The following is a 110,798-nucleotide window of genomic DNA, read 5'->3' on the forward strand; positions in this document are numbered from 1 at the left end:
CTGATGGAGGGCGACCGCCACTACGACTACGACGCCTTCGGCAACCTGATCCGCGAACGGCGCGGCAAGGCCCAGTGCCTCGTCAGCGAATACCGCTACGACAGCCAACACCGACTGATCGGCGTCACCACGGCGCACGGGCGCGAAACGTCCTACCGCTACGACGCCTTCGGCCGACGCATCAGCAAGACCGTGGACGGCCTGACCACGGAATTTTTCTGGCAGGGCGACCAGGTCGTCGCCGAAAGCAGCCCGCGCCACCACCGCAGCTACGTCTACGAACCGGGCACCTTCCGCCCCCTGGCCCTGCTCGACGGCAAAGGCCCGAACGCCTGCCCGTTCTACTACCACCTCGACCACCTGGGCACGCCCCAGGAGCTGACCAACTACGGCGGCACCATCGTCTGGTCGGCACGCTACAGCGGCTACGGCAAAACCACCGAACTGGTCCACGGCGGCGGCGAACAGCTGGAACAACCGTTGCGTTTCCAGGGCCAATACTTCGACCCCGAAAGCGGCCTGCACTACAACCGGCACCGCTACTACAATCCGGAAACCGGCCGCTACCTGACGCCTGACCCGAGCAAACTGGCGGGTGGCCTCAACGGGTATCGCTACACCCTGAACCCGACGGGGTGGGTGGATCCGTTGGGGTTGGTGGATTGTCCGGGGAAGGGTGGGTGCCGGTCGGCGGTTGGTAGTCAGGATCCGGCGGCTAAGGTTGGGGTGGATGAGGGTGAGCCGGCGCTGCCGATGACGGCGGAGCAGCGGCGGGCGCGGATTGATGAGTTGGCGGAGGCGAATGCCTATCGGCGTTTGGATAAGATGGAGCGATCAATTGAGGGCGCGCATTTCTTACAGAAGCATGGCGCTCAAACTACGGCGGATTCTCAGTTGGAGCGTGTCAGGACAGGCCGGAACCCGGGCACTGGGGAAGTCGATGTTTATGAAAGAGGAAGAAATGCAGGCCAGCCTGCGATTCCGTCTGCTGCAACTCGTTTCTTGAGCCATCGCGACCAATTAAATGCTATTCATCGAGCCCAATTGATTTTCAGGCGAGCAGGCATTGTGGCGTCTAAAAAGCCAATTGAGATGAGGCGTGTAATTGGTGAAGGTTATAAACGAGAAGGTTTAGAGTACGGCCAACAAACGAAAGCGATAGTCATTCTTGATAGAAATGGCCTACCTAAAACAGCCTATACAGGATCGGGCACATGAAAAATATATATGATTTACATGATGTTTGGGGGTTGCTATTTGTTTTTAGTATTGAAAATGTTCATGACGTGGCGCGTGAGGAAATAATAACTTCGAAAAATGTAAATGATGATGAAGAGCTAGGTCAATTATTTGATTTGTTGGTTCGTCCGGAATTTCTATTTCACAGTCCAAAGGAGCAAGTTTTATTAATTAATACTCTCAACTATTTCCTAGAAAGCGGTGATAGCTTTGATAGAGTTTTCTTAAATTTGGATACATACTTTGATGACGATGTTAATGATCGGCGCCGATTTATGCGAGTTTTGCTAACTTCTTTGATTAGATATCAAACTGAGAGTCAAAAGTCGGACAGATAAGGACTTACTGCACCACCAAACCGCTTTTGTGGCGAGGGGAGCTTGCTCCCGCTGGGCTGCGAAGCGGCCCTAAAACAGCCTACTCGATCAACCAGGCACACCGAGGTGTGTGCAGAAGGGGGCTGCTGCGCAGCCCAGCGGGAGCAAGCTCCCTCGCCACAGGGGTTATCGCCAGGCGTTCAGGCCAATGCGGGGCTCACTCACACCGACAACCCCAACCCCACCACATCCTCCCGCTCAGCCAAACCATCAACCAAGTACACGCTCCCCCCCAAAATCTCCTTGGCATGATGCTTGGCCTGCGAAGCCAGTTCCGCCAACTGGCTGGCATCCAGTTCCCCACAGGCTTCAGCCCGCAAATGCACCACCCCAATCGACAGCGACAGCAAGGCAAATTCCTGTCGAACGCCCTGCCGATTCAGCGCGGTGAAGCAGCCGGCTTCCAGATGCTCGGGGCGGTAGAAGCGGCGGCAGTGGGTCTGGAAGTCGCTCAGTAGCTGATTCAGGCGTTTGCGCCAGTCTTCCGGACCGAGGACCAGCAGGAAGTCGTCGCCGCCGATGTGACCGACGAAGTCGCGGCTGGGATCGATGCGTTCGTTCAGGCATTGGGCCAGGCACAGCAGGACTTCGTCGCCGCGACCGTAGCCGTAGATGTCGTTGAAGGGTTTGAAGCTGTCGATGTCTACGTAGCAGATCACTGATTCCTGTCGTTGTTGCAGCAGGCGTGTCAGGCATTGTTGGATCGGCACGTTACCCGGCAGCAGGGTCAGCGGGTTGGCGTAGCGGGCCTGTTGGATTTTCAGTTCGGTGATGAGCTTGAGCACGTCGATCACCCGGCCCAGGCCCAGGTAACTGCCGTTGAGGGTGATGATGAAGTCTTCTTCGATGCGTTGTCGGGCGCGGCTGGTGATGAGGCGGCTGACTTGTTGCAGCGACTGGTTCAGTTCCACCGCCAGGAAGTCATCGCTCATCAGGCGGCTGATGGGTTTGCGGGCGAACAGATCGGTGGCGAAGGGTTTGAGCAAGGCATCCGAAAGGGAGTGACGATGGACGATGCCGCAGGGTTGTTCCTGATCGTCCAGTACCGCCAGGGAGTTGAGGTTGGCCTGGCGCCGAAACGCCTCAAGCACGGTGGCCGTCGGCGTATCGTGGGCCACCGCCGGTTGTTCGTTGAGCAGCGCCCCGAGGTCGTTGACTTCGTCGGTCAATGCCACCGCGCCGGCGTCCTGCCGGGGCATCAGCGCCCTGGCGTCACGGGAGGGCTGCTCCTGTGGGCGAGCGAGCAGATAACCCTGAACCAGGTCGACGCCCATCTCTATCAATACCGCCAGTTCTTCCGGCAGTTCGATTCCCTCGGCAATCACCTGGGCGCGGGAAGCGCGGGCGATTTTCAGGATCGAGCCGACAAATTCGCGCTTGAGGGCATCCTGGTGAATACCATCGATGAAGTGCCGGTCGATCTTCACATAATCGGGGCGCAATTCGGACCACAGCCGCAGGCTCGAATACCCGGCGCCCAGATCGTCCAGAGCGATGGAGAAACCCATGGCCCGATAATGATGCAGGGCGGTTTGCAGGAGTTGGAAGTCGTCGATCGGTGTTTGTTCGGTCAGTTCGATCACCACCTGGCTGGGCGGGATGCCGAAATCTTGCAACAGTTGCAAGGTGCGTCCGGTCTGGTGGGCGGCTTCGAGCAGGGATTCGGGCGAGACGTTGAGGAACAGCTTGCCCGGCAGTTTCTGCTCATTGAAACGTTGGCAGGCGCTGCGTCGGCAGGCCAGTTCCAGCTCACTGAGGCGTCCGGCCTGGCGGGCCACCGAAAGCAGGGCGATGGGCGAGTGCAGCGGGCTGTTGGACGGGCCCCGGGTCAGGGCTTCATAACCGACGATGCGTCGTTCGGAAAGGCAAATGATGGGTTGGAACAGGCTGTGTAAACCGCTTTGAGCCAGGATCGAACTCAAGGCACTCAGCTGTTCTGTCGTGGTCATGGCAATCTCTGGCGATAAAAAAAGGACTGGGCGCCACCCGTTCAAGGGGGCGCCCGGTCCTGTATTTCACGACAGAATGATGTCAGTTTGATGACGCTCCGGGGAGCGTCAGCATTAAATGGCCATCATGTCAGTGCTTGGCAATCGCCGTGTTGAGTTTCAGGTAATCGATGAGGATACGACCGGTCTCGCTCAGGTAGGCATCGTCTTCCGGTTTGGTTTTTTCCGGCTCGGCGATCAGGTCTTCATCCTCTTTCTTCAGTTCCTTGAGCGGCTCTTCACCCTTGGCCTTGCGCCGCAGGTTTTCCATGGTCAGTTGCTTGGCTTCGATGTCGGCATGCTGTGCGCGACGCTCGGCTTCGTTGAGGGTGACGGTTTTCTCCAGCATCAACTTTTGCGCCAAAGCCAGCTTGTCGCGGATGAAGACAAACTCCGCGTCCTGGGACGTGCGAGCGTCATGATCGGACTTGAGTTGCGCCAGGAATGGCTTGAACGGATCCACCGCCGGCTTGATCGCAGGCCGGATGGTGTCCCACGGCATGGCCTCGGGCAGGGCGCTTTCACCGATTTCCTTGGTGTCGATGATCGACGGGTAATCGATGTCCGGCAGTACACCCTGGTGCTGGGTGCTCTGGCCGGAAACCCGGTAGAACTTGGCCAGGGTCAGCTTCAGTTCGCCATGGTTGAGCGGCTGGATGGTCTGCACGGTGCCTTTGCCGAAGGTCTGGCCGCCGATGATCAGTGCCCGGTGATAGTCCTGCATGGCGCCGGCGAAGATCTCCGAGGCCGATGCCGACAGACGGTTGACCAGCAAGGCCATCGGGCCTTTGTAGAACGCCCCCGGATTTTCATCCTCGAGCACATCCACGCGGCCATCGGCGTTACGCACGAGCACGGTCGGGCCCTTGTCGATGAACAGGCTGGTCAGTTCCGTAGCTTCCTGGAGGGAGCCGCCGCCGTTGTTGCGCAAGTCGATGACGACACCGTCGACTTTTTCCTTCTGCAACTCGGTCAGTAGCTTCTTCACATCGCGCGTGGTGCTCTTGTAGTTCGGATCACCGGCGCGGAAGGCCTTGAAGTCCAGATAGAAAGCCGGGATCTCGATCACACCGAGCTTGTAGTCCTTGCCGTCCTGTTTCAGTTTGAGGACAGATTTTTTTGCAGCCTGCTCTTCCAGCTTCACCGCTTCACGGGTGATGGCCACGACTTTGCTGGTCTGGTCGTTCGGCGCATTGCTGGCCGGGATGACTTCCAGGCGCACCACCGAGCCTTTCGGGCCGCGGATCAGCTTGACCACTTCGTCCAGGCGCCAGCCGACCACGTCGACCATTTCCTTGTTGCCCTGGGCGACACCAATGATCTTGTCCGCCGGGCCGACCTGTTTAGTCTTGTCGGCAGGTCCTGCCGGCACCAGGCGCACGATCTTCACTTGATCGTTGTCGCTCTGCAGCACCGCGCCGATGCCTTCCAGGGACAGGCTCATGTTGATGTCGAAGTTTTCCGCATTATCGGGCGACAGATAATTGGTGTGCGGGTCGTAGGACATGGCGAAGGTATTGATGTACGCCTGGAAGATATCTTCGGCGCGAGTCTGGTCCAGACGGGCCAGTTGGTTCTTGTAGCGTTTGGTCAGGGTTTCCTGGATCTGCTTGGAGTCCTTGCCGGCGATCTTCATGCGCAACACTTCGTCCTTGACGCGTTTGCGCCACAGGTCGTCAAGTTCAGCGGTGCTTCTGAGCCAGGCGGCGTCCTTGCGATCCACCTGCAAGGTTTCCTTGGTATTGAAGTCGATCTTGTCGACGCCTTTGTTCAACTCGGCAAGGGTGTAATCCAGACGCGCCTTCACGCGATCCAGGTAGCGCTTGTAGATGATGAACCCGGCGTTCAGGTCGCCGCTCTTGAGGAAATCGTCGAACTGGGTTTTCCACTTGTCGAATTCAGCGATGTCGCTGGCCAGGAAATAGCTGCGCGAGGGATCAAGCAGCTTCAGGTAGCTGTCGTAGATGATGACCGAGCGCGCGTCATCGAGCGGCGGCTTGCTGTAATGATGGCGCTTGAGCAATTCAACGACGTTGAGGCTGGCAATCACCTCGTCGCGATCGGGCTGAAGCTTGTCCCAGCTATTGGCTGCGAACGTATCGCTCGACAGCGGCAACAGACCGAGGCCAATGACAAGCGCGAGGGCGGTGCTGGGGAACAGGTGCTTCATGCTGATTCGACGCAGGGACAATTGATAACGCATATTAGGCCGTCTTTGAAGTCGCCGGTTCCATGTGGCCCGGGCGCATAATGCAAGAAAGCCCGGCGTTACAGCAGCGGGCCCAGTCGAGACTCACTATGGAGGCACCGTGAAAGCATTGCAAGGCGTTGAAGGCCAAGTGGTATGGGCAGATGAGCCAAGTCCGACGTGTGATGTAGGGCAAGTCCGCATCCGTGTGGCGGCCGCCGGTCTGAATCGAGCCGATTTGTTACAAAAGGCCGGACATTATCCGCCGCCGCCCGGTGCCAGTCAGGTGCTGGGCCTGGAGTGCTCCGGGGTGATCAGCGAGGTCGGAGCGGGCTCCTCGTGGCAGATTGGCGATCGCGTTTGCGCCCTGCTGGCCGGCGGCGGGATGGCAGAAGAGGTGGTGGTCGATGGCCGGCATGTCCTGCCGGTGCCCGAAGGGTTATCCCTGGCTGAGGCGGCCGCGCTGCCTGAGGTTTACAGCACCGCGTGGCTCAATCTGTTTCAGCTGGCTGCACTCAAGCCGGGGGAAAAAGTGCTGCTGCACGCCGGGGCCAGCGGTGTCGGTTCGGCCGCGATCCAGTTGTGCAAGGCCTTTGGCAACCCGTGCTGGGTCAGCGTCGGTTCGGCTGATCGTCTGAGTTATTGCGAGGCGCTGGGGGCCCAGGGCGGCGTGATACGCACCGATGGCCTCGAGAGCCTGAACGACTTCGCCCCCTTCGATGTGATCCTCGATCCGGTGGGCGCGAACTACGCTGCATTGAACGTGAAACTTTTGTCAGTTGACGGCCGTTGGGTGTTGATCGGCCTGATGGGCGGGCGCTCGACCGAACTCGATCTGGCGCAGGTACTGGGCAAGCGTATCCAATTGCTCGGCTCGACCTTGCGCAGTCGTGACGATCAGTTCAAGGCCGACCTGATCAGTGAGCTGGGGCACCAGGTGTGGCCGCTGTTCACCGACAAACGCCTGAGCCCGCAACTGGCCAGGACCTTTGCGATCAAGGATGCCGAAGCGGCGTTTGCCGAGCTGGCGAGCAACAAGGTGTCAGGAAAGTTGGTGTTGGTGATCGATGAAAGCCTGGGCTGATTCCGGGGAGTCGAACCCAGGCTTTGCGGTACCGCCTGAATGTGGAAAACCACGTGCTGCTAAAGGGTTGACCTAGAGGTTAACCCTTAGGACCTGAGAGAACATCCGTTGCTCGTTGCTGTTTTTACGGACAATCGAGTAGTTGATCAGGACGGTTTTTCCGCTGTTTTCGGATACCCAGGCACTGGGAATGTCAAAAACGTTGGCTTGGCCGGACGTCACATCCTGGTTTTCAGTATCGTGGGTGGTGACACCGGCCCAACGAACCCTGACGGTGTAGCCTGTCTCACCGCCGTAGTTCACGCTAACCTTCAAGTTGGAATAACTCGGTGCCGGTAATGGATCCACCGCTTGCGGGTCGATATGCAGCGTCAACCTGTCTGACTCTATCGTCTCGCCAATCCCTTTTTCCTTGACGGAATAGCCGACCACGACAGATCGACCGATATTGTCGACGACTTCCAGACGAGGAATCGGGATCAGTCTTTTCCCGGGGGGATCACCCACTTCGATAATTGGACTGTTGTAGTTGACCCGACCCTGCCAGCGCGCCCGGATGGTATCGGTAGCATGCATACCGGTGTAGTGAGGTACTTCAACATCCACATACGTGTCGGTGTAGATATCACTCATTTTCAGATGGTCGCCCGCTGCGTTATAGGCTTTGGGAACCTTGGGTTTGAGTTTCCCCGGGGTGATGGGAAGGACAGCCTGGTCCGCGGCGTTATAGACAAACGTGGCATCTGCAGACGGGGTGCCGGGTATGGTCAGACGAATGATGGGGACCACCATGCCCCCGGTGCGGTCGTAATATTTCTGTTGGTCGATTTGGGCATTCGCCAGCCCTGTGTCGATGTAGAAGAAGGCCTGAATTGGCAATACTCCGGGCTCATTTTCAGGCCAGGCTTTGATGCGCAGCTCGTTGTGATCGGCAAAAGCCTCATCGGGGATCAATGAACGAACCCGAATGGCCTGGTTGAAGCCTTGGACTGCTTCTGCATCCAGGCTGCTCGTTACCATAAAGGCGCAGGAGTGCGCGGTTCTATATTGAGAGACCTTTCGATAATGGGCCACCCATTGTTCCGCGGTGGTAATGTTTTGTTCTCGACAAGGCGTGCTGTCAGCAAATACTCGCGGAGGCACGATACTGTCTCTGCATCCATACTGCCCCGCGGCATCGCGATAAAACGTAGCGCCGTCGAGTGGAAAGTAACAGATAACTTCGGGTTTTATTTTTCCGGCGGGGGCGTTGAGATAAGGATAGAAAATCAAGCCATTGACACCATACCAGGGGGTGCGAACAAACTTTGTATCGGCTCTCAAATAAGAAAATGAGACTGCGTCGGTTTTTCTTGAGAAGTCGCTATGATCCCATGGATCGTAATTATTGCTGGTTTTAGTGATGCGTAGCGTTACCCCTGAGCAGAGAAAGGCTGGTGTGGTGGGCGTGCCGCAGTTGGCGGCGGTATTGTGATACGCCGTGGTCAGCTTTCGGGCTGTTTCCTCACCGGAGCGTTCATAACTACTGGAAGACTGAATGTCGGGTGGTGGCGACGGCAGTTGAGTTGCGCAACCAAATAATACGGCGAGCGCGAGGGCCGTAAGTGCCTTTATGCTGGTGTGGGTAAAAATCCACTGTTCAAGGTACTTGTTCATGAGGGCTCCCGTCGCGGGGCGACTGTCGAGTAAAAACAGGGCGTGGAGTTATTAACCTGCGGATACAGCCATGCGTCTACTGTTAGAAATAACAGGTCAAAGGAAGAACACGCGCCATCTGTCGGTTAGTCTGAGCGACCTGTAAAGTCTGACAGTAGACATCGCATAAAAAACGCTTTAGAGAAGTTTCGAGAGTAATAGATGTCTCTCTGATTAGTGTCCTGACAGAAGAGATGTTGTGATGACTGCAAAGTGACTCCGCATGATCCATGAACATATTGGCTCAGTAAAAAACGCATGCCCCAGCAGGCTTGAATGGCACCCTCATGCCTATCGCCGGAGGCTTCCACCTCTGACCGGCGCACCCAGGCAAACTGACCTTTGGTCGGCAGCCCATAGCCGATGCGCGCACCCTGCTAGCGTTAACTAATGGAGGGATGGGGGTAACCGCAGCTTTCATTTCACCCGCAAGGTGAAGAGGTTGATCATGACCATCGCCGAATGGCGCATGCAGGGCGTCGAATTCATTGCCTGCAACTGCAATTGGGGCTGTCCCTGTCAATTCGACGCGCCACCGACCCATGGCCACTGCCACGCGGTGGCGTCGATGCGAGTGGAACGCGGGTATTTCAATCAAGTGGCGTTGGGAGGCTTGTGTTGGGCCGCCACCTTCGCTTGGCCGGGCGCTATCCATGAGGGTAACGGCAGTTGTCAGGTGTTCATCGATGAACGCGCCGACGAGGCGCAACGCCAAGCCCTGCTGACCATCCTCTCTGGTCTGGAGAGCGACCCCGGGGCCAACGTGTTTCAGGTGTTCAGCAGCACCATGAGTGAAATGTTCGAACCGCAGTTCGTGCCCATCACCCTGTCCATCGATGTCGATCAGCGTTTGGCGCACCTGGACATTCCCGGCGTATTGCAGGCCAGCGGCGAGCCGATCCGCAGCCCGATCGACGGTTCACCTCATCGAGTCCGCCTGTCCCTGCCCAACGGCTTCGAGTTCCTTGAGGCTGAAGTGGCCAGCGGCAGCTACCAGACGCATTCAGCGCTCAAGCTTCAATCCCAGGACAGCCATAGCCACCTCGCCCACGTGCATTTCACCGGTCATGGCATAGAGCCGTAAAGATGGCAGAACCCCAGGCGGCGGCGCAGAGCAAGCGACTGACAGGCGAGCAGTTGTTGTTCCTGCTCTGCCTGCTCGCGCTGACCGCCTTGGCTTGGCTGGTGCTGCTGCAGATGGCCCGTGACATGAGTGCGCCGGGCGGCATGGCCGATGCGGCAATGGCCGGTATGCTTATGCCCTGGAGCCTGGGCGATGCGCTGCTGATGTTCGCCATGTGGGCAGTGATGATGATCGGCATGATGTTACCCAGCGCCTTGCCCATGCTGCTGATCTACCAGCAGATGCTGCGCAAGCGCATGCCGGCACCGCAGCGACACCTGGCCCTGCTGCTGTTCTGCAGCGCCTATGGCCTGGTCTGGGTTGGTTTCGCCCTGGGCGCCACGGCGCTGCAGTGGGCGCTCGAGCGGCTGGCCTTGCTCAGTCCGGGGATGCGCAGCAGCAGTACCGCGCTGGGCGCCGGCTTATTGCTGGTCGCAGGCATCTATCAGTGGTCGCCAAGCAAGGCGGTCTGCCTTGAGCATTGTCGCGGGCCGCTGCATTTTCTTCTCGGCTACTGGCGCCCCGGCGTGCTCGGCGGCTGGCGCATGGGGCTGGCCCATGGCGCTTACTGCCTGGGCTGCTGCTGGGCCCTGATGGGCCTGCTATTCGTGGTCGGCGTGATGAACCTGCTCTGGGTGGCAGTGATCGGTGCCTTCATCCTGCTGGAGAAGAACCTGCGGCAGGGACTCTGGCTCAGTCGTATCTGCGGTGTGTTGTTACTCGGCTGGAGCCTGTGGCTGCTGCTGGGCTAGGCTAAACCTGTGTGGGAGCGAGCCTGCTCGCGATTGCGATGGATCAGCAGGCATTGATTTAACTGACACACCGCAATCGCGAGCAGGCTCGCTCCCACAGGGGCTTATTTCCAGGTATGAATCGGCCACCCGGCCGATTCGGCATGGGCCTTCAACACCGCATCCGGGTTCACCACATGGGGATAATCCACCCGCTGTAGCAGCGGCAGGTCGTTGCGCGAGTCGGAATAGAAACTTGCGCCCTCAAGGTTTTCTTCCTCGGCATCCAGCCAGTCCAGCAGCCGTGCGATCTTGCCTTCGCGATAGGTCAGGGTGCCGACGGTCTTGCCGCTGTACACCCCATGACTCACCTCAAGCTCAATCGCCAGGATCTCATCGATGCCCAGCCGTTCGGCAATCGGCTTGACCAGGTGCGTGCCGGAGGCGGAGATCACCAGGATCCGGTCACCGGCCTTGCGGTGTTCGGCGATGGTTTTGGTGGCGTCGCTGAAGATGATCGGTTCGATGAAGTCTTCCACCCACGGCGTCACCAGGTGTTCGATTTCTTCCGGGGTGCGGCCGATCATCGGTTCCAGGCTGAAGTCCATGTATTCTTCCATGCGCAGCTTGCCGTGGCTGTAGGCGTCCATCAGCTCATTGTTGCGACGCATGAACGACTCTGGATCGACCCAGCCCAGGCGCCCCATCTGCTCGCTCCAGAGGGTGGCGCAATCGCCGTGGATCAGGGTTTCGTCCAGATCAAAAATTGCCAGGGCCATCAGCGCATTTCCCTTTTCAAAATCAACTTCAAAATCAATAAAGCCATCAGGCTACCTCACACAGCGCCGTCGAATCGATGGAAAGTGACAGTCGTGTGCCATCGGGGTGCAAATCGGCGGCGGAACGATTGAGCACGTCGACCACCAGCTCTACGCCGCGAGCCTCGACCCGGTAGCGGATCACGTTGCCCAGCAGGCTGTGGCTGCGGATCAGGGCATCGGGCTCGCCGCTGCGGCTCAGTTCAATGGCCTCCGGGCGAATGGCGATGCGACCGATCACTGGCCGTTGCAGCAGTTTGCTGGCGCTGTCGGCGTCCAGCAGGTTGTAGTTGCCGATGAAGCCGGCGGCAAAGACATCGACCGGCGCAGTGTAAAGGGTTTCGGCATCGCCGCTTTGTACGATCTTTCCCTGGTTCATCAGGAAAATCCGGTCGGACATGGTCAGCGCTTCTTCCTGATCGTGTGTGACGAAGATCGTGGTCAGGCCCAGTTCGCGTTGTATCTGTCGGATCTGCTCGCGCAAATGTTTGCGAATCCGCGCATCCAGGGCCGACAGCGGCTCGTCCAGCAGCAACAGGCGCGGGCGGGTCACCAGGGAGCGGGCCAGGGCCACGCGCTGGCATTGGCCGCCGGAAAGTTGATGGGGGTAGCGAGCGGCGAAGTCGTGCAGCTCCACCAGCCGCAAAATATCCAGTACCCGTTGGCGGCTGTCCTCGGTCGCAACCTTTTGCATGCGCAGGCCGAAGGCGACGTTCTGTTCCACGGTCATGTTGGGAAACAAGGCGTAGCTCTGGAACACCATGCCGATCCCGCGCTTCTGCGGGCTCAGCGGGACGATGTCCTGTCCGTCCAAAAGGATCTGTCCGGCATCCACCGCGGTCAGGCCGGCAATGCAGCGCAGCAGTGTGGACTTGCCGCAGCCGGAAGGGCCGAGGAGGGTGACGAACTCGCCCTTGTGGATTTCGCAATTTATGTCGCTGAACACCGGTGTGCCGGCATAGCTTTTTTGCAGGTGTTGGACGCTGACGTAGCTCATTGGCTTTTGTCCTTGTTCAAGATGTTGGCCGCCCAGGTCAGGACCAGTACGAAGAAGAAGTAGGAAATCACCAGCGCACTGGTGAAGTGACCGCTGCTGTTGCGCATGTTGTTCAGGTACACCTGCAGGGTTTCATAGCGAGTGCCGACGAGAATGTTGGCAAACACGAACTCACCGAACAGAAACGAGAAAGACAGCAGCAACGCCACCATCAAGCCCTTGCGCAAGTTCGGCAGTACCACCAGCAAAGCCGCCTGGAACGTGCTGGCGCCGAGCAGTTGGGCGGCGTCCATGAGGTCGCGCAGGTTGATGGCTTGCAGGTTGTTGGTGATCGCCCGATACATGAATGGCAGGGCAACGGTGAAGTAGCAACCGATCAGGATCCACGGCGTGCCCACCATCGCCAGCGGCCCGGAACCGTAGAGTTGCAACAGCCCCACTGAAGACACTACCGGCGGCACCGCGAAGGGCAGCAGGATGAGGATGTTCATCAGTGCGTCGAGCTTTGGAAAGTGGTAATGCACCACAAACAGCAGGGGCAGGATCAGCACCACGGACAGCACCAGCGCCCCGACGCAGACGATCAGCGATTGACCGAAGGCGTTGAGAAAACGCGGATCGCTCCACAGCTGCACGTACCACTTGAAGGTGAAACCGCTGGGCAGCACGGTGGCCGACCAACTGCTGGCGATGGAGTAGATCAGCGTGCCGGCCAGGGGCAACAGCAGGATGGCGAACAGCAAATACACCACCAGCCGATGATAGAGCCCGGCAGAGCTCGATTCAGCGCGAGACATGGTAGCTCCTCTTGAGCAGCAACTGATGGACGACGGTCACCAGGGTCATCAGCGCCACCAGCACCACGGCCAGGGCGCTGGCCATGTTCGGGTCAAGGGAGATGTCCCCGGAGACCATGGCGGCGATGCGAATCGGCAGGACGTTGAAGTTACCGGTGGTTAGCGCATACACCGTGGCGTAGGCACCGAGCGCATTGGCCAGCAGGATCACGAACGTGCCCAGCAGCGCCGGGGTCAGCACCGGCAAGCCGATGTGCCGCCAGAATTGCCAGCCGTTGGCGCCCAACAGCGCAGCGGATTCGCGCCAGTCCTCGCGCAGCGCGTCGAAGGCCGGGTAGAGCAGCAGTACGCCCAGGGGAATCTGGAAGTAGGTGTAGAGGATGATCAGCCCGGTTTTCGAGTACAGGTTGAAATCTTCAATGATCCCCGCCTGTTTGAGCATGATCGTGATGCTGCCGTTGAACCCCAGCAAAATGATGAAGGCGAAGGCCAGGGGCACGCCGGCGAAGTTGCTGGTCATGTTGGCGAAGGCGTTGACGAAGTTGCGCAGGCGCGAATCGACCCGACGCAGGGAATAGCTGCCGAGCACGGCGATGATGATGCCGAACACGCTGGACCAGAAACTGATTTCCAGGCTGTGCTGGATCGCCTGGCGGTAGAACTTCGAACTGAAAATCTTGCTGAAATTGGCCAGGCCCCAGCCGAACTCTTCCGATTCCAGGCTGTTGACCAGCACCCAAAGCAGCGGCGCGATCTGGAACACGATGAAGAAAATCGCGAAGGGCACCAGGCACAACGCTGCCAGCCATTTGCCGCGCGTCATGGCATTCACTTGAGTAACTCCTGGCAATAGGGTTTGTCGTGGGCAACGCCGAGCAACTGGCAAATGGTGCCGCACAGTTCAGTCTGCCGGGGGGCGGCGTTGGGGTTGAGGCTGAAGCCGTTGCCCAGCACAAATAGTGGCACTTCCCGTTCTTCAGCCAGCAGGCCGTTGTGGGAGCGGTCGTTGTTCATGCCGTGGTCGGATGTCACCAGCACCTGGTATCCGGCGTCGAGCCAGGCTTGCAGGTAAACCGCCAGGTTGATGTCGGCCGAGCGGGCGCTGTTGCGGTATTGCGGGGTGTCGAGGCCGTGCTTGTGGCCGGCATCGTCGATGTTCATGGGGTGCACCAGCAAAAAATTCGGCAGGTAGCGCTGACGCAGGTGTTCGGCGTCGGCAAACAGATGAGAGTCGGGGTAGTGGTCATTCCAGTAGAAATGCCCGTATTGAATCGGCAGCTCGGGGTTGTCGGTATGACGATCGCGACCGGCCACGAACGGCGAAGCGTTGTACAGCTCGCTGACCCAGTGATAGGCCGCGGCTGCCGTACTCAAGCCGCCTGCGGTGGCGTAGTGGAAGATGCTGCGCTGGTTCGACAGGCGCGAGACATTGTTGTGCACGATCCCGCTGTCGAGGGGCACGACGCCGGTCAGAATGCATTCATAGAGCGGACGGGACAGGGCGGGCAGTTCACATTCCAGTGTGTAGAGCGCCGCGCGTCCTGCGCCGACATAGGCCTGCAAATGCCCCATGGCATGCCGGGCGACCTCGTAGTTGAGGCCGTCGAGCACCACCAGGATGACGTTGTGCTTCATGGGTAGCGGGACTCCGGACAGATACCAGGAAACTCGGATTCACCAGGGACCTGATGTGGAAGCCAGCTTCTGTGGGAGCCGAGCTTGCTCGCGATGAAGGCGACACGGTTCAGCTGCAAGACCGTGTCATCGTTCATCGCGAGCAAGCTTTGCTCCCACAGTGCTCGCTCCCACAATTGGATCTCCAGTGGATTTCCAGCGGGAGCTATTGCCTCACTCCATATTGATGATCACTTCTTCCTGCCACTTCTGCGGCAGTGTCTTGGAGGTCTTTTCCCACGCATCCGCATCCTTGATCGGGGTCACGCCTTTGTACTGTTCGTTGGGCAGCAACTTGGCCTTGACCTCTTCAGGCAAGGTCAGGTGCTCGGCGCGGATCGGACGGGCGTTGCCCTTGGCCAGGTTGATCTGACCGGCGTCGCTGAAGATGTATTCGCGAGCCAGTTTGGCGGCGTTCGGGTGCTTGGCGTATTTGTTGATGATGGTGGTGTAGCCGGAGATGACCGAGCCGTCGGATGGAATCAGTACGACGTAATCATCCGGGTTGGCCATCTTGGCCTTGTAGCTCAGGCCGTTGAAGTCCCAGACCACGCCGACCTCGACTTCACCTTTCTCCATGGTGGCGATGGTCGGGTTGGCCATGGACAGACGCCCTTGCTTGGCGATCTCGGCGAACATCAACAAGGCCGGTTGAACGTTTTTCTCGTTGCCGCCATTGGCCAGGGCCGCTGCTAGCACGCCGTTGGCGGCTTGGGCGGCGGTGCTCACGTCACCAATGGAAACCTTGTATTTGCCGGTTTTCAGGTCAGCCCATTTGGTTGGCACTTCGGAGCCGTGCAACAGCTTCTTGTTGACGATGAACGCAATGGTGCCGGTGTAGGCCAGGGCCCAGTTGCCGTCCTTGTCCTTGGCCCAGTCTGGAACCTGTTCCCAGGTGCTCGGCTTGTAGGGTTGAACCACGCCTTGCTTGACCGCGATCGGGCCGAAAGCTGCGCCGACGTCACCGATATCGGCGCTGGCGTTGTCTTTCTCGGCGGCGAACTTGGCGATTTCCTGGGCCGAGCTCATGTCGGTGTCGATGTGTTTCAAGCCATAGATTTTGGCCAGGTCATCCCAGGTGGCTTTCCAGTTCGCCCAGTCATCGGGCATGCCGACGCTGTTCACGGTGCCTTCCGCTTTCGCAGCGGCTTCCAGTGTTTTCAAATCGGTGTCAGCGGCCATGGCAACAGTGCACATGGCAATGGTCGAGCCTAACAGTGATGCCAGGAAAAACTGTTTCATCCGAAGCTCCTATGGGCGTTTTCAACGCTGCGATTGCGGTTGTGTTGGTCTAGGTCAGCAATACCTGAGCCAATGTAGGCGAGCCCTGTGACATTTTGATGTCGGTGCAGGAGATGCCGGCATGTGCCAGGCTGGGGCAAAGTGGCTGCCAACTAAGCGTAGACCATGGTTAACCGGCTGATCTGCAAGGACTTGGCCGCTAACTTGCAGGATGGCAATGAACCGTTCGGCGGTTCTGTCATCTACCAGTCATGTGCAGTGCCTAGGCTTGCAAGCATGAGAAACGGATGGATGCTCCATCGATTTCGCCCCGAAAGAGTGCTGGTCTAGTCCAGATAGGTAACGTTGATGCGCATCGAGACAACCAAAGCGGTGACAACCATCGGGCAAGTCCTGCAGGAGCAGCTCGACCATGGCTTGCTGCCGCCCGGTAGCAAGTTGCCGGCCGAGCGCAAGCTCAGTGAATTGTTCGGCACCACACGCATCACCGTGCGCGAAGCGCTGTTGCAGCTCGAAGCCCAGGGGCAGATCTATCGCGAGGAGCGCCGTGGCTGGTTCGTCTCGCCGCCACGCCTGGCCTATAACCTGATGCAGCGCAGCCATTTCCACGCCATGGTGACTGCCCAGGGGCGAGTGCCTTCCACTCAAGTGATCTCGGCCCGTCTGCAGCCGGCTTCGGCAGCAGTGTGTGCCTGGTTGCAATTGCCGGCACTGTCCAGTGTGATCCAGATCTGCCGCGTGCGGCGTATCGATGAGCGGCTGGTGCTGTATGTCGAGCACTACCTGAACCCGCAGTACTTCCCGGACATCCTCGAATTCGACCTCAATCAGTCCATCACCGAGTTGTACGCCCGTCATTACGACTTGCACTACGGCCGGGTGAAGTTCGAGATTGTGCCCACCTCGCTACAGCCTGAAGCGGCGGCGGCGTTGAAAGTCTCGGTTGGCAGCCCTGGCTTGCGGATTGCCCGGGTCAATTATGACCAGCATCAGCGGTTGATCGATTGTGACCTGGAGTTCTGGCGTCACGATGCGATTCACGTGGGGGTGGACGTGCCGGAACAACCGTCGGCTGCCTGAGGTGAGGTCAGATCGACTCGTTGAGTTTGGCCAGGATCCTGAACACCACCGTGGCGAGGATCAACAACATGCCGATCCACATGGCAAACACCCCGACGTTCTTGTCTCGGAAGTTGAAGCCGATGGCCAGCAGGATCATGCCGGCGATGATGGGCACCAGCATGGCATTGAACGCAGACATCGGAATCATGGCGACGGCCTTGTCGGAGGGGATAAGGTCAGTCTAGTTGGGGTTTTGCCGGGGTGTGATGATGTATGTCATGGCTCCCCCCAATCCGGAGGCGAGCACTGTTGTGGCGAGGGGATTTATCCCCGCTCGGCTGCGCAGCAGACGCACTTGGGCCGTTACTGACATGTGAAGTATTGCGGTGACTGGGCAAAGGGCTGCTCTGCAGCCCTACGGGGATAAATCCCCTCGCCACAGGGGTAAGCATTTCCCGGTTCAAACAGGTGCTGCTGTGGTTACGGCAACTCACGACAGGCATAAAACGCGCTCAACACCTTCACCAGGTGCGCCAGGTCATGACTGCCGCACAGCTCGCGGATCGAGTGCATGGCGAAGGTCGGCAAACCGATGTCCACCGTGCGTACACCCAACTGACTGGCGGTGATCGGGCCGATGGTCGAGCCGCAGCCCATGTCGCTGCGCACCACGAAGCTCTGCACCGGTACTTCCTCGGCCATGCATAGGTGACGGAAGAACCCGGCGGTTTCGCTGTTGGTGGCGTAGCGCTGGTTGGTGTTGACCTTGATCACGGGCCCGGCATTGAGTTTCGGGCCGTGGTTGGCGTCGTGTTTGTCGGCGTAGTTGGGGTGCACGCCGTGGGCGTTGTCCGCGGAAACCAGCAGGGATTTCTGGATGGTCCGTACGAACTCTTCACCTTCAGGCAGCAAACGACGCAGGGTTTGTTCCAGCATCGGACCATCGGCGCCACAGGCCGAGCAAGAGCCGACTTCCTCGTGGTCGTTGCACACCAGCACGCAGGTCTCTTCGGTGTCGGCGTTCAACAAGGCTTGCAGGCCGGCGTAGCACGACAGCAGATTGTCCAGGCGCGCGCCGGCAATGAAATCACCATGCAGGCCGATGAGCGCGGCGCTTTGGGTGTCGTAGAAACTCAGCTCGTAATCGAGCACCACGTCCGCATTCAGGCCGTGTTCGCGGGCCAGTTGATCGGTGAGCACGGCGCGGAAGTCGACGCGCTCGTCACCGGCGAACTGGGCGAGAATCGGTGGCAGCTCATTCTGTGGGTTGATCGCCCAGCCCTGGTTGGCTTCGCGATTGAGGTGGATGGCCAGGTTCGGAATCGTGGCGATCGGCGCCTTGAAATCGATCAGCTGGCTTTCGACCTTGCCATCGCGGCGGAAGGTCACGCGCCCGGCCAGGGACAAATCGCGGTCGAACCACGGCGCCAGCAGGGCGCCGCCATAAACTTCCACGCCCAGTTGCCAGAACCCGTGGCGTTGCAGTTCCGGCTGGGGCTTGACCCGCAGGCAGGGGCTGTCGGTGTGGGCGCCAACCAGGCGGATGCCGTCGTGCAGCGGTGAGGTGCGGCCCAGCTTGAAAGCGATGATTGAAGAGTCGTTGCGCGTGACGTAGTAACGACCGTTGGCCTCGGTGGCCCAGGTCTCGCGTTCGTCAAGACGCTGATAACCCTCTGCCTCCAGACGTTGGGCAAGGCTGGCGGTGGCGTGGAACGGGGTGGGGGAGGCCTTGAGAAAGTCGATCAGGCCTTGGTTCAACTCTTCGCGCATAAATAACTCCAGACAGCAATGCGCGGGAGTTTACCGTATTGGGGGGCGATGGGGAGGGTGGCCAGTGATTGATATACGCGTTGAATGTGCCGTCCCCTTCGCGAGCAGGCTCGCTCCCACAGGGGGCTCAGGGTGAACACAAAACTTGTGTACGCCTGTAATCCAATGTGGGAGCGAGCCTGCTCGCGATGGGGGCGACGCGATGTCTCAGAACGGCGCCGGGCACTCGAAGCGTAGGCGTTCGCCGCTTTGCGGGTGGGTGAAGCTGAGCATGCTGGCGTGCAGGCACAGCCGTGGCCACGCAGCGAGGGCCTGGGGGTGGGCGTAGAGGCCGTCGCCCAGGAGCGGATGACCAATGGACAGCATGTGCACGCGCAACTGGTGCGAGCGTCCGGTAATCGGCGTCAGTTCGACCCGGCACCAGTCGCCGCAACGCTCCAGCACGCGCCAGAAGGTCAGGGCGTGCTTGCCCTGCTCATGATCCACCACGTGGCGCGGTTTGGTCGGCGGGTCGTAGCGCAGGGGCAGGTCGATGCTGCCGCTGTCCAGCTCCGGTTGGCCCCAGCACAATGCTGTGTAGGCCTTTTCGGTTTCCCGGTCATGAAACTGCCGAGACAGTTCGCGATGGGTGTCCGGATCCCGGGCCAGCAGGATGATGCCAGAGGTTTCCCAGTCCAGCCGGTGCACGATTCGCGCTTCCGGATAGCCGTTTTCCTGCAGGCGGGTGATCAGGCAGTCTTTGTTGTCGTCGGCCCGGCCGGGCACGGACAGCAGCAGGGTCGGCTTGTCGACCACCAGGACGGCGGCGTCCTGATGGATGATGCGGATGTTGGACAGGGGCATTCAAACAGTCTCGTAACAAACGCCAACGGCGGCTCGGGCCCTTTTTCCTAACCCTGTGGGAAGGACTTTGGGACCCGGAGCCGCCGTGGGCACCTGCAGGATCGATCAGCGATCCGGCAGGGTGATATTGAGTTCCAGAATCGAGCAACTGCCCTGGCTTTCCAGCGCCACATGCACATCATCGGACCCGATGTTGACGTACTTGCGGATCACTTCCACCAGTTCTTTCTGCAAGGCTGGCAGATAATCAGGGGTACTGCGCTGGCCGCGCTCGTGCGCCACGATGATCTGTAGACGCTCTTTCGCGACCGAGGCGGTACTTGGCTTTTTGTTGGCACGAAAGAAGTCAAAAAGATTCATTACCTACCTCCAAACAGGCGCTCGAAGAAACCTTTCTTCGTTACATCGAGGAATCGATGCTCTACGGTTTTGCCCAGCAGGCGATCGACCGCATCGCTGTACGCCTGACCGGCGTCGCTCTGATCGTCGAGAATCACCGGCACACCCGAGTTGGAGGCCTTGAGTACCGCTTGGGATTCAGGAATCACACCCAGCAGGGTAACAGCGAGGATTTCCTTGACGTCTTCGACGCCCAGCATTTCGCCATCGCTGACCCGTTGCGGGTTGTAGCGGGTCAGCAGCAGGTGCTCCTTGATCGGCTCTTCGCCGTTCTCGGCGCGACGGGATTTGCTCGCCAGCAGGCCGAGCATGCGATCGGAGTCGCGTACCGACGAGACTTCCGGGTTGGTCACGACGATCGCTTCGTCAGCGAAGTACATCGCCAGGTGGGCACCTTTCTCGATACCGGCCGGGGAGTCGCACACCACGAACTCAAAGTCTTCCTTGAGCTGCATCAGCACTTTTTCCACGCCTTCCTGGGTCAGCGCGTCTTTGTCGCGGGTCTGGCTGGCGGCCAGCACGTACAGATTCTCAAGGCGCTTGTCCTTGATCAGGGCTTGCTGCAGGTTCGCTTCACCGTTGACCACGTTGACGAAGTCATAGACCACGCGACGCTCGCAACCCATGATCAGGTCCAGGTTACGCAGGCCGACGTCGAAGTCGACGATGACTGTTTTGTGGCCGCGCAGAGCGAGGCCGGTACCGATAGCGGCGCTGGTGGTGGTCTTACCCACACCACCCTTGCCGGATGTAACCACGAGAATCTTGGCCAAGGTGTTTCACCCCTAAGGAAAAAGGACTTTTTCAGCCCCTGAAAAACATCTCTTGAAACTGCTGCAATTGGACAGGCTTGGCTGGAATCGGATGCGGGACGGGGTCTACCTCCGGTAAACACTGCCTTATCCTTTTTCCTACGTCGTTTAAGCCGTTTTCGCTACGTTTTAGAGATGCTTGGAAAATGCGGCAGTATCCGTTAAAGCCGAATGATGTTCAACACGTCGCCCGACAGGCTGACCTGGACACCGGCCCCCCACAGCGGGTCGCGACGCAGATCCTCGGAAACCTTGTACTGCCCGGCGATAGAGACCAGTTCAGCGCTCAACTGCTGACAGAAAATCCTGGCTTTCGTATCGCCCTTGACACCGGCCAGGGCACGGCCACGCATCGGGCCGTATACATGGATGTTGCCATCGGCCAGAAGTTCCGCGCCCGGGCTGACCGAGGACACCACGACCAGATCGCCACCCTGGGCATAGATCTGCTGCCCGCCACGTACCGGAGAGGTGATGACTCGGGTCGGCTTGATGGTCGGTTCTGGTGGCTTTTCCGGCTTTTTCCTGGTCTCGACCGGGCTCAGTTCCAGCACCCGTTCCCGGGCGCCGGAGGGCGGCAGCACCGGAATGTCCACGGCGATGGCGGCGGCGATGTCTTCGATACGGCTGGCCCGGATCGCCAGGGTGCGCAGGCCGTGCTGGCGACAAACCCGCATCAGGCCCGGCAGATCCACGGCACCTTCGCCGGCCGGCAGTTTGTCCAGCGCCAGCACCAACGGGGCATTGCTGAAGAAATTCGGGGCCTGGGCGACTTTTGCCGCCAACTGCCGGTCAAGGCTCTCCAGGTCGTTGCGGGCCAGCTCCAGCACCGTAATGGCGAGCATGCTGCCCTTCAGCTGGAACACGGGATCTTGGTCTAGCGATTCGGTTTGGCTCATGGTCGGCGTACAACGGCTTGTCACTAAAAGTGCCGAGACTTATAACGAGATCGTCCCCGGGCCGCAAGCCGGGTCGAACGATGTAGAATGCGCGGCCCATGTCTTTATGGAAGCTGTAATGGATCGCCCGCGTTTTCGAGCTGCATTTTTTCATCCGCGTTTCTGGCTGCTGTGGTGCGGTCTGGGGCTGTTGTGGCTGATCGTTCAGCTGCCCTATCCGCTGCTGCTGCGCGCCGGTCGTGTATTGGGTGCGCTGATGTATCGTGTGGCCGGCGACAGACGGCGCATCGCCCAGCGCAATCTGGAACTGTGTTTTCCTGAAAAGTCCGCTGCCGAGCGCAAGCGCCTGCTCAAGGAAAATTTTGCCTCCACCGGTATCGCCTTCTTCGAAATGGCCATGAGTTGGTGGTGGTCGCGCTCGCGCTTGGCGAAGCTGGCCCATGTCGAAGGGCTGGAGCATCTCAAGCAGGCCCAGCGCGAGGGCAAAGGGGTGATCCTGATGGCGCTGCACTTCACCACGCTGGAAATCGGCGCGGCATTGCTCGGCCAGCAGCACACCATCGACGGCATGTACCGCGAGCACAAGAACCCGCTGTTTGACTACATCCAGCGTCGCGGGCGCGAGCGGCACAATCTTGATTCCCTGGCGGTGGAACGCGACGACGTGCGTGGCATGCTCAAGCTGCTACGGGCGGGGCGGGCGATCTGGTATGCGCCGGACCAGGACTACGGCGCCAAGCAAAGCGTCTTCGTGCCACTGTTCGGCATCCAGGCCGCGACGGTCACGGCCACCAGCAAGTTCGCTCGCCTGGGCAAGGCACGGGTGGTGCCATTCATCCAGGAACGCCTGGCTGATGGCAGTGGTTACCGTTTGGTGATCCAGGCGCCGCTGGAAGATTTTCCAGGGGAGACCGAAGAGGCCGATTGCATCCGTATCAATCGATGGGTGGAGGAGTCGGTCAGCAGATGCCCCGAGCAATACCTCTGGGCTCACCGGCGCTTCAAGAGTCGTCCGCCGGGCGAGCCGAAGCTGTATGACAAACGCGGTTAAGCCTGTAGTCCACTTAATGAACACGGAGCGTTGCGATGACCCCACTTGAACCGGTGACAGGTTTGATTCTTTCCGGCGGCGGGGCTCGGGCAGCGTATCAAGTGGGGGTATTGGCCGCGATTGCCGAACTGTTGCCGGACGGGGCGGATAACCCGTTCCCGGTGATTGTCGGCACCTCGGCCGGGGCAATCAACGCGGTCAGCCTGGCCAGCGGGGCGATGGACTTCAAAACGGCCATCGAGCGCCTGACTGCCTTCTGGCAAGCGGTGCGCAGCCATCAGGTGATGCGCAGCGACTGGTGGGGCGTGATTGCCCAGGCGACACGTTTTATCAGCCACAGCCTGCTAGGCCTGGGCGCCCGGTTACCAGTGGCGCTGATCGACAGTTCGCCGTTGCGTGAACTTCTCCAGTCTCAATTCCACGCCTCGGGCATCGAACAGGCGATCGCGCAGCAGCAACTGCGGGCCGTGGCGGTGACTGCGTTCGGTTATGAGTCCGGCCAGGCCGTGACCTTCTACCAGGGCCGCGGCACCATCGAATCCTGGCTGCGGCACCGGCGCATCGGCGTGCCGACCCAGTTGTCGGTGGAACACCTGCTTGCCAGTTCGGCGATCCCCCTGCTATTCGCGCCGGTCAGGATCGGCCCGGAATATTTCGGCGACGGCGCGGTGCGTCAATCGGCTCCCATCAGCCCGGCCCTGCACCTGGGGGCCAATCGCGTGCTGGTCATCGGGGTCAGCGGCAATCCGCGTGGACTTGGTTCGCCAGAGCCGTTGCAGCGCAGTTACACCGGCCAGCAACCGACGCTGGCGCAGATCGGTGGCCACATGCTCAACAGTACGTTCATTGACAGCCTGGAAAGCGACATCGAACTGCTGGAGCGTCTGAATGGCTTCAGTCATCTGCTGCCCGATGACGTGCCGGCTCATGCGCTGGGCGCGGCGCCGGTGGAAGTGTTGGTGATTTCGCCGAGCCAGCCGATCGACGAAATCGCCGCCCGCCATCGCCTGGAATTGCCCCGCGCGCTGCGTATGTTCCTGCGCGGGCCGGGCGCGACCAAGACCAGCGGCGCCGGGGTGCTGAGTTATCTGCTGTTCGAAGCGGGCTATTGCAGTGAACTGATCGAGCTGGGACGCCAGGATGCGTTGGCCCAGCGCGAGGAGTTAAGCCGGTTCTTGCGGGTGACGGCGGGGTGATGCAGTAGCCTCCAGCGCCATCGCGAGCAGGCTCGCTCCCACAAGATTCCCTGAGCATCGAGGATCGATGTGGATCAGAAATGATACTTCAGCAAGAAGCTGGTATTGCTCTGATTGGTCTTGAAGCCTTCGCTGTCTTCGATCCCGTATTTGTTCTTCCAGTAGTCGTATTCCACACCCACATACAACTGTTTGGCGCCCAGCTTCAGTGCCTTGCCCAAGTCATACTTGATCTGCGGGTTGATGTGCAGGTTGGCGTGGTAGGTGCCTTTGGAGTTGCTGTCGTTGTCCACCACCCAGTCGATGAAGCCGTCGATCAGGATATCGGATGAGCCCACCGGGAGGGTGTAGGCCCAGGTCGGTGTAATCTGCCAGACGTTGTCGCCAGCGCGCGGACCTTCGGTCTGGCGGTTGTAGAAATTCAACTGGAAGTAATCGAAACCGGGAATCGCCAGGTCGAAGCCCGGACCGATCAGGTATGACTCGTTGTCACCTTCACCGAACTCATAGGTCATGGCCAGCAACACATCTTTGATCGGACCCAGTTCCAGCTTCTGGTCGAAGATTTTGCCGAACGACAGGCGTGGGCTGAACTCACCGTAGTAGGTGTTCGGGCCGGAATTGCTGTCGTCCTGGCCGTTGTAGAAAATCCGGTCGAGGAAGAAGAAGTTGTCGCCGTATTTCCAGGCATCGGCGTGCTCGAAGGTCACGGTTTGCTGGATGCGCGGGTTGACCTGGAAATCCTTGCCATAGAGGTAGGTCAGGCTGTTGTTCTGCCATTGGAACAGCTCGTCGGCCATCGCTTGGCCAGCGGTCAGCAAAGATCCCGCAAGTATCAGGCTGGTGCACGTATGTTTCATTCGGTTTGCTCCCAAAGGTAAGTGGTACTGCATTTTTTTTAAGATCAGCGCTCTGGTGTGGCGCTTTTTTCTACGGAAAAACCATCCGTTCGGTCAGCTTTTTGTTTGTGGCAAGCGCTGACAGCAAGAGCTGAGCCAAGACCGGGATAAATCGGAAAAATGGCTTGTTCAGTGGTTTGAAACGCTCGAAAAAGTGTGTTCAGCGCAAGCCGATATCTGCCAACACTGCAATAGTTGGCGTATCGGTCAGGATCTGCTGGTTTTACGCGGCACCGGACTCAAACGGCCGCGCAGGATACGGCCCTGCATTCATGGGCTCAAGTGCCCTGCAACGGCGCATTCGTGGCGAATTTGGGGCGTGATGGCGGGGCTGGGTCATCTGGTGCTTTCCTCTTGTTTTTATTGTTGAGGCGCAGGCAGTCGCTGACGGGCGACCGGTCGTGTGCTGGTCTGCCTGTCAGCGGTATTACGTGTAGCGGGTGATGTCAGGTTTGATGTCGGCGGGACTCAGTTGGTCCGCGCCCCCTGGCTGATCCACGCGCCGATCAGGTCGCGTTCCTGTTGGGTCATCTGGGTGATATTGCCCAGGGGCATGATCTGCGTGGCCACGGCCTGGGCCTGGATGCGCGCGGCTTGTTGCTGGATCTGCTGCGGGGTATCGAACATCACCCCGCCCGGCGCGGCGCTGAACAACGGGCTGGTGGGTTTTGCCGAATGGCAGACCGAGCAGCGCTCCTGAATCACGCTGTGGACCTTCTCGAACGAAGGGCCTTGGGCATTGGCGGTCTGGGCCGGCGTCGATGCCGGTGCGGCCGCTGCCGTCGCCGGTTTTGCGCCGCCGCCCACCGCCGTTTCCGGCAACGGTTGGTATTCGATCACACCAGGGGTTTTGGCGACTTCCGGCGCTGTGGTCATGGGTTTTGGACCCGTGACATAAGCCAGGCAGATCATCGCCAGAGCGCCGACCGGCAGCGTCCAGGCATACTTGTTGCTGTCGTGGCGGGTATTGAAATAGTGCCGCACCAACACCGCCGCCACGGCGATCCCGGCCAGGATCAACCAGTTGTACTGGCTGCCATAGGTGCTCGGGAAATGGTTGCTGATCATGATGAACAGCACCGGCAGGGTGAAGTAGTTGTTGTGGCGCGAGCGCAGCAGGCCCTTGGCCGGCAGCGCCGGATCCGGCGTGCGGTTCTCGGCAATGGCCGCCACCAGCGCGCGTTGGGCCGGCATGATGATGCGGAACACGTTGCCGACCATGATCGTCCCGATGACCGCCCCGACATGCAGGTAGGCACCGCGACCGCTGAACACCTTGCTGAACCCGTAGGCCGCGGCGATCAGCAGCACGAACAGGATCAGGCCGAGCAGGGCAGGGCGTTTGCCCAGGGCCGAGTCGCAGAGAAAGGAATACACGAACCAGCCGACGAACAACGAGCCGATGCCCAGGGCGACGCCTTCGGGCCCGCTCAGGCTGCTGCCCGGTGCCAGCAGGTACAGGGTCGGGTTCCAATAGAACACCAGGCACAGCAGGGCGACGCCCGACATCCAGGTGAAGTAGGCTTCCCATTTGAACCAGTGCAGGTTGTCCGGCATGGACGGCGGCGCGAGTTTGTATTTTTCCAGGTGGTAGATGCCGCCACCGTGGATGGCCCACAAATCACCGGCCAGACCGCTTTTAGGGTTGACGCGATTGAGGTTGTTTTCCAGCCAGACGAAGTAGAACGACGCGCCGATCCAGGCCACGCCAGTGATCATATGAACCCAGCGCACGCTCAGGTTCAGCCATTCCAGCATATGTGCTTCCACAGTCTTTACCTCTCGCCCGTCACGCTTGTTTTCGCGTGATCGGACGCTTCTCTTATTGGTGGGGGGCGAGGATCAACAACTCATCCTCTTTGAAAAAATGCTCATCGCAGTTATTGCCTGTGCCACTGCGATCAACCACCAGGAAGTCATCCCGCTTTTCGATCGTCAGCACCGGGTGGTGCCAAACGCCGCGATGGTAATTAATGCCCTGCCTGCCGTTGGTGACGAAGGCGCGGACCAAGCCTGATACAGGTACATCGCCAAGTGGCGCGACCACGATCAGAAAGGGGTTGCCGAGCAGCCCGATGAAAGCCTGGCTGCCCAGCGGATGGCGCTCCAGCATGCGTACGGTCAACGGCATCTCCAGCGCCTCGGCGCGGAAGATGCTGATGATCGCCTTGTCGTCCGGCTCGGCGGTTTCAACCGTCGCCAGGCGATGGAAGCGCATGGTCGAACCATTGTTGATCATGAAGTGATCGCTGCCGTCGGTTTCGATCACGTCACCGAACGGGGCGAAGGCTTCTTTGGTCAACGGTTCGATCTTGAGTGTGCGCATGCTGGTCTTCTTACCTTGAATTCGTTGTTGTCTGTTCTATTGCTATCGCGAGCAGGCTCGCTCCCACATTCGACCTCGTACCGCTGTGGGAGCGAGCCTGCTCGCGATTGGCCTCACCGCTTATTTAGCGACCTTGCCAAGCACCCGCAGGCGACTCACCCCACCATCTGGAAACACATTCAGACGGATGTGGGTGATCGGCCCCAACGCCTTGATCTGCTCGGCGAAGGTGTGTTCGGCGTGCATCTCCAGTTTCTGACTCGGCAGCAGCTCGCGCCAGAACAGCGACTGGGTTTCGATCTGGCTGTCGGTGCCGCCCTTGACGAATGCGCCCTGGATCGAGCAGCTGTCCGGGTAGTTGCCCTTGAAGTGCAGGGTGTCGACGATGACTTTCTCGACCTCGCCGGCATGGCCTAGGGCGACGATCACCCAGTCATTGCCCGGGGTGCGACGTCGGGCGGTTTCCCAGCCGTCGCCCATGTTCACCCCGCGACCGGGGTTGAGGATGTTGCTCATGCGACCGAAATGTTCGTCGGAACAGGCCAGGGCGCGACCGCCATTGAGGGCCGCGGCGAGGTCGATCTGTTCGTTGTCGCCCACGGCCGACCAGTCGCGGTACGGAATGCCGTAGACCCGCAGGCGGGCCACGCCACCATCGGGGTAGATGTTGAAGCGCAGGTGGCTGAAGGCCTGGTCATTGCTGATTTCATGGTAGTGGTGGCTGTTGCCTTGCAGCTCCACGGCCGACAGCACTTCAGTCCATTGGGTATGTTCGTCTGGCTCGCCGGAGGTCAGGAAGCAGGCTTCCAGGGACGCCGACGGCGGGTAGTTACCGGTGAAGAATGAAGTGTCGATGTCCACGCCTTTGATCGAACCCGGCACGCCCAGGCGGATCACCGCGCTGTCGTAGCCTTCGAAGCGCTTGCGGCGCGACTCCCAGCCGTCCATCCACTTGCCGTTGTCATCGAACACGCCCTCCTTCCATACGGCTGGAGTCGGCTGGAACAGACGGTTGGCGTCGGCGAACCAGTCATCGGTGACCGAAATGATCTTGGTGCCCAGGCGGGCGTCGGCCAGGTTGACGAACTTCTCGAAGGGTACGGCGTAAGCTTTCATTCTTCTTGTCTGCCTTTAATAAGTTGGCTGGGGATGCTTGCAGGGGCCTGGGCCTCAGGGCTGCTTGCTAAAGAGTCAGTAATCGGAACAACGCGATCTTGTTGATCTCTGCCAGCGCGCATTTGAACTCGGTATCTGCCGAGTGGTGAATGCGCGTTTCGAACGCCGCGAGGATCTGATGCCGGTTGCTGCCTTTTACCGCCATGATGAAGGGAAACTTGAACTTGGCTTTGTAGGCCTCGTTCAGCTCGGTGAAGCGTTGGAACTCATCGCTCGAGCATTGGTGAATACCGGCGCCAGCCTGTTCGTTGGTGCTGGCCTCGGTCAGTTGGCCCTGGACGGCGGCTTTACCGGCCAGGTCCGGGTGTGCGTTGATCAGCGCCAGTTGGCTGGCGTGATCGGCGCACAGCAGGATGTCGCTCATGCGCTGGTGCAGGGTTTCGATCTGGTCGATCGATGGGTCCTGGCCCAGGTCGAAAGCCTTTTCGGCCACCCACGGCGAATGTTCGTAGATGTCGGCGAAGGCTTTGACGAACGCTTCGCGGCTCAAGGTCGAAGGCTTGAGGGTCTGGAATGCGGTCATTTCGAAGCCCCTGATTTCAAAGCGCCCGGATGTGGGTGGGTCTGCTGCCAGTGGCGGGCGATGTCGACGCGACGGCTGAACCAGACCTGCTCATGACCCTTGGCGTATTCAAGAAACCGCTTGAGGGCCGCGAGACGGGCAGGCCGGCCGATCAGGCGGCAGTGCAGGCCGATGGAAAGCATCTTCGGCGTCTCGCTGCCTTCGGCATACAGCACGTCGAAGGCATCCTTGAGGTATTGGAAAAAATCGTCGCCCTTGTTGAAACCCTGGACCTGGGTGAAGCGCATGTCGTTGGTGTCCAGGGTGTACGGAATCACCAGGTGCGGCTTGCCGGTGGGGGTGTTCGGTTCCCAGTAGGGCAGGTCGTCGTCGTAGGTGTCGCTGTCATAGAGAAAACCGCCTTCTTCCATGACCAGCCGGCGGGTGCTGGGGCCTGTGCGGCCGGTGTACCAGCCCAACGGACGTTCGCCGGTGATTTCGGTGAGGATACGGATCGCTTCGAGCATGTGCTCGCGTTCCTGGGCTTCATCCATGTATTGATAGTCGATCCAGCGATAGCCATGGCTGCAGATCTCGTGACCGGCGGCGACCATGGCACGGATCACATCCGGGTGGCGCTGGGCAGCCATGGCCACCGCGAAGATCGTCAGCGGAATATCGAATTCCTTGAACAGCTTGAGGATCCGCCAGACACCGGCGCGGCTGCCATATTCGTAGAGCGATTCCATGCTCATGTTGCGCTCGCCCTGCAGCGGTTGCGCCGAAACCATTTCCGAGAGAAACGCTTCGGACTCCTTGTCTCCGTGCAGCACGTTACGCTCGCCGCCTTCCTCGTAGTTGAGCACGAAGGACAGGGCGATGCGGGCGTTGCCCGGCCACTGAGGATGGGGAGGGTTACTGCCGTAACCGATCAGGTCGCGTGGGTAGTCAGCGCTCACTGCAGTTTTCCTTCTTGTTCGAACCATGTAGGTGGCGCCTGGGCGATGAATCACAGGCTGGCGTCACAGCGATGGGTTGATTGTATACAACTTTATGCGCACTTTGTAAGCCTGATTTTTTGCATTTTTCACTGCTGCCTCTGGCGTGTCTACACTGCAAGAAACCTGCCCATTTGGTCAGCTAAGGTATGACAATCCTGTGTGTCTGTTGGTTTTATTACTGATCGGGTCTGAACCCTTCTCGAATATGGCAGGCGATAAATTTCTGTTTTTTATTGTGTACAATTTTCATTTAAAGTGTCTTAATTCGCTCATCGCCGCAGCGTTTCGTGCTCCGAAACGGTGCGGCCTGTCTTTCAACTGATTCAGGAGGCGTCGGGCCGAACTGCTTGCAGCGAGGCGCGCACAATCAATGGGACGTTTGACTACTCACGTTTTGGATGCCGCGCACGGCTGCCCGGGCAGCTCGATCAAGGTCGAGCTGTACCGCGTCGAAGGTACGCAACTGCAATTGCTCGCCAGCGCGCTGACCAACAGCGACGGCCGTTGCGATGCACCGTTGTTGCAAGGGGATGACTACCGTAGCGGCGTCTATCAGATTCAATTCCATGCCGGCGATTACTACCGTGCCCGTGGCGTCCAGCTGTCCGAGCCGGCGTTCCTGGATGTGGTGGTGCTGCGCTTCGGCATTTCGGCCGAGCAGGAGCATTATCACGTGCCCCTGCTGATTTCGCCCTACGCTTACTCAACGTATCGAGGTAGCTGATCCCCCAAGCAGTTGCCTTGTCCTGGAAGCGACTGCGCATGTAGCTTCTTTGGTTTTTCGCCCGCTCACACTGCGGGCTTTTTTTTGGGCCATGTATTTACAGCCTGGAATTGTCATCCCGGATGATAAAAATCGTGTCTGCAACGCCGGGACGGATTTCAGTACCGCCCTTGAGCCAGATGATTTTATTGGCACTGTGGGCATCGTTGACGGCTTTCGCAGCGACTCCGCCAACCTGGGTTTCCAGGCGCAGCTCGGCTGTCTTGGGATCCATATACATGGGTAGGGAAATCTTCGGAATTCTGGTGCGGTGCAGGCTCATGAAAAATACATAGTCATGCCCTGTGCGGCGAAATACCAAAGCGGGAAAACTGTTGAAAGAGTTGGGCTCAATGACTGTATAGCCATTACGCGTCAGAAGGGCGGCCATAAAGCGTTTGAATTCCACTGGCGAGTACGACGTCAGATAAAGAAGCCACTGTCGCTGGAACCGCAGGGGGTCAAAATCCAACCGATTCAATATTCCTGTAGAGGAGGGGTTAGGCAAGGCTATCGAGCGGGCAGCGCCTCGGGACGCCGAAGAGTTTGGAAGAATCGGAAGCATCAACAGTGGATCGGACCATTGCGGATGTGGCGAGAAGGTCGCGTTTTCCCAACTGCTGTAAATCTGCCGGAGTGCGGTCAAACCCGCAGAGTCGGCGAACGGCGAATCATTGCTGAGTTCAAATTGCCTTCTTGCGATATTTTCCAGGGTGACGGTCGTGACTTCTGGAAAAAAATCCCTGACGTAGGCCGTCAGTGTTTTTTCAAAGGGTAGCCTGGCGTCAATTTCCCAATGGTTGTCCGGCGGAACTTGTATTGCGCCTCGGGGTTGCTCGTCAGGCATATGCCTGAGGGTGGCTTCCAGCAAGTCAAAATCATAGATGGGATGAGCGGGTGACTGAATGTAGGTGATCGGGGATTCTCGCGCGTCGGTACGTGTCACCACCTTATAGTGAACATTGTTTATGGTGATCAATTCGGACAGCGTGAATCTTGGGTCAACCCCCCAGTTTTTCCTGAATGCCCGTGTAGGCGGGAGATTGGAATCACTGTGGTGCGTCACGTCGCGGTGCGCAGTTGGACGCCATAGAAGGCTGCCCTCCACTTGTTCCAGGCGTGGTCCGGAGGCAACAAGTTCAGTGCCTGATCGGGCTCTGTAGTTCTGTTCGGAATCGCGTCCAAGCAGCACCGTCCCTCCCTCTGCAAGCTCAACGTAGGTGCGTGTCTTGAACGTGCGGATCCCAGAGGTTGCGTCCGGCTCCGATAACAGGGGCACCAGCTCGGGTGAAAGGTAATAATTGTCCAGCGATACCGACAGGGAGCCATCACTGATGGCTGTCGCGGATGCGATTTCGGATACCTGAACGGTTGGGCGCTGTGATTCAGTCGCTTCAGTTTGGCGTCCGGTTGGCGAGCCGGACGCCTGATCGGTTTCTGCGCCTCTCAGGGGATTGCCGAGCATTGTGTCCAGTGACGTATCGCGACTGGAGTGAGGCGTATCAGGGGACGACTTTGTAAGCGTGGGTCGGGTGTTTCGTCTTGGACTCATTGAAAATGTCTGCTCTTGAGTTTGAATATTGATGATTCAAGTAGGTATCAAGCTAATGGCCTGTCGTAGAGCCGGAGGCTGACAGGCCCTGGGTTCCAGGATGTTCGTGGAAAACCTGCAGACAGGTGCACTACATATGTATGGCGTGTGAAAGAAACCGTCGAAGACGTTCTTCAAGGTCAGGTAGGTTCGGGAGACGCCTCAGCCAATGAGAGGAACCAGCTCAATTGCGAGAGCCTTATGCCGAAGACTGCGCTCAGCGCTAACGCCCGCGCAAACATCACTGAGTTGTCCAAAGTGAAGCCTTCTATCAGCTCCACGCATTTTTCCCGCAACAGACGAAGTGTGTCATCACCCAGGGGCGGTGTCTGATTGAGCCCCTCGCGGGCCAGATCCTGATAGATCTTGAGGGCGTGGTCACACAGGTCTGTTTTTCTCAGGTTCGCCGCCTCAATGACTCGGGACTTATCGGTGTCAAGGATCCATTTACGGGTTCTGAGGTTGTAGCTCAGTGTGCCGGGAGACCCATCTTTGACAGCAACGTGAAGAACCTTCAGTTCTTCGGATGTCAGGCTCGACAGTTCGCTGGGCAATGGGATGTTGGGGTCAGTGAGCGGGGCAAAATACCGGCCATCAAGCGCTTCTACATAAACCCGCTCAAACAGGCTGTCGACAGCATGAACAACGCCTTGTGCAGTGATGACTCGTATCGGGTCGACAAGGTCATCAGCTTCATAGACGGGAAGATGGATGGTCGTTCCACCTATTTGCAGCAGGTTGGAGGACAGTTTTATCTCGACTTGGCCCAGGCGCGTGGCATCCAACTCCCATAGGGAGGCACGGGGTAACCGAGGATTGGCGCCGGCCAATGCACCTGGCGTGGACAGGCGTAACGTCATGTTCGGGCTCAGGTGAACCAGGTAGGTGGCGCCTTCGCCAATCAGGACTTCGATACCCGTTTGTTCCGTGGGCGATGTCAGCAGGGCGCAGGTTGCCCAACTGCGCATGTAATAAGGTTTTTTGTCCAAGGGTTGTAGATAGGCGTACTTCTTTTTGGTAGGCGTCAATGGCAATGGAACGTCTGTTTTCCATTCCACCGGATCTTTCCCTATGAATGTTTCGTCCAGCAACAGGCCATAGTCGGGCGAGGGTTGGACCATACGGTACGACGAGCCGTCGTTCAGGGTGAGGATAAAAGTATGATGCGAACCGAGGGCGGAAAATGCACGCCGACCGGTCTTCGCGTTTTGCGCGCTATAGCGCTCATCGGAACTTGCCAGATTTTTCAATACGACTTGGCGAACACCAAAGTGCAAGGTCAGGCCACATTCGCCATATTTGATGCTGTCCCCTTCATCTTTCTGAGTGACATGAGCCTTGTAGTAGGCCTCGATACGGGTCAGCTCGGCGTTGGCGTAGTTAAGATGAAGGGTGGTGGAAAATTCGCTTTTTTGTTTGACCTTGAGTGTGGTCAGTTCATTGAGATGTGAAACATAGTAGCTGGTGTCTTTGTCATGGCTGATCGGCTGCTCGCTTCGATCAGGCAGGATAGCCGGGTTGCGGGGTGTGCCTGGCTGCACCACAACTGTTTCAATGTCGAGCGGGCTGCTGGATTCGATCGTATCGGGCAGGTCGGGTACCAAATGGTAGCCATCCTGGGTGATGAACGTCAGTCTGTTGTTTTGTAAGGCTCTTGGAAAAGCAGAGTCTTCATAGACTTCCCTGATGGTGACTTTGCGAAACTCCCGGTCGCTTGCATCAAAGCATGAAGTAATGACCAGATGACCGTCTTCAATTCGCCAGCTTTCAATCAGGTCAGCTCTCCAGTCCAGTGCGATGACGCTATTGTCCACACCATTTTCGGTGATGGAAACGTGGCCGGGTTTATGAGCGATGGCATAGATATCCTCACCCGGTCCGCCGTCTGCGTTGCGGTTATTTCCATTGAGAATGAAAATTCGGTCATCTCCCGCGCCGGCGTCGATTGAATCGTTGCCGCGGGACCTGATGATGTTTGGGCCGGCTGTCCCCTTGATGATGTTGGCACCACCCTCGGGAATTTCTACGTTTTCAATGCTTTCAAGGTCCGCATGGCGATGAGGCTTGCTCTGCGTGTCATGACTTTTTTGAGTGATGATGGACACTTGCCCGGCGTCCAGGTCGACCTGGTAACCCAGACGCGGCTCCTGATGACTGCTGCTACGGCCCGACAACACCACGGTGTCGTTGCCCAAGCCACCCACCAGGTTATTTGCTGACGTTTCACTGAGGGTTTCCGTGGAGCCTTCAAAGATAAACACGTCGTCTTTTGTGCCCCCGGTCAGTTTTTTAACGCCCGCCCCGTAGTGAAAGACGTTTGGCTTGTTTTCGACGCCTTCAACGATGTCGTTGCCGCCGCCGATGTACCAATGGATAGCTTTATGTTCGGCCGACGTTTCAATGACTGCGCCGGGCGTCTGAGCCGTAACGCCTTTACGCGCATCGATCCGGTCGTCGTTGTCTTTGATCTTCGGACGGACTGTCGTCGCCCGGTACCTGGCACCGGTCCACCAGTTCCAAGTGTTGTAGGGCACCGGTTCAAGCTCCACGGTGAATGTACCGTTTACGATTGCCTCAGTGCTGTCTTTCAGTGGGCCTTTGAGCAAGTGCGAGGCATTGGCCTGCAGCAGCTTTGTATGTTCGGCGGTAGCCTTGGCGATGGTGTAGCGATCCTGGATATCTTTATCAGGGCCCATTGCCCAGAAGGCCAACCAACCAGTGCGCAGACGCTCGTGTACGGTGAGTTCTATGTAGTCGTCGATGTCATCGACTTGACGAACCGCGCCCCAGATTTGTGAGCCAACCACCAGGATAAGTCCGGCGGCAAGGCCCGCAGGACCGGCTGAACCAAACCCCGCCAGCGCCGCTATGCCAATGGTTAAGGTCATCGCGGCGCTGGTGACGCTCAAGGCTGCGCTGACATAGTGGTCGGTGGCTTCTTTGCCAGTGGCGTGGGCAGCCGCCTTGAAAGAATCGACCGCGGCGATGATATCGAAAGGAAGTGTCAGGACGCTGGCAATCAGCCCACTTCCACGGGCGAGGCGCGTGGCAAAGGTCGTTTTGGCAAAGCCCTCGAGGGAGCGTTGGCCGGCCCTGATCATCTGAGAGGCTTGTCTGGTCACCGCAGCTTCGACACCGATTGAAGCGACTTCGGCGGCCACGCTGGTCCCATTGAAAATGGTCTGGTAGGAGTCCTTGTTACGGATGGCGTCTTGCAGGCCGCGCAGACCGCTATAGATTCCGAAGGCCTGAAGTCCAAGCCCTGTAGGGATGAGGATATTGCTCTTGGTTGTATTTGCCCAACTGAATGCTCCATGGCTAAGCCCTTGTATAGCGAGCCTTTGGGCCGATTTCAGGAGTTTTTCCAGCGTTCTCCGATGGCTGGCGGGTTCGGCCTGTGTTTCAGGCGTTTGCCTCAATAATGGGGGCGCGGCGGGTGAGCGCTGGCTCGCCATTTCAAACAGCAACGTGGGCAGCCGATAGTCGTTTGCGTCGGCGGTCAGTTTGAGCCGTGTTTCAATATTGTTTGCGTTGAACTGTAACGAGTTCACGAAAAAACGATTGAGGCTGCGGAAAAAAGTATTGTCGCCGTTCAGCGGCTGTCCATCGGTGGTTGCGCCTAACGTATCCAGGGCTGAACGGGTGACAGTCACGGAACCGATGTGCAGCGGGCCGTAAAGTTTGTCGACGATTTCGAGTTGGGCTTGTCTATGTTTGTGCTCCGAACTCAGCTGCGTCCCATCGGCAGTCTTGAAATCGAGTGTTTCGATGGTGTGCTTATTTGTAGGCACGCCTAAGTCGGTAATGACTACGGCATAGTCGTCGGGCACCGGGCCGGGCTGGAAAATCTGGGCCATTGTGAACGTCCTTGTTCAACGATGATTGAGTGGCCCTATATGTAAGATGCTTCCTGGCGGGGTGTATATCGATGGGTTGTTTCTACGTTTTGCGAAAGCCTCGAGTAAAAGATGAGGCTGTTTCGCAAAGTCAGGGACTCAGTGAGTCGACATCAAAGAGGCCGCGCCCGCACCGCCAAAGAGTCCTGCGCTGATGCGGTTGAACCAACTCTGGCCTTTACCCGTTCGCAGATATCGCGCCGCGCCGTGGGCGCCGAGGCCGTAAGCCAGCTTGCAGAGCAGGTCAAGAACGGTCCAGGTGGCGATCATGATCAGCAGTTGCGGCAGGAACGGTTGTTCGGCGCTCAAGAACTGCGGCAGGAAAGCGGCGAAGAACAGAATGTCCTTGGGGTTGCTGGCACCCAGCACGAATGCCCGGCCGAACAGGGCGCGAAAGCGCGGGATGGCGGCGGCCTGGGGCAATTCGGCACCCTGGGACGGCTGGCGCGATTGCTGCCAGCTCTGCCAGGCCAGGTAAAACAGATACAACGCGCCGACCATCTTCAGGGCGCTGAACAGTTGCTCTGACGCCAACAACAGTGCGCCGAGGCCCAACGCCGATGCGCTCAGCAGGCAAATCGAGGCGATCACGCCACCCAGAAACGCCGGATACGAACGGCGCAGGCCATAGTTCAGGCTGTTGCCGATCATCAGCAACGACAGTGGGCCGGGGATGAGGATCACCACCAGAGCGGCGCCGCTGAACAACAGCCAGGTTTCCAGATTCATTGCTTTGCTCCTGATGCAAGAACGCCTCACCCGACGGGGTGAGGCTCATGAATAATCCCGCCTACAAGAAGATGAACTTGGCGATGAAGATCGCGCAGAGCACCCACAGACTGACAGAAATTTCCTTGTGTTTACCCGTGCCGGCCTTAAGCACCACATAGGTGATGAAGCCCAGCGCAATACCGTCGGCGACCGAAAAGGTCAGGGGCATCATGATGGCCGTGACGATGGCCGGGATGCTGTCGGTCGCTTCGTCCCATTCGATGTGGGCCATGCCCCCCATCATCAGCATGGCGACATAGATCAAGGCCCCCGCGGTAGCGTAGGCGGGGATCATCCCGGCCAGGGGGGCGAAGAACATCGCGGCAATAAATAGCACACCAACCGTCACGGCGGTAAGCCCTGTGCGGCCACCCGCCGCGACACCGGCGGCGCTTTCCACATAGCTGGTCACCGGCGGCACGCCGACCATGGCGCCGAACACGCTGGAGGCGCTGTCGGCTTTCAGGGCCTTGGACAGATTCTCGATCTTGCCATCAGGTTTGACCAGCCCGGCACGCTGGGCAACGCCCATCAGGGTGCCGGCGGTGTCGAACATGTGCACGAACAGGAACGCCAGCACTACGCTGATCATGCTGACGTTGAATACGCCGACTACATCCATCGCCATCCAGGTGGGCGCCAGGCTCGGAGGCGTCGACATGACCCCGTTGTATTGCACCAGTCCCAGGCCCCAACCGGCCAGGGTCACGGCGATGATGCTGATCAGGATCGCGCCGAACACGCGGTGATAGCTGAGCACGGCGATCATCAGAAAACACACCGCAGCCAGTAACGGGCCGGGCTCGTGCAGGGAGCCGAGCTTGATCAGGGTAGCGGGGCTGTCCACGACGATGCCGGCGGTCTTCAGGCCGATCAGTCCAAGGAACAACCCGACTCCCGCACCCATGGCATAACGCAGGCTCACCGGAATGCTGTTGAGCAGCCACTCACGCACCCGCGACAGGGTCAGGAACATGAACAGCACCCCGGAAACAAACACCGCGCCCAATGCGGTTTCCCAGTTGTAGCCCATGGTGCCGACCACGGTGTAGGTGAAAAACGCGTTCAGGCCCATGCCCGGTGCCAGGCCCACCGGCCAGTTGGCGTACAGGCCCATCAACAGGCAACCCAGGGCGGCGGCGATGCAGGTCGCGACGAATGCGGCGCCGTGATCGATGCCGGCGTCGGCCATGATGTTGGGGTTGACGAAGATGATGTAGGCCATGGTGATGAAGGTCGTCAGACCGGCAATCAGCTCGGTCTTCACCGTGGTGCCATGCAAGCTGAGTTTGAAGATGCGCTCCAGCCAGCCAGTGCGTAGTGGCGGCGAGAGGTCCAGCGTCCGGGCTTCGGGTTTGCGGCTTTCCACAGCGAGTACTCCTCAAGAGTTTTATTGTTATTTCCAGCACGCCCGCCCCCTGAGGGTAGCGGCGTTGCTTTGAGGCAGGTAAGGCCGGCGAGGTTTTTTGACCTTATGGTCAAGAACTCGCACGAAGCGAATTATGCTTTTGTATACAAATAAAGCAAATAATGTTTTCTATGTTGTCGACGAAAAGTCTGGGAGGTAGGGATATATCGACTGTGAGGACGCCATCGCGAGCAGGCTCGCTCCCACAGGGGAGCTGCGTCGTTCACAAAATTTGTGCGCATGGGGGATCCATTGTGGGAGCGAGCCTGCTCGCGATGGCGCCGGTTCTGACGCTACAAATCCCTCAGCTCGCCGAACCCTTGCCCAATCCCAGGTTCACCGCCAACCACCCATTCACCGCTTCCTCCCCAGCCTCGGCAAATACCCGCTCGAGCAATTTCACCTGCTCGCGACGCAACGCCTGTTCGAAGCGCTCGCCCTCGGCCGTCAGTTCCAGCAGCCGCTTACGCTTGTCCGTCTCGGAGGCGACGCTGTTCACCAGGTGCATTTCCATCAACTGCCGCAACGGCATGTTCAACGCCTGTTTGCTCACGCCAAGCAGCGTCAGCAATTCCTTCACGCTCAGGGATGGGTAGCGGGCGATAAAAAAAACGATGCGCTGATGCACCCGGCTCAGCCCGCGACGCTCAAGCATTTCATCGGCCTTGGCGGTAAACGCCTGGTAACCGAAGAAGAACGCTTCCATGGCCATTTGCTGGGAGGCCGGGTTTTTAAGGTCAAGCATGTTGACGTATCCAGAGAGGTCGGAGTAATTTCGGTCAACTAGTTTGACTCATTTTTCCAGTGACCCGCTACAGGTGACCCCCATGGCTTTTTCCGAACGTGTCTCGCGCCTCAAAAGTTCTTTGATTCGAGAAATCCTCGCCGCCGCGCAGCGTCCTGAAGTGATGTCGTTCGCCGGTGGCCTGCCGGCCGAAGCCATGCTGCCGAAAGTCGAATGGGCGGCCATGCCGGTGTCCATGGGCCAATACGGCATGAGCGAAGGTGAACCGGCCTTGCGCGAAGCCCTGGCGGCACAGGCGCGGTCATTGGGCCTGGCGTGTGAAGCCAGTCAGGTACTGGTGGTCAGCGGCTCCCAGCAAACCCTCGACCTGGCGGCCAAGCTGCACATCGATGTCGGCACTCAAGTCATGCTGGAAGCGCCGACCTACCTGGCCGCGTTGCAGATTTTCCAGCTGTTTGGCGCCGACTGCATCACGGTGCCCCTGGAGGCCGATGGGCCTGATCTGAAACAGTTGCGAGCCCGACTGGAACAGTATCGCCCCGCGTTCATCTACCTGATTCCCACCTTCCAGAACCCTTCGGCGGTGCGCTACAGCGAAGCCAAGCGCGATGCCGTGGCGGCGCTGCTGGATGAGTTCGGCGTGACCTTGGTGGAAGACGAGCCCTACCGCGAGCTGACCTTCGACGGCGGCAGCGCCACGCCGATTGTCAGTCGCTTGAAGAAGGCCAGTTGGATCTACACCGGCACTGTGTCGAAAACCCTGTTGCCCGGGCTACGTGTGGGTTACCTGATCGCCAGCCCGGATCTGTTCCCACACCTGCTGCGGCTCAAGCAGTCGGCGGACCTGCACACCAATCGCATCGGTCAGTGGCAGGCATTGCAATGGATCGGCACCGAGCAGTACCAAAGCCATTTGAGCGAGTTGAGGGATTTTTACCGGGATCGTCGGGACCGGTTCCAGGCGGCGCTGCAAACACATTTTTCCGATATCGCGCATTGGAACGTGCCTCAGGGCGGGCTGTTTTTCTGGCTGACCCTCAAGCAACCGCTGGACACCCGCACCTTGCTCGACGCCGCGCTGGCTGCCGACGTCGCGTTCATGCCGGGAGAGCCGTTCTTTCCCGAGCCGGACAAGCATCCGGGGCACCTGCGGTTGAACTTCAGCCACATCGACCCGGCGCGGCTGGATGAGGGGCTTAAGCGGTTGGCGGGGGTGGTGCGGGAGGCTTTGGCGGTAAAAGCAGCCTGACTTATGTGGTGACTGGACTGGCCCCATCGCGAGCAGGCTCGCTCCCACAGGGTTCAGAGTCGATCACAAAACCCAGTTATCCACAGTTCCATTGTGGGAGCGAGCCTGCTCGCGATAGGGCCCGCAAATACACCATAAAACTATCAGACTGCCGCAAACCGCTTATCCAGATAATCAATGATCACCTTGGACTCATACATCCAGGTGGTCTCGCCGTTCTCTTCGATGCGCAGGCACGGTACTTTGATCTTGCCGCCTTGCTCCAGCAGCGTCTGGCGATCCTGCTCGTTGTTTTTTGCATCCCGCAAGGCCACCGGCACGTTGAGGCGGTGCAGGGTGCGGCGGGTCTTCACGCAGAACGGGCAGGCGTGGAACTGATAGAGCGTCAGGCTGCGGGCGGCCTGATTGACTTGCGCCTGGGCTTCGGCCGGACGTTGCTTCTTGCCGGGGCGGGTGATGAAGTCGATGAAAATAATCAGCTGGCCCAGGCCAACTCGCAGCGCTTTGACGATCACGGTATTAAGCCTCACGACAGGGAAGAAGAGGGCGCGCAGCTTACCTGATTTTTCACGGGCGAAAAAAAACCGGCGATCAATGCCGGTTTTTTTCATGCGGGGGGTTACTTGATCAGGCTGAGGAACTCGCTGCGGGTCGCGGCGTTTTCGCGGAACTCGCCAAGCATCACCGAGGTGATCATCGAGGAGTTCTGCTTTTCCACACCGCGCATCATCATGCACATGTGCTTGGCTTCGATCACCACCGCCACGCCCAGGGCACCGGTCACCTGCTGGACCGCGTCGGCGATCTGGCGGCTGAGGTTTTCCTGGATCTGCAGGCGACGTGCGTACATGTCGACGATGCGTGCGACTTTCGAAAGCCCCAGCACCTTGCCACTCGGAATGTAGGCCACATGGGCCTTGCCGATGAAGGGCAGCAAATGGTGCTCGCACAGCGAGTACAACTCGATGTCCTTGACCAGCACCATTTCGCTGTTGTCGGAGCTGAACAAGGCACCGTTGGTGACTTCTTCGAGGGTCTGTTCGTAACCGCGGCAGAGGTACTGCATGGCCTTGGCAGCGCGCTTGGGCGTGTCGAGCAGGCCCTCGCGGGAAACGTCCTCGCCCAGTTGGCCGAGAATCGCGGTGTAATTCTGTTCCAGAGACATGAAACTACCTGTGGGATTTTACGCAAAGGGCAAGGGTACGGTGGCGGACACGGCGCTGCAAGCTCGGCAATCGGGTGCTACTCGTCGCGGCCTTCCATCATGGTGCGCTTGAGCATCACGTACACCGCCCCGGCGCCACCGTGTTTCGCCTGGCAGGAGGTGAAGCCCAGCACTTGCGGGTGCTGGCGCAGCCAGGTGTTGACGTGGCTCTTGATCATCGGCCGCTTGCCGTCCAGCCGCACGGCCTTGCCGTGGGTGACGCGCACGCAGCGGATTTCGAATTTGGTGGCTTCGGCCAAGAAGGCCCAGAGGGTTTCCCGGGCCTTTTCCACGGTCATGCCGTGCAGGTCGAGGCTGCCTTCGAAGGGAATCTGGCCAACCTTCAGCTTGCGCATCTGGCTTTCCTGAACGCCGTCGCGAGCCCACATCAGCTCGTCTTCAGGACCTACGTCGATCACGAACTGGTCGGACAAGCCATCCACGGTGGTGGCGTCGGTGCGCACCGTGGCGGCCTGGCGCAGCTTGGCGATTTGTGCGCGATCCGCCTTGGGTTTGCCGGTTTCGGCACGGTCGTGCTTGATCGGTTTAACACCCTGGATCGCACTTTTGAACAGGGAAAAGTCGTCGTCTTGCATGTCAGCCTCCGCGAAGGCCGGCCAGTTTACCCAACTCCTGCGGGATCCGGCGCGACAAAACGTCGGGCGGCGGGTCAGTCGTGCTTTTTCATCAAGTGAGGAGCCATGGCCAGCTCCAGGGATTGGCGGGCCCGACGGCGGCAAAGGCGCCACAGCCACACGCCCAACAGCAGTACCAGCAAGCCGATCACCAGAATGATCGTGGAGCCGAGCGGGGTTGCGTTCAACTCGCCCAGGGCGGGCGGGCGACCCAGCAGGCTGGCGGCGCCCGCCATCGACAGCAGTACACCGAGCGTTGCCAGGAGCGCCGCGAGCGCGGCACCGAAACGCAAGCGCCAGTTGCTCGGGCCTTTGGGCCGCAAGCGACGTGCGTCAAAACCATCGGATAACTTCATTCCGACCTTCCTCAATGGGTATCGGCCCTTCGACCGGAAGATGTTCGGGTTGTTCCTGACACTACGGCAATTGCGGCAAATGAGAGGCTTTTGCGGATAAGCGGCGCAACGGGCCGCTTATCGAAGGGGTGTCAGATGAAATCGCGGGTCAGGGCCAGGGTGGCGAAGTTGTCCGCCATGATCGCCATTTCGGTCTGGTGCACGTGTTCGGCGCTCAGGACTCCGCCCTTGTGCGGCAGATCGCGAGTGGCGCAGGCGTCTTCGACCAGGGTGCAACGAAAGCCTAGGTTCTTGGCGGCACGCACGGTGGTGCTGACGCTGGAATGGCTCATGAAACCACAAACGATCAGGTCCAGGGGGCCGAGGTCCTCCAGGCGCTTTTTCAGTTCGGTGCCGTGAAACGCGCTGGGCAGCAGTTTTTCCACCACGGTTTCGTCGCCCTGGGGTTCCAGGCCGCTAATGAACTCCCCGCGTTCGCCCTGTGGGTCGAACAGCCCGCCATGGGTGCCCAGGTGACGCACATGCACGATCGGCCGGCCGGCAGCACGGGCCGCGCCGAGCAATTGCTTGATGTTCGCGACCGCCGCATCCATGCCACTCAACGCCAGGGGGCCGGCGAGGTATTCTTTCTGGGCATCGATGATGATCAGCGTCGCTTGACTCAGATTGGCCGCTGCGTAACCGCGACCGCTGAGTTGAAACATCGTTTTTGGAACGGACATTCTGGGGCTCCTTCGAGTGGGGCTTTTGCGACATTCTCCTCTGGCTGAGCGGTTCTGTGAATCGCTTCCATCGCAAGGGCCGTCGTTGCTGGCCTACAGCCTTGTCAAGATGTCTGTCTTGTTCAATAGTCAGCGCGAAAAACGGATAAATCCTACATCTGCCCCGTCCTTTTTCGTGCGTGTTTGAGGTGTGTTTGAGGCGTGCTTTGGTGAGGGGAGTGTTTGGCTGGTAGACTCGCCAGTCGTTTTTTCTGGAGTTTGCCGCCGTGATCACTTCCCGTCTCCGTACCCTGCGCGACCATATACGTTGGGCCGTCAGTCGTTTCCATGGAGAGGATCTGTTTTTCGGCCATGGCACCGACAATGCGTGGGATGAAGCCCGGCAACTGGTGTTGGGCGCGTTGCATCTGCCGTGGGAGATTGCCGATAGCTACCTGGACTGCCGTCTCGAAGATGAAGAGCTGGTCCATGTGCAACGCCTGCTGCGCCGACGCATCGCCGAACGCATCCCGGCGGCCTACCTGCTGGGTGAAGCCTGGTTCTGCGGAATGTCTTTCATCGTCGACGAGCGCGTGCTCATTCCACGCTCGCCCATTGGTGAACTGATCGAAAACCGTTTTGCGCCCTGGCTGGGTCAGGAGCCGGTACGGATTCTCGACCTCTGCACCGGTTCCGGCTGCATCGGCATCGCGTGTGCTTTCGAATTCCCGGAGGCGGAGGTGGTGCTGGCTGACCTGTCGTTCGAAGCGTTGGAAGTGGCCAACCAGAACATCGAGCGTCACGGCGTCGACGAGCGCGTGTTCACTGTCCAGGGGGATGGTTTCGAGGGCTTGCCGGGCCAGCGTTTCGACCTGATCGTGTCGAACCCGCCCTATGTCGATGCCGAAGATTTCGCCGACATGCCCCAGGAGTATCAGCACGAGCCGGAGCTGGGCCTGGCCTGTGGCGATGATGGCTTGAACCTGGTACGTCGGATGCTGGCCGAGGCCGCCGACCATCTGACCGAGAAGGGTTTGTTGATTGTCGAGGTGGGCAACAGCCAGGTCCACGTCGAGGCGTTGTATCCGGAAGTCGATTTTGCCTGGCTGGACTTCGAACGCGGCGGGCATGGTGTGTTCATGCTCAGCGCCGAACAGTGCCGTCAGCATCAGGCGTTGTTTGCTTCGCGGGTTTGACGACAATTGATCTGACGGGCGCGCCCGGGTCTGTCACCGAGGATGCAAACCTGTGGGAGCGAGCCTGCTCGCGATGAGGGGGTGTCAGTCAGTTTGAAGACTGCTGACACGACGCCATCGCGAGCAGGCTCGCTCCCACAGGGGTTAGGCGGTGTTCAGTCTTAGCTACGCGTCGCAATCCAGATCAACAACCCGGCCTGGAACATGGCAAATGCCACCAGGCAGGTGATGGTGAAACGCAGGCCGTTGTCTTCGCGTTTGAACTTGGCGACCTTTTCTTCCTGCTGCTTGAGTTTGACTTCCTGCTCCGCCAGGTTCTGCTCGGCTTGCTGGAGCATTTGCGCGGCTTCGAGAATTTCCACGAACTGCAGTTTTTCGGTGTTCCAGTCCCCCAGCAGATTGCCAACCTGGGCTGGCTTGACGCTGCCTTTGAGGTGCTGGGCGTCGGCGTAGACCACTTCGAAACCATGAGCTTTCAGGAAGTGGTCGCGGCGCAGGCGGGTGTCTTCGTTCAGCGCGTCCTTGTTATTCAGGTCGCTGCCATCGACCCGGTAGCTCGACCAGCGCTTCTTGGCCCAGGTAATGCCCTGTGCGGCGAGGAAGCGGCCAATGCCACGGTTCAGCGGCTCGACCTGCAAGCTGTCCGGGGAAAAATACAGGCGTTTATCGACGTGGTCGGCCCAGACGTCCAGGTGATTCTGTTCCTTGCGCACCCGCTGGCCCGGCAACTGGATGCTCATGCGCAGCAAACTGCGCTCCTTGCTGTGGCGCTCGGCATAGCTGAATTCGACAAACCGCAGCGGCCGCGCACCCGTGGCACGGTCGGTCTTGAGCGGTGCCAGCCGGAGCATTTTATGGTGCTCGGCCTGCACATCCGCCCAAGGCAGCTCCGCCGCTGGAGCGGCGGGCGTTTCGGCGGGGGTGTCGGGTGAAGTTTGAGTGTCAGTCATAACGGCAAAATCCTGTCCAGGCCGGCCCGTCGGCAGCCATGGCGCTGTCCGACACCGGTCTATCGGCCGTTTTTGCCAGGACTGGAGGGGAAAAACCGCTTATCGAGCGGGTAATGAGCTAATAAAACCCAGAATGTGTGTGCCCAGTTCGGCCGCCAGGGGCAGGTTTGGATTTTTGTAGGAGGCCAATTGCAGCTCCATGTCGTTGGGGACGATGCGCATGACATGGTTCATGCCCTTGATCAGCGCCAGCTCGGCGTCGGGTTTGGCGGCTTGCAACTGCCTGGCGTCATCGACGCTGACTTGAATGTCATGGCTGCCCTGGATAATCAACGCTGGCATCTTCAGCGCCGCGAAAGCCTGGGCCGGCGTCTGGCGGAACAGCGAGATCAGGTAGGGCTGCACGCTAGGGCGAAAGATGACCTGCAGTTGCGGCGGGACATTTGGGTCGAGCCGACCGGCCTTGAGGCTGTCCAGCAGCTCATTGGCGCGCACCATCAGGGGGGGAGGGAGGCGGCTGCTCAGTTGTTGACGCAGCACCTGGTCGATCGGCCGGGCACTGCCGGACAGCGAGATGACCGCAGCTGCATTGGCCTGGGGCGCGGCGAGACTGGCGATCAGTGCGCCTTCGCTATGACCCAACAGGATCAATGGACCCATTCGCGGATCGGCAGCCAGTTTGCGGCTCCAGGCCACGGCGTCGGCCACGTAGGCTTCGACGCTCAGGTTGCGTTCGTCCGGGGTCGCCGCAAGGCTGGCGGCCACCCCGCGTTTGTCATAGCGCACGCTGGCGATGTTGTGCTTGGCCAGCACCCAGGCCAGGCGCTTGAGGCTATCGTTGCGCCCGCCGTCGGGGTTGTTTCCGTCACGGTCGGTAGGACCCGACCCGGAAATGATCAGGACAACCGGCACCGGTGCGTCGGATTTGGGTAACAGCAGCGAGCCGAAAAGCTCGCCGTTGCCGGTGTCGAGGCTGATCGGTCGTTGCAGGACGGTGGCCTGGGCCAGGCTGGAAAGCAGGCCGGTCAACAGGGCAAGGCTCAAGGCAAGCAGTTTTAACATCATCACGCCATTAGTTACGAAGGTGCCGGTTGGACTGACAGGCATCGATAAGGTTCGAGGATGAACTCGTCGGGGAGCCTGCGTATACTGGCGCCCACTACGAATCCAAGGTTGAGTCTCTCAGCGTTTTTCACGGAGCACCCTGCATGTCCGGCAATACCTACGGCAAGCTGTTCACCGTTACCACCGCGGGCGAAAGCCATGGCCCGGCGTTGGTCGCCATTGTCGACGGCTGTCCGCCGGGCCTGGAGATTACCCTGGACGATCTGCAGCGTGACCTGGACCGGCGCAAGCCGGGCACCAGCCGCCACACCACCCAGCGCCAGGAAGCCGATGAAGTCGAAATCCTCTCCGGCGTGTTCGAAGGACGCACCACCGGCTGCGCCATTGGCCTGCTGATCCGCAACACCGACCAGAAGTCCAAGGACTACTCGGCCATCAAGGATCTGTTCCGCCCGGCCCACGCCGACTACACCTACCACCATAAATACGGCGAGCGCGACTACCGTGGCGGCGGCCGCAGTTCGGCCCGGGAAACCGCCATGCGCGTGGCGGCCGGCGCGATTGCCAAGAAGTACCTGGCCAGCCAGGGCATCGTGATTCGTGGCTATATGAGCCAGTTGGGTCCCATCGAAATCCCGTTCAAGACCTGGGAGTCGGTGGAACAGAATGCCTTCTTCTGCCCCGACCCGGACAAGGTGCCGGCCCTTGAGGCCTACATGGACCAATTGCGTCGCGACCAGGATTCGGTCGGCGCGAAGATCACCGTGGTGGCCGAAGGTGTGATGCCGGGCCTGGGCGAGCCGATCTTCGACCGGCTCGACGCCGAACTGGCCCACGCGCTGATGAGCATCAACGCGGTGAAGGGTGTGGAAATCGGCGCCGGTTTCGCTTGTGTCGCCCAGCGTGGCACCGAGCACCGCGACGAGCTGACCCCGCAAGGTTTCCTCAGCAACAATGCTGGCGGCATCCTCGGTGGCATTTCCTCGGGCCAGCCGATCGTGGCGCACCTGGCATTGAAGCCAACCTCCAGCATCACCACGCCGGGGCGCTCCATCGACATCCATGGCAACCCGGTGGACGTCATCACCAAGGGCCGTCATGACCCGTGCGTCGGCATCCGCGCCACGCCAATCGCCGAGGCGATGATGGCGATCGTGCTGATGGACCACCTGCTGCGTCATCGCGGCCAGAACGCCGATGTGCGAGTCAGCACCCCGGTGCTGGGCCAGCTTTGATGGCTGACCTGCCGACCGCCGTGGCCTGACGACCATGGCGGCTCTGCCGTACTGGCGGCTCTCCAGTTTCTATCTGTTCTATTTCGCGCTGCTTGGTTCGACGGCGCCGTTTTTGGCGTTGTATTTCGATCACCTGGGGTTCAACGCGGCGCGCATCGGCGAGCTGGTGGCTATCCCCATGCTGATGCGCTGTGTGGCACCGAATATCTGGGGCTGGCTTGGGGATTACACCGGTCAGCGCCTGGCGATCGTGCGTTTTGGCGCCATTTGCACGCTGCTGACGTTCTCGCTGATCTTCATCGACCAGAGCTACGCCTGGCTGGCGCTGGTCATGGCGCTGCACGCGTTCTTCTGGCACGCGGTGTTGCCGCAGTTCGAAGTCATTACCCTGGCCCACTTGAGCGGGCAAACTTCGCGCTACAGCCAGATCCGCCTGTGGGGCTCCATCGGCTTCATCATTACCGTGGTCGCGCTTGGCCGGCTTTTCGAATGGTTGAGCCTGGACATTTACCCGGTGGCGCTGGTGCTGATCATGGGCGGCATCGTGCTCGCCAGCTTCTGGGTCCCCAATGCCCAGCCGACACAGGGGCCGCGAGTCGCGGGGGAAGGTTTTCTGCGGCAACTGCGCAACCCTGGGGTGCTGGCGTTTTATGGATGTGTGGGGCTGATGCAGGTCAGCCACGGGCCGTATTACACCTTTCTGACGCTGCACCTGGAAGGCCTGGGTTACAGCCGCGGGTTGATCGGTATGCTCTGGGCCATTGGCGTGGTCGCGGAAGTCTTGATCTTCCTGCTGATGAGCCGGATCCTGGCGCGGTTTTCCGTGCGTCGGGTGCTGCTGGTGAGTTTCCTGCTGGCGGCGTTGCGTTGGCTGCTGCTGGGCTCACTGGCCGAATTTCTCTGGGTCCTGTTGTTTGCCCAGGTGCTGCACGCGGCGACCTTCGGCAGTTTTCACGCCGCTGCCATCCATTTCGTGCAACGTAGCTTCGGCCCACGCCAGCAAGGCCAGGGCCAGGCGTTGTACGCCGCCCTGGCTGGCATGGGCGGGGCGTTGGGCGCGTTGTATTCCGGCTACAGCTGGAACGCCCTGGGTGCCAGTTGGACTTTCAGTATCGCCAGCCTCGCAGCCTTCGCTGCAGCCGTTATCATTGCCACACGTATGCAAGAGGACAGGCCATGAGCCTTACCCGTGAACAGCTCGCCCGGGAAATCATCGACGCCGGGCGTTTTTTGTATGGCCGCGGCTGGTCCCCGGCCACCAGCAGCAACTATTCGACCCGGCTTGCCCCTGATCAGGCCTTGCTCACCGTGTCCGGCAAGCACAAGGGGCAACTGGGCCTGGATGATGTGCTCGCCACCGACCTGGACGGCAACAGCCTGGAGCGCGGCAAGACACCCTCCGCCGAAACCCTGCTGCACACCCAGTTGTATCGCTGGCGCCCGGAGATCGGCGCGGTGCTGCACACCCATTCGGTGAATGCCACGGTGTTGTCGCGCCTGACCCACCAGGCTTTCATCGACTTTGAAGACTACGAACTGCAAAAAGCCTTCAGCGGTGTGTCGACCCACGAATCCTGTGTCCGCGTGCCGATTTTCGACAACGACCAGGACATCGCGCGCCTGGCCGGCCAGGTGCAGCCGTGGCTCGAGGCTCACCCCGATTGTGTCGGCTACCTGATTCGCGGGCATGGCCTGTATACCTGGGGGCCGAGCATGAACGATGCCCTGCGCCAGATCGAAGCGTTCGAGTTCCTGTTTGAGTGTGAGCTCAAGACCCGCGCACTCCTGAACCGTTAATTTGCTGGAGCCCTAACCATGAGCAGCCTGTCCGTCTACCACGTCTCAAGCCCCGACATTCCGAACAAGGTGCTGACCCATTTCGAAGACATCGCCGCGACCCTGGCCGATAAAGGTGTTCGCTTCGACCGCTGGGAAGCGGCGACGAAAATCCAGCCAGGCGCCGGCCAGGACGAAGTGATTGCCGCCTACAAGACCCAGATCGACCGGTTGATGACCGAGCGCGGCTACGTCACGGTCGACGTCATCAGCCTCAACAGCGATCACCCGCAAAAAGCCGAACTGCGGGCCAAATTCCTCGATGAACATCGCCATGCTGAAGACGAAGTACGATTTTTCGTCGCCGGTCGTGGCCTGTTTACCCTGCACATCGACGATTACGTCTACGCCGTACTGTGCGAAAAGAATGACCTGATCTCGGTGCCTGCGGGCACGCCGCACTGGTTCGACATGGGCGAGCATCCACATTTCGTTGCCATTCGCCTGTTCAACAACCCGGAAGGTTGGGTCGCGAAGTTCACTGGCGACGACATCGCCAGCCGTTTCCCGCGCCTGGAGGACTGAGCCTGTGTCGATCAAAGCCATTCTCACGGACATCGAGGGCACCACCAGTGCGGTGAGTTTCGTGTTCGATGTGTTGTTTCCCTATGCCGCCAGGCATCTTCCGGATTTCGTTCGTCAGCATGCCAACCGCGCCGACGTCGCCGAGCAATTGGCAGCGGTGCGTCAGGACAATGGTGAGCCGGGGGCCGACACCGAGCGCGTCATCGCGATCCTGCTGGAGTGGATCGCCGAAGACCGCAAGGCCACGCCGCTCAAGGCGTTGCAGGGCATGGTCTGGGAGCAGGGGTATCAGGCGGGGCAGTTGAAAGGGCACGTTTACCCGGACGCGGTGCAGGCACTGCAGCGCTGGCATCAGCAAGGTTTACGGCTGTTCGTTTATTCCTCGGGCTCGATCCAGGCACAGAAGCTGATTTTCGGCTGTTCCGAGGCTGGCGATCTGTCGCCGTTGTTCAATGGTTATTTCGACACCACATCGGGACCCAAGCGGGAAGTCCAGTCCTACCAGCGCATCAGCGCGGCGGTGGGCGTAGCCCCGGAGGAGATTCTGTTTCTGTCGGACATCGTCCAGGAACTGGATGCGGCCCGTGATGCCGGCATGGCTACGTGCGGAGTGGCGCGCGAGGGCGGTGAGCTGCAAGGGCATGTCACGGTGGACAGTTTTGCCCGGATCGATCCTGCGCGTTTTTGATAGAGGACTGTGGGAGCGAGCAAGCTCGCTCCCACAACACGATCAGGCGCTGTGATAGGTCGGCAGCGCAAAACGATGCTGGCTTTGCAGCATGGCGATCTGCGGCAACTCGCTGGCCTGTTCCGCCAGGTCGCGACGGATTGCGCTGATTGCCCAGGACAGTTGGTCCCCGGCGTGCAACTGGGCGTAGGAAATTGTGCGTTTAAACAGTTTGCCTTCGCTGTTGCGCAAGGTCAGCAGGATACCGCCATCCGGGCGGGCCTGAGTGGTCACTTCGTAGTTGGAGAAGAGGGACGCAAACTTTTCTTGAATCATGTTCATATTTGACTGCTCCATGGTGGTGGCAAACCGTGGAGAGGTAGTTGCAGTGTCTGTGCCAGCGTTGGGCTTGATTAAAAAGCGTTATAAAACAATCAGTTAACAATTCCCCCTATTTTTGCTTTCGTGCAACTTGCATGAATGGCCATCGTGCATCCTGCATTTTGCGTGGTCGGCTGATCTTTTGTTGAACCAAATGGATTTCTGGCGCTCATGCTCCGCCTGTCCGGAACGGTGGATACAAAACATTGCAAAAACCGCATGTACAGCGCCGGAATCGCTGGCGTAATTTCGAGCGCAATTGAGCTCCAGCCCGACAACAAGAACCCAGACCCACGAGGTCGAACGGGAGTGACCATGAGTCGTACATCCAGCGACGCCATTACCTGGGGCAAGATGCTGCGCAAGCTACCCACTATTGCCAGAGCCATTCCCCGTATCGTCAAAGGCATGAAGCTCGCCAACGTCCAGGACCCGACCCAGCCTTGCGGCCTGGGCTGGTGTTTCGAACAGGCCACCCAGCGCAATCCCCAAGGGCCGGCGTTGTTGTGTGGCGACACGGTATTGAGTTACGCGCAGGCCAACGAACAGGCCAATCGCATCGCTCATTACCTGTTGGCACAGGGCATCGGCAAGGGCGACTGCGTGGCGATTTTCATCGAGAATCGGCCAGAGATGCTGGTGACGGTGCTGGCGGTGGCGAAGGTCGGTGCGGTCAGCGCCATGGTCAACACCTCGCAGACCGGGGACGCGCTGGTGCACAGCCTGGCGTTGGTCACGCCTGTCGCGGTGGTGGTCGGGGCAGAACGGGTCGCGGCCTTCAACGACGTGCGAGCCCGCACCTCACTGTCCGGCCACCGAACCTGGTGGGTCGCCGACCAGGACAGCGCCGTCGTTCCTTCCGGTTTTGTCGATCTGATAAGTAGCAGCGCCAGCCATCCAGGTGACAACCCGGCCAGCAGTCAGCAGGTTTTTTTCAACGACCCATGTTTTTATCTCTACACCTCGGGCACTACCGGGCTGCCCAAGGCCGGGGTGTTTCGCCACGGGCGCTGGATGCGCACTTCCACCAGTTTCGGCCTGATCGCCCTGGACATGCAGCCCGCGGATGTCTTGTATTGCACGCTGCCGCTGTACCACGCCACGGGCCTGTGCGTGTGCTGGGGAGCGGCGATCTGCGGCGCCTCGGGGTTTGCGATCCGGCGCAAGTTCAGCGCCAGCCAGTTCTGGAGTGACGTTCGCCGTTACCGGGCCACCACCCTGGGCTATGTCGGTGAATTGTGTCGCTACCTGGTCGACCAGCCCGCCAGTGCCGAGGACCGGCGGCACGAGGTCCGGAAGATGATCGGCAACGGCTTGCGCCCCGGGGCATGGTCGGCCTTCAAGACGCGTTTTGGTGTCGACCATATCTGCGAGCTGTACGCGGCCAGCGACGGCAATATCGGCTTCACCAATGTGCTGAATTTCGACAACACCGTCGGATTTTCCCTGATGGGCTGGGAACTGGTGCAGTACGACCATGACAGCGGGGCTCCGTTGCGCAACCTGCAAGGCCGGATGCAGAAAGTACCCAAGGGAGAACCGGGCCTGCTGATGGCGCGCATTGACGACAAGGCGCCGCTGGACGGTTACACCGATCCGGCCAAGACCGAAAAAACCATCTTCAAGGATGTCTTCGTTCCTGGTGACCGTTACTTCAATACCGGTGACCTGCTGCGCAACATCGGCTTCGGCCATGGGCAGTTCGTTGATCGCCTCGGTGATACCTATCGCTGGAAGGGCGAGAACGTCTCCACCACGGAAGTTGAAAACGTATTGCTACAGCACGCGCAAATCGCCGAGGCGGTGGCTTATGGCGTCGAAATCAATGGCACCAATGGCCGCGCCGGCATGGCGGCGATTACTCCGTCCGAATCCCTGGCTACCCTGGATTTTGCTGAGCTGTTGCAATTTTTGCAGTGCAAGTTGCCGGCCTATGCGGTGCCGTTGTTCTTGCGCATCAAGGTAAAAATGGACACCACCGGCACCTTCAAATACCAGAAAAACCGCCTCAAGAGCGAAGCCTTCGACCCGTGCGCCACGGACGATGAGCCGGTCTACGCCTGGCTGCCCGGCACCGCGACCTACGTGCGGGTCGACCGGCAACTGGCGGCGCAGATTCAGCAGGGACAGTACCGTTATTGATTCTGACTATGCACGGTGCAGAGAAAAAAGGGATGACAGGCCTGGAGTCCCTCGGGAAACTAGCCGCTTTGCGAAGACTTAAGTGGAGTTTCCCATGTCCGATACAAGCCGCCAGATGACCCCGGAAGAGGCTGCGGAGTTTGCCGAACAGGTGTTCAATGTCGCACGCCAGGGTGACGCCGCCATGATGGCCGCCTTGCTGAGCAAAGGTTTGCCCCCCAACCTGCGCAATCACAAGGGTGACACCTTGCTGATGCTGGCCGCTTACCACGGGCATGTGGAGACGGTGAAGGTATTGCTGGAAAACAAGGCTGATCCGGAAATCCGCAATGACAATGGCCAGAGCCCGATTGCCGGTGCGGCGTTCAAGGGCGACCTGGCCGTGGTCACCGCGCTGGTAGACGGCGGGGCGCAAGTGGAAGGCTCGTCCTTCGATGGTCGCACCGCGTTGATGATGGCGGCGATGTTCAATCGTGTGGAGATCGTCGATTACCTGATCAGCAAAGGCGCCGACCCCAAGGCCAAGGATGCCAACGGCGTCTCGGCGCTGGATGCAGCCAGGACCATGGGCGCGGTGGATACCACGGCGCAGTTGGAGAAGTTGTTGGGTTGATCCCTATCTTTTGGGGCTGCTTTGCAGCCCAGCGGGGATAAATCCCCTCGCCACAAAAGCTCCCAGGCCACAGCTTTCTGACTCAATCAATGTGATGCGCTATCCTGCGCGCCCTCAAAACCCAATCGCCACAGGATTTTCCCCATGAAAGCCGCACTCGTCGAACTCATCAGCAAAATAAGCTCCGGCTGCCTGGGCGATGCGGACGTTGCGAAAATCGCTGACGAAGCGGCCCAGGCCTACGCCGACCCGGCGGCTTTTCTGGCGGCCAACCCGGACATCAACTACGACGACAGCTTCCCGATTCCACTGGGCGAGTGGGTGGTGGTGGGGAGTCTGCCGGACACCGTGTTGTTTCAGGCCGACACTTATGTAGAGCTGTTCGAACAGATCGTTGCCTCGTTCGGACCCGGTGTGGCCTTCAACCTCAAGCCCAAGCAACTGGCGAAAACCGAAGCCCTGACGGCGCTCAATCGCATCCAGATCCAGATGAGCAGTCTGAACAAGGAAAACGGCGGTTATGTGCTGATGAATTTCAGCCAGTTGCTCGACGATGAACTGCAAATGGTTCTGGTGTATGGCAACGACGTGCCGCGCGTGCTGGAGCTGTGCGCCGAAGTCGGCATCGCCGCCGCGCCGGCCCTGGAAGCGTTGAAGGTTGCGATCCACGTCTGACGCAATAAAACGGAACCCTCGCCGGGCCCCCGCTATCCTAAGTGGGCATATCACCATCTGGGAGCGACACCATGGGTTCCACCTTCAACGGCCTGATTGGCCTGATCATCCTGGCGCTCGATATCTGGGCGATCATCAATGTGCTCAAGAGTGGCGCGGGAACGGGGGCAAAAGTCCTGTGGGTGCTGTTGATCCTTCTGCTGCCAGTGCTGGGCCTGATCATCTGGGCGATTGCCGGGCCGCGGGGCAACGTGCGGATCTGACCGCTTTTTGATGTTGCCCGGCAGGCCTCGGCCGCCGGGCATTACGACCCTGTCGCGACGGTATCAGGCCGTCGCCAGTGCGTGTTTTTTCGAGGTCTTCAGGAAACTCAGCAAGGCAAGCAGCGGGAAGCCGCTGCCGATGATCACCACCCATAACCAGCCGCCGTGCTCGTACACCGCGCTGGCAATCGATGAACCAAACGCGCCGCCGACGAAGATGCTGGTCATGTACAGCGCATTGAGACGACTGCGGCTTTTGGCATCGAGGGCATAGATGGTGCGCTGGCCCAGGACCATGTTCATCTGCACACAGAAATCCAGCACCACGCCCGTAACCGCTAGGCCAATAACGCTGTAGAGCGGATGGATGAACGCTGGCAGAAAACTCAGGCTGGCCAACAGCATTGCCAGCAACGAAGCGATGCGGGTATGACCGGCATCCGCCAGGCGACCGGCAATGGGCGCGGCGATGGCGCCAATGGCACCGACCAGGGCGAACAGGGCGATTTCAGTTTGCGACAGACCATGATTGCGCGACAGCTCCAGCGGCACGGCGGTCCAGAACAGGCTGAAGGTGGCGAACATGCAGGCCTGGTAAAAGGCTCGTTGGCGCAACAATGGCTGCTGGCGCAACAGGGTGCCGAGCGAGCCCAGCAGTTGGCCATAAGAGGCGCTGTGGTCGGGTTGGCGCCTGGGCACGGTCAATGCGAGGACGATGCTGATCGCCGCCATCAAGGCGGCGGCGATCATGAACATCGCCCGCCAGCCGAAGTGATCGGCCACCACGCTTGAGATCGGCCGCGCCAGCAGGATCCCCAGCAGCAGGCCGCCCATGATCCCGCCCACGACCCGCCCTCTGGACTCTTCCGGGGCCAAGTGCGCGGCCAGCGGGATCAGGACTTGCACCGACACCGAACTGAACCCCACCAGCAGCGAGACCAGCAGGAACACGTTCGGCTGGTCGGTGAACGCTGCCGCCAACAGACTGGCAATCGCCACAACGGTGGTGAGGATCATCAGGCGACGGTTTTCCAGCAGGTCCCCCAGTGGCACGAGGAAAAACAGGCCCAGGGCATAACCGATCTGAGTCAGCGAGACGATCAGGCTGGCCATGGTGCTGCTCAGGCCGACGTCGGGTGCGATCAGTTCGATAATGGGCTGGGCGTAGTAGATGTTGGCGACAATGGCGCCGCAGCAGAAGGCGAAGAGCAGGACCATGCCGCGAGTCAGGCTTGTACCGGCGGGCACGGAGGAGGGATGGGCACTCATGGCAATCTCATTAGTAGCTTGAAAGGATGGCGTGAGGCTAAAGAGTTAGCGGGCTCTGGAACAGGCTTTGTGGCTGATATCGGACATGCTTGCTATTGATGATGAAACAGGCGTGATCGTTCCCACGCGGGGCCTGGGAACGATCAAATGTGGATAGGACGTTATTGCCCGCTGTAGATCTGGTCGAAAACCCCACCGTCATTGAAGTGAGTCTTCTGCACTGTGCGCCAGTCGCCGAAGGTTTTTTCCACGGACAGGAAGTCCACTTTCGGGAAACGGTCGGTGTATTTGGCGAGTACCGCAGGGTCCCGTGGGCGCAGGTAGTTGGCGGCGGCGATTTCCTGGCCTTCGGGCGACCACAGGTACTTGAGGTAGGCCTCGGCGGCCTCGCGAGAACCTTTCTTCTCGACCACTTTATCGACCACGCTCACCGGTGGCTCGGCTTCGGCAGAAACGCTCGGGTAGATCACCTCGAACTGGTCGCGGCCAAATTCGCGGGCGATCATCTCGGCTTCGTTTTCAAAGGTCACCAGCACGTCGCCGATCTGGTTGGTCATGAAAGTGGTCGTCGCGGCACGGCCACCGGTATCCAGTACCGGCGCCTGCTTGAACAGTTTGCCGACGAAGGCTTTGGCCTTGTTCTCGTCACCGCCATTCTTGAGCACATACCCCCAGGCCGACAGGTAGGTGTAGCGACCGTTGCCGGAGGTCTTTGGGTTGGGCACGATCACCTGCACGCCGTCCTTGAGCAGGTCGGGCCAATCTTTCAGCGCTTTCGGGTTGCCCTTGCGCACGATGAACACGGTGGCCGAGGTGAACGGGGCACTGTTGTTCGGCAAGCGGGTGACCCAGTTTTCGGGCACCAGTTTGCCGTTATCCGCCAGGGCATTGATGTCGGTGGCCATATTCATGGTGATGACGTCAGCTGGCAGCCCGTCGATCACCGAGCGTGCCTGCTTGCTGGAACCGCCGAAAGACATCTGCACGATGATGTTTTCGTTGTGCTCGGCCTGCCAGTGTTTCTGGAAAGCCGTGTTGTAGTCCTTGTAGAAATCGCGCATCACGTCGTAGGAAACGTTGAGCAGGGGCGGGGCGGCGTGGGCCAGGCTGCCAAAGGTCAGGCCAGCGGCGAGAAGGGAGGCACCAAAGAAGTTCTTCACTGCGAATTCCTTTTTATTTGAAAGGGGTTCCGGGCAATTAGCCGGCACACTAGCGGCAAGCCAATAGGCCATCAAGCATTAAAAAGTGCTTTGCTTATTCCAGTTTCTTAAACAGCGCATTGCCGCAACGGGAGCAGAACGCAGCTCCATGATCGTGGTTGTTTTTGCTGCAGACCGGACAATCATGCTTGAGCTGGTCACCGCGCATGGCCGTGGCCAGCTCAGCGGTGAAAATGCCCGTCGGCACGGCGATGATCGAGTAACCGGTGATCATCACCAGGGACGAAACCACCTGGCCCAATGCCGTCTTGGGCACGATATCGCCAAAGCCCACGGTGGTCAGTGTGACGATGGCCCAATAGATGCCCTTGGGAATGCTGGTGAAACCGTTCTCGGGGCCTTCAATGACGTACATCAAGGTGCCGAACACGGTCACCAGGGTCGAGACGCTGACCAGGAACACGATGATTTTCTGCTTGCTCCCCCGCAGCGCCGCCAGTAGGTAGTTGGCTTGCTTGAGGTAAGGGCTGAGCTTGAGCACGCGGAATATCCGCAGCATGCGAATGATGCGAACGATCAGCAGATACTGGGCGTCGCTGTAGTACAGCGCCAGGATCCCGGGCACGATCGCCAGCAAGTCCACCAGGCCGTAGAAGCTGAACGCATAGCGCAGGGGCTTGGGCGAGCAGTACAGGCGCAGGCCATATTCGACGATGAAGATGAAGGTGAACCCCCATTCGATGGCGGCCAGCAGGGAGGCGTAGTTCTGGTGCACGCTGTCGATGCTGTCGAGCATCACGATCACCAGGCTGGCGAGGATGATCAACAGCAGTGTGCTGTCGAAGCGCCGGCCGGCCACGGTGTCGGTCTGGAAAATGATCACGTAGAGGCGTTCACGCCAGTTGCTGCTATCCATAACCTTCGCCTGAACCAATAGTCAGCGAAGCCTAGGGTGATTGCCCCGCAAAGCGCAAGGCGCAGTGTCCCGACTGGCCTGTTGCCACACTCGGTGGGTGGCATGAACCAGCCAGCAGGCCAGGATGAAGGGCGCGGTCAGCGGCGCCAGACCGAGGGCAAGAAAGCCCGGTGTGAGTATGAGCGCCAGCACAATACCCGCCAGCGGCAACCATCGCTGGCGGCGTTGTTGGCTGAGGGCCAGCGCCACCAGGGCCGGGTTATAACCGCCGAGCCCCGACAGGGCTTGGGTCGTGTCGTGATGCAGCAGGGAGAACCCCAGGCCAGCGGCTGAACCCAGCATCGCCCACCCGGCGGCGCGTGGATTGGCAATCAACAATCCCACAGCGATCAGCGCACCGGCGAATGGCTGGTCGAGAAACATGACCTGACCGAGTCCGCTCCAACAAGCGGCCAGCAAATTGGCCATCGTCAGTTCAACCGAAACGGGTGATGGCTGTGCCGGGGCAAAACTCAGCAGCAACCAGCCCAGCGCCACGAACGGCGCGGTGTAGGCGGGCAGGCACTGAGGGCCACGGCTGCGCTTGAGCCATTGCTCGGTCAACATCGCGCTGAGGCCGCCGCTGGCAATAATCAATGGCGGCAACACGGCTGACCAGGGTAACGCGAGGCTCAATAGCAAGCCCAGCAGGATGCCGTTGTAACTGAACAGTCCGGCCTGTCGATCAACCTTGGCATAACCGCGTCGCTGGGCGGTGAGCAACCCGGCCACGCCGCCGAGCAACGCACCGCCAAACAAGGCGGGTGCGGTGAAGAGAATCGCCAGCAGGCACAGCAGACCGCACAGCGGATGACGCTGGAGGAAAATCTGGCTGAAGCCGTTGAGCAGGGCGGTGGCCCAGTCGGGGCAGTGGGTGTTGGGCATGGCTAGGCGTGTCTGAGGGACCGAGTGGGTTTCATCGCGAGCAGGCTCGCTCCCACACAGGATCTGTGGTGTTCACAAAAACCCTGTGGGAGCGAGCCTGCTCGCGATGAGGCCGATACAGGCGCTAAATCAACGTCTCAATGCGCAACGAATTGGTCGACCCCGGCTGCCCGAACGGCACGCCGGCTGTGATCAGTAGGGTGTCGCCCCGCTGGGCCATGCCCTGGGCCTGGGCGATTTCCAGGGCCGTAGAGCACACTTCGTCCACTTGGCGCAGCCGATCGTTGACCACCGAATGCACGCCCCAGGCCACCGTCAGACGGCGGGCTGCTTGCAGGTTGGGCGTGAGGTTGAGGATCGGCACCGTCGGCCGCTCCCGCGCCGCCCGCAGGCTGGAGCTGCCCGATTCGCTGTAGTTCACCAGCACCGCTACCGGCAGTACATTGCTGATACGCCGGATTGCGCAACTGATGGCGTCCGACGCCGTGGCTTCGGCCTTCGGCCGGCTGACATCCAACTGCGCCTGGTAATCCGGGCCGTTCTCCACCTGGCGGATGATCTTGCTCATGATCTGCACGGCTTCGAGGGGGTAATCGCCCGACGCGGTTTCCGCCGACAGCATCACTGCATCGGCCCCTTCAGCCACGGCGTTGGCCACATCGGTGACTTCGGCTCGGGTGGGTGCGGGAGAAAAACGCATGGATTCGAGCATCTGCGTGGCCACCACCACCGGTTTACCAAGGGCGCGGCAGGTGCCGATGATGTTCTTCTGGATCTGCGGCACGCTTTCGGCCGGCACTTCGACACCCAAGTCACCCCGGGCAACCATGATCGCGTCGCTCAGTTCGGCGATCTCCCGAAGCTGGGTCACCGCCGACGGTTTCTCGATCTTGGCCATCAGGAATGCCTTGTCGCCAATCAACGCACGCGCCTCGCGGATGTCCTCGGGGCGCTGCACGAACGACAGCGCCACCCAGTCCACGCCCAGCTCCAGGCCAAAGCTCAAGTCGCGACGGTCCTTGGCGGTCAGCGGGCTCATGTCGAGCACGGCCTGGGGCACATTCACGCCTTTGCGGTCTGACAGTTCGCCGCCGTTGAGCACTTGGGTGTCGATGGCATCGGCGTGTTTGGTGGTCACACGCAGGCGCAGCTTGCCGTCGTCCAGCAGCAGGTCCATGCCCGGCTCCAGGGCCGCGATGATCTGTGGGTGGGGCAGGTTGACCCGCTGTTCATCGCCGGGCGTGGCGTCCAGATCCAGGCGCAGGGCCTGGCCGCGTTGCAGCAGCACTTTGCCGTCGGCGAATGTACCCACGCGAAGTTTCGGGCCCTGCAAGTCCATCAGAATGCCCAGTGGGTAGTTGAGCTGCTGCTCGACGTCACGAATCCACTGGTAGCGCTGGGCGTGGTCGGCATGCTCGCCGTGGCTGAAGTTCAGGCGGAAAATATTCACGCCGGCTTGCACCAGTTCACGAATGTCATCGATCCCACGGGTTGCGGGGCCAAGGGTCGCGAGAATCTTGACCTTTTTATCAGGCGTCATGTTTGGGGTTCTCAAGAATCAGGATGGCGCGAAAGTCGTTGACGTTGGTGCGCGTCGGCTCGGTAACGATCAACGCCTCCAGCGCGGCGAAGTAGCCGTAGCCATTGTTATTGTCCAGCTCGTTGCTGGCGCTCAGGCCCAGTTCGGCGGCTCGGCGATAGCTGTCCGGGGTCATGATGGCGCCGGCGTTGTCTTCGGAACCGTCGATGCCGTCCGTGTCACCGGCCAGTGCGTAGATGCCGGGATGGCCCTTGAGGCTGTCGGTCAGGCTGAGCAGGAATTCTGCGTTGCGTCCGCCCCGGCCATTGCCGCGCACGGTGACTGTGGTTTCGCCGCCGGAGAGGATCACGCATGGCGCCGCCAGAGGCTGGCCGTGCAGGGCAATTTGCCGGGCGATACCGGCGTGGACTTTGGCCACTTCCCGGGATTCGCCTTCCAGGTCGCCGAGGATCAACGGGCTGAAACCGGCCTGGCGGGCTTTCACCGCCGCCGCTTCCAGTGATTGTTGGGGACGGGCGATCAATTGGAAGTGACTGCGGGCCAGGCGCGGGTCGCCGGGTTTGACGGTTTCCGATTCCGGGCTTTGCAACCAGTTGCGCACCGAGGCCGGTACTTCAATGTTGTAGCGCTTGAGGATCGCCAAGGCTTCGGCCGACGTACTGGGGTCGGCCACGGTGGGGCCGGAGGCGATGACCGTGGCGAGGTCGCCGGGCACATCGGAAATCGCGTAGGTGTAGACCGTCGCCGGCCAGCAGGCCTTGCCCAGGCGCCCGCCCTTGATTGCCGAGAGATGTTTGCGCACGCAATTCATCTCGCCGATGGTGGCACCGGACTTGAGCAAAGCCTTGTTGATCGATTGCTTGTCGGCCAGGGTGATGCCTGCTGCCGGCAGCGCCAGCAACGCCGAGCCGCCGCCGGACAGCAGGAAAATAACCCGGTCGTCTTCGTTGAGGTTGCTGACCAGCTCCAGCACCCGTTGGGCCACCGCCAGGCCCGCCGCATCAGGCACCGGGTGAGCGGCTTCCACTACTTCGATCTTCTGGCAAGGCGCGCCATGGCCGTAGCGGGTCACCACCAAACCGGTGACGTCGCCCTGCCAGCAGCGCTCGACCACCTGCGCCATCGCCGCGGCGGCCTTGCCGGCGCCGATGACGATCACCCGGCCGCTGCGATCGCTGGGCAGATACTGTTCAAGGACATGCTGCGGATGGGCCGCATCGATGGCTGTGGCAAACAGCTCGCGCAGCAATTGTTGCGGATCGACCGACATGGCGGACTCCCGATTTTTATTATTGGATGAAGCGACTCGATTCCCTGTGGGAGCGAGCCTGCTCGCGATGGCGTTAATCCAGTCACTTTATGTGTTGAATGTAAGACCGCTATCGCGAGCAGGCTCGCTCCCACAGGGGTTAGTGCAGGTTTACTTGTCGCGAATCGAGAAATTCGCCATGTGCTCCAACCCCTTGATCAACGCCGAGTGATCCCAGTTGCTGCCGCCGATGGCCGCGCAGGTGCTGAAAACTTGCTGGGCGTTGGCGGTGTTGGGCAGGTTGATGTTCAGCTCCTTGGCGCCTTGCAGGGCCAGGTTCAGGTCCTTCTGGTGCAGGCTGATGCGGAAGCCCGGATCGAAGGTGCCCTTGATCATGCGCTCGCCGTGTACTTCCAGGATCTTCGAAGAGGCAAAACCGCCCATCAACGCTTCGCGAACCTTGGCCGGATCGGCGCCGTTTTTCGCGGCGAACAGCAGGGCTTCGGCCACGGCCTGGATGTTCAGCGCGACGATGATCTGGTTCGCCACTTTCGCGGTCTGGCCGTCGCCGTTGCCACCCACCAGGGTGATGTTCTTGCCCATGGCCTGGAACAGCGGCAGGGCGCGCTCGAAAGCGCCGCTGTCGCCGCCGACCATGATGCTCAGTGTGGCGGCCTTGGCGCCGACTTCACCACCGGACACGGGGGCATCGAGGTATTGCGCACCTTTTTCATTGATCCTGGCCGCGAACGCCTTGGTGGCGGTGGGGGAGATCGAGCTCATGTCGATGACCACCTTGCCCGTGCCCACGCCCGCCGCGACGCCATCGGCGCGAAACAGCACGTCATCGACCTGCGGGGTGTCCGGGACCATGACGATGATGAACTCGGCTTCCTGGGCGACTTCCTTCGGGTTGGCCAGCGCCACCGCGCCGCCGGCCAGCAGATCGGCGGGGGCCGGGTCGTGGTGCTGGCTCAGGAACAGACTGTGCCCGGCCTTTTGCAGGTTCATTGCCATGGGGTGGCCCATGATGCCGGTGCCGATGAATCCGATTTTAGCCATGAGAAAATCCTCTTGTTTTTATTACTGCTTCAGCAAATGAGACTGCTTTCCTGTGGGAGCGAGCCTGCTCGCGATGTCGGTTTCACATTCAACGAATAGGTTGGCTGGACTACAGCTATCGCGAGCAGGCTCGCTCCCACAGGGGATTTTTTGGGTCAGACTGCGTTATGGCTTTTCAGCCACCCCAGACCCGCTTCCGTGCTGGTCAGCGGCTTGTATTCGCAGCCGACCCAGCCCTGGTAACCGATGCGGTCCAAGTGTTCGAACAGGAAGCGGTAGTTGATCTCGCCGGTTCCCGGCTCGTTGCGTCCCGGGTTGTCCGCCAGTTGCACATGGTTGATCTGACCCAGGTGCGCCGACAGGGTCCGGGCCAGGTCGCCTTCCATGATTTGCATGTGGTAGATGTCGTATTGCAGGAACAGGTTGGCGCTGCCCACCTGCTCGCGGATCGACAGGGCCTGGGCGGTGTTGTTCAAGTAGAAACCGGGAATGTCGCGGGTGTTGATGGCTTCCATCACCAGCTTGATGCCTTTGGCCTGCAGCTTCTCGGCAGCGTATTTCAGGTTGGCGACGAAGGTTTTCTCCACCAGGGCCTTGTCGCAGTTCTGCGGACAAATGCCGGCCAGGCAGTTGACCTGGGTGTTGCCCAGCACCTGGGCATAAGCGATCGCCAGGTCAACGCCCGAGCGGAACTCTTCAACCCGGTCCGGCAGACAGGCAATGCCGCGCTCGCCCTTGGCCCAGTCGCCGGCCGGCAGGTTGAACAACACCTGGGTCAGGCCATTGGCCTGGAGCAGCGCCTTGAGCTCGGCGGAGCTGTAGTCATAAGGGAACAGGTATTCGACACCCGTGAAACCGGCCTTGGCGGCCGCTTCGAAACGGGCGAGGAAATCCTGCTCGGTGAACAGCATGGACAGGTTGGCTGCAAAACGCGGCATGGTGGTCTCCTATAAATAGTTGGCAGGCCCCCTGTGGGAGCGAGCTTGCTCGCGATAGCGGTGTGTCTGCTTGCATCCATGTTGAATGTAGCGCCGTCATCGCGAGCAAGCTCGCTCCCACAGGAGTGCGTCGGCATTCAATCGAGCAACGAAATCGCTGTCGGCGCATCGTTGCCCACCAGCGCCAGGTCTTCGAATTCGTTGACTGCGTTGATCTCGGTGCCCATGGAAATGTTGGTCACCCGTTCCAGGATGATCTCGACGATCACCGGCACCTTGAACTCCTCGATCAACTCCTGGGCCTTGCGCAGCGCCGGCTGGATGCCGGACGGTTCGAACACCCGCAGCGCCTTGCAACCCAGGCCCTCGGCCACGGCGACGTGGTCCACGCCATAACCGTTGAGTTCCGGGGCGTTGAGGTTGTCGAAGGACAGTTGCACGCAATAGTCCATGTCGAACCCGCGCTGGGCCTGGCGGATCAACCCCAGGTAGGAGTTGTTCACCACCACGTGGATGTACGGCAGCTTGAACTGCGCGCCTACCGCCAGCTCTTCGATCATGAACTGGAAGTCATAGTCGCCCGACAGCGCCACGACCTTGCGGCTCGGGTCGGCCTTGACCACCCCCAGTGCCGCCGGAATGGTCCAGCCCAACGGGCCGGCCTGGCCGCAGTTGATCCAGTGGCGCGGTTTGTAGACGTGCAGGAACTGCGCCCCGGCGATCTGCGACAGCCCGATGGTGCTGACGTAGCAGGTGTCCTTGCCGAAGACCTGGTTCATTTCTTCGTACACACGCTGGGGTTTGACCGGCACGTTGTCGAAGTGGGTCTTGCGCTGCAGGCTGGCCTTGCGCTGCTGGCAGTCCTGCAGCCAGGCGCTGCGGTTTTTCAGTTTGCCGGCGGCTTGCCATTCGCGGGCGACTTCGATGAACGCCGTCAGTGCCGAAGCGGCGTCGGACACGATGCCCAGGTCGGGGGTAAACACACGGCCGATCTGGGTCGGCTCGATGTCCACATGAATGAAGGTGCGGCCTTCGGTGTAGACATCCACCGAACCGGTGTGGCGGTTAGCCCAGCGGTTGCCGATACCCAGCACCACGTCCGATTTGAGCAGCGTCGCATTGCCATAGCGGTGGGAGGTTTGCAGGCCGACCATGCCGACCATCAGCGGGTGATCGTCAGGGATGGTGCCCCAGCCCATCAAGGTAGGGATGACTGGGATGCCGGTCAGTTCAGCGAACTCCACCAGCAGCTCGCTGGCATCGGCGTTGATGATCCCGCCGCCGGCCACCAGCAAGGGGCGCTCGGCCTGATCGAGCATGGCCAGGGCCTTTTCGATCTGTACGCGGTTGGCGGCGGGTTTGGCCAGGGGCAGCGGTTGGTAGGCGTCGATGTCGAATTCGATCTCGGCCATCTGCACGTCGAACGGCAGGTCGATCAACACCGGGCCCGGGCGACCGGAGCGCATCTCAAAGAAGGCTTTCTGGAAAGCGTACGGCACCTGGCCCGGTTCCAGAACGGTGGTGGCCCACTTGGTCACCGGTTTGACGATGCTGGTGATATCCACAGCCTGGAAATCTTCCTTGTGCAGGCGGGCGCGGGGCGCTTGGCCGGTGATGCACAGGATCGGGATCGAGTCGGCCGAAGCGCTGTAGAGCCCCGTCACCATGTCGGTCCCCGCCGGCCCCGAGGTGCCGATGCACACGCCAATGTTACCGGCCTTGGTGCGGGTGTAGCCCTCGGCCATGTGGGAGGCGCCTTCAACGTGGCGAGCGAGGACATGATCGATGCCACCCACCTTTTGCAGGGCAGAGTACAGCGGGTTGATCGCGGCACCCGGGATGCCGAAGGCGGTGTCCACGCCTTCACGGCGCATCACCAGAACGGCGGCTTCGATTGCTCTCATTTTGCTCATGATTTTGTGCCTCTTACGTTTTGTAATTGTATACAAGTGGCTTTGCACTGAGTGTATTCACGGCGGACGGCGCAGGTCAATCCATTTCCTCAAGCACCTGTTTCATTCGTCGGAAGGCCGTAAATGCTGTGGCTTTTCGTCGATAAGGTTACGTTGTTGGATTTATTGTATACAAAAAATATTATCATTGTGTTCTATTGTTTGCGTCTGGTTTTGCCAAAGGCAATGCCAGGAACGTTTCCCACAACAAAAAAAGGACAGCACCCATGAGCGCTTTAACCTTGAAAGTCGCCGTCAGCCTGACGGGGCAAGCCCTTGCCGCAGGCCGTGAAATCAGCGCTGCACCGCTGACCATTGCGGTCCTGGACAGCGGCGGCCATCTGATTGCCTTGCAACGCGAAGACGGCGCGAGCCTGCTTCGCCCTCAGATCGCTTTCGGTAAGGCTTGGGGCGCCATCGCCCTGGGCAAGGGCTCACGCTTGCTCGCCCAGGACGCCCAACAACGCCCGGCCTTCTTCGCCGCGTTGAACGGCCTGGGGCAGGGCAGCGTCGTGCCGGCCCCGGGTGGGGTGTTGATCAGGGATCAGGAGGGGCGCGTGCTGGGCGCCATCGGCATCAGTGGCGATACCTCGGATGTTGATGAGCAGGTTGCGATCAGGGCCGTGGAGGGAGTGGGGTTGATGGCGGATGCGGGGGTGGCTTGATGTATTGACTGACCTATTGCTATCGCGAGCAGGCTCGCTCCCACAGGTGGACTTGGGCGGACACAATATGTATGGGCACCGCAAATCCCCTGTGGGAGCGAGCCTGCTCGCGATGGCCATCCAGCAGACACATCCAGCTAAAAGTTTGCCTCCTATCCAGGCATGCACAGATCTAGCCTTCTTCATGAGTCAATCATCAAAGGGGCAAGGAATGCCTGGTTCACCTGCTTCACATAGACTGCGCCTCGGTCGCTACGCCGAATCCAGTCGGGTCTATTTACTGACCACCAACACATTTGGCCGCATACCAATTTTTAAGGACGTTATCCTGGGTAGATTGGTCGTTGAGCAATTTCGAAAAGCTCAGGAGCAAGGCTGGGCCGACTCATTGGCTTGGGTGGTCATGCCTGATCATTTCCATTGGTTGATCGAGTTGCGAAGGGGATCTTTGAGTGAGTTGATGCAAAGGATCAAATCATTGAGTACCAAAGCTGTAAATCTGCGCCTGGGTAATAAAGTCAGCCTTTGGCAGCAAGGATTTCATGACCGCGCACTGCGGCGGGAAGACGAGTTGATCATAATGGCGCGCTATGTCGTCGCTAACCCGTTGCGGGCAGGTCTCGTGAAGCGGCTTGGCGATTATCCGCTGTGGGATGCCATTTGGCTTTGACTCGAAATCGAGTTGCCGCTATCGCGAGCAGGCTCGCTCCCACAAGGGATTTAGGTTGCTCGCAGAATCTACATTCACAGCAGAACCCTGTGGGGCGAGTCTGCGCGAGAAAGCCCGTTCCCACAGGGTTTATGTGATGGACACAAAATGTCTGAACACAGAAAATCCCCTGTGGGAGCGAGCCTGCTCGCGATGGCCGCGGCACGGTTCTGAGCCTAGCGATCCACCTCACACCCCTTCAACACCAACCGAATAATCGTCTGCGCCGCCGCTTCGTAATCCGCCTCATCCAGCTTCGCCTTGCCGGTCACGGCGCTGATCTGCCAGTCGAAATCGGCATAGGTCTGGGTGGCGGCCCAGATGCTGAACATCAGGTGGTTGGGGTCGATGGGGGCGATCTGGCCGCGGTCGATCCAGGTCTGGATGCAGTCGATGTTGTGCCGGGCCTGGGCGTTGAGTTGTTCCACCAGGTCGGCACTCAGGTGTGGGGCGCCGTGCATGATTTCGCTGGCGAAGACTTTTGAGGCGAAGGGCAGGTCGCGGGAGATGCGGATCTTGGAGCGGATGTAGTGGCTCAGCACTTCGCCGGGCACGCCGTCCGCGTTGAACGGGGTCGAGGCCTGGAGGATTGGCTCGATGATACTTTCCAGCACCTCGCGGTAGAGATTTTCCTTGGACTTGAAATAGTAGTAGACGTTGGGTTTTGGCAGGCCCGCCTTGGCCGCGATATCGCTGGTTTTGGTCGCCGCGAAGCCCTTGTCGGCAAACTCTTCGCTGGCGGCACGCAGGATCAGTTCTTTGTTGCGCTCGCGGATAGTGCTCATAAACCCAGGGGTTCCTTGCCTGTTCTGGCGGTTGCGCATGGTAGCACCGGCCTCGCGAAGCGCTCAAGAATGCCCCGCGGCCACGTCGGGCGCGCTATGCTGCGCAGCATTATTGTTCAAGGAGTTCCTCCATGGCCGGAAGCAGTTTGCTGTTACTGATCGACGATATCGCCACAGTGCTCGACGATGTTGCATTGATGACCAAGATGGCCGCCAAGAAAACCGCCGGCGTGCTCGGCGATGACCTGGCGCTCAATGCCCAGCAGGTGTCAGGCGTGCGTGCCGAGCGGGAAATACCGGTGGTCTGGGCGGTGGCCAAGGGGTCGTTCATCAACAAACTGATCCTGGTGCCGTCGGCGTTGGCCATCAGCGCTTTCGTGCCCTGGCTGGTGACGCCACTGCTGATGGTGGGGGGCGCCTACCTGTGCTTCGAAGGGTTCGAGAAACTGGCCCACAAGTTCCTTCACAGCAAGGCGCAAGACCAGGCCGAGCATGCGCAACTGGTCGAGGCCGTGGCGAATCCGGCGGTCGATCTGGTGGCCTTCGAAAAGGACAAGATCAAAGGTGCGATACGCACCGACTTCATCCTCTCGGCGGAAATCATCGCCATCACCCTCGGCACCGTCGCTGATGCACCGCTGACCCAGCAGGTGATCGTGCTGTCGGGTATCGCCATCGTCATGACCGTCGGCGTCTATGGTTTGGTGGCCGGGATCGTCAAGCTCGATGACCTGGGGTTGTGGCTGACGCAGAAGCCGGGGCAATGGGCCAAGAGCGTCGGTGGCGCCATCCTGCGCGCCGCGCCCTACATGATGAAAGGCCTGTCGGTGATCGGCACGGCGGCGATGTTCCTGGTGGGCGGCGGCATCCTGACCCATGGCGTGCCGGTGGTGCATCACTGGATCGAAGGTGTGACGGCCAGTGCTGGCGGCGCCGGGTTCATTGTGCCGTTGCTGCTTAATGCGGTGGCCGGGATTGTGGCGGGGGCGCTGGTGTTGGCGGGAGTGATGGTGGTTGGCAAGGTCTGGAAGGCGCTGAAAAGCTGAATCTGACAACACATGACAACTGTGGGAGCGAGCCTGCTCGCGATAGCGGTCTACCAGCCAACATAAATGTTGAATGGCAGGCCCTCATCGCGAGCAGGCTCGCTCCCACAGTGGGTTTTGGGGTGGCCGGGAGTTACTCGGCAATCTGCAACTTGCGCGACTCGGTATACACGTAACGCACCTTCTCATATTCGAATGGCGAGTTCAGTTGGCCATAGCGGAAGCTGGTCTGGTGGCGCTTGTCCACGGCGCGCAGGAGCAGCAGTTCCGGGTGGTTGCCGCTGACTTCTGAAACGTTGAGGAAGTTGATCGCCGATTCAGCCGTGTAGTCCACCAGCAATCCCGAGGTGTCGCGAAGGTTCGAAGGGCCGAAGATCGGCAGTACGAAATACGCACCGCCGGGCACGCCATAGAAGCCCAGGGTCTGACCGAAGTCTTCGCTCTGGCGCGGCAGGCCCATGGCGGTGGCCGGGTCCCACAGGCCGGCGATGCCGACGGTGGTGTTGAGCAGCAGGCGTGCCGTGGTTTCCATCGAACGCTTGCCCTTGAATTGCAGCAGGCTGTTCATCAGGTTCGGCACGTCTCCCAGGTTATTGAAGAAGTTGCTCACCCCGGTGCGCAGGAAACCTGGCGTGATGTAACGGTAACCATCGACGACTGGCAGGAAGACCCACTGATCGAATCGATAATTGAAGTGGTAAACGCGGCGGTTCCAGGACTCCAGCGGGTCATAGACGTTCAGGGCGTTGAGGGTCGAGCGCTCGAATTCGCGCTGGTCCAGCCCGGGGTTGAACTTGAGCTTGCTCAACGGTTCCTTGAAACCGTCGGAGTCCACCACCACAGGCGCGTTGGCCTTGCTGTTATCGGCGTGGACCATGCCAGCACTCATTAACGCGGCGATAAGCAGGAGATATTTAGCCACGGAAGAACTCCAGCATGGCGTCGCTGTTGACGCGGTAGTTTAGGTTGCCGCAGTGGCCGCCCAATGGGTAAACCGTCAGGCGGTCGCCAAAGGTCTTGCGCAAGAAGCCCAGATCGCCCGGGCCGAGGATGACGTCGTCGGCGTTGTGCATGACGGCAATCTTCGGACTGTCGTGCAGGTAATCCTTGAGCGCATAAAGGCTGACCTGATCGATCAGTTGCAACAGGCTGCCGCCGTCGGTGCGTGCGCGCCACATCGGAATCACCTGCTCGGTGAGATAGCAGTCGAAATCGCATTGCAACGCGCGCTTGAGGAACGGCGTCAGGCTGGTGCTTTCGGTAATCGGGAATTTGGGCGGGATGATCAGGCCGCGACGGTTGATCAGGTCCGAGGTGAATGCAATGTCGGCCGCCGAGAAGCGGAACGAAGTGCCAATCAGCATCGCCATCTGCTCGTTGGTCAGGTGCTGCTTGGACTGCTGGAAGTCATAGAGCAGGGCATCGTTGAGATCGATGTAGCCTTTTTGCTGGAAGTAACGAGTCAGCTTGTTGAGCACCAACTCATAAAAAGTGGTGGTGTTGTTGATGCCTTTGACCTCGGTCTGGACCAGTTTGTCCAGGTTGGTGATCGAGGTATAGAGGTTGACCGGCGGGTTAAGCAATAGCACTTTCTTGAAGTTGAAGCTGCGTCGGGTTTCATCCAGATGCGCGACGAAAGCCGCGTCCAGGGCGCCGAGGCTGTAGCCGGTGAGGTAATACTCGGTCACGGGCAACTTGGGGTTCTGCGCGCGCACGGCCTGCATCACCCGGTACATGTCTTCGGCGTCTTCCTTGGTGATGCCGGGTGTGGCGAAGCGCGAAGCGGCACTCATGAAGTCAAAGCTGGTGGGCGACGACAGCTGCACCACGTGGTAACCGGCCTTGTAATAGAGGCGCTTGAGGTATTCGTTGAGGCTGCTGTCGTATCGTGCGCCGGTGCCAGCGATCAGGAAGATCAGCGGCGCGGGCTTGTCCTGGGTCGCCATGCGGTAGGTGAGGCTTTTCACCGGCCAGAAATTGTCTGGCAGGATGAACTCGCGTTCCGGGCGCAGGGTCAGGCTGTGGTCCGCCTGGTCGATATCTTCGATCGGGGGCAGTTCCGGGCGCAGGTCCGGTGGCGTAGTGGCGATGGTCGCCTCGAACGGGTTGGTCAAGGGGTAGCCATAGCTGGCGGCATCGATGTCCACCGCCAGCGCGGACGCACTCAGAATAAGGCCGCCGGCGAAGGCAGCGAAGCGCAAGGAATGGAGCATGACTGGATCCCTTAAAGGAAGATGCCGATTGAAGTTCGCAGGCTATGACCGCCGAAGTGAAGCCAAGTGCCATGATTGGCACAAAACAGGCACAAAACAGGCACAAACGGGGCGCGATAGTAGCGCGAAGATACACGGTCACGCGTGGTAGCGGCTAGTTATCTGGCGGTTTGCCGAATTCGGGCGTGACCGGCAGGAGAGCATTTTTGTTGGCCCGAATGGCGAAGGCAGGTAGCTGGCGTTCTGATGTCGTTTCTCGTTGCTTCAACGTCGCAGGCAGAGCAGGTTCCAGATCGGCGCAGGTTGATGATCAACGAGTCAGTACTCCACTGACGTTCGAACCGGTTTTGCAGGCGAGCGTGATGGGGGCGCTGTGCACCATAACAATACGTTGACGCCGCTCGGCATCCGTCGGGCGCAGCACTTTCGGGGAAGTAACGATGAGAATGCGACGACTCTTGGGCGCAGGTGCCGCACTGGTACTGGCGATCAGCTCCACACTGGCCAGCGCCGAAACCAAAACCCTGAGCATCGGTTATGTCGATGGCTGGTCCGACAGCGTCGCGACCACCCATGTGGCGGCCGAAGTCATCAAGCAGAAACTGGGCTATGACGTGAAGCTGCAAGCGGTTGCGACCGGGATCATGTGGCAAGGCGTAGCCACTGGCAAACTCGACGCGATGCTCTCGGCCTGGCTGCCGGTGACCCATGGCGACTACTGGACCAAGAACAAGGATCAGGTGGTCGATTACGGTCCGAACTTCAAGGATGCAAAAATCGGCCTGATCGTGCCGGAGTACGTCAAGGCCCAGTCCGTGGCCGACCTCAAGACCGATGACAGCTTCAAGAACCGCATTGTCGGTATCGACGCCGGTTCAGGTGTCATGATCAAGACCGAGCAGGCCATCAAGGATTACGACCTGACCGGGTATCAACTCAAGGCCAGTTCCGGCGCCGGCATGATTGCCGAGCTGACCCGTGCCGAGAAGAAAAAAGAATCCATCGCCGTCACCGGTTGGGTGCCGCACTGGATGTTCGCCAAGTGGAAACTGCGCTTCCTGGAAGACCCGAAAGGCGTTTACGGCGCGGCTGAAACCGTGAACAGCATCGGCAGCAAGGAGCTGGACACCAAGGCGCCGGAAGTGGTCGCGTTCCTGAAGAAGTTCCAGTGGAACTCGAAAGACGAAATCGGCGAGGTCATGCTGGCGATTCAGGAAGGCGCCAAGCCGGACGTCGCTGCCAAGGATTGGGTTGCCAAACACCCGGACCGCGTGAAGGAGTGGACCGGCAAGTAATCCGCCCGGTTTAACATCCTCGAAACCGCATGACGTGGCGTCATGCGGTTTTTTTATGCCTGCGTTTTTTAGCCTCGCCCACGTCCTTGTGGGAGCGAGCCTGCTCGCGATGGCGACGGTACATTCGACAGGTGCACCCACAGACCCACCGCTATCGCGAGCAGGCTCGCTCCCACAAGGGGTAACGGTGCTCGTCATCAATCGATAAACGTCATGTCGTTCTAATACTAAGGTCGTCTGGAACCTGGCCTTCAGCCGCATAGAGTAGAGCTGTTCCAATTAAATCTGTGCTGCGAGGATAAAAACAATGAACGACAGCATTTACCTCTCGATTCAAAACAGCCCGCGCTTCAAGGAGCTGGTGAGAAAAAGAGAAAAGTTCGCCTGGATTCTCTCGGCGATCATGCTTGGGTTGTATTCAGGCTTCATTCTTCTGATTGCCTACGGGCCGCATGTTCTCGGGGCCAAGATTTCGCCCGAGTCCACCATTACCTGGGGTATCCCCATAGGTGTCGGCCTGATCGTCTCGGCCTTCATCCTGACCGGTATCTACGTGCGACGCGCCAACGGTGAGTTCGACGATCTGAACAATGCGATTCTCAAGGAGGCTCAGCAATGATCCGGCGTCTAATGGCTCTGTTGAGCATCGCAGCTTTCGCACCGGGGGCCTGGGCGGCTGAAGCCCTGACCGGTGCCGTGCAGAAACAACCGCTTAACGTTTCGGCCATTGTCATGTTCGTGGCTTTCGTTGGCGCGACCTTGTGCATTACCTACTGGGCGTCCAAGCGCAACAACTCGGCAGCCGACTACTATGCTGCGGGCGGGCGGATCACCGGTTTCCAGAACGGCCTGGCGATTGCCGGTGACTACATGTCGGCCGCGTCCTTCCTGGGGATTTCCGCGCTGGTGTTCACGTCTGGCTACGACGGTCTGATCTACTCCATCGGCTTTTTGGTCGGCTGGCCGATCATTCTGTTCCTGATCGCCGAGCGCCTGCGTAACCTGGGTAAATACACCTTTGCCGACGTGGCGTCCTACCGCCTGGGGCAAACCCAGATCCGCACCTTGTCTGCCAGCGGCTCGCTGGTCGTGGTGGCGTTCTACCTGATCGCGCAGATGGTGGGTGCCGGTAAGCTGATCCAGCTGCTGTTCGGCCTGGATTATCACGTTGCGGTGATTCTGGTCGGTATCCTGATGTGCCTCTACGTGCTGTTCGGCGGCATGCTGGCCACTACCTGGGTACAGATCATCAAGGCGGTGCTGTTGCTGTCGGGCGCTTCGTTCATGGCGCTGATGGTCATGAAGCACGTCAACTTCGACTTCAACATGCTGTTCTCCGAGGCGGTCAAGGTTCACGCCAAGGGTGAAGCGATCATGAGCCCTGGTGGCCTGGTCAAGGATCCGATCTCGGCGTTCTCCCTGGGTCTGGCGCTGATGTTCGGTACCGCTGGCCTGCCGCACATTCTGATGCGCTTCTTCACCGTGAGTGACGCCAAGGAAGCTCGCAAGAGCGTGCTGTACGCCACTGGCTTCATCGGTTACTTCTACATCCTGACCTTCATCATCGGCTTCGGCGCGATCCTGCTGGTCAGCACCAACCCGGCCTTCAAGGACGCGGCAGGTGCCTTGCTGGGTGGCAACAACATGGCGGCGGTGCACCTGGCTGACGCGGTGGGTGGCAGCATCTTCCTGGGCTTCATCTCGGCCGTAGCCTTTGCCACCATCCTGGCGGTAGTGGCGGGTCTGACCCTGGCCGGTGCCTCGGCGGTGTCCCATGACCTGTATGCCAGTGTCGTCAAGAAAGGCAAAGCCAACGAGAAGGATGAGATCCGCGTGTCGAAGATCACCACCATCGCCCTGGCGGTGCTGGCGATCGGCCTGGGCATCCTGTTCGAGAAGCAGAACATCGCGTTCATGGTGGGCCTGGCGTTCTCCATCGCGGCAAGCTGCAACTTCCCGGTACTGCTGCTCTCGATGTACTGGAAGAAGCTGACTACCCGTGGCGCCATGATTGGCGGCTGGCTGGGCCTGGTCAGTGCCGTGGGCCTGATGGTGCTCGGTCCGACCATCTGGGTGCAGATCCTGGGTCACGAGAAGGCGATCTTCCCGTATGAATACCCTGCGCTGTTCTCGATGGCCATTGCCTTCGTCGGCATCTGGTTCTTCTCCGTCACCGACAAGTCGGCTGAAGGCGTGAACGAGCGTGCACTGTTCTTCCCGCAGTTTGTGCGTTCGCAGACTGGTCTGGGGGCGAGTGGGGCGGTTAACCATTGATGTAGCGAGAAGTGCTTGAAGAAATACCCCGGTCGAGAGGCTGGGGTATTTTTTTGTGTTGGGTTTAAGGGGCGGCAGGCCGGCCGCTAATCGCGAGCAGGCTCGCTCCCACAGGGGGAGTGCATTTCAATGTGGGAGCGAGCCTGCTCGCGATGACGCCGGACCGGGCGAAGAAGATGGGGAGGGGCACAAACAAAACGGCCCCCGCTCTTATATAAGAAGCGGGGGCCGTTTCGGTGCAGCTTGGGACCTATCGCAAGGCAGGTCTTACTTGCGGTCTTCCAGCTGGGTGATGTCACGCGACTCGTAGCCGGTGTACAACTGGCGCGGGCGGCCGATCTTGTACGGGCTGGAGAGCATTTCCTTCCAGTGGGAGATCCAGCCCACGGTCCGCGCCAGGGCGAAGATCACGGTGAACATGCTGGTTGGAATGCCGATCGCCTTGAGGATGATCCCCGAGTAGAAGTCGACGTTCGGGTACAGCGAGCGTTCGATGAAGTACGGGTCGGTCAGGGCGATCTCTTCCAGGCGCATGGCCAGTTCGAGTTGCGGATCGTTCTTGATCCCCAGTTCCTTGAGCACTTCGTCGCAGGTCTGCTTCATGACGGTGGCGCGCGGGTCGCGGTTCTTGTAGACCCGGTGACCGAAGCCCATCAGCTTGAACGGATCGTTCTTGTCCTTGGCCTTGGCGATGAACTTGTCGATGTTCGAGACATCGCCGATTTCATCGAGCATGGTCAATACCGCTTCGTTGGCACCGCCGTGGGCTGGGCCCCAGAGTGCGGCGATACCGGCGGCGATACAGGCGAACGGGTTGGCACCCGAGGAGCCGGCCAGGCGCACGGTGGACGTGGAGGCGTTCTGCTCGTGGTCGGCGTGGAGGATGAAGATCCGGTCCATGGCCTTGGCGAGCACCGGGCTGATCGGTTTGATCTCGCACGGGGTGTTGAACATCATATGCAGGAAGTTTTCTGCATAAGTCAGGTCATTGCGCGGGTACATCATGGGCTGGCCCATGGAGTACTTGTAGACCATGGCTGCCAGGGTCGGCATCTTTGCCACCAGGCGGATCGCGGAGATTTCGCGATGCTGGGGGTTATTGATGTCCAGGGAGTCGTGGTAGAAGGCCGAGAGGGCGCCGACAACGCCGCACATGACGGCCATCGGGTGGGCATCGCGACGGAAGCCGTTGAAGAAGGTCTTCAACTGTTCGTGAACCATGGTGTGGTTCTTCACGGTGCTGACGAACTGGGCCTTTTGCTCTGCGGTTGGCAGCTCGCCGTTGAGCAGCAGGTAGCAGGTTTCCAGGTAGTCCGACTTTTCAGCCAGTTGTTCGATCGGGTAGCCGCGGTGCAGCAGGATGCCGTTGTCGCCGTCGATATAGGTGATTTTCGACTCGCACGAAGCGGTCGACATGAAACCCGGGTCAAAGGTGAAACGGCCCGTGGCCGTCAGGCCCCGTACGTCGATTACATCGGGACCAACGGTGCCGGTTAAAATGGGCAGCTCGACGGGGGCTGCGCCCTCGATGATCAACTGCGCTTTTTTGTCAGCCATGTGGCCTCCTATTAATGCTTGGAATCATCAGACAGACCCCCCACGCAGGGCCCGCACCACTATAGTGAGATAAATTCGAATGTCAATTTGCCTAAAGTCTTGCTCCAGAAGGCTTTAACCGGACTTTTTCCGCGAAATTGCCTGCCGTTTACGCCTTTTGCTTCATATGTGCAATGCGCTATTAGGGGAAGGTGAACGCGTTGTCATTAGTAGCCTAACTGTCTATACTCGGCCACCGACCGCCAGGGGCTTTTGGGCCTGCTTTCTTGGGGGTCGTCACTCCCTGGGTGGTGAGTACCTGACCAGTGCGCGCCCCAACAACTTTGCCCTGATTGTTAGGGGCTCTTCAGTGTGAAAAAAAGCCGTGAAAAGCCAACGACCTGTAAACCTAGACCTAAGGACCATCAAACTCCCAGTCACTGCTTACACGTCCATTCTTCACCGTATCTCCGGTGTCATTCTCTTCGTCAGCCTGGCCATCATGCTTTATGCATTGGACAAGTCGCTCGACTCGGAAGAAGGCTTCGGTCAGGTGAAAGCGTGTCTGACCAGTCCGCTAGCCAAGCTAGTGATTTGGGGCATCCTGTCCGCCTTGCTGTATCACCTGGTTGCCGGTGTGCGCCACTTGATCATGGACATGGGCATCGGTGAGACGCTGGAAGGCGGCAAGCTGGGCTCGAAAATCGTTATCGCCGTTTCCGTGGTGGTAATCGTTCTGGCAGGAGTCTGGATATGGTAACCAACGTCACGAACCTTTCCCGTTCGGGCCTCTATGACTGGATGGCGCAGCGTGTGTCTGCGGTCGTTCTCGCGGCTTACTTCATTTTCCTGATCGGATATGTCGTAGCAAACCCTGGCCTTGGCTATGCCCAATGGCACGAACTGTTCGCAAACAACTGGATGCGTATCTTCAGTCTGCTGTCGCTTGTCGCACTGGGCGCTCACGCCTGGGTCGGCATGTGGACCATCGCGACCGACTACCTGACGCCGATGGCGTTCGGCAAGTCGGCGACTGCCGTACGTTTCCTCTTCCAGGCAGTATGCGGCGTCGCGATGTTTGCGTACTTCGTCTGGGGTGTGCAGATTCTTTGGGGTATCTGATTCATGGCTAACATTCCTACGATTTCTTTCGACGCCATCATTATTGGTGGCGGCGGTGCCGGCATGCGCGCTGCGCTGCAACTGGCACAGGGCGGTCACAAGACTGCCGTGATCACCAAGGTTTTTCCGACCCGTTCGCACACTGTTTCCGCCCAGGGCGGCATCACCTGTGCCATCGCTTCGGCTGACCCGAACGATGACTGGCGCTGGCACATGTACGATACCGTCAAGGGTTCCGACTACATCGGTGACCAGGACGCTATCGAATACATGTGTCAGGAAGGTCCGGCTGCGGTTTTCGAATTGGACCACATGGGCCTGCCGTTCTCGCGTACCGAAACCGGCCGTATCTACCAGCGTCCGTTCGGCGGTCAGTCCAAGGACTACGGCAAGGGCGGCCAGGCTGCGCGTACTTGCGCGGCGTCCGACCGTACCGGTCACGCACTGTTGCACACCCTTTATCAGGGCAACCTGAAAGCCGGTACCACGTTCCTGAACGAGTACTACGCCGTTGACCTGGTGAAAAACCAGGATGGCGCTTTCGTCGGTGTGATCGCGATCTGCATCGAAACCGGCGAAACCACCTACATCCGCGCCAAGGCTACCGTGTTGGCGACTGGCGGTGCCGGCCGTATCTACGCGTCCACCACCAACGCCCTGATCAACACCGGTGACGGTGTCGGCATGGCGCTGCGTGCTGGCGTGCCGGTACAAGACATCGAAATGTGGCAGTTCCACCCGACCGGCATCGCCGGCGCCGGTGTACTGGTCACCGAAGGTTGCCGCGGTGAAGGCGGTTACCTGATCAACAAGCACGGCGAGCGTTTCATGGAGCGTTATGCTCCGAACGCCAAAGACCTTGCCGGTCGCGACGTAGTTGCCCGTTCGATGGTGAAAGAAATCATCGCCGGCAACGGTTGCGGTCCGAATGGCGACCACGTGATGCTCAAGCTCGACCACCTGGGCGAGGAAGTGCTGCACAGCCGTCTGCCAGGCATTTGCGAACTGTCGAAGACCTTCGCTCACGTCGACCCTGTCGTTGCGCCGGTTCCAGTAGTTCCAACCTGCCACTATATGATGGGCGGCGTTGCCACCAACATTCACGGCCAGGCGATCACCCAGAACGCCGAAGGCGTGGACGAAATCATCCCTGGCCTGTTCGCAGTGGGTGAAGTGGCTTGCGTATCGGTTCACGGTGCCAACCGTCTGGGCGGCAACTCGCTGCTCGACCTGGTGGTATTCGGTCGCGCTGCCGGCCTGCACCTGGAAAAAGCGCTGACCGAGGGTATCGAGTATGACGATGCCACCGACGCCAACATCGAAGCCGCCCTGGCGCGTCTGTCCGCTCTGAATGAGCGTACCGAAGGCGAAGACGTGGCGACCCTGCGTCGCGAGCTGCAAAACTGCATGCAAAACTACTTCGGTGTGTTCCGTACCGGCGAGTACATGCAGAAGGGTATCGCTCAGCTGGCTCAATTGCGTGAACGAATCGCCAACGTGAAGATCAACGATAAGTCGCAGGCGTTTAACACTGCACGTATCGAAGCGCTGGAACTGCAGAACCTGCTGGAAGTGGCCGAAGCCACCGCCATCGCGGCAGAAGTGCGCAAAGAGTCCCGTGGTGCCCATGCCCGCGAAGACTTTGAAGACCGTGATGACGAAAACTGGTTGTGCCACACCTTGTTCTTCCCGGGTGAAAAACGTGTCGCCAAGCGTGCGGTGAACTTCTCGCCGAAGACCGTTCCGACGTTTGAACCCAAGATCCGGACTTACTAAGGGTGGCCGCCATGTTGCAAGTCAGTGTTTATCGCTACAACCCTGATCAGGACGCCGCGCCGTTCATGCAGGATTTCCAGGTCGATACCGGTGGTAAAGACCTGATGGTGCTGGACGTGCTGGCCCTGATCAAAGAGCAGGACGAAGGTTTTTCCTACCGTCGTTCCTGCCGCGAGGGCGTTTGCGGCTCCGACGGCATGAACATCAACGGCAAGAACGGCCTGGCGTGCATCACGCCGCTGTCCGCCGTGGTCAAGGGCAACAAGCTGATCGTTCGTCCGCTGCCAGGTTTGCCGGTTATTCGTGACCTGGTCGTCGATATGAGCATCTTCTACAAGCAATACGAGAAGGTGAAGCCATTCCTGCAGAACGATTCGCCGGCTCCGGCCATCGAACGTCTGCAGTCCCCGGAAGAGCGTGAAAAGCTCGACGGTCTGTACGAGTGCATCCTGTGCGCCTGCTGCTCGACCTCGTGCCCATCCTTCTGGTGGAACCCGGACAAATTCCTGGGCCCGGCCGCTCTGCTGCAAGCGTATCGCTTCCTGGCAGACAGCCGCGACACCAAGACGTCCGAGCGTCTGGCTGCACTGGATGACCCGTTCAGCGTATTCCGCTGCCGCGGGATCATGAACTGCGTCAACGTCTGCCCGAAAGGCCTGAACCCGACTAAGGCCATCGGTCACGTACGTAACATGCTGCTGCAAAGCGGCGTGTGATTCAGCTGCTGTACCCGTAGAACCGCTGTACCCGTACAGGTCGGGGCGTGGGCTTCAACCCGCGTCCTGGCTATAACCAGAACCGCCGCTCACAAAGCGGCAGTTCTTATTTTGAAGAAATGAGACAAGCAGGGGCATCCGGGTTGGTACCCGGACTATCAGCGTGATCCTAAGTGGCTTGTTTTGGTCGCTGCATTCGGACTTCTGCAAGTTTGCTCGGTGTTTTCGCCGATGGTGTTCCCCAAATCGAGGGTGACCAAGCATGCAAGAAAGCGTGATGCAGCGCATGTGGAACAGTGCCCACCTCTCCGGTGGTAACGCTGCCTATGTGGAAGAGCTCTACGAGCTCTACCTGCACGACCCTAACGCTGTGCCAGAAGAGTGGCGCACCTACTTTCAGAAGTTGCCGGCTGACGGTAACTCTGCCACTGATGTTTCGCACTCGACAATTCGCGATCATTTCGTGCTGCTGGCAAAGAACCAGCGCCGCGCTCAACCGGTGTCTGCCGGCAGCGTGAGCAGTGAGCACGAGAAGAAGCAAGTTGAAGTGCTGCGACTGATCCAGGCCTACCGGATGCGCGGCCACCAGGCAGCCCAGCTGGACCCGCTGGGGCTGTGGCAGCGTCCTGCACCTGCAGACCTGTCGATCACTCATTACGGCTTGACCAATGCCGATCTTGATACGACCTTCCGTGCCGGCGACCTGTTCATCGGCAAAGAGGAAGCGAGCCTACGCGAAATTCACGAAGCGTTGCAGCAGACATATTGCCGCACCATCGGTGCCGAATTTACGCACATCGTCGATTCCGAGCAGCGCCAGTGGTTCCAGCAGCGTCTGGAAAGCGTTCGTGGCCGTCCGACCTTCTCCGCTGACGTCAAGAGCCACTTGCTCGAGCGCGTCACTGCCGCCGAAGGCCTGGAAAAGTACCTGGGCACCAAATACCCGGGCACCAAGCGTTTCGGCCTGGAAGGTGGCGAAAGCCTGATCCCGCTGCTGGACGAACTGATCCAGCGCTCCGGTTCCTACGGCACCAAGGAAGTCGTCATCGGCATGGCCCACCGCGGCCGTCTGAACGTGCTGGTCAACACCTTCGGCAAGAACCCGCGCGAGCTGTTCGACGAGTTCGAAGGCAAGAAGAAGGTCGAGCTGGGCTCCGGTGACGTCAAGTATCACCAGGGTTTCTCGTCCAACGTGATGACCACCGGTGGCGAAGTTCACCTGGCGATGGCCTTCAACCCGTCCCACCTGGAAATCGTTTCTCCGGTGGTCGAGGGTTCGGTCCGTGCCCGTCAGGATCGTCGCAACGACCCGACTGGCGAAAAAGTCCTGCCGATTTCCATCCACGGTGACGCTGCATTCGCAGGTCAGGGCGTGGTCATGGAAACCTTCCAGATGTCGCAGACTCGCGGCTTCAAGACCGGCGGTACCATTCACCTGGTGATCAACAACCAGGTCGGCTTCACCATCAGCAACCCGGAAGACTCGCGTTCCACCGAGTACTGCACCGACGTTGCGAAGATGATCCAGGCACCGATTCTCCATGTGAATGGCGATGACCCGGAAGCCGTGCTGTTCGTGACCCAGTTGGCCATTGACTACCGCATGCAGTACAAGCGTGACGTGGTGATCGACCTGGTCTGCTACCGTCGTCGCGGCCACAACGAGGCCGACGAGCCAAGCGGCACCCAGCCTCTGATGTACCAGCAGATCGCCAAGCAGCGCACCACCCGTGAGCTGTATGCCGAGCGCCTGACCCAGAGCGGTGTGCTGGACGCTGAGCGCGTCCAGGAAAAAGTCGATGAATATCGCAATGCCCTGGACAATGGCCTGCATGTTGTAAAAAGCCTGGTCAAAGAGCCGAACAAAGAGCTGTTCGTGGACTGGCGCCCGTATCTGGGTCATGCCTGGACCGCTCGTCACGACACCCGTTTTGATCTCAAGACCTTGCAGGAACTGTCCGCCAAGCTGCTGGAAATTCCGGAAGGCTTCGTGGTCCAGCGTCAGGTCGCGAAAATCTACGAAGACCGGCAGAAGATGCAAGCCGGCGGCCTGCCGATCAACTGGGGTTATGCCGAAACCATGGCATACGCGACCCTGGCGTTCGAAGGTCACCCTGTGCGCATCACCGGCCAGGACGTAGGCCGCGGCACTTTCTCGCACCGTCACGCGGCGCTGCACAACCAGAAAGACGCCAGCACCTACATCCCGCTGCAACACCTGTACAAAGGCCAGCCACGTTTCGACCTGTACGACTCGCTGCTGTCCGAAGAAGCCGTCCTGGCGTTCGAATATGGCTACTCCACCACCGAGCCGAATGCGCTGGTGATCTGGGAAGCCCAGTTCGGCGACTTCGCCAACGGTGCCCAGGTGGTTGTCGACCAGTTCATCACCAGCGGCGAGCACAAGTGGGGCCGTCTCTGCGGTCTGACCATGCTGTTGCCACACGGTTATGAAGGGCAGGGGCCGGAGCACTCTTCGGCACGTCTGGAGCGTTACCTGCAGCTGTGCGCCGAGCACAACATCCAGGTGTGCGTACCGACGACCCCGGCTCAGATCTACCACTTGCTGCGCCGTCAGGTGATTCGCCCGCTGCGCAAGCCGCTTGTAGTGCTGACACCGAAGTCATTGCTGCGTCACAAGCTGGCGATCTCGACTCTGGAAGATCTGGCCGAAGGCTCGTTCCAGACCGTTATCCCGGAAATCGACGCTCAGGATCCGGCCAACGTCGGTCGCGTGGTTCTGTGCAGCGGCAAGGTCTATTACGACTTGCTGGAAAAACGCCGTGCCGAAGGCCGTGACGATATCGCCATCGTGCGTCTCGAGCAGCTGTACCCGTTCCCGGAGGACGACCTGGTCGAAATCCTGGCTCCGTACAAAAACCTGAAGCACATCGTCTGGTGCCAGGAAGAGCCGATGAACCAGGGTGCGTGGTACTGCAGTCAACATCACATGCGCCGCATCATCAGCGCTCACGACAAGTCGCTCGTACTTGAGTACGCCGGCCGTGACGCTTCTGCTGCACCTGCTTGTGGTTATGCATCGATGCACGCCGAGCAGCAGGAACAACTGCTGCAAGATGCCTTTACCGTTTAATGCCTTCGCGCACCTGAAACCGAATTTAAGGAACCACAGATAATGGCTATCGAGATCAAAGCCCCCACTTTCCCGGAATCGGTTGCCGATGGCACGATTGCCACCTGGCACAAAAAACCGGGCGACGCGGTCAAGCGCGACGAACTGATCGTCGACATCGAAACCGACAAAGTTGTCCTGGAAGTGTTGGCCGAAGCTGACGGCGTCCTGGGCGCCATCGTCAAGAACGAAGGCGACACCGTTCTGTCGGCCGAAGTGCTGGGCTCCATCGAAGCGGGCGGCGCTGCTGCCGCTGCTCCGGCTGCTGCTGCCGCACCGGCCGCCGCTCAGGCTGCTGCTCCTGCCGCTGGCGGCGAAGACGATCCAGTCGCCGCTCCTGCTGCTCGCAAGCTGGCTGAAGAGAATGGCATCAACATCGCTTCCGTTGCCGGCACCGGCAAGGGTGGTCGTGTGACCAAGGAAGACGTGGTTGCAGCGGTTGCCGCCAAGAAAGCCGCTCCGGCCGCTGCGCCAGCCAAGGCTGCCGCGCCTGCCGCTGCCGCTCCGGTGTTCGCTGCCGGTGATCGCGTTGAAAAACGCGTTCCGATGACCCGCCTGCGCGCCAAGGTTGCCGAGCGTCTGGTTGAAGCCCAGTCGAACATGGCGATGCTGACCACCTTCAACGAAGTCGACATGACCGAAGTCATGGCCCTGCGTTCGAAGTACAAGGACCTGTTCGAGAAGAGCCACAACGGCGTACGCCTGGGCTTCATGTCGTTCTTCGTCAAGGCTGCCACTGAAGCACTCAAGCGCTTCCCGGCCGTCAACGCGTCGATCGACGGTTCCGACATCGTTTACCACGGTTACGCCGACATCGGTGTCGCGGTCTCCAGCGACCGTGGCCTGGTGGTTCCGGTCCTGCGTAACGCCGAACTGATGAGCCTGGCTGAAATCGAAGGCGGCATCGCCACCTTCGGCAAGAAAGCCCGTGACGGCAAGCTGTCCATCGAAGAGATGACCGGCGGTACGTTCACCATCACCAACGGTGGTACATTCGGTTCGATGATGTCGACCCCGATCGTCAACCCGCCACAAGCGGCGATCCTGGGCATGCACAACATCCTGCAACGCCCGATGGCGATCAATGGTCAGGTCGTGATTCGTCCGATGATGTACCTGGCATTGTCCTACGATCACCGTCTGATCGACGGTAAAGAAGCCGTGACTTTCCTGGTAACCATCAAGAACCTGCTTGAAGATCCGGCTCGTCTGCTGCTGGATATCTGATTCGCCGCAAGGGCCGGTCGGTTGACCGGCCTCTTGCTGAAATAACCGGTTTCGTCCCACGACGGTCTCCACAAGTGACCGTCCGGTTTGATTCGAGAAGGAATGACTCATGACTCAGAAATTCGACGTGGTAGTGATTGGTGCGGGCCCTGGCGGCTACGTAGCGGCCATCAAGGCTGCGCAACTGGGCCTCACCACTGCCTGCATCGAGAAATACACCGACAAGGAGGGCAAACTGGCCCTCGGCGGTACTTGCCTGAACGTCGGTTGCATTCCGTCCAAGGCGCTGCTGGACAGCTCCTGGAAGTTCCATGAAGCGCAGGATGGCTTGGCCATCCACGGCATTGGCGGTGTCAACCGCGAAAACGTCACCATTAACGTACCTGCCATGGTTGGCCGCAAGGCCAACATCGTCAAAGGCCTGACCTCTGGCGTTGCCACCCTGTTCAAGGCCAATGGCGTGACCTCGATCCAGGGCCACGGCAAGCTGCTGATGGGCAAGAAGGTCGAAGTGACCAAGCCAGACGGCTCGGTTGAAGTGATCGAAGCCGAGAACGTCATCCTGGCACCGGGCTCGCGTCCGATCGACATTCCGCCGGCTCCGGTGGACCAGAACGTGATCGTCGATTCGACCGGCGCTCTGGAGTTCCAATCCGTGCCAAAACGCCTGGGCGTGATCGGCGCGGGTGTTATCGGTCTGGAGCTGGGTTCGGTCTGGTCGCGCCTGGGCGCGCAAGTAACCGTCCTCGAAGCACTGGACACCTTCCTGATGGCCGCCGACACCGCGGTTTCCAAGGAAGCGCTGAAAACCCTGACCAAGCAAGGCCTGGACATCAAGCTGGGCGCTCGCGTGACCGGCTCCAAGGTCAACGGCGAAGAAGTCGTGGTGAACTACACCGACGCCAACGGCGAACAGACCATCACCTTCGACAAACTGATCGTTGCGGTTGGCCGTCGCCCAGTGACCACTGACCTGCTGTCCGCCGATTGCGGCGTGACCCTCGATGAGCGCGGCTTCATCGCGGTTGACGAGCAATGCGCAACCGACGTTCCGGGTGTCTACGCCATCGGTGACGTGGTACGCGGCATGATGCTGGCGCACAAAGCGTCCGAGGAAGGCATCATGGTGGTCGAGCGCATCAAGGGCCACAAAGCCCAGATCAATTACGACCTGATCCCGTCGGTTATCTACACCCACCCGGAAATCGCATGGGTTGGCAAGACCGAGCAAACCTTGAAAAACGAAGGTGTTGAAGTTAACGTCGGCACCTTCCCGTTCGCAGCCTCCGGCCGTGCCATGGCAGCCAACGATACCGGTGGTTTCGTGAAAGTCATCGCTGATGCCAAGACGGATCGCGTATTGGGCGTTCACGTGATTGGCCCAAGCGCTGCCGAGCTGGTACAGCAAGGCGCGATCGGCATGGAATTCGGCACCAGCGCTGAAGATCTGGGCATGATGGTCTTCTCCCATCCGACCCTGTCCGAAGCCTTGCACGAAGCGGCCCTGGCCGTAAATGGCGGTGCCATCCACGTGGCCAACCGCAAAAAGCGTTAATAGACAATAAGAAACCACGGCGGTATGGCCCGTCGTGAGCCTTGCGAGCAAGACTCACCGCGGAATATCCGCTGGACGCAGCCTTGCGTAGCGGCACCGGTCAACCGGAACGCTACGCAAGCAGCAGTCACAGGTGGTGCGGCACCATAACGGTGCAGCACCGAATGCGCAGTACCTAACGAAGACGGTAATAAGCATGAATCTTCACGAGTATCAGGGTAAGCAGCTGTTCGCTGAGTACGGCCTGCCAGTATCCACCGGCTACGCGGTAGACACCCCGGAAGCGGCAGCAGAAGCTTGCGACAAAATCGGCGGCAGCGAATGGGTTGTCAAAGCCCAGGTTCACGCCGGTGGTCGCGGTAAAGCGGGCGGCGTCAAGCTGGTTCGCAGCAAAGAAGACGCCAAAGCCTTCGCACAGCAGTGGCTGGGCAAGCGTCTGGTGACCTACCAGACTGACGCCAACGGTCAGCCAGTCACCAAGATCCTGGTTGAATCGTGCACTGATATCGCTAAAGAGCTGTACCTGGGCGCTGTCGTTGACCGTTCGAGCCGCCGTATCGTGTTCATGGCTTCCACCGAAGGTGGCGTGGACATCGAGAAAATCGCTCACGATACCCCTGAGAAAATCCTCAAGGCCACCATCGATCCACTGGTTGGCGCCCAGCCATTCCAGGGTCGCGAGCTGGCATTCCAGCTGGGCCTGGAAGGCAAGCAGGTCACTCAGTTCGCCAAGATCTTCGTAGGCCTGGCCAAGCTGTTCCAGGACCACGACCTGGCGCTGCTGGAAGTGAACCCGCTGGTGATCAAGGCCGACGGCGATCTGCACTGCCTCGATGCCAAGATCAACATCGACGCCAACGCCATGTACCGTCAGCCTAAGCTGAAGACTTTCCACGATCCGTCGCAAGACGATCCGCGCGAAGCGCACGCTGCCAAGTTCGAACTGAACTACGTGGCCCTGGAAGGCAACATCGGCTGCATGGTCAACGGTGCTGGCCTGGCCATGGGTACCATGGACATCGTCAACCTGCATGGCGGCAAGCCAGCCAACTTCCTCGACGTGGGCGGTGGTGCTACCAAGGAACGCGTAACCGAAGCGTTCAAGATCATCCTGTCCGACACTAACGTCGCTGCAGTACTGGTCAACATCTTCGGCGGCATCGTTCGTTGCGACATGATTGCCGAAGGCATCATCGGCGCCGTGAAAGAAGTCGGCGTGAAAATCCCGGTTGTTGTTCGCCTCGAAGGCAACAACGCTGAGCTGGGCGCTAAAGTACTGGCAGAAAGCGGTTTGAACATCATCGCTGCTACCAGCCTGACCGACGCTGCTCAACAAGTCGTTAAAGCTGCGGAGGGCAAATAATGAGCGTCCTGATCAATAAAGACACCAAGGTTATCTGCCAGGGTATTACCGGTTCGCAAGGTAGTTTCCACACCCAGCAAGCTCTGGAATACGGCACCAAGATGGTTGGTGGCGTAACGCCGGGCAAAGGCGGCACCGAACACCTGGGCCTGCCTGTCTTCAACACCGTCAAAGACGCTGTTGCTGCCACTGGCGCCACCGCCAGCGTGATCTACGTTCCAGCTCCTTTCTGCAAGGATTCCATCCTTGAAGCAGCGTTCGGCGGCATCAAGCTGATCGTCTGCATCACCGAAGGCATCCCGACCATCGACATGCTGGAAGCCAAGGTCAAGTGCGACGAGCTGGGTATCACCCTGATCGGTCCTAACTGCCCAGGCGTGATCACTCCAGGCGAATGCAAGATCGGCATCATGCCAGGTCACATTCACTTGCCAGGCAAGGTCGGTATCGTTTCCCGTTCCGGCACCCTGACTTACGAAGCCGTCAAGCAGACCACTGACGCCGGTTTCGGTCAGTCGACTTGCGTCGGCATCGGCGGTGACCCGATCCCGGGCTCCAACTTCATCGACATCCTGAAGCTGTTCCAGGAAGACCCGAAGACCGAAGCGATCGTCATGATCGGTGAGATCGGCGGTTCGGCTGAAGAAGAAGCGGCTGCCTACATCAAGGCTAACGTGACCAAGCCGGTTGTTTCCTACATCGCGGGTGTGACTGCTCCTCCGGGCAAGCGCATGGGCCATGCTGGCGCAATCATTTCTGGCGGCAAAGGCACTGCGGACGAGAAATTCGCCGCTCTGCAAGACGCAGGCGTGAAAACCGTGCGTTCGCTGGCAGACATCGGCAAGGCCCTGGCCGAGCTGACTGGCTGGGAAATGAAGAAGTAAGCTTCGGCTGACTTTTTTGTTCCAGCAACAAAGGCCACCTTCGGGTGGCCTTTGTCGTTTTCGGATGAGGGAATTGCAATCAGCAACCCATTTAGATGCAAAAACGCGACACGGAAATGTCGTGTATCGGATAGTTCGCCCTGTAACAGTGCGTTATTCGCACTAATTCGTTAGGCTAGCCGCCATTTTTGCGACTGTGGCTCACAAGGACGCGGTGCGCTAAACGGGTTGGTCTTATACGGATCGGCAGCATTTCCCTCCACCCTCAAGGGAAGTCCCTCTCTAAATTCCGATTCAGCAGTGTGGTTTCCTTAAAATGAAAGTGTTGAAAGGCCAGGACATCCTGGCGCTTGGTTTCATGACCTTTGCCCTGTTCGTCGGGGCTGGCAACATCATCTTCCCGCCGATTGTCGGTTTGCAGTCCGGGCCCCATGTCTGGATGGCGGCGCTGGGCTTTCTGGTCACGGCGGTCGGGCTACCGGTCATCACCGTCGTTGCGCTGGCCAAGGTCGGTGGGGCGATGGATGCCTTGAGCAGTCCTATCGGCAAGGTGGCCGGTGGCCTGCTGGCGGCTGTGTGCTACCTGGCCGTCGGGCCGCTGTTCGCCACTCCGCGCACCGCCACAGTCTCCTTCGAAGTCGGGCTGGCGCCGTTGACCGGTGAAAGCCCGCTGGCGCTGTTTCTCTACAGTGCGGTGTATTTCCTGCTGGTGTTCTTCATCTCGCTCTATCCCGGTCGCTTGCTGGACACCGTCGGGCGATTCCTTGCCCCGCTGAAAATCATCGCCCTGGCCGTGCTGGGCATTGCCGCGTTTGCCTTGCCCGCCGGCGATATCGGCGTGGCGACACCGCAATACGTGGCCGCGCCATTCTCCCAAGGGTTCATCAACGGTTACCTGACCATGGATACCCTGGGCGCATTGGTGTTTGGCATCGTCATCGTCAATGCGATCCGTTCCCGGGGCGTTGAATCGCCTGCCTTGATCACCCGCTACGCCATCATCGCCGGGCTGATCGCCGGGGTCGGGCTGGCGCTGGTCTATGTCAGTCTGTTCCGCCTGGGGTCTGGCAGCCATGAAGTGGCTGCGGGCGCGACAAACGGCGCGGCTGTGCTGCATGCCTATGTGCAACACACGTTCGGCAGCCTGGGCAGCGGTTTCCTGGCGGTGCTGATTTCCCTGGCGTGCCTGGTCACTGCAGTTGGCCTGACGTGCGCCTGTGCCGAGTACTTCAGCCGTGTCTTGCCGCTGTCGTACAAAACATTGGTGGTCATCCTGGCGGCGTTTTCGCTGCTGGTGTCGAACCTCGGACTGACCAAGCTGATCGCTTTCTCAATCCCGGTCCTGACCGCGATTTACCCACCGTGCATTGCCTTGGTGGCCCTGAGCTTCTGCAAGGACTTCTGGCATGAGCAGGGGCGCATTGTCGGCCCGGTCATGCTGGTGTCGTTCCTGTTCGGCCTGATCGATGCGCTTAAAGGCGCCGGACTGGCGGATTGGATGCCGACGCAAATGGCCCACCTGCCATTGAGCGAGCAGGGCCTGGCCTGGCTCGTGCCGTCGGTGATGACCCTGGCGGTTGCGTTGGTGTGTGATCGTCTGCTGGGCAAGCGCAGCGAAGCCTTGGCCTGAGTTGCCGCGGCCTGCCACGAGTGGGCCCACCGGTAAAAAACCAATGCCCCGTATCCATCGATACGGGGCATTAATGAGATGGTCACCCCCACACCCTGCGAGGGCTACGCTTTCGCAGGGTGTTTTGTTTTCGGAGGCCATCATTATGAGCGAGTCAGCGCTGATCGGGATCGATCTCGGTAAACACAGTTTCCACCTGCACGGCCAAGACAAATTGGGCCGAGAGGTGTTTCGCAAGAAGTTCTCGCGTCAACAGATGATGACGCTCTTCGGCAATCTGCCGGCCTGTACCGTGGTGATGGAAGCTTGTGCCGGGGCGCATTTCGTCGCTCGCCAGCTGATGGCCATGGGGCATGAAGCCAAACTGATTTCCCCGCAATTCGTCCGCCCCTTCGTCAAAGGCAACAAAAATGACTTCGTGGATGCCGAAGCCATTTGCGAGGCGGCTTCGCGTCCATCGATGCGCTTCGTTTCGCCTAAAACCGAGGCACAGCAGACGCTTTCCGTTCTGCATCGCCTGCGCGAGTCGCTGGTACGCGATCGCACCAAAACCGCCAATCAAATGCATGGTTTCCTACTGGAGTTCGGCATCAGCCTGCCCAAGGGCCTGGCGATCATGAAGCGGTTGGCGAGTATTTTGGCTGAGCATGAGTTGCCCGTTCGGTTGACAGTGCTGTTACAGCGCTTGCATGAGCATTTCTGTTATCTGGATGAACAGATCAAGGCGCTGGATAAAGAGCTGGCAAGCCAACTGGCCGACGATGATCTCGGCAGCCGCTTGCTGAGCTTGCCGTGTGTCGGGCCGATCACCGCCAGCCTGCTGGCTGTAGAGATGGGGGACGGCAGGCAGTACCGATGCAGCCGTGACTTCGCCGCCTCCGTGGGCTTGGTYCCCAGGCAGTACAGCACCGGCGGCAGGGCTAATTTGCTGGGTATCAGCAAGCGCGGCGACAAGCACCTCAGGCAGTTGCTGGTTCAATGTGCTCGGGTCTATATGCAGAGGCTAGAACACCAGAAAGGGGCTCTGGCCGACTGGGTGCGCTCATTGCTTGGGCGACGACACTCGAACGTGGTGGCCTGCGCCCTGGCTAACAAGCTGGCGCGGATCGCGTGGGCGCTAGCGGCTCACCATACGCAATATGAAGCAGGGCCAGACGCGCTGAACGCCTGACCCTGCGGTTGTTGCAGTACCACGAATCACCCTTCAGGTTTTGCGATAGCTGAACAACGGATGACGTGAACGGCCCACCGGCCTGACGAAGAACCTGACATAAAAATCGGCTTCAGAAGCCGCGGCATTTTTCAGGATCGTCAGGCGCGACTCTCATCGTGGCGCGGGGCATGCCCTGGATCGACGCCGGATAGATTTAAGCAAGCCAACCACTTCACCCATTAATCAGTATTGCAAAAATGGGGGTGACCATAGATTTTTCCAAAGTTCACTGCAGAAGTTTACGTTCTGAGCAAGGAAGAAGGCGGCCGTCATACTCCGTTCTTCAAAGGCTACCGTCCACAGTTCTACTTCCGTACAACTGACGTGACCGGTAACTGCGAGCTGCCAGAAGGCGTTGAAATGGTAATGCCAGGTGACAACATCCAGATGACTGTCACTCTGATCAAGACCATCGCGATGGAAGACGGTCTGCGTTTCGCTATCCGTGAAGGCGGTCGTACCGTCGGCGCTGGCGTCGTAGCCAAAGTCATCGAGTAAGTCTCTTGTAGAGTCAGCTTGATGAGTTGAAGAGCCCCCGCCTAGCGGGGGCTTTTTTATTGGGTTGACACCTATCAGGGGCGTCTATAGAATTGCGCCTCCTTTTAACGGGCGTATTGCGCTCGGTGGGAATAGCAGCCGGAGTCTGAAATCCAATGCAAAATCAGCAAATCCGTATCAGGTTGAAGGCTTTTGACCATCGCCTGATCGACCAATCCACCCAGGAAATCGTGGAAACCGCGAAACGTACTGGTGCTCAAGTGCGTGGTCCAATTCCACTGCCTACCCGTAAAGAGCGGTTCACCGTTCTGGTCTCCCCGCACGTCAACAAAGACGCGCGTGACCAGTACGAGATCCGTACTCATAAGCGCGTTCTGGACATCGTCCAGCCAACGGATAAAACCGTTGATGCACTTATGAAGCTTGATCTTGCGGCCGGTGTGGAAGTGCAGATCAGCCTCGGCTAAGACTCGGTCTTGGTCGTGTAACGCTCTGAAATGGGCGGCCATAGCGGGTGAAAGCCCCGTACACTCATGAGGTTTACAACATGACTATTGGTGTAGTCGGTCGTAAATGCGGTATGACCCGTATTTTCACCGAAGAAGGTGTCTCCATTCCGGTCACGGTCATTGAGATCGAGCCGAATCGCGTCACCCAGTTCAAAACTGAAGAGACCGATGGCTATCGTGCAGTGCAAGTCACTGTCGGCGAGCGTCGTGCTTCGCGTGTAACAGCTGCTCAAGCTGGCCACTTCGCCAAGGCGAACGTTGCCGCTGGTCGTACCGTAATGGAATTCCGCCTTGAAGAAGGCGAGTACCAGGCCGGCGATCTGATCAACGCTGAAATCTTCGCTGCTGGTCAACTGGTTGATGTAACCGGTCAGTCCAAGGGTAAAGGCTTCCAGGGTACGATCAAGCGTTGGAACTTCCGCGGGCAAGATAACACCCACGGTAACTCCGTATCCCACCGCGTTCCAGGCTCTATCGGCCAGTGCCAGACTCCTGGTCGTGTATTCAAGGGCAAAAAAATGTCCGGTCATATGGGCGCTGAGCGCGTGACCGTGCAGTCCCTCGAAGTAGTGCGCGTGGACGCTGAACGCAATCTGTTGTTGGTCAAGGGCGCTGTTCCTGGCGCTACTGGCGGCAACTTGGTTGTACGTCCAGCAGCCAAGGCTCGCGGTTAAGGGGAAGCTGACATGCAATTAAATGTAAATGACGCTCAAGCGATCGAAGTTTCCGAACTGACATTTGGCGGCGAATTCAACGAGACGCTGGTTCACCAAGCAGTCGTGGCCTACATGGCTGGCGGCCGTCAAGGTAGCAAGCAGCAAAAGACCCGTTCCGACGTTTCTGGTGGCGGTAAGCGCCCATGGCGTCAGAAAGGTACTGGCCGTGCTCGTGCCGGTACTATCCGTAGCCCAATCTGGCGTGGCGGCGGTACCACTTTTGCAGCTCGTCCTCAGGATCACTCCCAGAAGCTGAACAAGAAGATGTATCGCGCAGCAATGCGTTCCATCCTTGCTGAGCTGGTGCGTACTGATCGTCTGGTCGTGGTTCAGGACTTCGCTGTTGAAGCACCGAAAACCAAAGATCTGCTGAACAAGCTGAACGGCATGGGCCTGACTGACGTCCTGATCGTGTCTGACGCTGTTGATCAGAACCTGTACCTGGCTGCTCGCAACCTGCCACACGTTGATGTTCGTGACGTGCAAGGTTCCGATCCGGTCAGTCTGATCGCATACGACAAGGTGTTGATCACCGTGTCGGCCGTGAAGAAATTCGAGGAGCTGCTGGGATGAACCAGGAACGCGTATTTAAAGTTCTGCTTGGCCCGCACGTTTCCGAGAAGGCTACGGTTCTGGCAGACAAGAAAGGCCAGTTCGTTTTCAAGGTTGCTACCGACGCAACCAAGCTGGAAATCAAGAAGGCCGTCGAAAGCCTGTTCAGCGTGAAAGTAGAGCGCGTTACTACCCTGAATGTTCTGGGTAAGAGCAAGCGCACTGCTCGCGGTCTGGGCAAGCGTAATGACTGGAAGAAGGCAGTTATCTCCCTTCAGCCAGGCCAAGATCTCGATTTCAGCAGCAGTGCTGAGTAAGGAAGGGGTGCATCATGGCAATCGTTAAATGCAAACCGACTTCCCCTGGCCGCCGTTTTGTGGTCAAGGTGGTCAACCAGGAGCTGCATAAAGGCGCTCCTCACGCACCGCTGCTCGAGAAAAAATCGAAGTCTGGTGGTCGTAACAACAATGGCCGTATTACCACTCGTCACATCGGTGGTGGTCATAAGCAGCATTATCGTCTGGTCGACTTCCGTCGCAACGACAAGGATGGCATCGCTGCCACCGTCGAGCGTATCGAATACGATCCAAACCGTACTGCTCACATCGCTCTGCTGCTGTACGCAGATGGCGAGCGTCGCTACATCATCGCCCCTAAAGGCGTGAGTGCTGGCGACCAGCTGATCGCAGGTGCTTTGGCACCGATCAAGCCGGGCAACGCTCTGCAGCTGCGTAACATTCCAGTTGGTAGCACCGTACACGGCATCGAATTGAAGCCAGGTAAAGGCGCACAGATCGCTCGTTCCGCTGGTGCTTCGGCTCAGTTGATCGCTCGTGAAGGTGTCTACGTGACCCTGCGTCTGCGTTCTGGTGAGATGCGTAAAGTACTGGCTGAGTGCCGTGCGACCCTGGGCGAAGTCTCGAACTCCGAGCACAGCCTGCGTTCGTTGGGTAAAGCTGGTGCCAAGCGCTGGCGTGGCGTTCGCCCAACCGTTCGTGGTGTTGCCATGAACCCGGTTGACCACCCACATGGTGGTGGTGAAGGTCGTACCTCTGGTGGTCGTCATCCGGTATCGCCATGGGGCTTCCCGACTAAGGGCGCGAAGACTCGTGGTAATAAGCGTACCGACAAAATGATCGTCCGTCGTCGCAAGTAAATAGAGGGATACGACAGTGCCACGTTCTCTGAAAAAAGGTCCTTTTATTGATCTTCACCTACTGAAGAAGATCGAAGTGGCGGCGGAAAAGAACGATCGCAAACCAGTTAAGACCTGGTCGCGTCGTTCGATGATCCTGCCACAAATGGTCGGTCTGACCATCGCAGTACACAACGGTCGCCAACACGTCCCAGTTCTCGTTAACGAAGACATGGTCGGCCACAAACTGGGCGAGTTTGCCGGTACCCGCACATACCGTGGGCACGTGGCTGACAAGAAAGCCAAGCGTTAAGGGGTAAGGAAATGGAAGTAGCCGCTAAGTTGTCGGGCGCTCGAATCTCCGCCCAGAAAGCCCGCTTGGTCGCCGACCAGATCCGCGGGAAGAAGGTGGGCGAAGCGCTCAACCTGTTGGCTTTCAGCAGTAAGAAAGCCGCCGAGATCATGAAGAAAGTGCTGGAGTCGGCCGTAGCCAACGCCGAGCATAACGAAGGCGCAGATGTTGATGACCTGAAGGTCAGCACCGTTTTCGTCAACGAAGGGCGTTCGCTGAAGCGCATCATGCCACGTGCCAAAGGCCGTGCTGATCGCATCGTCAAGCGGTCTTGCCATATCACTGTCAAGGTTGCTGACAAGTAACGGAGTCGAAGAGATGGGTCAGAAAGTACATCCCATTGGCATTCGCCTGGGAATCGTCAAGGAGCACACCTCCGTCTGGTACGCAGACGGTCGGACTTATGCGGACTACTTGTTCGCTGATCTGAAGGTGCGTGAGTATCTCCAAGACAAACTAAAAAGCGCGTCCGTAAGCCGTATCGATATCCATCGTCCGGCGCAGACTGCACGCATCACCATCCACACTGCTCGTCCAGGTATCGTTATCGGGAAGAAAGGTGAAGATGTTGAGAAGCTGCGTCAGGACCTGACCAAGCAAATGGGTGTGCCTGTGCACATCAATATCGAAGAGATCCGCAAGCCGGAGCTCGACGGTATGCTGGTTGCGCAGAGCGTAGCTCAGCAGCTGGAGCGTCGTGTAATGTTCCGTCGCGCTATGAAGCGCGCTGTACAGAACGCAATGCGCATTGGTGCCAAAGGCATCAAAATCCAAGTGAGCGGTCGTCTCGGCGGTGCTGAAATCGCACGTACTGAATGGTATCGCGAAGGTCGTGTGCCACTGCACACCCTGCGTGCCGACATCGACTATGCCAACTACGAAGCTCACACCACCTATGGTGTGATCGGTGTAAAGGTTTGGATCTTCAAAGGCGAAGTAATTGGTGGTCGCCAAGAAGAGCTGAAGCCACAAGCACCAGCGCCTCGTAAAAAAGCTGCTAAGTAAGGGGTACGCCAAATGTTGCAACCAAAGCGTACGAAGTTCCGCAAGCAGATGACCGGTCACAACCGTGGCCTGGCATTGCGCGGTAGCAAAGTCAGCTTCGGCGAGTTCGCGCTGAAGTCTGTTGCTCGTGGTCGTCTCACCGCTCGTCAGATCGAGTCAGCGCGTCGTGCTCTGACCCGTCACGTAAAACGTGGCGGCAAGATCTGGATCCGTGTATTCCCGGACAAGCCTGTCACCAAGAAGCCACTCGAAGTTCGGATGGGTAAAGGTAAGGGTAACGTGGAGTACTGGGTTGCCCAGATTCAGCCAGGCAAAGTCCTGTATGAAATCGAGGGTGTTTCTGAAGAGCTGGCGCGTGAGGCTTTCGCCCTGGCTGCTGCAAAGCTGCCGCTCGCCACCTCCTTTGTTAAACGGACGGTGATGTGATGAAAGCGAATGAACTTCGTGAGAAATCAGCACAGCAGCTGAACGAGCAACTGCTCGGCCTGCTGCGCGACCAGTTCAATCTGCGCATGCAGAAAGCAACTGGCCAGTTGGGGCAGTCTCATCTGCTCTCGCAAGTTAAGCGTGACATCGCTCGCGTGAAAACTGTGCTCAACCAGCAGGCAGGTAAGTAATCATGGCTGAAGCCGAAAAAACTGTCCGTACGCTGACTGGCCGTGTTGTCAGCGACAAGATGGACAAAACCATCACCGTTCTGATCGAGCGTCGCGTTAAGCACCCGATCTACGGTAAATACGTTAAGCGTTCGACTAAGCTGCACGCGCACGACGAAACCAATCAGTGCCACATCGGCGACAAAGTCACTATTCGTGAAACTCGTCCGATGGCCAAGACCAAGTCTTGGGCGCTGGTTGATGTTCTCGAACGCGCTGTGGAAGTCTAAGGGCTAGGGGTCGGAGAAATTATATGATTCAGACTCAATCCATGCTCGATGTGGCCGATAACAGCGGCGCTCGCCGTGTTATGTGCATCAAGGTGCTGGGTGGCTCCCATCGTCGTTACGCTGGTATTGGTGACATCATCAAAGTTACCGTCAAGGAAGCAATTCCTCGCGGTAAGGTGAAAAAAGGCCAAGTGATGACTGCTGTTGTAGTCCGCACTCGCCACGGTGTTCGTCGCGCTGACGGCTCCATCATCCGCTTTGATGGCAACGCTGCTGTTCTGTTGAACAACAAGCAAGAGCCAATCGGCACCCGTATCTTTGGGCCAGTGACCCGTGAGCTTCGTACTGAGAAGTTCATGAAGATCGTCTCGCTCGCCCCAGAAGTGCTGTAAGGAGATCCGACATGCAAAAGATTCGTCGTGACGACGAGATCATCGTGATCGCCGGCAAGGACAAGGGTAAGCGCGGTAAGGTGCTGAAGGTTCTCGCTGACAACCGTCTGGTTGTTGGTGGCCTGAACCTGGTCAAGCGCCATACCAAGCCTAACCCGATGTCGGGCGTACAGGGCGGTATCGTCGAGAAAGAAGCGCCACTGCACGCTTCCAACGTCGCCATTTTCAACGGCGAAACCAACAAGGCTGACCGCGTTGGTTTCAAAGTAGAAGACGGTAAGAAAATTCGTGTCTTCAAGTCGACCCAAAAAGCGGTTGATGCTTGAACACTGCTAGGTAGAAGACCATGGCACGACTAAAAGAGATTTACCGGAAGGAAATCGCACCGAAGCTTAAGGAAGAACTTAAGCTTTCGAACGTGATGGAAGTTCCGCGCGTTACCAAAATCACCCTGAACATGGGTCTGGGCGAAGCGATCGGCGACAAAAAAGTCATCGAGCACGCTGTTGCTGACCTGGAAAAGATCACCGGTCAGAAAGTCGTTGTGACTTACGCTCGGAAATCCATCGCTGGCTTTAAAGTCCGTGAAGGTTGGCCGATCGGCGTCAAAGTGACCCTGCGCCGTGAGCGTATGTACGAGTTCCTGGATCGTCTGCTGTCGATCTCCCTGCCTCGGGTTCGCGACTTCCGCGGCCTGAATGCCAAGTCCTTCGATGGTCGTGGTAACTACAGCATGGGCGTTAAAGAGCAGATCATTTTCCCGGAAATCGATTACGACAAGATCGACGCTCTCCGCGGTCTGGACATTACCCTGACCACCACTGCTCGGACGGATGACGAAGGTCGCGCACTGCTGCGCGCTTTCAAATTCCCGTTCCGCAACTGATTGGAGTAGGAAAATGGCCAAGAAGAGCATGAAAAACCGTGAGCTGAAGCGTCAGCTCACCGTTGCCAAGTACGCCACCAAGCGTGCAGCGCTGAAAGCTATCATCGTTGATCTGAACGCAAGTCCAGAAGCGCGTTGGGAAGCTACCGTAGCACTGCAGAAGCAGCCACGTGACGCAAGCGCTTCGCGCATGCGTAACCGCTGCCGCCTGACTGGTCGTCCGCACGGCGTGTACCGCAAGTTCGGCCTCGGCCGTAACATGCTGCGTCAAGCTGCAATGCGTGGTGACGTTCCAGGTCTGGTTAAAGCCAGCTGGTAAGCACTGTCAATGTCTCGGTGTTCGGGGTCGCAAGATCCTGACCGCCGGTGACCTTGAACTTGAATCAAGCCCCTTTTGGGGCTTGATTCATTTGTGGGGTGTGTCTAGAATACCCGGCTCGCCTGAGCCCGTGCTTTTATCGCGCGGATGTACTCGGCGACACGTAGTAGCCGAAAGGCTAATTTTTTGTGTATTAGGAGCGTCTAGCCCATGAGTATGCAGGACCCGTTAGCGGACATGCTAACTCGTATCCGTAATGCCCAGATGGCTGAAAAGTCCGTCGTAAGCATGCCATCTTCTACTTTGAAGGTAGCTGTTGCCAAAGTCCTGAAGGACGAAGGTTACATTGCGGGTTATCAGATCAGCAGCGAAATCAAGCCACTGCTGTCCATCGAGCTGAAGTACTTCGAAGGCCGTCCGGTCATCGAGGAAGTGAAGCGCGTTAGCCGTCCAGGCCTGCGTCAGTACAAGTCCGTCGAGGATCTGCCAAAAGTTCGTGGCGGTCTCGGTGTGTCTATCGTCTCCACCAACAAAGGTGTGATGACGGATCGTGCTGCGCGCGCTGCCGGTGTCGGCGGCGAAGTTCTTTGCACTGTGTTCTAAGGGGGGATAAGCATGTCACGCGTCGCTAAGAACCCCGTTAAGCTGCCAGCCGGTGTCGAAGTCAAATTCGCAGGCCAACAGCTTTCGGTGAAGGGTGCCAAGGGCACTCTGCAACTGAACATCCATTCGTCCGTTGAGATTGTTGAAGAAGCTGGTGAGCTGCGTTTCGCTGCTCGCAATGGCGATCAACAGACTCGCGCAATGGCTGGTACCACTCGTGCGTTGGTAAACAACATGGTCCAAGGCGTAAGCCAAGGCTTCGAGCGCAAGCTCCAGCTGGTCGGTGTTGGTTACAAGGCGCAAGCAAAAGGCACAGTGCTGAACCTGGCTCTTGGCTTCTCGCACCCAGTGGATTATGAACTGCCGGAAGGCATCACCGCTGAGACTCCTAGCCAGACCGATATCCTGATCAAGGGCATCGACAAGCAGCTGGTAGGTCAAGTGGCCGCCGAGATCCGCGACTTCCGTCCACCAGAGCCGTACAAAGGCAAAGGTGTGCGCTACGCGGACGAAGTCGTCCGTCGTAAAGAAGCCAAGAAGAAGTAGGGCATAGCAAATGACCGACAAAAAAGTTACTCGACTGCGTCGCGCTCGCAAAGCACGCCTGAAAATGCACGAACTCGAAGTCGTGCGTCTCTGCGTGTTCCGCTCGTCGCAGCACATCTACGCCCAGGTCATTTCGGCCGACGGCAACAAAGTCCTGGCAAGTGCCTCGACTTTGGATAAAGAACTGCGTGATGGCGCCACTGGCAACATCGACGCGGCCACTAAGGTTGGCCAGCTGGTCGCTACGCGTGCTAAAGCCGCTGGCGTCTCGCAGGTGGCTTTCGACCGCTCTGGCTTCAAGTACCACGGCCGCGTCAAGGCGCTGGCTGATGCTGCTCGTGAAGCTGGGCTGGAGTTCTAAGTTATGTCAAATAACGACCAAAAGCGCGACGAAGGCTACATCGAGAAGCTGGTTCAAGTTAACCGCGTAGCCAAAACCGTTAAAGGCGGCCGTATCTTCACTTTCACCGCGTTGACCGTGGTTGGTGATGGTAAAGGGCGTGTTGGCTTCGGCCGTGGCAAGTCGCGTGAAGTGCCTGCTGCGATCCAGAAGGCAATGGAAGCTGCTCGCCGCAACATGATCCAGGTTGATCTGAACGGCACCACTCTGCAGTACGCAATGAAGTCCGCCCATGGCGCTTCGAAGGTGTACATGCAGCCTGCTTCTGAAGGTACCGGTATCATCGCTGGCGGCGCTATGCGTGCTGTCCTCGAGGTTGCTGGCGTTCAGAACGTTCTGGCCAAGTGCTACGGCTCGACTAACCCAGTAAACGTGGTTCACGCCACTTTCAAGGGTTTGAAAGCAATGCAGTCTCCTGAATCCATTGCCGCCAAGCGTGGCAAAAGCGTCAAGGAGATCTTCTGATCATGGCTACCGTAAAAGTTACGCTGATCAAAAGCATGACCGGCCGCATCCCTAACCACAAACTGTGCGTTAAGGGTTTGGGTCTGCGTCGCATCGGTCACACTGTAGAGGTCCTGGATACTCCCGAGAATCGCGGGATGATCAACAAGGCCTACTACATGCTGCGTGTAGAGGGTTAATCGATGAAACTCAATGATCTGAGTCCAGCGCCGGGTTCCCGTCGCGAAAAGCATCGTCCGGGCCGTGGTATCGGCAGTGGTTTGGGCAAGACCGGTGGCCGTGGCCACAAAGGTCAAACCTCCCGCTCCGGTGGCACCATTGCTCCAGGCTTTGAAGGCGGTCAACAGCCGCTGCATCGTCGCCTGCCGAAGTTCGGTTTCGTTTCCCTGAAGGCCATGGATCGCGCAGAAGTGCGTCTGTCCGAGCTGGCTAAAGTGGATGGCGACATCGTCACCGTGCAGTCCCTGAAGGATGCCAACGTGATCAACCAGAACGTACAGCGTGTGAAAATCATGCTGTCGGGCGAAGTTGCTCGCGCTGTCACCATCGGAAAGGGAATCGGCGCCACCAAAGGTGCGCGTGCGGCTATCGAAGCAGCTGGCGGCAAGTTCGAGGAATAAATGGCTAAGCAAGGTGCTCTCTCTGCGCTCGGCAAAGGCGGTATGTCTGAACTCTGGGCTCGTCTGCGTTTTCTGTTCCTGGCGATTATCGTCTACCGAATAGGCGCACACATCCCGGTTCCAGGTATCAACCCGGACCGACTCGCGGACCTGTTTCGACAGAATGAGGGGACCATTCTTAGCTTGTTCAACATGTTTTCCGGCGGTGCGCTGGAACGGATGAGTATCTTTGCTCTGGGGATCATGCCGTACATCTCGGCATCGATCATCATGCAACTGATGACCGCCGTCAGCCCACAGCTGGAACAGTTGAAGAAGGAAGGTGAAGCTGGCCGTCGCAAGATCAGCCAGTACACCCGCTACCTCACCGTCGTCCTTGCTCTTGTCCAGGCTGTTGGCATGTCCATCGGTCTGGCAGGGCAAGGCGTAGCGTTCACTGGTGACTTTGGCTTCCATTTCGTCGCAGTAACCACGTTTGTGGCGGGTGCGATGTTCATGATGTGGCTGGGTGAGCAGATTACTGAGCGTGGTGTTGGCAACGGTATCTCGATGTTGATTTTCGCAGGTATCGTCGCCGGTCTTCCGAGAGCGATCGGGCAGTCTTTCGAGTCTGCGCGTCAGGGTGACATCAACATTTTTGCCCTGGTTGCGATCGGTTTGCTGGCAGTAGCGATTATCGGTTTCGTGGTGTTCATTGAGCGTGGTCAGCGTCGTATTGCTGTTCACTACGCCAAGCGTCAGCAGGGCCGCAAGGTATTTGCTGCGCAGACTAGCCACTTGCCGCTGAAGGTGAATATGGCCGGTGTTATCCCGGCTATTTTTGCGAGCAGCATTTTGCTGTTCCCGGCTTCGCTGGGTGCCTGGTTTGGTCAGTCTGAAGGTATGGGCTGGCTGCAGGACATCTCGCAGTCGATCGCTCCTGGTCAGCCGTTGAATATTCTGCTGTTTAGTGCAGGGATTATTTTCTTCTGCTTCTTCTATACGGCGTTGATGTTCAATCCGAAAGACGTAGCGGAAAACCTGAAGAAGTCCGGTGCCTTTATTCCGGGTATCCGTCCAGGCGAGCAGTCGGCGCGCTACATTGATGGCGTTTTGACTCGTTTGACCTTGTTCGGTGCTCTCTATATGACGGCCGTCTGCTTGCTTCCCCAGTTCCTGGTGGTTGCGGCAAACGTTCCGTTCTACCTTGGCGGGACCTCGTTGCTGATCGTGGTCGTGGTTGTGATGGACTTCATGTCCCAAGTACAATCGCACCTCGTTTCGCACCAGTACGAATCCCTGATGAAGAAAGCCAACCTGAAGGGCTACGGCAGCGGCATGTTGCGCTGAGTAGCGTCCATAAGGTTCGAGGAGTTGGTGATGAAAGTTCGTGCATCGGTGAAAAAGCTGTGCCGTAACTGCAAGATTATTCGCCGCGAAGGCGTTGTTCGGGTAATTTGCAGCGCGGAACCGCGTCACAAACAGCGCCAAGGCTGAGTGTGATTGTGCTTTAAGCCCGGCAGCTAGTGCGCTGCCGGGTTGATTATTTGTTATTACAGCGATATTATCTCGCGCCCTATTTCTTGGCTTCCGGGGCGTAGGTAGCTGTCAATTGGAGTCCCACTGAATGGCCCGTATTGCAGGCGTTAACATTCCAGATAACAAGCATACTGTTATCTCGCTGACCTACATCTATGGTGTTGGTCGCACTACTGCACAGAAAATTTGTGCAGTGTCTGGGGTAAACCCAGCGGCAAAGATCAAAGATCTGAGCGACGAGCAGATTGAACAGCTGCGTGGCGAAGTGGCGAAGTTCACCACTGAAGGTGACCTGCGTCGCGAAATCAACATGAAAATCAAGCGCTTGATGGACCTCGGTTGCTATCGCGGTCTGCGTCATCGTCGTGGTCTTCCAGTACGCGGTCAGCGTACCAAGACCAACGCGCGTACCCGTAAAGGTCCGCGTAAGCCGATCCGCAAGTAATCGCCCCAGCGAATCGACAGGAATTTAATCATGGCAAAACCTGCTGCTCGTCCTCGTAAAAAAGTTAAAAAGACAGTGGTTGATGGCATCGCCCACATCCATGCTTCTTTTAACAACACCATCGTGACCATTACCGACCGTCAAGGTAACGCTCTTTCCTGGGCAACCTCCGGTGGTTCGGGTTTCCGCGGTTCCCGCAAGTCCACCCCGTTCGCTGCTCAAGTAGCTGCTGAGCGTGCTGGTCAAGCTGCGCTGGAATACGGTCTGAAAAACCTCGACGTTAACGTCAAGGGTCCAGGTCCGGGTCGTGAATCCGCAGTCCGCGCTTTGAACGGCTGTGGCTACAAGATCGCCAGCATCACCGACGTGACGCCAATCCCGCACAACGGGTGCCGTCCGCCGAAGAAGCGCCGCGTGTAATCCAGGAGATTGTAAAGAATGGCTCGTTACATTGGTCCAAAATGCAAACTCGCTCGTCGCGAAGGCACCGATCTCTTTCTGAAGAGCGGCGTGCGCGCGATCGAATCGAAGTGCAACATTGAAGCAGCACCTGGTATCCACGGCCAACGCCGCGGTCGCCAGTCCGATTACGGCACCCAACTGCGTGAAAAGCAGAAGGTCCGTCGTATCTACGGCGTTCTCGAGCGTCAATTCAGCGGCTACTACAAAGAAGCAGCTGGCAAGAAGGGCGCAACCGGCGAAAACCTGTTGCAACTGCTCGAATGCCGTCTGGACAACGTTGTATACCGTATGGGTTTCGGTTCTACTCGTGCCGAATCCCGTCAGCTGGTATCGCACAAGTCGATCAGCGTTAACGGTCAGACCGTAAACGTTCCGTCCTACCAGGTTCGTGCTGGTGACGTGGTTGCTGTTCGCGAGAAAGCAAAGAACCAACTTCGCATTGTCCAAGCTCTCGATCTGTGTGCCCAACGTGGCCGCGTAGAATGGGTAGAAGTAGACACTGAGAAGAAGTCGGGCGTTTTCAAGAACGTTCCTGCTCGCAGTGATCTGTCCGCCGACATCAACGAAAGCCTGATTGTCGAGCTCTACTCCAAGTAAGGGCTAGAAAATAGGTGCATCCATGCAGATTTCGGTAAATGAGTTCCTGACACCCCGCCATATTGATGTGCAGGTTGTCAGTCCAACCCGCGCCAAGATCACACTCGAGCCTCTCGAGCGTGGTTTCGGCCACACCCTGGGCAACGCGCTGCGCCGCATCCTGTTGTCCTCAATGCCCGGCTGTGCAGTAGTCGAGGCCGAGATTGACGGTGTGCTCCATGAGTACAGCGCCATCGAAGGTGTACAGGAAGATGTAATTGAAATCCTGTTGAACCTTAAAGGTCTGGCTATCAAGCTGCACGGTCGTGACGAAGTTACGCTGACCTTGTCGAAGAAGGGTTCGGGGGTGGTTACCGCTGCCGATATTCAGCTGGATCATGATGTCGAGATCGTTAACCCCGATCACGTAATCGCTAACCTGGCGTCTAACGGCGCCCTGAACATGAAGCTCACCGTAGCTCGTGGTCGTGGTTATGAACCGGCAGACTCGCGTCAGAGCGATGAAGACGAAAGCCGCAGCATCGGTCGCTTGCAGCTCGACTCTTCGTTCAGCCCGGTTCGCCGTATCGCATACGTGGTGGAAAACGCCCGTGTCGAACAGCGTACCAACCTGGACAAGCTGGTTATTGATCTGGAAACCAACGGTACCCTGGATCCTGAAGAGGCCATTCGCCGCGCTGCAACCATCCTGCAACAGCAGTTGGCTGCGTTCGTCGACCTCAAGGGTGACAGTGAGCCAGTGGTTGTCGAGCAGGAAGACGAGATCGATCCGATCCTGCTTCGCCCGGTTGACGATCTGGAACTGACTGTACGTTCGGCTAACTGCCTTAAGGCGGAAAACATCTACTACATCGGCGACCTGATTCAGCGCACCGAAGTAGAGCTGTTGAAGACTCCGAACCTTGGCAAGAAATCCTTGACTGAAATCAAGGACGTTCTGGCCTCCCGCGGTCTGTCCCTCGGCATGCGCCTCGACAACTGGCCGCCTGCAAGTCTTAAGAAGGACGACAAGGCGACTGCCTGATCGTCGTAATCACCGAACGTTGTGTTTGGTAAGGAATGAACCATGCGTCATCGTAAAAGTGGTCGTCACCTGAGCCGCACCAGCTCGCACCGCAAGGCCATGTTCCAAAACATGGCGGTGTCGCTGTTCGAGCACGAGCTGATCAAAACTACACTGCCGAAAGCCAAAGAACTGCGCCGCGTTGCTGAGCCGCTGATCACTTTGGCCAAGACAGATAGCTTGGCTAACCGCCGTCTGGCTTTCGACCGTACTCGTTCGAAAGCTATCGTTGGTAAGCTCTTCAACGACCTGGGCAAGCGTTACGCTACCCGTGAGGGTGGCTACCTGCGCATCCTCAAGTGCGGTTTCCGCGCTGGCGACAACGCGCCTATGGCGTACGTCGAGTTGGTTGATCGTGCTACCAGCGGTGAAGCTGTATCCGCTGAGTAAGTCGGCAACATACAAAAAACCGGGCCTTGTGCCCGGTTTTTTGTGCCCGGTCAAAAAGTGGCAGTCACTTCTGTTGGCTGGCTTGCGCTTGGCAATGCGACAGCATTAGATAATGACTATCGATGTCCATGATTTAATGAATTTGGATACTGTCATTAACATGATCAATACTCCTTTCCAGCCGATTAGCCGGCAGTTTGAAGACCGACCTAGGAAGATTGAGCATGAGCCAGACCAAAACGCTTACGACCGCCAGCGGCGCTCCTGTCGCCGATAACCAGAACTCTCGCTCCGCTGGCCCGCGTGGCCCGCTGTTGCTCGACGACTTCCACCTTATCGAGAAGCTCGCTCACTTCAATCGCGAGAACATTCCCGAGCGCCGTGTACACGCTAAGGGATCGGGCGCTTACGGCACATTTACCGTAACCCGGGATATTACCCAGTACACCAGCGCCAAGCTGTTTGAGTCGGTCGGCAAACAGACCCCGACGTTCCTGCGTTTTTCCACCGTGGGTGGCGAGCGTGGCTCTGCCGATACTGAGCGCGATCCACGCGGTTTCGCCCTGAAGTTCTACACCGAGGAAGGGAACTGGGACATCGTGGGTAATAACACCCCTGTGTTCTTCATCCGCGATCCGCTGAAATTCCCCGACTTCATCCATACGCAGAAGCGCCTGCCCCAAAGCAATCTGAAAAGTGCCCAAATGATGTGGGATTTCTGGTCGCATTCGCCCGAGGCTTTGCACCAGGTCACCATTCTGTTCTCTGATCGTGGCATTCCCGATGGCTACCGTCACATGCACGGCTTCGGCAGCCACACCTATAGTCTGATCAGCGCCGAGGGTGAGCGTCACTGGGTGAAATGGCACTACAAGACCAAGCAAGGGATCAAGAACCTGACGCCGGCTGAAGCTGCACGCCTGGCGGGCACCGACCCGGATTACGCTCAGCGTGATCTGTTCAATGCGATCGAGCGTGGCGATTTCCCGAAGTGGAGCGTCTGCATCCAGATCATGACCGAGGCCCAAGCGGCGGCCCATTACGAGAACCCGTTCGACGTGACCAAGACCTGGTCGCAGAAGGAGTTTCCGTTGATCGAGGTCGGCGAGTTGGAACTCAACCGTAACCCGCTGAACTACTTCGCTGAAGTTGAGCAGGCGGCGTTCGGGCCGAGCAATATGGTTCCAGGGGTTGGCCTTTCGCCAGACCGCATGCTGCAAGGTCGTGTGTTCGCCTACGCTGATGCACACCGCTACCGTGTGGGTACCAATCACCAGCAATTGCCAGTCAACGCTCCGCGCAGCCCGGTCAACACTTACCAGCGCGACGGAGCCATGGCGTTCGGCAGCAATGGCGGTGCAGCACCGAACTACGAGCCCAACAGCTACGTCGAGGCCCCCAAGCAGGCTCCGCGTTATGCTGAACCGGCCCTGGCGCTCGGTGGTTCGGCAGACCGTTACGATCACCGCGAAGATACCGACTACTACAGTCACGCCGGTGCGCTGTTCCGCTTGATGAATGATGCCCAGAAAGCGCTGCTGATCAGCAACATCGCGGGTGCGATGGCCGGTGTATCGGCGGATGTCGTCGATCGTCAGTTGCAGCACTTCTTCAAAGCGGATGTCGCTTACGGTGAAGGCATCGCGAAAGCGTTGGGCGTACAGCTTAACTAAGTCTAAACGAGAAGCAGAACCGCCCTCAATTGGGCGGTTTTTGCGTTATTTAACCGGCTTTTCTCGGATTTTCTTCGCTTTTATCGCGATAGGCGAGTGACCTTGCGGTCAGCTTGGTTCAAACTAGAGCCTTCAAAGCTTGTGGAGATGTAGGGCGATGCAAGGTCACCCAGACGTAATCGATTACCTCAACACGCTGCTGACAGGCGAACTGGCAGCCCGTGATCAATATTTCATCCACTCGCGGATGTACGAGGACTGGGGTTTTACCGAGCTCTACGAACGTATCAACCATGAGATGGAAGAAGAGGCCCAGCACGCCGATGCGTTGATGCGCCGGATCCTGATGCTCGAAGGTACGCCACGCATGCGCCCGGATGATCTGGACATCGGCACCACGGTGCCAGACATGCTCGCGGCCGACCTGCGCCTGGAATACAAAGTCCGTGCCGCGCTGTGCAAGGGCATTGAGCTCTGCGAACAGCACAACGATTACGTGACCCGCGAGATCCTGCGCATCCAGCTCAACGACACCGAAGAAGACCATACCTACTGGCTCGAGAAGCAGCTGGGCCTGATCAAGTTGATAGGCCTGGAAAATTACCTGCAGTCGCAGTTCTGATTGCAGGGAAAGGGAACGCAGAGCGTCCCAAGCTGCATTCCCACGCGGAGCGTAGGAACGATCAAACAAAAAAGCCCCTGTCATTGATGAGATGACAGGGGCTTTTTCGTGGCCGGGGAAAAATCAGTCCCGGTCACGCTCCAGCAACGGCTTGAGGTAGTAGCCAGTGTACGACTGCTTCATCTCGGCCACTTCCTCGGGGGTACCCACCGCGATGATCTGACCACCCTTGGAGCCGCCTTCCGGCCCCAAGTCCACCAGCCAGTCCGCCGTCTTGATCACATCGAGGTTGTGCTCAATTACCACCACGGTGTTGCCATGGTCGCGAAGGCGATGCAGGACGTCGAGCAATTGCTGGATATCAGCGAAGTGCAAGCCCGTGGTCGGCTCGTCGAGGATGTACAGGGTCTTGCCGGTATCACGCTTGGACAGCTCGCGAGACAGCTTGACCCGCTGGGCCTCGCCGCCGGACAACGTGGTTGCCGATTGCCCAAGCTTGATGTACGACAGCCCCACATCCATCAGCGTCTGGAGCTTGCGCGCCAGGGCCGGCACCGCGTCGAAGAACACCCTGGCCTCTTCGATGGTCATCTCGAGGGTTTCGTGGATATTCTTGCCCTTGTACTTGATCTCCAGGGTTTCGCGGTTGTAGCGCTTGCTCTTGCACACGTCGCACGGCACATAGATGTCCGGCAAGAAGTGCATCTCGACCTTGATCAGGCCGTCGCCCTGGCAGGCTTCGCAGCGCCCGCCCTTGACGTTGAACGAGAAACGCCCTGGGCCATAGCCGCGTGAACGGGACTCCGGCACGCCGGCGAACAGCTCGCGAATCGGCGTGAACAGCCCGGTATAAGTCGCCGGGTTGGAGCGCGGTGTGCGACCGATGGGGCTCTGGTCGATGTCGACGACCTTGTCCAGATGCTCCAGGCCCTTGATGCTGTCGTGGGCGGCGGCCTCCAGGGTCGTGGCGCCGTTCAGGGCCGTAGCGCTGAGGGGGAACAGGGTGTTGTTGATCAGCGTCGATTTGCCGGAGCCGGACACACCGGTCACGCAAGTCAGCAGCCCAATCGGGATGTCCAGGTCAACGTTGCGCAGGTTGTTGCCACGGGCGCCCTTGAGGCTCAGCGACAGCTTCTTGTTGCGCGGCGTACGCTTGGCCGGCACCTTGATCTTCACCCGGCCCGACAGGTATTTGCCGGTCAGGGAGTCGGGATGCGCCATGACTTCGGCGGCTGTGCCTTGGGCAACGATATGCCCGCCATGCACCCCCGCACCCGGACCGATGTCCACGACGTAATCCGCCAGGCGGATCGCATCCTCGTCGTGTTCGACCACGATCACCGTGTTGCCGATGTCCCGCAGGTGCTTGAGCGTCCCGAGCAGTCGATCGTTGTCCCGCTGGTGCAGGCCAATGGACGGTTCGTCGAGGATGTACATCACCCCCACCAGGCCGGCACCGATCTGGCTGGCCAGGCGAATACGCTGGGCTTCGCCGCCGGACAAGGTATCTGCGCTGCGATCGAGGGTCAGGTAGTCCAGGCCAACGTTCACCAGAAATTGCAGGCGCTCGCGGATTTCCTTGAGGATCTTGTCGGCAATTTCGCCCCGGCGGCCGGTGAGCTTCAAGCCGCCGAAGTAGTCGGTGGCGTCCCCAATCGGCAGGTTGGTCACCGCCGGCAGGGTTTTCTCGCCGACCCACACATGTCGCGCCTCCCGACGCAAGCGGGTACCGCGGCAATCGGGGCAGGGCTGGGTGCTGAGGAACTTGGCCAGTTCTTCGCGCACGCTGGCCGATTCGGTCTCGCGATAACGCCGCTCCAGGTTCGGCACGATACCTTCGAACGGGTGGGAGCGTTTGACGATATCGCCACGGTCGTTCAGGTATTTGAAGTCGACACTTTGTGAGCCGCTGCCGTGCAGGATGAATTTCTGCTGGTCGGCGGGCAGTTCATTGAAGGGTTTGTCCAGGCTGAACTTGTAGTGGGCCGCCAGCGACCCGAGCATCTGGAAGTAGTAGACGTTACGCCGGTCCCAGCCGCGAATCGCGCCCTCGGCCAGGGTCAGTTCGCCATTGACCAGGCGCTTGGTGTCGAAGAACTGCTTGACCCCCAGGCCATCGCAGGTCGGGCACGCGCCGGCCGGGTTGTTGAAGGAGAACAGCTTGGGTTCCAGCTCGCTGATGGCGTGGCCGCAGATCGGGCAGGCGAAGCGCGCCGAGAAGATGATTTCCTCGCCGGGCTCGTCGTCCATCGGCGCTACCAGGGCGATGCCGTCGGCCAGCTTCAGCGCGGTCTCGAAGGATTCGGCCAGACGCTGTTGCAGGTCGGCCCGGACCTTGAAGCGGTCGACCACCACATCGATCGAATGCTTTTTCTGTTTATCCAGCTTCGGCAGTTCGTCCAGCTCGCACAGCTTGCCGTTGACCCGTGCCCGAACGAAGCCTTGGGCGCGCAGTTCTTCGAAGACCATCAGGTGCTCGCCCTTTCGCTCGCGGATGACCGGCGCCAGCAGCATCAACTTGCTGCCTTCGGGCTGGGCCAGCACCAGGTCGACCATCTGGCTGACGGTCTGGGCTTCCAGCGGGATGTCGTGGTCGGGACACCGCGGAATACCGACCCGCGCATACAGCAAACGCAGGTAATCGTAGATCTCGGTGATGGTGCCGACGGTTGAGCGTGGGTTGTGGGAAGTCGATTTCTGTTCGATGGAAATCGCCGGCGACAGGCCTTCGATGGTGTCGACGTCGGGTTTTTCCATCATCGACAGGAACTGCCGGGCGTAGGCCGACAGCGATTCGACATAGCGCCGCTGGCCTTCAGCGTACAGGGTGTCGAAGGCCAGGGATGATTTGCCGGATCCGGACAGGCCGGTGATGACGATCAGCTTGTCCCGTGGCAGGGTCAGGTCGATGTTCTTCAGGTTGTGGGTACGGGCCCCACGAATCAGGATCTTGTCCAAAGTGGCCTCGCTCGGCGGGCGTCGAAAACGTAGGAGTATACGGGCAAATACTGGATGGATGCACACTATTGAAAGTGAGTTTGCAGTCATACATGAAGACTGCGCGGCAAACGGTCGCGATATACCCCCTCAATCGATGGGACTGGTAGAATCGCCGCCGGTTCACACGAGGTTTTTCCATGCACGATCCCCACAGCGAACGCATGAGCAGCGGCGAGACACGCGCAGCAAGCGGTCTGGCTCTTGTGTTCGCCTTCCGTATGCTGGGCATGTTCATG

General features: G+C 59.0%; 116 protein-coding genes and 1 pseudogene (1 of these 117 running past the window's edge). 69 read left to right on the top strand and 48 right to left on the bottom strand.

Annotated features, from left to right (window positions below; genetic code table 11):
- Window positions 1-1,218: RHS repeat domain-containing protein (locus CRX69_RS27825; protein WP_240539587.1), on the top strand; the 1,218-nt coding region annotated here is incomplete at its 5' end.
- Window positions 1,215-1,577, top strand: coding sequence for a hypothetical protein (locus CRX69_RS06675; protein ID WP_107321751.1), 363 nt, complete (start codon window positions 1,215-1,217; stop codon window positions 1,575-1,577). The genes CRX69_RS27825 and CRX69_RS06675, both read left to right, overlap by 4 nt.
- A gap of 200 nt (window positions 1,578-1,777) precedes the next feature.
- Here CRX69_RS06675 and CRX69_RS06680 read toward each other — a convergent pair whose 3' ends face one another.
- Window positions 1,778-3,565, bottom strand: coding sequence for a bifunctional diguanylate cyclase/phosphodiesterase (locus CRX69_RS06680; protein WP_107321752.1), 1,788 nt, complete (start codon window positions 3,563-3,565; stop codon window positions 1,778-1,780).
- 130 nt (window positions 3,566-3,695) lie between these two features.
- A complete protein-coding gene (locus CRX69_RS06685) occupies window positions 3,696-5,774 on the bottom strand; it encodes a carboxy terminal-processing peptidase (protein ID WP_173407522.1) in 2,079 nt (692 codons plus the stop codon).
- Between the two features lie 139 nt (window positions 5,775-5,913).
- Here CRX69_RS06685 and CRX69_RS06690 point away from each other — a divergent pair, with 139 nt between their 5' ends.
- Window positions 5,914-6,876, top strand: coding sequence for a zinc-binding dehydrogenase (locus CRX69_RS06690; protein ID WP_076383787.1), 963 nt, complete (start codon window positions 5,914-5,916; stop codon window positions 6,874-6,876).
- Window positions 6,877-6,948: 72 nt separating this feature from the next.
- Here the strand turns inward: CRX69_RS06690 and CRX69_RS27570 are convergent, their stop codons facing one another.
- Complete coding sequence (locus tag CRX69_RS27570; RefSeq protein ID WP_155417192.1) at window positions 6,949-8,532, bottom strand: hypothetical protein; 1,584 nt, start codon at window positions 8,530-8,532, stop codon at window positions 6,949-6,951.
- Window positions 8,533-9,019: 487 nt separating this feature from the next.
- Here CRX69_RS27570 and CRX69_RS06700 point away from each other — a divergent pair, with 487 nt between their 5' ends.
- Both CRX69_RS06700 and CRX69_RS06705 read left to right on the top strand, forming a co-directional pair.
- On the top strand, window positions 9,020-9,655 hold the full coding sequence (locus CRX69_RS06700; protein ID WP_047229653.1) for a DUF1326 domain-containing protein: 636 nt from the start codon (window positions 9,020-9,022) through the stop codon (window positions 9,653-9,655).
- A 2-nt stretch (window positions 9,656-9,657) separates the two neighbouring features.
- On the top strand, window positions 9,658-10,446 hold the full coding sequence (locus tag CRX69_RS06705; protein WP_107321753.1) for a DUF2182 domain-containing protein: 789 nt from the start codon (window positions 9,658-9,660) through the stop codon (window positions 10,444-10,446).
- A 104-nt stretch (window positions 10,447-10,550) separates the two neighbouring features.
- Here the strand turns inward: CRX69_RS06705 and CRX69_RS06710 are convergent, their stop codons facing one another.
- The 6 genes from CRX69_RS06710 to CRX69_RS06740 all read right to left on the bottom strand — a co-directional run bounded on the left by CRX69_RS06710 (window position 10,551) and on the right by CRX69_RS06740 (window position 15,953).
- The gene (locus tag CRX69_RS06710) at window positions 10,551-11,204 is read right to left on the bottom strand and encodes an HAD family hydrolase (protein WP_107321754.1); all 654 of its coding nucleotides are present in this window, start codon (window positions 11,202-11,204) and stop codon (window positions 10,551-10,553) included.
- A 46-nt stretch (window positions 11,205-11,250) separates the two neighbouring features.
- A complete protein-coding gene (locus tag CRX69_RS06715; RefSeq protein WP_107321755.1) occupies window positions 11,251-12,240 on the bottom strand; it encodes an ABC transporter ATP-binding protein in 990 nt (329 codons plus the stop codon).
- Window positions 12,237-13,037 (bottom strand): ABC transporter permease, encoded by an 801-nt coding sequence (locus CRX69_RS06720; RefSeq protein WP_047229649.1) that lies wholly within the window; start codon window positions 13,035-13,037, stop codon window positions 12,237-12,239. The genes CRX69_RS06715 and CRX69_RS06720 overlap by 4 nt, the downstream gene beginning before the upstream one ends.
- Window positions 13,024-13,860, bottom strand: a complete 837-nt coding sequence (locus CRX69_RS06725; RefSeq protein WP_160893164.1) for an ABC transporter permease — start codon at window positions 13,858-13,860, stop codon at window positions 13,024-13,026. The genes CRX69_RS06720 and CRX69_RS06725 overlap by 14 nt, the downstream gene beginning before the upstream one ends.
- Before the next feature lie 5 nt (window positions 13,861-13,865).
- Complete coding sequence (locus CRX69_RS06730; protein WP_107321756.1) at window positions 13,866-14,672, bottom strand: alkaline phosphatase family protein; 807 nt, start codon at window positions 14,670-14,672, stop codon at window positions 13,866-13,868.
- Between the two features lie 213 nt (window positions 14,673-14,885).
- On the bottom strand, window positions 14,886-15,953 hold the full coding sequence (locus tag CRX69_RS06740; protein WP_047229646.1) for an ABC transporter substrate-binding protein: 1,068 nt from the start codon (window positions 15,951-15,953) through the stop codon (window positions 14,886-14,888).
- A 348-nt stretch (window positions 15,954-16,301) separates the two neighbouring features.
- Here CRX69_RS06740 and CRX69_RS06745 point away from each other — a divergent pair, with 348 nt between their 5' ends.
- A complete protein-coding gene (locus tag CRX69_RS06745) occupies window positions 16,302-17,033 on the top strand; it encodes a UTRA domain-containing protein (protein ID WP_107321758.1) in 732 nt (243 codons plus the stop codon).
- Between the two features lie 7 nt (window positions 17,034-17,040).
- Here the strand turns inward: CRX69_RS06745 and CRX69_RS06750 are convergent, their stop codons facing one another.
- The 6 genes from CRX69_RS06750 to minC all read right to left on the bottom strand — a co-directional run bounded on the left by CRX69_RS06750 (window position 17,041) and on the right by minC (window position 21,738).
- Window positions 17,041-17,223 carry a hypothetical protein gene (locus CRX69_RS06750; RefSeq protein WP_047229644.1) on the bottom strand — a complete coding sequence of 61 codons (183 nt, stop codon included), beginning with the start codon at window positions 17,221-17,223 and terminating at the stop codon, window positions 17,041-17,043.
- Window positions 17,224-17,495: 272 nt separating this feature from the next.
- Window positions 17,496-18,785 carry a M18 family aminopeptidase gene (locus CRX69_RS06755; protein WP_107321759.1) on the bottom strand — a complete coding sequence of 430 codons (1,290 nt, stop codon included), beginning with the start codon at window positions 18,783-18,785 and terminating at the stop codon, window positions 17,496-17,498.
- Window positions 18,786-18,992: 207 nt separating this feature from the next.
- The gene (locus CRX69_RS06760) at window positions 18,993-19,628 is read right to left on the bottom strand and encodes an RluA family pseudouridine synthase (RefSeq protein ID WP_018612476.1); all 636 of its coding nucleotides are present in this window, start codon (window positions 19,626-19,628) and stop codon (window positions 18,993-18,995) included.
- A gap of 105 nt (window positions 19,629-19,733) precedes the next feature.
- Window positions 19,734-19,988, bottom strand: coding sequence for a cell division topological specificity factor MinE (gene minE, locus CRX69_RS06765; RefSeq protein WP_003179111.1), 255 nt, complete (start codon window positions 19,986-19,988; stop codon window positions 19,734-19,736).
- Complete coding sequence (minD, locus tag CRX69_RS06770) at window positions 19,988-20,800, bottom strand: septum site-determining protein MinD (protein WP_042728954.1); 813 nt, start codon at window positions 20,798-20,800, stop codon at window positions 19,988-19,990. Before minD ends, minE begins: the two co-directional genes overlap by 1 nt.
- A gap of 200 nt (window positions 20,801-21,000) precedes the next feature.
- Window positions 21,001-21,738 carry a septum site-determining protein MinC gene (gene minC / locus CRX69_RS06775; protein WP_047229642.1) on the bottom strand — a complete coding sequence of 246 codons (738 nt, stop codon included), beginning with the start codon at window positions 21,736-21,738 and terminating at the stop codon, window positions 21,001-21,003.
- A gap of 118 nt (window positions 21,739-21,856) precedes the next feature.
- Between minC and CRX69_RS06780 the strand changes: the two genes are divergently transcribed.
- Window positions 21,857-22,789, top strand: a complete 933-nt coding sequence (locus CRX69_RS06780; protein ID WP_047229641.1) for a lipid A biosynthesis lauroyl acyltransferase — start codon at window positions 21,857-21,859, stop codon at window positions 22,787-22,789.
- Between the two features lie 35 nt (window positions 22,790-22,824).
- Window positions 22,825-23,985, top strand: a complete 1,161-nt coding sequence (locus tag CRX69_RS06785) for a patatin-like phospholipase family protein (protein WP_047229640.1) — start codon at window positions 22,825-22,827, stop codon at window positions 23,983-23,985.
- 74 nt (window positions 23,986-24,059) lie between these two features.
- On the opposite strand, the gene CRX69_RS06790 is transcribed toward CRX69_RS06785, so the two are convergent.
- From CRX69_RS06790 to puuE, 6 genes are all read right to left on the bottom strand, one after another.
- Window positions 24,060-24,845: an outer membrane protein OmpK gene (locus tag CRX69_RS06790; protein WP_107321760.1), complete on the bottom strand. Its 786-nt coding sequence runs from the start codon at window positions 24,843-24,845 to the stop codon at window positions 24,060-24,062.
- 507 nt (window positions 24,846-25,352) lie between these two features.
- Window positions 25,353-26,654 carry a urate hydroxylase PuuD gene (locus CRX69_RS06795; RefSeq protein ID WP_107321761.1) on the bottom strand — a complete coding sequence of 434 codons (1,302 nt, stop codon included), beginning with the start codon at window positions 26,652-26,654 and terminating at the stop codon, window positions 25,353-25,355.
- Between the two features lie 52 nt (window positions 26,655-26,706).
- Window positions 26,707-27,210 (bottom strand): ureidoglycolate lyase, encoded by a 504-nt coding sequence (locus CRX69_RS06800; RefSeq protein ID WP_047229637.1) that lies wholly within the window; start codon window positions 27,208-27,210, stop codon window positions 26,707-26,709.
- Window positions 27,211-27,330: 120 nt separating this feature from the next.
- A complete protein-coding gene (gene alc, locus CRX69_RS06805; protein WP_047229636.1) occupies window positions 27,331-28,326 on the bottom strand; it encodes an allantoicase in 996 nt (331 codons plus the stop codon).
- A gap of 67 nt (window positions 28,327-28,393) precedes the next feature.
- Complete coding sequence (gene uraD, locus CRX69_RS06810; protein WP_047229635.1) at window positions 28,394-28,909, bottom strand: 2-oxo-4-hydroxy-4-carboxy-5-ureidoimidazoline decarboxylase; 516 nt, start codon at window positions 28,907-28,909, stop codon at window positions 28,394-28,396.
- The gene (gene puuE / locus CRX69_RS06815) at window positions 28,906-29,847 is read right to left on the bottom strand and encodes an allantoinase PuuE (protein WP_107321762.1); all 942 of its coding nucleotides are present in this window, start codon (window positions 29,845-29,847) and stop codon (window positions 28,906-28,908) included. The genes uraD and puuE overlap by 4 nt, the downstream gene beginning before the upstream one ends.
- 412 nt (window positions 29,848-30,259) lie before the next feature.
- Here puuE and uraH point away from each other — a divergent pair, with 412 nt between their 5' ends.
- Window positions 30,260-30,613, top strand: coding sequence for a hydroxyisourate hydrolase (gene uraH / locus CRX69_RS06820; RefSeq protein WP_047229633.1), 354 nt, complete (start codon window positions 30,260-30,262; stop codon window positions 30,611-30,613).
- A gap of 97 nt (window positions 30,614-30,710) precedes the next feature.
- Here uraH and CRX69_RS06825 read toward each other — a convergent pair whose 3' ends face one another.
- The 5 genes from CRX69_RS06825 to CRX69_RS06850 form a co-directional block, all read right to left on the bottom strand.
- The gene (locus tag CRX69_RS06825; RefSeq protein ID WP_107321763.1) at window positions 30,711-32,117 is read right to left on the bottom strand and encodes a hypothetical protein; all 1,407 of its coding nucleotides are present in this window, start codon (window positions 32,115-32,117) and stop codon (window positions 30,711-30,713) included.
- Window positions 32,118-32,383: 266 nt separating this feature from the next.
- Window positions 32,384-36,100 (bottom strand): calcium-binding protein, encoded by a 3,717-nt coding sequence (locus CRX69_RS06830; RefSeq protein ID WP_177513901.1) that lies wholly within the window; start codon window positions 36,098-36,100, stop codon window positions 32,384-32,386.
- A gap of 138 nt (window positions 36,101-36,238) precedes the next feature.
- Complete coding sequence (locus tag CRX69_RS06835) at window positions 36,239-36,868, bottom strand: LysE family translocator (RefSeq protein ID WP_107321764.1); 630 nt, start codon at window positions 36,866-36,868, stop codon at window positions 36,239-36,241.
- 61 nt (window positions 36,869-36,929) lie between these two features.
- Window positions 36,930-38,279 (bottom strand): NCS2 family permease, encoded by a 1,350-nt coding sequence (locus CRX69_RS06840; RefSeq protein ID WP_076383799.1) that lies wholly within the window; start codon window positions 38,277-38,279, stop codon window positions 36,930-36,932.
- Window positions 38,280-38,622: 343 nt separating this feature from the next.
- Window positions 38,623-39,063 (bottom strand): MarR family winged helix-turn-helix transcriptional regulator, encoded by a 441-nt coding sequence (locus CRX69_RS06850; RefSeq protein WP_047229629.1) that lies wholly within the window; start codon window positions 39,061-39,063, stop codon window positions 38,623-38,625.
- Between the two features lie 82 nt (window positions 39,064-39,145).
- On the opposite strand from CRX69_RS06850, the gene CRX69_RS06855 reads away from it, so the two are divergent.
- The gene (locus CRX69_RS06855) at window positions 39,146-40,312 is read left to right on the top strand and encodes an aminotransferase-like domain-containing protein (RefSeq protein ID WP_107321765.1); all 1,167 of its coding nucleotides are present in this window, start codon (window positions 39,146-39,148) and stop codon (window positions 40,310-40,312) included.
- A gap of 143 nt (window positions 40,313-40,455) precedes the next feature.
- Here the strand turns inward: CRX69_RS06855 and CRX69_RS06860 are convergent, their stop codons facing one another.
- The 5 genes from CRX69_RS06860 to CRX69_RS06880 form a co-directional block, all read right to left on the bottom strand.
- Complete coding sequence (locus CRX69_RS06860; RefSeq protein WP_047229660.1) at window positions 40,456-40,827, bottom strand: glutathione S-transferase N-terminal domain-containing protein; 372 nt, start codon at window positions 40,825-40,827, stop codon at window positions 40,456-40,458.
- A gap of 104 nt (window positions 40,828-40,931) precedes the next feature.
- Window positions 40,932-41,477 (bottom strand): GTP cyclohydrolase I FolE, encoded by a 546-nt coding sequence (gene folE, locus CRX69_RS06865; RefSeq protein WP_003204506.1) that lies wholly within the window; start codon window positions 41,475-41,477, stop codon window positions 40,932-40,934.
- Between the two features lie 77 nt (window positions 41,478-41,554).
- On the bottom strand, window positions 41,555-42,112 hold the full coding sequence (locus tag CRX69_RS06870) for a Smr/MutS family protein (RefSeq protein WP_025214971.1): 558 nt from the start codon (window positions 42,110-42,112) through the stop codon (window positions 41,555-41,557).
- A 74-nt stretch (window positions 42,113-42,186) separates the two neighbouring features.
- Complete coding sequence (locus CRX69_RS06875) at window positions 42,187-42,507, bottom strand: hypothetical protein (protein WP_047229627.1); 321 nt, start codon at window positions 42,505-42,507, stop codon at window positions 42,187-42,189.
- Window positions 42,508-42,638: 131 nt separating this feature from the next.
- Window positions 42,639-43,229 (bottom strand): cysteine hydrolase family protein, encoded by a 591-nt coding sequence (locus CRX69_RS06880; protein WP_047229626.1) that lies wholly within the window; start codon window positions 43,227-43,229, stop codon window positions 42,639-42,641.
- Between the two features lie 266 nt (window positions 43,230-43,495).
- On the opposite strand from CRX69_RS06880, the gene prmB reads away from it, so the two are divergent.
- Entirely contained in the window at window positions 43,496-44,404 is a 909-nt protein-coding gene (gene prmB / locus CRX69_RS06885; protein ID WP_107321766.1) for a 50S ribosomal protein L3 N(5)-glutamine methyltransferase, read from the top strand.
- A gap of 161 nt (window positions 44,405-44,565) precedes the next feature.
- Here prmB and CRX69_RS06890 read toward each other — a convergent pair whose 3' ends face one another.
- Both CRX69_RS06890 and CRX69_RS06895 read right to left on the bottom strand, forming a co-directional pair.
- Window positions 44,566-45,354, bottom strand: a complete 789-nt coding sequence (locus CRX69_RS06890) for a hypothetical protein (protein ID WP_107321767.1) — start codon at window positions 45,352-45,354, stop codon at window positions 44,566-44,568.
- A 99-nt stretch (window positions 45,355-45,453) separates the two neighbouring features.
- Complete coding sequence (locus tag CRX69_RS06895) at window positions 45,454-46,419, bottom strand: alpha/beta hydrolase (RefSeq protein WP_107323240.1); 966 nt, start codon at window positions 46,417-46,419, stop codon at window positions 45,454-45,456.
- A 143-nt stretch (window positions 46,420-46,562) separates the two neighbouring features.
- Here CRX69_RS06895 and aroC point away from each other — a divergent pair, with 143 nt between their 5' ends.
- The 5 genes from aroC to mtnC are packed head-to-tail and all read left to right on the top strand — an operon-like array spanning window position 46,563 to window position 50,703.
- Window positions 46,563-47,654 carry a chorismate synthase gene (gene aroC / locus CRX69_RS06900; protein WP_047229623.1) on the top strand — a complete coding sequence of 364 codons (1,092 nt, stop codon included), beginning with the start codon at window positions 46,563-46,565 and terminating at the stop codon, window positions 47,652-47,654.
- A gap of 34 nt (window positions 47,655-47,688) precedes the next feature.
- On the top strand, window positions 47,689-48,834 hold the full coding sequence (locus tag CRX69_RS06905) for an MFS transporter (RefSeq protein ID WP_047229622.1): 1,146 nt from the start codon (window positions 47,689-47,691) through the stop codon (window positions 48,832-48,834).
- A complete protein-coding gene (locus tag CRX69_RS06910) occupies window positions 48,831-49,451 on the top strand; it encodes a methylthioribulose 1-phosphate dehydratase (protein WP_107321768.1) in 621 nt (206 codons plus the stop codon). The genes CRX69_RS06905 and CRX69_RS06910 overlap by 4 nt, the downstream gene beginning before the upstream one ends.
- An 18-nt stretch (window positions 49,452-49,469) precedes the next feature.
- Window positions 49,470-50,015 (top strand): 1,2-dihydroxy-3-keto-5-methylthiopentene dioxygenase, encoded by a 546-nt coding sequence (locus tag CRX69_RS06915; protein WP_047229620.1) that lies wholly within the window; start codon window positions 49,470-49,472, stop codon window positions 50,013-50,015.
- A 4-nt stretch (window positions 50,016-50,019) separates the two neighbouring features.
- Window positions 50,020-50,703 (top strand): acireductone synthase, encoded by a 684-nt coding sequence (gene mtnC, locus CRX69_RS06920; protein ID WP_107321769.1) that lies wholly within the window; start codon window positions 50,020-50,022, stop codon window positions 50,701-50,703.
- A gap of 42 nt (window positions 50,704-50,745) precedes the next feature.
- Here mtnC and CRX69_RS06925 read toward each other — a convergent pair whose 3' ends face one another.
- On the bottom strand, window positions 50,746-51,024 hold the full coding sequence (locus CRX69_RS06925) for a DUF3509 domain-containing protein (protein WP_042732342.1): 279 nt from the start codon (window positions 51,022-51,024) through the stop codon (window positions 50,746-50,748).
- Between the two features lie 354 nt (window positions 51,025-51,378).
- Here CRX69_RS06925 and CRX69_RS06930 point away from each other — a divergent pair, with 354 nt between their 5' ends.
- The 4 genes from CRX69_RS06930 to CRX69_RS06945 all read left to right on the top strand — a co-directional run bounded on the left by CRX69_RS06930 (window position 51,379) and on the right by CRX69_RS06945 (window position 54,756).
- Window positions 51,379-53,205, top strand: coding sequence for a long-chain-acyl-CoA synthetase (locus tag CRX69_RS06930; protein WP_107321770.1), 1,827 nt, complete (start codon window positions 51,379-51,381; stop codon window positions 53,203-53,205).
- 94 nt (window positions 53,206-53,299) lie between these two features.
- Window positions 53,300-53,818, top strand: coding sequence for an ankyrin repeat domain-containing protein (locus tag CRX69_RS06935; protein ID WP_047229617.1), 519 nt, complete (start codon window positions 53,300-53,302; stop codon window positions 53,816-53,818).
- A 144-nt stretch (window positions 53,819-53,962) separates the two neighbouring features.
- Complete coding sequence (locus CRX69_RS06940; RefSeq protein ID WP_076383801.1) at window positions 53,963-54,493, top strand: hypothetical protein; 531 nt, start codon at window positions 53,963-53,965, stop codon at window positions 54,491-54,493.
- Window positions 54,494-54,564: 71 nt separating this feature from the next.
- Window positions 54,565-54,756 (top strand): PLDc N-terminal domain-containing protein, encoded by a 192-nt coding sequence (locus CRX69_RS06945; protein WP_047229615.1) that lies wholly within the window; start codon window positions 54,565-54,567, stop codon window positions 54,754-54,756.
- Window positions 54,757-54,819: 63 nt separating this feature from the next.
- Here the strand turns inward: CRX69_RS06945 and CRX69_RS06950 are convergent, their stop codons facing one another.
- The 9 genes from CRX69_RS06950 to gcl all read right to left on the bottom strand — a co-directional run bounded on the left by CRX69_RS06950 (window position 54,820) and on the right by gcl (window position 65,727).
- Window positions 54,820-56,025, bottom strand: coding sequence for an MFS transporter (locus CRX69_RS06950; RefSeq protein WP_107321771.1), 1,206 nt, complete (start codon window positions 56,023-56,025; stop codon window positions 54,820-54,822).
- A gap of 161 nt (window positions 56,026-56,186) precedes the next feature.
- Window positions 56,187-57,185 (bottom strand): sulfate ABC transporter substrate-binding protein, encoded by a 999-nt coding sequence (locus tag CRX69_RS06955; protein WP_047229613.1) that lies wholly within the window; start codon window positions 57,183-57,185, stop codon window positions 56,187-56,189.
- Between the two features lie 94 nt (window positions 57,186-57,279).
- The gene (locus CRX69_RS06960; RefSeq protein ID WP_047229612.1) at window positions 57,280-58,101 is read right to left on the bottom strand and encodes an ion transporter; all 822 of its coding nucleotides are present in this window, start codon (window positions 58,099-58,101) and stop codon (window positions 57,280-57,282) included.
- A gap of 21 nt (window positions 58,102-58,122) precedes the next feature.
- Window positions 58,123-59,025, bottom strand: a complete 903-nt coding sequence (locus CRX69_RS06965; protein ID WP_107321772.1) for an urea transporter — start codon at window positions 59,023-59,025, stop codon at window positions 58,123-58,125.
- Window positions 59,026-59,149: 124 nt separating this feature from the next.
- A complete protein-coding gene (gene pyk / locus CRX69_RS06970) occupies window positions 59,150-60,565 on the bottom strand; it encodes a pyruvate kinase (RefSeq protein ID WP_107321773.1) in 1,416 nt (471 codons plus the stop codon).
- Entirely contained in the window at window positions 60,555-61,835 is a 1,281-nt protein-coding gene (locus CRX69_RS06975; RefSeq protein WP_107321774.1) for a glycerate kinase type-2 family protein, read from the bottom strand. The genes pyk and CRX69_RS06975 overlap by 11 nt, the downstream gene beginning before the upstream one ends.
- Window positions 61,836-61,985: 150 nt before the next feature.
- Window positions 61,986-62,876 (bottom strand): 2-hydroxy-3-oxopropionate reductase, encoded by an 891-nt coding sequence (locus CRX69_RS06985; RefSeq protein ID WP_047229608.1) that lies wholly within the window; start codon window positions 62,874-62,876, stop codon window positions 61,986-61,988.
- Between the two features lie 155 nt (window positions 62,877-63,031).
- A complete protein-coding gene (gene hyi, locus CRX69_RS06990) occupies window positions 63,032-63,814 on the bottom strand; it encodes a hydroxypyruvate isomerase (RefSeq protein WP_047229607.1) in 783 nt (260 codons plus the stop codon).
- A gap of 137 nt (window positions 63,815-63,951) precedes the next feature.
- Complete coding sequence (gene gcl / locus CRX69_RS06995) at window positions 63,952-65,727, bottom strand: glyoxylate carboligase (protein ID WP_047229606.1); 1,776 nt, start codon at window positions 65,725-65,727, stop codon at window positions 63,952-63,954.
- Window positions 65,728-65,993: 266 nt separating this feature from the next.
- On the opposite strand from gcl, the gene CRX69_RS07000 reads away from it, so the two are divergent.
- Both CRX69_RS07000 and CRX69_RS07005 read left to right on the top strand, forming a co-directional pair.
- Window positions 65,994-66,431, top strand: a complete 438-nt coding sequence (locus CRX69_RS07000; RefSeq protein ID WP_047229605.1) for a GlcG/HbpS family heme-binding protein — start codon at window positions 65,994-65,996, stop codon at window positions 66,429-66,431.
- A gap of 211 nt (window positions 66,432-66,642) precedes the next feature.
- Complete coding sequence (locus CRX69_RS07005; protein ID WP_047229658.1) at window positions 66,643-67,101, top strand: REP-associated tyrosine transposase; 459 nt, start codon at window positions 66,643-66,645, stop codon at window positions 67,099-67,101.
- Window positions 67,102-67,316: 215 nt separating this feature from the next.
- On the opposite strand, the gene CRX69_RS07010 is transcribed toward CRX69_RS07005, so the two are convergent.
- Window positions 67,317-67,925 (bottom strand): TetR/AcrR family transcriptional regulator, encoded by a 609-nt coding sequence (locus CRX69_RS07010; RefSeq protein WP_047229604.1) that lies wholly within the window; start codon window positions 67,923-67,925, stop codon window positions 67,317-67,319.
- Between the two features lie 131 nt (window positions 67,926-68,056).
- Between CRX69_RS07010 and CRX69_RS07015 the strand changes: the two genes are divergently transcribed.
- Window positions 68,057-68,971: a DUF808 domain-containing protein gene (locus CRX69_RS07015; RefSeq protein WP_076383808.1), complete on the top strand. Its 915-nt coding sequence runs from the start codon at window positions 68,057-68,059 to the stop codon at window positions 68,969-68,971.
- A gap of 133 nt (window positions 68,972-69,104) precedes the next feature.
- On the opposite strand, the gene CRX69_RS07025 is transcribed toward CRX69_RS07015, so the two are convergent.
- Window positions 69,105-69,893: an MlaA family lipoprotein gene (locus CRX69_RS07025; protein ID WP_076383809.1), complete on the bottom strand. Its 789-nt coding sequence runs from the start codon at window positions 69,891-69,893 to the stop codon at window positions 69,105-69,107.
- Window positions 69,886-71,184: an alpha/beta fold hydrolase gene (locus tag CRX69_RS07030; protein WP_107321775.1), complete on the bottom strand. Its 1,299-nt coding sequence runs from the start codon at window positions 71,182-71,184 to the stop codon at window positions 69,886-69,888. The genes CRX69_RS07025 and CRX69_RS07030 overlap by 8 nt, the downstream gene beginning before the upstream one ends.
- 440 nt (window positions 71,185-71,624) lie before the next feature.
- On the opposite strand from CRX69_RS07030, the gene CRX69_RS07035 reads away from it, so the two are divergent.
- The 3 genes from CRX69_RS07035 to CRX69_RS07045 all read left to right on the top strand — a co-directional run bounded on the left by CRX69_RS07035 (window position 71,625) and on the right by CRX69_RS07045 (window position 74,753).
- Complete coding sequence (locus CRX69_RS07035) at window positions 71,625-72,479, top strand: glycine betaine ABC transporter substrate-binding protein (RefSeq protein ID WP_107321776.1); 855 nt, start codon at window positions 71,625-71,627, stop codon at window positions 72,477-72,479.
- Window positions 72,480-72,786: 307 nt separating this feature from the next.
- Entirely contained in the window at window positions 72,787-73,098 is a 312-nt protein-coding gene (locus tag CRX69_RS07040; RefSeq protein WP_047229599.1) for a DUF485 domain-containing protein, read from the top strand.
- A complete protein-coding gene (locus CRX69_RS07045) occupies window positions 73,095-74,753 on the top strand; it encodes a cation acetate symporter (protein ID WP_047229598.1) in 1,659 nt (552 codons plus the stop codon). The genes CRX69_RS07040 and CRX69_RS07045 overlap by 4 nt, the downstream gene beginning before the upstream one ends.
- A gap of 267 nt (window positions 74,754-75,020) precedes the next feature.
- Here CRX69_RS07045 and gltA read toward each other — a convergent pair whose 3' ends face one another.
- Window positions 75,021-76,310 carry a citrate synthase gene (gene gltA / locus CRX69_RS07050; protein ID WP_003204440.1) on the bottom strand — a complete coding sequence of 430 codons (1,290 nt, stop codon included), beginning with the start codon at window positions 76,308-76,310 and terminating at the stop codon, window positions 75,021-75,023.
- Between the two features lie 364 nt (window positions 76,311-76,674).
- Between gltA and sdhC the strand changes: the two genes are divergently transcribed.
- From sdhC to bfr, 42 genes and pseudogenes are all read left to right on the top strand, one after another.
- On the top strand, window positions 76,675-77,049 hold the full coding sequence (gene sdhC, locus CRX69_RS07055) for a succinate dehydrogenase, cytochrome b556 subunit (RefSeq protein WP_024780620.1): 375 nt from the start codon (window positions 76,675-76,677) through the stop codon (window positions 77,047-77,049).
- Window positions 77,043-77,411: a succinate dehydrogenase, hydrophobic membrane anchor protein gene (sdhD, locus tag CRX69_RS07060; RefSeq protein ID WP_047230490.1), complete on the top strand. Its 369-nt coding sequence runs from the start codon at window positions 77,043-77,045 to the stop codon at window positions 77,409-77,411. Before sdhC ends, sdhD begins: the two co-directional genes overlap by 7 nt.
- A 3-nt stretch (window positions 77,412-77,414) precedes the next feature.
- Window positions 77,415-79,187 (top strand): succinate dehydrogenase flavoprotein subunit, encoded by a 1,773-nt coding sequence (sdhA, locus tag CRX69_RS07065; RefSeq protein WP_047230489.1) that lies wholly within the window; start codon window positions 77,415-77,417, stop codon window positions 79,185-79,187.
- 11 nt (window positions 79,188-79,198) lie between these two features.
- A complete protein-coding gene (locus CRX69_RS07070) occupies window positions 79,199-79,903 on the top strand; it encodes a succinate dehydrogenase iron-sulfur subunit (protein ID WP_047230491.1) in 705 nt (234 codons plus the stop codon).
- A 262-nt stretch (window positions 79,904-80,165) separates the two neighbouring features.
- Window positions 80,166-82,997: a 2-oxoglutarate dehydrogenase E1 component gene (locus CRX69_RS07075; protein WP_047230488.1), complete on the top strand. Its 2,832-nt coding sequence runs from the start codon at window positions 80,166-80,168 to the stop codon at window positions 82,995-82,997.
- 42 nt (window positions 82,998-83,039) lie between these two features.
- Window positions 83,040-84,263: a 2-oxoglutarate dehydrogenase complex dihydrolipoyllysine-residue succinyltransferase gene (gene odhB / locus CRX69_RS07080; RefSeq protein WP_047230487.1), complete on the top strand. Its 1,224-nt coding sequence runs from the start codon at window positions 83,040-83,042 to the stop codon at window positions 84,261-84,263.
- Window positions 84,264-84,372: 109 nt separating this feature from the next.
- Window positions 84,373-85,818 (top strand): dihydrolipoyl dehydrogenase, encoded by a 1,446-nt coding sequence (gene lpdA, locus CRX69_RS07085; RefSeq protein WP_107321777.1) that lies wholly within the window; start codon window positions 84,373-84,375, stop codon window positions 85,816-85,818.
- Window positions 85,819-86,014: 196 nt separating this feature from the next.
- Window positions 86,015-87,181 (top strand): ADP-forming succinate--CoA ligase subunit beta, encoded by a 1,167-nt coding sequence (gene sucC / locus CRX69_RS07090; RefSeq protein ID WP_003179235.1) that lies wholly within the window; start codon window positions 86,015-86,017, stop codon window positions 87,179-87,181.
- Complete coding sequence (sucD, locus tag CRX69_RS07095; RefSeq protein ID WP_014339581.1) at window positions 87,181-88,065, top strand: succinate--CoA ligase subunit alpha; 885 nt, start codon at window positions 87,181-87,183, stop codon at window positions 88,063-88,065. Before sucC ends, sucD begins: the two co-directional genes overlap by 1 nt.
- Before the next feature lie 316 nt (window positions 88,066-88,381).
- Window positions 88,382-89,695, top strand: coding sequence for a branched-chain amino acid transport system II carrier protein (gene brnQ / locus CRX69_RS07100; RefSeq protein ID WP_047230485.1), 1,314 nt, complete (start codon window positions 88,382-88,384; stop codon window positions 89,693-89,695).
- 145 nt (window positions 89,696-89,840) lie between these two features.
- On the top strand, window positions 89,841-90,866 hold the full coding sequence (locus tag CRX69_RS07105) for an IS110 family RNA-guided transposase (protein WP_047230568.1): 1,026 nt from the start codon (window positions 89,841-89,843) through the stop codon (window positions 90,864-90,866).
- A 264-nt stretch (window positions 90,867-91,130) separates the two neighbouring features.
- Window positions 91,131-91,406: pseudogene (locus CRX69_RS07110) on the top strand (EF-Tu C-terminal domain-related protein); the annotation flags it as partial.
- Window positions 91,407-91,561: 155 nt separating this feature from the next.
- Window positions 91,562-91,873, top strand: coding sequence for a 30S ribosomal protein S10 (gene rpsJ, locus CRX69_RS07115; protein ID WP_003186070.1), 312 nt, complete (start codon window positions 91,562-91,564; stop codon window positions 91,871-91,873).
- Window positions 91,874-91,953: 80 nt separating this feature from the next.
- Window positions 91,954-92,589: a 50S ribosomal protein L3 gene (gene rplC / locus CRX69_RS07120; protein ID WP_003186059.1), complete on the top strand. Its 636-nt coding sequence runs from the start codon at window positions 91,954-91,956 to the stop codon at window positions 92,587-92,589.
- Window positions 92,590-92,601: 12 nt separating this feature from the next.
- Window positions 92,602-93,204: a 50S ribosomal protein L4 gene (rplD, locus tag CRX69_RS07125; RefSeq protein ID WP_003186057.1), complete on the top strand. Its 603-nt coding sequence runs from the start codon at window positions 92,602-92,604 to the stop codon at window positions 93,202-93,204.
- A complete protein-coding gene (gene rplW, locus CRX69_RS07130; RefSeq protein WP_002555488.1) occupies window positions 93,201-93,500 on the top strand; it encodes a 50S ribosomal protein L23 in 300 nt (99 codons plus the stop codon). Before rplD ends, rplW begins: the two co-directional genes overlap by 4 nt.
- A gap of 14 nt (window positions 93,501-93,514) precedes the next feature.
- Window positions 93,515-94,339, top strand: a complete 825-nt coding sequence (gene rplB / locus CRX69_RS07135; RefSeq protein ID WP_003186055.1) for a 50S ribosomal protein L2 — start codon at window positions 93,515-93,517, stop codon at window positions 94,337-94,339.
- Between the two features lie 16 nt (window positions 94,340-94,355).
- Complete coding sequence (gene rpsS, locus CRX69_RS07140; RefSeq protein ID WP_002555486.1) at window positions 94,356-94,631, top strand: 30S ribosomal protein S19; 276 nt, start codon at window positions 94,356-94,358, stop codon at window positions 94,629-94,631.
- An 11-nt stretch (window positions 94,632-94,642) separates the two neighbouring features.
- On the top strand, window positions 94,643-94,975 hold the full coding sequence (gene rplV, locus CRX69_RS07145; RefSeq protein ID WP_003103908.1) for a 50S ribosomal protein L22: 333 nt from the start codon (window positions 94,643-94,645) through the stop codon (window positions 94,973-94,975).
- Between the two features lie 13 nt (window positions 94,976-94,988).
- Window positions 94,989-95,675 carry a 30S ribosomal protein S3 gene (rpsC, locus tag CRX69_RS07150; protein WP_003176422.1) on the top strand — a complete coding sequence of 229 codons (687 nt, stop codon included), beginning with the start codon at window positions 94,989-94,991 and terminating at the stop codon, window positions 95,673-95,675.
- A 12-nt stretch (window positions 95,676-95,687) separates the two neighbouring features.
- Window positions 95,688-96,101, top strand: coding sequence for a 50S ribosomal protein L16 (gene rplP / locus CRX69_RS07155; protein ID WP_003186052.1), 414 nt, complete (start codon window positions 95,688-95,690; stop codon window positions 96,099-96,101).
- On the top strand, window positions 96,101-96,292 hold the full coding sequence (gene rpmC, locus CRX69_RS07160; RefSeq protein ID WP_002555481.1) for a 50S ribosomal protein L29: 192 nt from the start codon (window positions 96,101-96,103) through the stop codon (window positions 96,290-96,292). Before rplP ends, rpmC begins: the two co-directional genes overlap by 1 nt.
- Before the next feature lie 2 nt (window positions 96,293-96,294).
- The gene (gene rpsQ / locus CRX69_RS07165; protein ID WP_003194644.1) at window positions 96,295-96,561 is read left to right on the top strand and encodes a 30S ribosomal protein S17; all 267 of its coding nucleotides are present in this window, start codon (window positions 96,295-96,297) and stop codon (window positions 96,559-96,561) included.
- 23 nt (window positions 96,562-96,584) lie between these two features.
- Window positions 96,585-96,953, top strand: coding sequence for a 50S ribosomal protein L14 (rplN, locus tag CRX69_RS07170; RefSeq protein ID WP_002555479.1), 369 nt, complete (start codon window positions 96,585-96,587; stop codon window positions 96,951-96,953).
- Between the two features lie 11 nt (window positions 96,954-96,964).
- Window positions 96,965-97,279 carry a 50S ribosomal protein L24 gene (rplX, locus tag CRX69_RS07175; protein WP_003186046.1) on the top strand — a complete coding sequence of 105 codons (315 nt, stop codon included), beginning with the start codon at window positions 96,965-96,967 and terminating at the stop codon, window positions 97,277-97,279.
- Window positions 97,280-97,299: 20 nt separating this feature from the next.
- Window positions 97,300-97,839 (top strand): 50S ribosomal protein L5, encoded by a 540-nt coding sequence (gene rplE / locus CRX69_RS07180; RefSeq protein WP_003186044.1) that lies wholly within the window; start codon window positions 97,300-97,302, stop codon window positions 97,837-97,839.
- 13 nt (window positions 97,840-97,852) lie between these two features.
- Window positions 97,853-98,158 carry a 30S ribosomal protein S14 gene (gene rpsN / locus CRX69_RS07185; RefSeq protein WP_003186042.1) on the top strand — a complete coding sequence of 102 codons (306 nt, stop codon included), beginning with the start codon at window positions 97,853-97,855 and terminating at the stop codon, window positions 98,156-98,158.
- Window positions 98,159-98,368: 210 nt separating this feature from the next.
- Window positions 98,369-98,761: a 30S ribosomal protein S8 gene (rpsH, locus tag CRX69_RS07190; protein ID WP_017848802.1), complete on the top strand. Its 393-nt coding sequence runs from the start codon at window positions 98,369-98,371 to the stop codon at window positions 98,759-98,761.
- Window positions 98,762-98,773: 12 nt separating this feature from the next.
- Window positions 98,774-99,307: a 50S ribosomal protein L6 gene (gene rplF, locus CRX69_RS07195; protein WP_003186039.1), complete on the top strand. Its 534-nt coding sequence runs from the start codon at window positions 98,774-98,776 to the stop codon at window positions 99,305-99,307.
- A 10-nt stretch (window positions 99,308-99,317) separates the two neighbouring features.
- On the top strand, window positions 99,318-99,668 hold the full coding sequence (gene rplR, locus CRX69_RS07200) for a 50S ribosomal protein L18 (protein WP_003186037.1): 351 nt from the start codon (window positions 99,318-99,320) through the stop codon (window positions 99,666-99,668).
- Between the two features lie 3 nt (window positions 99,669-99,671).
- On the top strand, window positions 99,672-100,172 hold the full coding sequence (gene rpsE / locus CRX69_RS07205; RefSeq protein ID WP_003186035.1) for a 30S ribosomal protein S5: 501 nt from the start codon (window positions 99,672-99,674) through the stop codon (window positions 100,170-100,172).
- A gap of 2 nt (window positions 100,173-100,174) precedes the next feature.
- Window positions 100,175-100,351, top strand: coding sequence for a 50S ribosomal protein L30 (gene rpmD, locus CRX69_RS07210; RefSeq protein ID WP_003186033.1), 177 nt, complete (start codon window positions 100,175-100,177; stop codon window positions 100,349-100,351).
- 3 nt (window positions 100,352-100,354) lie between these two features.
- Window positions 100,355-100,792 (top strand): 50S ribosomal protein L15, encoded by a 438-nt coding sequence (gene rplO, locus CRX69_RS07215; RefSeq protein WP_003186032.1) that lies wholly within the window; start codon window positions 100,355-100,357, stop codon window positions 100,790-100,792.
- On the top strand, window positions 100,793-102,121 hold the full coding sequence (gene secY, locus CRX69_RS07220; RefSeq protein WP_047229771.1) for a preprotein translocase subunit SecY: 1,329 nt from the start codon (window positions 100,793-100,795) through the stop codon (window positions 102,119-102,121).
- 30 nt (window positions 102,122-102,151) lie between these two features.
- The gene (gene rpmJ, locus CRX69_RS07225; protein ID WP_002555468.1) at window positions 102,152-102,268 is read left to right on the top strand and encodes a 50S ribosomal protein L36; all 117 of its coding nucleotides are present in this window, start codon (window positions 102,152-102,154) and stop codon (window positions 102,266-102,268) included.
- Window positions 102,269-102,398: 130 nt separating this feature from the next.
- Window positions 102,399-102,755 carry a 30S ribosomal protein S13 gene (gene rpsM, locus CRX69_RS07230; RefSeq protein WP_047229770.1) on the top strand — a complete coding sequence of 119 codons (357 nt, stop codon included), beginning with the start codon at window positions 102,399-102,401 and terminating at the stop codon, window positions 102,753-102,755.
- 30 nt (window positions 102,756-102,785) lie between these two features.
- The gene (rpsK, locus tag CRX69_RS07235) at window positions 102,786-103,175 is read left to right on the top strand and encodes a 30S ribosomal protein S11 (RefSeq protein WP_002555466.1); all 390 of its coding nucleotides are present in this window, start codon (window positions 102,786-102,788) and stop codon (window positions 103,173-103,175) included.
- Window positions 103,176-103,193: 18 nt separating this feature from the next.
- On the top strand, window positions 103,194-103,814 hold the full coding sequence (rpsD, locus tag CRX69_RS07240) for a 30S ribosomal protein S4 (protein ID WP_003176404.1): 621 nt from the start codon (window positions 103,194-103,196) through the stop codon (window positions 103,812-103,814).
- Window positions 103,815-103,836: 22 nt separating this feature from the next.
- Complete coding sequence (locus CRX69_RS07245) at window positions 103,837-104,838, top strand: DNA-directed RNA polymerase subunit alpha (protein ID WP_003186012.1); 1,002 nt, start codon at window positions 103,837-103,839, stop codon at window positions 104,836-104,838.
- A 42-nt stretch (window positions 104,839-104,880) separates the two neighbouring features.
- Complete coding sequence (rplQ, locus tag CRX69_RS07250; RefSeq protein WP_003186009.1) at window positions 104,881-105,267, top strand: 50S ribosomal protein L17; 387 nt, start codon at window positions 104,881-104,883, stop codon at window positions 105,265-105,267.
- A 224-nt stretch (window positions 105,268-105,491) separates the two neighbouring features.
- Window positions 105,492-106,940: a catalase gene (locus CRX69_RS07255; RefSeq protein ID WP_076383443.1), complete on the top strand. Its 1,449-nt coding sequence runs from the start codon at window positions 105,492-105,494 to the stop codon at window positions 106,938-106,940.
- 157 nt (window positions 106,941-107,097) lie between these two features.
- Complete coding sequence (bfr, locus tag CRX69_RS07260) at window positions 107,098-107,562, top strand: bacterioferritin (RefSeq protein WP_025215751.1); 465 nt, start codon at window positions 107,098-107,100, stop codon at window positions 107,560-107,562.
- A gap of 123 nt (window positions 107,563-107,685) precedes the next feature.
- On the opposite strand, the gene uvrA is transcribed toward bfr, so the two are convergent.
- On the bottom strand, window positions 107,686-110,520 hold the full coding sequence (gene uvrA / locus CRX69_RS07265) for an excinuclease ABC subunit UvrA (protein WP_047229768.1): 2,835 nt from the start codon (window positions 110,518-110,520) through the stop codon (window positions 107,686-107,688).
- A gap of 179 nt (window positions 110,521-110,699) precedes the next feature.
- On the opposite strand from uvrA, the gene CRX69_RS07270 reads away from it, so the two are divergent.
- A protein-coding gene (locus CRX69_RS07270; protein ID WP_076383444.1) for an MFS transporter crosses the window boundary here: on the top strand, window positions 110,700-110,798 show its 5' end (the start). 1,299 nt of this gene lie beyond the right edge of the window; 99 of the gene's 1,398 nt are visible here — the first part of the coding sequence; it begins with the start codon at window positions 110,700-110,702; its stop codon lies off the right edge, out of view.

The sequence above is a fragment of the Pseudomonas rhizophila genome (genome assembly GCF_003033885.1).
In the GTDB taxonomy this organism is placed as follows: Bacteria; Pseudomonadota; Gammaproteobacteria; order Pseudomonadales; family Pseudomonadaceae; genus Aquipseudomonas; species Aquipseudomonas rhizophila.

What these genes read in the sequence shown, in the direction of transcription:
- CRX69_RS06675 (WP_107321751.1), top strand. Translation starts at nt 1,215, where the DNA reads ATGAAAAATATATATGATTTACATGATGTTTGGGGGTTGCTATTTGTT.
- CRX69_RS06680 (WP_107321752.1), bottom strand. Translation starts at nt 3,565, where the DNA reads ATGACCACGACAGAACAGCTGAGTGCCTTGAGTTCGATCCTGGCTCAA.
- CRX69_RS06685 (WP_173407522.1), bottom strand. Translation starts at nt 5,774, where the DNA reads ATGAAGCACCTGTTCCCCAGCACCGCCCTCGCGCTTGTCATTGGCCTC.
- CRX69_RS27570 (WP_155417192.1), bottom strand. Translation starts at nt 8,532, where the DNA reads ATGAACAAGTACCTTGAACAGTGGATTTTTACCCACACCAGCATAAAG.
- CRX69_RS06700 (WP_047229653.1), top strand. Translation starts at nt 9,020, where the DNA reads ATGACCATCGCCGAATGGCGCATGCAGGGCGTCGAATTCATTGCCTGC.
- CRX69_RS06705 (WP_107321753.1), top strand. Translation starts at nt 9,658, where the DNA reads ATGGCAGAACCCCAGGCGGCGGCGCAGAGCAAGCGACTGACAGGCGAG.
- CRX69_RS06710 (WP_107321754.1), bottom strand. Translation starts at nt 11,204, where the DNA reads ATGGCCCTGGCAATTTTTGATCTGGACGAAACCCTGATCCACGGCGAT.
- CRX69_RS06715 (WP_107321755.1), bottom strand. Translation starts at nt 12,240, where the DNA reads ATGAGCTACGTCAGCGTCCAACACCTGCAAAAAAGCTATGCCGGCACA.
- CRX69_RS06720 (WP_047229649.1), bottom strand. Translation starts at nt 13,037, where the DNA reads ATGTCTCGCGCTGAATCGAGCTCTGCCGGGCTCTATCATCGGCTGGTG.
- CRX69_RS06725 (WP_160893164.1), bottom strand. Translation starts at nt 13,860, where the DNA reads ATGACGCGCGGCAAATGGCTGGCAGCGTTGTGCCTGGTGCCCTTCGCG.
- CRX69_RS06730 (WP_107321756.1), bottom strand. Translation starts at nt 14,672, where the DNA reads ATGAAGCACAACGTCATCCTGGTGGTGCTCGACGGCCTCAACTACGAG.
- CRX69_RS06740 (WP_047229646.1), bottom strand. Translation starts at nt 15,953, where the DNA reads ATGAAACAGTTTTTCCTGGCATCACTGTTAGGCTCGACCATTGCCATG.
- CRX69_RS06745 (WP_107321758.1), top strand. Translation starts at nt 16,302, where the DNA reads ATGCGCATCGAGACAACCAAAGCGGTGACAACCATCGGGCAAGTCCTG.
- CRX69_RS06750 (WP_047229644.1), bottom strand. Translation starts at nt 17,223, where the DNA reads ATGATTCCGATGTCTGCGTTCAATGCCATGCTGGTGCCCATCATCGCC.
- CRX69_RS06755 (WP_107321759.1), bottom strand. Translation starts at nt 18,785, where the DNA reads ATGCGCGAAGAGTTGAACCAAGGCCTGATCGACTTTCTCAAGGCCTCC.
- CRX69_RS06760 (WP_018612476.1), bottom strand. Translation starts at nt 19,628, where the DNA reads ATGCCCCTGTCCAACATCCGCATCATCCATCAGGACGCCGCCGTCCTG.
- minE (WP_003179111.1), bottom strand. Translation starts at nt 19,988, where the DNA reads ATGAATCTTTTTGACTTCTTTCGTGCCAACAAAAAGCCAAGTACCGCC.
- minC (WP_047229642.1), bottom strand. Translation starts at nt 21,738, where the DNA reads ATGAGCCAAACCGAATCGCTAGACCAAGATCCCGTGTTCCAGCTGAAG.
- CRX69_RS06780 (WP_047229641.1), top strand. Translation starts at nt 21,857, where the DNA reads ATGGATCGCCCGCGTTTTCGAGCTGCATTTTTTCATCCGCGTTTCTGG.
- CRX69_RS06785 (WP_047229640.1), top strand. Translation starts at nt 22,825, where the DNA reads ATGACCCCACTTGAACCGGTGACAGGTTTGATTCTTTCCGGCGGCGGG.
- CRX69_RS06790 (WP_107321760.1), bottom strand. Translation starts at nt 24,845, where the DNA reads ATGAAACATACGTGCACCAGCCTGATACTTGCGGGATCTTTGCTGACC.
- CRX69_RS06800 (WP_047229637.1), bottom strand. Translation starts at nt 27,210, where the DNA reads ATGCGCACACTCAAGATCGAACCGTTGACCAAAGAAGCCTTCGCCCCG.
- alc (WP_047229636.1), bottom strand. Translation starts at nt 28,326, where the DNA reads ATGAAAGCTTACGCCGTACCCTTCGAGAAGTTCGTCAACCTGGCCGAC.
- uraD (WP_047229635.1), bottom strand. Translation starts at nt 28,909, where the DNA reads ATGACCGCATTCCAGACCCTCAAGCCTTCGACCTTGAGCCGCGAAGCG.
- uraH (WP_047229633.1), top strand. Translation starts at nt 30,260, where the DNA reads ATGGGACGTTTGACTACTCACGTTTTGGATGCCGCGCACGGCTGCCCG.
- CRX69_RS06825 (WP_107321763.1), bottom strand. Translation starts at nt 32,117, where the DNA reads ATGCTCGGCAATCCCCTGAGAGGCGCAGAAACCGATCAGGCGTCCGGC.
- CRX69_RS06830 (WP_177513901.1), bottom strand. Translation starts at nt 36,100, where the DNA reads ATGGCCCAGATTTTCCAGCCCGGCCCGGTGCCCGACGACTATGCCGTA.
- CRX69_RS06835 (WP_107321764.1), bottom strand. Translation starts at nt 36,868, where the DNA reads ATGAATCTGGAAACCTGGCTGTTGTTCAGCGGCGCCGCTCTGGTGGTG.
- CRX69_RS06850 (WP_047229629.1), bottom strand. Translation starts at nt 39,063, where the DNA reads ATGCTTGACCTTAAAAACCCGGCCTCCCAGCAAATGGCCATGGAAGCG.
- CRX69_RS06855 (WP_107321765.1), top strand. Translation starts at nt 39,146, where the DNA reads ATGGCTTTTTCCGAACGTGTCTCGCGCCTCAAAAGTTCTTTGATTCGA.
- folE (WP_003204506.1), bottom strand. Translation starts at nt 41,477, where the DNA reads ATGTCTCTGGAACAGAATTACACCGCGATTCTCGGCCAACTGGGCGAG.
- CRX69_RS06870 (WP_025214971.1), bottom strand. Translation starts at nt 42,112, where the DNA reads ATGCAAGACGACGACTTTTCCCTGTTCAAAAGTGCGATCCAGGGTGTT.
- CRX69_RS06875 (WP_047229627.1), bottom strand. Translation starts at nt 42,507, where the DNA reads ATGAAGTTATCCGATGGTTTTGACGCACGTCGCTTGCGGCCCAAAGGC.
- CRX69_RS06880 (WP_047229626.1), bottom strand. Translation starts at nt 43,229, where the DNA reads ATGTCCGTTCCAAAAACGATGTTTCAACTCAGCGGTCGCGGTTACGCA.
- CRX69_RS06890 (WP_107321767.1), bottom strand. Translation starts at nt 45,354, where the DNA reads ATGACTGACACTCAAACTTCACCCGACACCCCCGCCGAAACGCCCGCC.
- CRX69_RS06895 (WP_107323240.1), bottom strand. Translation starts at nt 46,419, where the DNA reads ATGATGTTAAAACTGCTTGCCTTGAGCCTTGCCCTGTTGACCGGCCTG.
- aroC (WP_047229623.1), top strand. Translation starts at nt 46,563, where the DNA reads ATGTCCGGCAATACCTACGGCAAGCTGTTCACCGTTACCACCGCGGGC.
- CRX69_RS06905 (WP_047229622.1), top strand. Translation starts at nt 47,689, where the DNA reads ATGGCGGCTCTGCCGTACTGGCGGCTCTCCAGTTTCTATCTGTTCTAT.
- CRX69_RS06910 (WP_107321768.1), top strand. Translation starts at nt 48,831, where the DNA reads ATGAGCCTTACCCGTGAACAGCTCGCCCGGGAAATCATCGACGCCGGG.
- CRX69_RS06915 (WP_047229620.1), top strand. Translation starts at nt 49,470, where the DNA reads ATGAGCAGCCTGTCCGTCTACCACGTCTCAAGCCCCGACATTCCGAAC.
- CRX69_RS06925 (WP_042732342.1), bottom strand. Translation starts at nt 51,024, where the DNA reads ATGAACATGATTCAAGAAAAGTTTGCGTCCCTCTTCTCCAACTACGAA.
- CRX69_RS06930 (WP_107321770.1), top strand. Translation starts at nt 51,379, where the DNA reads ATGAGTCGTACATCCAGCGACGCCATTACCTGGGGCAAGATGCTGCGC.
- CRX69_RS06935 (WP_047229617.1), top strand. Translation starts at nt 53,300, where the DNA reads ATGTCCGATACAAGCCGCCAGATGACCCCGGAAGAGGCTGCGGAGTTT.
- CRX69_RS06940 (WP_076383801.1), top strand. Translation starts at nt 53,963, where the DNA reads ATGAAAGCCGCACTCGTCGAACTCATCAGCAAAATAAGCTCCGGCTGC.
- CRX69_RS06945 (WP_047229615.1), top strand. Translation starts at nt 54,565, where the DNA reads ATGGGTTCCACCTTCAACGGCCTGATTGGCCTGATCATCCTGGCGCTC.
- CRX69_RS06950 (WP_107321771.1), bottom strand. Translation starts at nt 56,025, where the DNA reads ATGAGTGCCCATCCCTCCTCCGTGCCCGCCGGTACAAGCCTGACTCGC.
- CRX69_RS06960 (WP_047229612.1), bottom strand. Translation starts at nt 58,101, where the DNA reads ATGGATAGCAGCAACTGGCGTGAACGCCTCTACGTGATCATTTTCCAG.
- CRX69_RS06965 (WP_107321772.1), bottom strand. Translation starts at nt 59,025, where the DNA reads ATGCCCAACACCCACTGCCCCGACTGGGCCACCGCCCTGCTCAACGGC.
- pyk (WP_107321773.1), bottom strand. Translation starts at nt 60,565, where the DNA reads ATGACGCCTGATAAAAAGGTCAAGATTCTCGCGACCCTTGGCCCCGCA.
- CRX69_RS06975 (WP_107321774.1), bottom strand. Translation starts at nt 61,835, where the DNA reads ATGTCGGTCGATCCGCAACAATTGCTGCGCGAGCTGTTTGCCACAGCC.
- CRX69_RS06985 (WP_047229608.1), bottom strand. Translation starts at nt 62,876, where the DNA reads ATGGCTAAAATCGGATTCATCGGCACCGGCATCATGGGCCACCCCATG.
- hyi (WP_047229607.1), bottom strand. Translation starts at nt 63,814, where the DNA reads ATGCCGCGTTTTGCAGCCAACCTGTCCATGCTGTTCACCGAGCAGGAT.
- gcl (WP_047229606.1), bottom strand. Translation starts at nt 65,727, where the DNA reads ATGAGCAAAATGAGAGCAATCGAAGCCGCCGTTCTGGTGATGCGCCGT.
- CRX69_RS07000 (WP_047229605.1), top strand. Translation starts at nt 65,994, where the DNA reads ATGAGCGCTTTAACCTTGAAAGTCGCCGTCAGCCTGACGGGGCAAGCC.
- CRX69_RS07005 (WP_047229658.1), top strand. Translation starts at nt 66,643, where the DNA reads ATGCCTGGTTCACCTGCTTCACATAGACTGCGCCTCGGTCGCTACGCC.
- CRX69_RS07010 (WP_047229604.1), bottom strand. Translation starts at nt 67,925, where the DNA reads ATGAGCACTATCCGCGAGCGCAACAAAGAACTGATCCTGCGTGCCGCC.
- CRX69_RS07015 (WP_076383808.1), top strand. Translation starts at nt 68,057, where the DNA reads ATGGCCGGAAGCAGTTTGCTGTTACTGATCGACGATATCGCCACAGTG.
- CRX69_RS07030 (WP_107321775.1), bottom strand. Translation starts at nt 71,184, where the DNA reads ATGCTCCATTCCTTGCGCTTCGCTGCCTTCGCCGGCGGCCTTATTCTG.
- CRX69_RS07035 (WP_107321776.1), top strand. Translation starts at nt 71,625, where the DNA reads ATGAGAATGCGACGACTCTTGGGCGCAGGTGCCGCACTGGTACTGGCG.
- CRX69_RS07040 (WP_047229599.1), top strand. Translation starts at nt 72,787, where the DNA reads ATGAACGACAGCATTTACCTCTCGATTCAAAACAGCCCGCGCTTCAAG.
- CRX69_RS07045 (WP_047229598.1), top strand. Translation starts at nt 73,095, where the DNA reads ATGATCCGGCGTCTAATGGCTCTGTTGAGCATCGCAGCTTTCGCACCG.
- gltA (WP_003204440.1), bottom strand. Translation starts at nt 76,310, where the DNA reads ATGGCTGACAAAAAAGCGCAGTTGATCATCGAGGGCGCAGCCCCCGTC.
- sdhD (WP_047230490.1), top strand. Translation starts at nt 77,043, where the DNA reads ATGGTAACCAACGTCACGAACCTTTCCCGTTCGGGCCTCTATGACTGG.
- sdhA (WP_047230489.1), top strand. Translation starts at nt 77,415, where the DNA reads ATGGCTAACATTCCTACGATTTCTTTCGACGCCATCATTATTGGTGGC.
- CRX69_RS07070 (WP_047230491.1), top strand. Translation starts at nt 79,199, where the DNA reads ATGTTGCAAGTCAGTGTTTATCGCTACAACCCTGATCAGGACGCCGCG.
- CRX69_RS07075 (WP_047230488.1), top strand. Translation starts at nt 80,166, where the DNA reads ATGCAAGAAAGCGTGATGCAGCGCATGTGGAACAGTGCCCACCTCTCC.
- odhB (WP_047230487.1), top strand. Translation starts at nt 83,040, where the DNA reads ATGGCTATCGAGATCAAAGCCCCCACTTTCCCGGAATCGGTTGCCGAT.
- lpdA (WP_107321777.1), top strand. Translation starts at nt 84,373, where the DNA reads ATGACTCAGAAATTCGACGTGGTAGTGATTGGTGCGGGCCCTGGCGGC.
- sucC (WP_003179235.1), top strand. Translation starts at nt 86,015, where the DNA reads ATGAATCTTCACGAGTATCAGGGTAAGCAGCTGTTCGCTGAGTACGGC.
- sucD (WP_014339581.1), top strand. Translation starts at nt 87,181, where the DNA reads ATGAGCGTCCTGATCAATAAAGACACCAAGGTTATCTGCCAGGGTATT.
- brnQ (WP_047230485.1), top strand. Translation starts at nt 88,382, where the DNA reads ATGAAAGTGTTGAAAGGCCAGGACATCCTGGCGCTTGGTTTCATGACC.
- rpsJ (WP_003186070.1), top strand. Translation starts at nt 91,562, where the DNA reads ATGCAAAATCAGCAAATCCGTATCAGGTTGAAGGCTTTTGACCATCGC.
- rplC (WP_003186059.1), top strand. Translation starts at nt 91,954, where the DNA reads ATGACTATTGGTGTAGTCGGTCGTAAATGCGGTATGACCCGTATTTTC.
- rplD (WP_003186057.1), top strand. Translation starts at nt 92,602, where the DNA reads ATGCAATTAAATGTAAATGACGCTCAAGCGATCGAAGTTTCCGAACTG.
- rplW (WP_002555488.1), top strand. Translation starts at nt 93,201, where the DNA reads ATGAACCAGGAACGCGTATTTAAAGTTCTGCTTGGCCCGCACGTTTCC.
- rplB (WP_003186055.1), top strand. Translation starts at nt 93,515, where the DNA reads ATGGCAATCGTTAAATGCAAACCGACTTCCCCTGGCCGCCGTTTTGTG.
- rplV (WP_003103908.1), top strand. Translation starts at nt 94,643, where the DNA reads ATGGAAGTAGCCGCTAAGTTGTCGGGCGCTCGAATCTCCGCCCAGAAA.
- rpsC (WP_003176422.1), top strand. Translation starts at nt 94,989, where the DNA reads ATGGGTCAGAAAGTACATCCCATTGGCATTCGCCTGGGAATCGTCAAG.
- rplP (WP_003186052.1), top strand. Translation starts at nt 95,688, where the DNA reads ATGTTGCAACCAAAGCGTACGAAGTTCCGCAAGCAGATGACCGGTCAC.
- rpmC (WP_002555481.1), top strand. Translation starts at nt 96,101, where the DNA reads ATGAAAGCGAATGAACTTCGTGAGAAATCAGCACAGCAGCTGAACGAG.
- rpsQ (WP_003194644.1), top strand. Translation starts at nt 96,295, where the DNA reads ATGGCTGAAGCCGAAAAAACTGTCCGTACGCTGACTGGCCGTGTTGTC.
- rplN (WP_002555479.1), top strand. Translation starts at nt 96,585, where the DNA reads ATGATTCAGACTCAATCCATGCTCGATGTGGCCGATAACAGCGGCGCT.
- rplX (WP_003186046.1), top strand. Translation starts at nt 96,965, where the DNA reads ATGCAAAAGATTCGTCGTGACGACGAGATCATCGTGATCGCCGGCAAG.
- rplE (WP_003186044.1), top strand. Translation starts at nt 97,300, where the DNA reads ATGGCACGACTAAAAGAGATTTACCGGAAGGAAATCGCACCGAAGCTT.
- rpsN (WP_003186042.1), top strand. Translation starts at nt 97,853, where the DNA reads ATGGCCAAGAAGAGCATGAAAAACCGTGAGCTGAAGCGTCAGCTCACC.
- rpsH (WP_017848802.1), top strand. Translation starts at nt 98,369, where the DNA reads ATGAGTATGCAGGACCCGTTAGCGGACATGCTAACTCGTATCCGTAAT.
- rplF (WP_003186039.1), top strand. Translation starts at nt 98,774, where the DNA reads ATGTCACGCGTCGCTAAGAACCCCGTTAAGCTGCCAGCCGGTGTCGAA.
- rplR (WP_003186037.1), top strand. Translation starts at nt 99,318, where the DNA reads ATGACCGACAAAAAAGTTACTCGACTGCGTCGCGCTCGCAAAGCACGC.
- rpsE (WP_003186035.1), top strand. Translation starts at nt 99,672, where the DNA reads ATGTCAAATAACGACCAAAAGCGCGACGAAGGCTACATCGAGAAGCTG.
- rpmD (WP_003186033.1), top strand. Translation starts at nt 100,175, where the DNA reads ATGGCTACCGTAAAAGTTACGCTGATCAAAAGCATGACCGGCCGCATC.
- rplO (WP_003186032.1), top strand. Translation starts at nt 100,355, where the DNA reads ATGAAACTCAATGATCTGAGTCCAGCGCCGGGTTCCCGTCGCGAAAAG.
- secY (WP_047229771.1), top strand. Translation starts at nt 100,793, where the DNA reads ATGGCTAAGCAAGGTGCTCTCTCTGCGCTCGGCAAAGGCGGTATGTCT.
- rpmJ (WP_002555468.1), top strand. Translation starts at nt 102,152, where the DNA reads ATGAAAGTTCGTGCATCGGTGAAAAAGCTGTGCCGTAACTGCAAGATT.
- rpsM (WP_047229770.1), top strand. Translation starts at nt 102,399, where the DNA reads ATGGCCCGTATTGCAGGCGTTAACATTCCAGATAACAAGCATACTGTT.
- rpsK (WP_002555466.1), top strand. Translation starts at nt 102,786, where the DNA reads ATGGCAAAACCTGCTGCTCGTCCTCGTAAAAAAGTTAAAAAGACAGTG.
- rpsD (WP_003176404.1), top strand. Translation starts at nt 103,194, where the DNA reads ATGGCTCGTTACATTGGTCCAAAATGCAAACTCGCTCGTCGCGAAGGC.
- CRX69_RS07245 (WP_003186012.1), top strand. Translation starts at nt 103,837, where the DNA reads ATGCAGATTTCGGTAAATGAGTTCCTGACACCCCGCCATATTGATGTG.
- rplQ (WP_003186009.1), top strand. Translation starts at nt 104,881, where the DNA reads ATGCGTCATCGTAAAAGTGGTCGTCACCTGAGCCGCACCAGCTCGCAC.
- CRX69_RS07255 (WP_076383443.1), top strand. Translation starts at nt 105,492, where the DNA reads ATGAGCCAGACCAAAACGCTTACGACCGCCAGCGGCGCTCCTGTCGCC.
- bfr (WP_025215751.1), top strand. Translation starts at nt 107,098, where the DNA reads ATGCAAGGTCACCCAGACGTAATCGATTACCTCAACACGCTGCTGACA.